Raw genomic sequence first — 111,125 nt, 5'->3', positions numbered from 1 at the left:
ACGAAACCGGCTCGGACGCCCATCCACGCGCCGGCGCCCAGCTTGCCGAGCACGCCCGCCTCGCCGCCAATGGCGAGATCGCCGTGCGCAGCGTCGAGTGCCTGGGCAACTGCAAGCGCCGGCTGAGTGCCGCCCTGATCCGCGACGGCGCGTGGAGCTACGTCTTCGGCGATCTCAACACCATGTCGGGCGACGATCTCGTCGCCGGCGCAAGACTCTTCGCCACCTCGACCGACGGCCTGATCCCCTGGCGCGGCCGTCCCGATAGCCTCAAGCGCGGCCTCGTCGCGCGCATCCCACCACTTGCTCTCATCAAGGAAGACACATGACCGCCTCCGTCGAACGCGTTCCCTGCACCGTCGTCACCGGCTTTCTCGGCGCCGGCAAGACCACGCTGCTGCGCAACATCCTCGAGAACTCCAAGGGCAAGCGCCTCGCCATCATCGTCAACGAGTTCGGCGATGTCGGCATCGACGGCGAGATTCTCAAGGGCTGCGGCGTCGATGCCTGCCCGGAGGAAAACATCGTCGAACTGGCCAATGGCTGCATCTGCTGCACCGTCGCCGACGACTTTGTCCCTGCCCTCGACCAAATTCTGTCGCTTACACCGAGGGTTGACCACATCCTGATCGAGACCTCGGGCCTGGCGCTGCCCAAGCCGCTGGTCCAGGCCTTCCAGTGGCCAACGGTCAAGAGCCGCGTGACGGTCGACGGCGTCATCGCCGTGGTCGACGGCCCTGCGCTGGCCGCAGGTAAAGTTGCCTCCGACATGGAAGCGCTCGCCGCCCAGCGCAGTGCGGACGATTCGCTCGACCACGACGACCCGGTCGAGGAAGTGTTCGAGGATCAGGTCGCCTGCGCCGACCTCATTATCCTGTCCAAGAGCGACCTGCTCGACGAAGCCGGCCACGCCCGCGCCACCGCCATCGTGCGCGAGCACCTGGCACGCGCCGTCAAGATCGTGCCGTCGGCGCATGGCAAGGTCGATCCGTCGGTGCTGCTCGGCCTCGGCCTCGCCGTCGAGGATGACATCGAAAACCGCAAGACCCATCACGACGGAGCGTTCGACCACGAGCATGACGACTTCGATACCTTCGTCATCGAAATCCCGTCGATCGCCAACCCCGACGAACTGGCGAAACGCGTCGCCACCGCCGCCGAAGAAGAGAACGTGTTGCGTGTAAAGGGCTTCGTCGACGTCGGCGGCAAGCCGATGCGCCTGCTCGTCCAGGCCGTCGGACCGCGCGTCAACCACTATTATGACCGTGCCTGGACCGCAGAGGACGACCGCCGCTCGCGCCTGGTCGTGATCGGCCTCAAGGGTCTCGACCGCCCGGCCATCGAGCGTATCCTGGTAGGCTGAACCGGACAGTCGGGATGCACATCCTCACCACCACCTCCGCCTCGCTCGATGACCTGATCGAGCCTGTCGACCTCAGGCAGAAGCCTGCGGATGTGGTGGCGCTGTCCTTCACCGACAGCGATCTGGCCGGCCTCGCCGGCGCCTGGAAGGCGGATGCGGCCAACTTGCCATCGATGCGGCTCGCAAGCCTGCGCGACCTCCGCCATCCGATGTCGGTCGATCTCTGGATCGACGGCGTGGCAAGCCACGCCAAAGTCATCCTCGTCCGCATCCTCGGCGGCCACGACTGGTGGCGCTATGGCTGCGACCAGCTTGCCGCGATGGCGCGCGAAAAAGGCATCGCGCTGGCGCTTTTGCCGGGCGAAAGCCACGACGAGGATCTCAGGCTGATCGAGGCCTCGACCCTGCCGCGCACCGAACTCGACGCCCTGCTCGGCTATTTCCGCGAGGGCGGCCCGGAGAACATGAAGGCGCTGGTGGCGCGGCTGGCCGGACTGACGGGTGGCAAGAATGTTATGGCGGCACCCGTCGCAGTTCCGAAGGCGGGATTTTATGATGCGGCGCGGGGCATCGTCTGTGATTTGGAAGCCTTTTTTACCGGATGGACCAGCGCCTCTGCGCAGATGTCCGGCAGGACAAAGGGGGGTGCGCAGGATCACGCCATCTCCAGCTCTCCTGCCATCCCCATCCTCTTCTACCGTTCGATGCTGCTCGCCGCCGACGTCGCCCCTATCGACGCGTTGGTCGAGGCACTGAGAGCACAGGGCCTCCGCCCCGTCCCGATTTTCGTCTCAAGCCTCAAGGATAAGGCCTCCCTCGCATTCGTCGAAGCAGCCCTGGACCAGCTCGCGCCCACGGCCATCGTCACCGCAACCGCCTTCGCCGCCGGCGCCGAACCGGGCACGGAAACGCTGTTCGACCGCGCCCGCGTGCCAGTGTTCCAGGTCATCGTCGCCACCACCCGCCGCGAAGCCTGGGAAGGCAGCCGGCGCGGCCTCGCGCCCGCCGATCTTGCCATGCATGTGGTGATGCCCGAGCTCGACGGTCGCATCCTCGCCGGCGCCATCTCGTTCAAGGCGGAGAGCGAAGTCGACCCAGCCCTCGGTTTCCGCGCCTTCGCCAACCGGCCCGAACCAGACCGTGTCGAGCAGGTCGCCCGCCGGATCTCGGCGCATCTCAGGCTGCGCCAGACATCGCCCGAAAAGCGCAAGCTGGCGATTCTCGTCCCCGACTATCCCAGCGCCCCCGGTCGCACCGGCTATGCCGTCGGCCTCGACGTGCCATCAAGCGTGCTCGCCATGCTGCACGACCTCAAGGAGGCCGGCTACACGGTTGAATCGATTCCGCAATCGCCGCGCGCATTGCTCGACCTGATCGAGGCTGGTGGGCAAGGGCTGGCGCTCGAAGACTATCTCACGCTTGCCGAAGATCTGCCTGAGGAGGCGAGGAAAGCTGTCGAAGCGGCGTGGGGCAAGGCGGAAGCTGATGCAGTCGACAAGACCAAGACACGGAAGCGCTCGACGTTGCCCGAAGCATCCCCATACGCTCGCCGCGAACCCAGCTCTACCTTCGCCTTCCGCGCGGCCACCTTCGGCAACGTCACCGTCGCCCTCGCCCCTGACCGCGGCCGTTCGGCCGATCGCCGCGCCGACTATCACGACCCGACGCTGCCGCCGCGCCACGCGCTGCTCGCCTTCGGCCTCTGGCTGCAGAAGTCGCTCGGCATCCACGCCATCGTCCATGTCGGCGCCCATGGCACACTCGAATGGCTGCCCGGCAAGGCGGTGGCACTGAGCCGGAATTGCTTTCCCGAAATCGTCACCGGCTCCCTGCCGGTGGTCTATCCCTTCATCGTCTCCAATCCCGGCGAGGCGGCCCAGGCCAAGCGTCGCATCGCAGCGATCACGCTTGGCCACCTGCCGCCGCCGCTCGCCGCTGCCAGCCTGGACGAACACCAGCAGAAGCTCGAGCGCCTGGTCGACGAGTACGCCCAGGCCGACGGCCTCGACCGTCGTCGCCGCGACCGCCTGGCCAAGCTCATCGTCGAAACGGCGTCGCAGACCGGCCTTGCTGCCGAGGCCGGCGTCGCCGGGACCGACGCGCCCGACGAAGCGCTGCGCCGCATCGACGCCTGGCTCTGCGACCTCAAGGATTTCGCCATCAAGGACGGCCTGCATATCTATGGCCGCGCCGAAGAGAACGAGCCGGACTCGGCGCGCCTTGCCAGCGCAGAAGCCGAGCGGAAAAACTTGATCGCCGCGCTCGACGACCGCCATATCAAAGCCGGCCCAGCAGGCGCTCCGGCACGTGGCCGCACCGACGTCCTGCCGACCGGGCGCAACCTGTTCACGTCAGACCCGCGCACAATGCCGACGCCGACGGCCTTCGACCTCGGCAAGGCAGCCAGCGACGAAGTCATGCGCAGCTACCTGCAGAGCCATGGCGAATGGCCGCGTGCGCTCGTCATCGACCTGTGGGGCAGCGCTTCCTTGCGCACCGGCGGTGAGGAGATCGCGCAGGGCTTGGCGCTGATGGGCTGTCGGCCGCAATGGGACGCCGCCACCGGTCGCGTCACCGGCATCGAGGTGCTGCCGCCGGCAGCGATCGGCCGCCCGCGCGTCGATGTCACCTGGCGTATATCAGGCCTGTTTCGCGACATGTTCCCAACCCAGATCGCACTCATCGACGCCGCCGCGCGCGCCGTTGCCACCCGCGACGAGGACGACCACGACAACCCGCTCGCCGCCAGCACGCGCGCAGCGGGCAAGGTCGAGCCACGCATCTTCGGTTCCTCCCCCGGCACCTATGGTGCCGGCCTCGAGGACCTGCTTTCCAGCGGTGGCTGGCAGGCGCGCGAGGACCTCGGCCGGGCTTATCTCGATGCTGCCTCGCACGCCTACGGGGGCAGCGACGGCGAAGGCATTTCCGCGCCGGGCGCTTTTGCCGACCGCATCGCCGAGGCCGACCTGCTTGTGCACACCGGCGACGACCCCGGCCGCGACATTCTCGAAGGCTCCGCCGACGTCGCCTTCATCGGCGGCTTCGCAGCAGCGGTCGCAGCCCTCGGCAGGCACGCCGACGTCATCGTGCTCGACACCTCGGATCCGCAGAAGCCGAGGCCGCGCTCGGTCACGGAGGCTGTCGGCCGCGTCGTCAGGGCACGCGCCACCAATGCCCGCTTCATTGCCGGCCAGATGCGCCATGGCCCGCGCGGCGCCTCCGAATTCGCCGAGACGGTCGACAGGCTGATCGGTTTTGCCGAGACCACCAACGCCATCCCGGCCGCGCTGATCGAAGCCGTCCACGACGCCTATGTCGGCAACGAGGACGTGCGCGACTTCATGCTGCGCGAAAACCCGGCGGCAGCAAAATTCATCGCCGAGCGTTTTGCCACTGCCCGTCGGCGCGGCTTGTGGCACCCGCTGCGCAACTCCGTCGACGACGATCTCGCTGCCCTCATCGCCGAGGCTGAAGCGCGCGAGGTTGCGGCATGACCGGCTTTTCCCGCCGCGGCGCTTGTCCGGCCCTTTCGGCCCCGATGTCGACCGGCGACGGCCTGTTGGTGCGGCTCAACCCGCTTGCTGGAGAAATCGCGCCCAACGTCTTGATCGGACTCTGTGAATCCGCGGCGCGTCATGGCAACGGCATCGTCGAGGTGACTGCGCGTGGCAGCATCCAGATCAGGGGGCTGACGGCGGAGAGCGCACGTCTGCTGGCCGAAGAAGTCGATGCGCTCGGCATCGCGGTGCGCACCGGCGTGCCCGTCGACACCAGCCCGCTCGCCGGCATCGACCCGGAGGAGACTGCGGATCCGACACCGCTGGCGGCAGCGATCCGGACAGCCATAGCCGAGGTCGACCTTGCTACGCGGCTCGGCCCGAAGGTGTCCATCGTCGTGGACGGGCGGGGCCAGGTCGGGCTCGGCACGATCATCGGCGATGTCAGACTGGTGGCAAAGGATGCCGAACGTTGGCGCTTGTCGGTGGCTGGCGATGAGAACTCGGCGCGTTTGGTCGGTGAATTCGATCCAGACGCCGCATGCGCGGCCACGCTCGACATTCTCCGGGCAATTGCGGCACTTGGCCGGCAAGGCCGCGCACGTGACCTCAGCTCGGAGGTCGTGCGTGCTGCCATTGCAGGATTTGAAGCCTCTCATTCCTTGGCACCCCCCTCTGTCCTGCCGGACATCTCCCCCGCAAGGGGGGAGATCGGCAACTCCGCTGGCGGCGCTCGTCATGCAGCGTTGCCGATGGACGGAGACGGCGACGACAGCCTGATCTCCCCCCTTCCACGGAAAGTTGGCAGCGCCGCTGGTGGTGCTGATCGTGCAGCGTTGCAGATGGGCGGAGACGGCGGTGACAGCCTGATCTCCCCCCTTGCGGGGGAGATGTCCGGCAGGACAGAGGGGGGTGGGAAGGATCGCGACGCCGCGAAGGCTGCCGCTCTCGAACCTGAATCGATCCCTGAGCACTCTGCCGCAACCGATTCATCCGCCATCGGAACCCTCTCTCTCAGCGGCACCCAAATCGCCCTTGGCATCGCCCTGCCTTTCGGCAGCATCGAAGCCGCGGCCCTGATCGCTTTCTGCCGGGCAGCAGCAGCCGCCGGCGCCACCTGCATCCGTCCAGCACCAGGCCGCACCCTGCTCGTAATGGGCCTCGACCGCGCCTCCGCCGCCAACCTCACGGCCGCCGCCAGTTCCCTTGGCTTCGTCATGTCCCCCAACGATCCCAGCATCCGCATAGCCGCCTGCCCCGGCGCGCCGGCCTGCGCTTCGGGCATGATCGCCGCGCGCGACGTCGCCGCCGAAATTGCCCACGAGATCGGCGAAAGCCTCGACCCGACGCTGTCGCTGCATGTCTCCGGCTGCGCCAAGGGCTGCGCCCATCCGGGACCGGCTACGCTCACCATCGTTGGTGACGAAAAGGGTGCTGTATTTGTCGTCGGCGGAACGGCGAGGGGCCTTCCGGCCGCCTACACCGCAGGATATGAAGCCGCGCGCGGTATGGGCCGCCTCACGAAATTGCTCGCCCAAGAGCGCAAGCCGGACGAAGATGCCGCCGCCTGCCTCGCAAGGCTGGGCGCAAAGCGCCTCGCGCAAGCTCTGGCACAGGAATGAACATGGCCGCTTACGACTATATCCATGATGGCACGGCCATCTACGAACGATCCTTCGCCATCATCCGCGCGGAGGCGGACCTCAAGCGCTTCTCCGAAGACGAGGCCGACGTTGCGGTGCGCATGATCCATGCCTGCGGCTTGGTCGAAGCCGCCGAGCATTTCGTCTTCTCTGAAAACTTCGTCGCCGCTGCGCGCGGTGCGCTGAAGGCCGGCGCGCCGATCTTCTGCGACGCCGAAATGGTGGCACGCGGCGTCACCCGCGCCCGTTTGCCGGCCGACAACGAAGTGATCTGCACACTGCGCGACCCGCGCACATCAGATATCGCCAGGGAGATCGGCAACACCCGATCGGCCGCCGCGATCGACCTCTGGGTCGACAGGCTCGCAGGCTCGGTCGTCGCCATCGGCAACGCGCCGACAGCACTGTTCTACCTGCTCGAGAGACTGCGCGACGGCGCGCCCAAGCCTGCCGCCATCATCGGCATGCCGGTCGGCTTCGTCGGCGCGGCCGAATCCAAGGATGCCCTGGCAGAGAATTCCTATGGCGTGCCCTACGCCATCGTCCGCGGCCGCCTCGGCGGCAGCGCCATGACGGCGGCTGCCCTCAACTCGCTGGCGAGGCCCGGCGTATGAGCGCTCCCGCTGCAAAGGGCCGCCTCATCGGCGTCGGCACCGGCCCCGGCGATCCCGAACTTTTGACGCTCAAGGCCGTGCGCGCGCTCGCCGAGGCCGACGTGATCGCGCATTTCGCCAAGCGCGGTGCCAATGGCAACGCCCGCACCATCACCGATGCGCATTTCCGCGACAACGTGATCGAGCTGCCGCTGATCTATCCAGTCACCATCGAGATCGACAAGGATCACGACGACTACCGCGCTGCCATTACGGGGTTCTACGAGGCATCGGCGCAAGCGATAGCTGCCCATCTCGATCAGGGCCGTACGGTTGCGATCCTGTCGGAGGGCGACCCGCTGTTCTACGGCTCCTACATGCACCTGCATGTGCGCCTGTCGCATCTCTACCCGACCGAAGTCATCCCTGGCGTCACTGCCATGTCCGGCTGCTGGTCGCAGACGAGCGTGCCGATCGTCCAGGGCGACGACGTGCTGTCGGTGCTGCCCGGCACGATGAGCGAGTTCGAGCTGACCCGCCGCCTCGCCGATACCGACGCCGCTGTCATCATGAAGGTCGGCCGCAACCTGCCGAAGATCCGCAAGGCGCTGGACGCGATCGGCAAGCTCGGCCGCGCGCTGTATGTCGAGCGCGGCACCATGCCCAACACCCAGCACATGAAGCTGGTCGACAAGACAGACGACAAGGCGCCCTATTTCGCCATCGTGCTGGTGCCCGGCTGGGCCGGCAAGCCGGGAGCGGACAATTGAGCGGCCGCCTCGTCGTCATCGGCCTCGGTCCCGGCAATCCGGACCAGGTCACGCCGGAAGCCAGCCGCGCGGTCGCGGAAGCCAGCCATTTCTTCGGCTACAAGCCCTATCTCGACCGGCTCGAGCTGCGCCCTGATCAGACCCGCGTCGCCTCCGACAACCGCGAGGAGATCTCCCGCTCCAACGCCGCTCTCGAAATGGCGGCAAGCGGCCACCAGGTGGCTGTGGTCTCGGGCGGCGATCCAGGCGTCTTTGCCATGGCAGCCGCCGTCTGCGAGGCCATCGAGGCCGGCCCGAGGGCATGGCGCGACATCGAGTTGTCGGTCGTTCCCGGCATCACCGCCATGCTGGCCGTGGCAGCCCGCGTCGGCGCACCGCTCGGCCACGATTTCTGCGCCATCAATCTGTCGGACAATCTGAAGCCGTGGGATTTGATCGAGCGCCGGCTTGTCGCCGTCGCGCAGGCAGGCTTCGTCATCTCGCTCTACAACCCGATCAGCAAGGCCCGTCCCTGGCAGCTCGGCAGCGCGTTGGAAACCCTGCGCAAGCATCTGCCTGCCACGACGCCTGTCATCTTCGGCCGCGCCGCCGGTCGGCCCGACGAGCGCATCGAGATCTTCACGCTTGGCGAAGCCGATGCGGCGAAGGCCGACATGGCGACCTGCGTCGTCATCGGCTCGGCCGAGACGCGCCTGATCGAACGCAACGGCAAGCCCCCGCTGGTCTACACGCCGCGTTTTTCCGCCGGAGCGGCGAAATGATCGACAAGATCGGCCATGGCAGCGACATCAGGTGCGGACGGCACCTCGGGAAGCTGCGGCCGGCGGAACAGGATCACCTCGATACCGAGTTGCCGCGCTGCCGCGATCTTGCCGTAGGTCGCCTGCCCACCGCTGTTCTTGGCGACGATGACGTCGATCCTGTGCGCCTTGAGCAACGCCCGCTCATCCGCTTCGCGGAACGGCCCGCGCGCCAGAATGTAGGTCGCGTCGGCCACGCCGAGCGGCGGCTCTATCGGATCGACGCTGCGAATGACATAGCCGTGCTGGGGGGCTGTCTCGAAGGCCGCGACCTCCTGCCGACCGAGCGCCAGGAACACGCGGCGCGAGCTTTGGCCCAGCGCGGCGACAGCCTGTTCGGCGTCTTCCACCAGCGTCCAGCTGTCACCTTCGACCGGCTCCCAGTCAGGACGGCGCAGAGCGAGGATCGGCACATCCGATATCCGAGCTGCCTCCGCCGCATTGGCCGAGATGCGCGCCGCATAAGGATGCGTGGCATCGATCAGGAGATCGGTCTTGTGCCCGGCCAGCCAATCGGCCAGCCCCTGCGCGCCGCCGAAGCCACCTGTTCGTACCGGCACCGGCTGCTCGACCGGGTTTTCGGTCCGGCCCGCCAGCGAAAGCAAGATGTCGAGATCGCCACGGGTGGCGAGCTTGGCCGCCAGCTGCCGCGCTTCGGTGGTTCCGCCCAGGATCAGAATACGGTGGGTCATCATGCCTGCTGAATTCGACGCACCGACGCAAGAATGGCTGACCGTCGTCGGCATCGGCGAGGACGGTGTAGCGGGTCTCGGCGACGAGGCCAAGCGGGCGATATCAGGCGCTGCCCACGTCTTCGGTGGCAAACGTCATCTGGCGCTGGCAGCAACGCTCATCACAGGCGCGGCTCGCCCATGGCCGACGCCTTTCGACAGCGAAATGCGTGACGTGGTCGCCCTGCGCGGTGAAAATGTCTGCGTGCTGGCTTCGGGCGACCCGTTCCTGCACGGCGTCGGCGTCACCCTTTCCCGCGTCGTGCCGTCAGCGGAAATGCGGGTCCTTCCGGCCCCATCTGCCTTCTCGTTGGCCGCCTCGCGGCTGGGCTGGGCGCTGCAGGACATCGAAACGGTTTCGCTCCACGGCCACGCCATCGATCTGATCCGCCCGTTTCTGCAGCCGGGCGCGCGCATCATCGCACTCACCTCGGATGGCGAAGCGCCGGCCCAGATCGCAGCCCTTGTCGCCGGCAACGGTTTCGGCGCTTCGCGTTTGACGGTGCTCGAAGCCCTCGGTGGAGAAAGCGAGCGCATCCGCGCCACGACAGCCAGTGGCTTCGACGTCGAAAACATCAATCCGCTCAACGTCCTGGCCCTTGAGCTTGAATCCGGATCACAGGCACGGATCCTGCCGCTTGCCTCAGGTCTCGCCGACGACGTGTTCGAGCATGACGGCCAGATCACCAAGCGCGAGATCCGCGCGGTCACTCTTTCCACCCTCGCGCCCCGCCGCGGGGAGTTGCTGTGGGACATCGGCGCCGGCTCCGGCTCGATATCCGTCGAATGGATGCTGTGTCACACCTCGCTGCGCGCCATCGCCGTCGAGCACAATGCCGAGCGCGCCGAACGCATCGAACGCAATGCCGGCGCCTGCGGCGTGCCCGGTCTCACGATTGTCAGGGGCGCCGCGCCTGACGCGCTGATCGGCCTGCCGACGCCAGACGTCATATTCATCGGCGGCGGCGGCTCGGACGCCGGCGTCTTCGATGCGGCAATCGCAGCGCTTCGATCAGGCGGTCGCCTCGTCGCCAACGCCGTCACGCTCGAAATGGAAACATTGCTGCTGTCGCGCCATGCCGCGCATGGCGGCGATCTTCTGCGCCTTCAAGTCTCCCGCGCCGCCCCTGTTGGCTCGATGACCGGCTGGCGGCCGGCAATGCCGGTCACGCAGTGGAGCTGGGTGAAGCCATGATGGTTGCAGGCATTGGCTGCCGCAAAGGCGCAGCACGCGAAGACATCCTCTCGGCAATCGAAACCGCGCTCGAGGCGCACGGCCTGGCGATCACCGCATTGACCGCGCTCGCCACGGCAACGCTCAAACGCGACGAACCGGGCATTCTCGCCGCCGCGCGACGGCTCGACCTGCCCTTGCTCGTCGTCGACGACGAGGCGCTGGCCGCTGCTGCCTCGCGCACGCTCAGTCATTCTCAGGCCTCGCAGGACGCTGCCGCTACGCCGTCTGTCTCCGAGGCATCAGCGCTCGCCGCCGCCGGTGCCGATGCCTCCCTGCTTGGCCCACGCACGATCGTCGGCCCCGCAACCTGCGCCATAGCCACCTCTGGAGCCACAGCTTGACCGTTCACTTCATCGGCGCCGGACCGGGCGCGGCAGACCTCATCACCTTGCGCGGCAGCCGCCTGCTCGGCTCCTGCCCGGTCTGCCTCTATGCCGGTTCCATCGTTGCGCCGGAGCTTCTGACCTATTGCCCCGGCGACGCCCGGCTGGTCGACACGGCGCCGATGTCGCTCGACGAGATCGAGGCGGAATATGTCGCCGCCCACAAGGCCGGGCATGACGTCGCGCGGCTGCATTCGGGTGATCTGTCAGTGTGGAGCGCCGTCGCCGAACAGATCCGCCGGCTGGAAAAGCACGGCATCCCCTACACGCTGACCCCCGGTGTGCCATCCTTTGCAGCAGCGGCCGCAGCGCTCAAGCGCGAATTGACAATCCCCGAAGTCGCCCAGAGCCTGGTGCTGACCCGCACCTCCGGCCGCGCCTCGAAGATGCCTCCGGGCGAAACGCTTGCCGGCTTCGGCCGCACCGGTGCGACGCTCGCCGTCCACCTGTCGATCCACGCGATCAACCAAGTCGTGACTGAGCTGACACCGCATTACGGCCCGGATTGCCCGGTAGCGGTCGTCTTCCGTGCCTCCTGGCCGGACGAGCGCATCGTCAGGGCGACGCTGTCGACGATAGCAGCCGAATTGGCAAAGGACCCGATCAAGCGCACTGCCATCATCTTCGTCGGCCAGTCGCTGGCAGCGCAAGATTTCCGCGAAAGTTCGCTCTACGACGCCTATTATCAGCGCCGCTTCAGGGGCCGCGACGGGCTATGAGAGGCGGCGAAGGGCGCATGCCCCCTCAACTCGCCCTCGCGGTTGAAGACCAGGATTTCGAGCGCGATATCGGGACTGTTCAGCGCGCCGGCAGCCGTGCGCCAGGCCGCACGTGCAACCGCGTCGCCGATCGCAATGCCGGCCTTGTTGGCCTCGATGAAGGCTTCAGCGACGGTGTTGGCGCTCTTGATACGGGCCTCCAGTTCGGCATTGGCACCGGCCTCGACGGCGACTGCGGCAAGCCCGTCGAGATCGGCCGAACCCCGGCTCGAATGCACGTCGAGCAGGCCTTGCGCCAGCTTGGTCATCTTGGCGACTCCGCCGGCAATCGTCACCTTCGCCACCGGATGAGCGCGGATGTATTTCGCCATGCCACCGACGAAATCGCCCATGTCGATCAGTTGGACCTCGTGCAGGCCATGGAACTTCTGCACCGCCAGCTCGGAAGTGTTGCCGGTCGAACCCGCCACATGGTCGAAGCCCATGGCGCGGGCCACATCGACGCCGCGATGGATGGAGTGGATCCAGGCCGAGCAGGAGTAGGGAATGACGATGCCCGTCGTCCCCAGGATCGAGATGCCGCCAAAAATGCCCAAGCGCGGGTTGAGCGTCTTCAGCGCCATTTCCTCGCCGCCGGCGACGGAAATCTCGACCTCGACATCGGCGCCCTCGCCCAGCACTTCGGCCACGACGCCGGCAATCATCTTGCGCGGCACCGGGTTGATCGAGGCTTCGCCGGGCGGAATCGGCAGGCCCGGCCGCGTCACCGTGCCGACGCCCTTGCCCGCCTTGTAGACAAGACCGCTGCCGGCAGCGCCCGGCCGCACCGTGCTCATGACCAGCGCGCCATGCGTGACGTCAGGGTCGTCCCCGGCGTCCTTGACGATACCGGCCATGGCCAGGCCGTCGCCGCGTTCGTTTCTCGCCAGCGCAAACGCAACGGCCTGCCCGCCCGGCAGCACGATCTCCACCGGATCGGGAAACGCACCCGCCTTCAATGCCACGCACGCCGCCTTGGTGGCGGCAGTGGCGCAGGCGCCGGTGGTCCAGCCGCGCTTGAGCGGACGATCTTCTTCATTCATGACGCGATCTATAGGCTGGCACAGCCTGTGCGTCATCGGCGAAAGCGACACGCATGACACTCGAAAACGCTATCGCGCGTTTGAATTACAAGCAGCACGTGCTCGAACCGGGGCATGTATGGCTGGCCGGCGCCGGCCCCGGCGACCCCGGCCTGCTGACGCTCGACGTCCTGTCGGCGCTGGCCCAGGCCGATGCGCTGGTGCATGACGCGCTGGTCTCGCCCGAGATCGTTGCGGTTGCCGAACAGGCGGAAAAATTCTTCGTCGGCAAGCGCGGCGGCCGGCTGTCGATCCCGCAGGGCGACATCAATGCGCTGCTGGTCAGGCTGGCGCGCGACGGCCGCAAGGTCGTGCGGCTCAAGGGCGGCCATCCCTTCGTCTTCGGGCGTGGTGCCGAAGAAGCGCGGGTGTTGACCCGAGAGAACATTCCCTGGCGCGTGCTCTCGGGCATCACCTCAGCCTTCGGCGGTCTCTCCTCCGCCGGTATTCCGGCCACCATGCGCGGCGTCAACGGCGCGATCATTCTCGCCACCGGCTTTGCCGCCGTCAGCGACGATCGTCCTGATTGGTCAGCGCTTGCCCGCACCGGCCAGCCCATCGTCATCTATATGGGCCTGACCCACATGGCCGAAACGGTGACGGAACTTCTGCGCGGCGGATTGTCGACCGACACGCCTGCAGCCTTTGTCGAGAACGCCTCGACGCCGGAGGAACGCACGGTCACCGCCACGCTCGGCACACTGGTGGCCACCGCCGAGCGCGAAAAGGTCGTCTCGCCGGCCCTCATCGTCGTCGGCGGCATTGTCTCGCTGCGCGCCGAGCTGATTGGACGGAAATGACGGCGCGTGGGCTCATCATCGGCGCCCCGCGCTCGGGCTCGGGCAAGACCAGCGTAACGATTGGCCTGCTGCGCGCGCTGGCGCGCCGCGGTATCAAGGTACGTGGCGCGAAATCGGGACCGGACTACATCGATCCCGGCTTCCACGCTGCCGCCACCGGCCGGCCCGGCGTCAATCTCGACAGCTGGGCCATGGCGCCGTCGCTGCTCAACGCATTGGCCGCCGATGCATCGGCCGAAGCCGAGATGGTGATCCTCGAAAGCGCCATGGGCCTGTTCGACGGCATCCCTGCGGAGACAGGCCGCTCGGGTGCGGCTGCCGATCTCGCCCGTCTCTACGGCCTGCCGGTGCTTCTGGTGCTCGACGTCTCCGGCCAGTCGCAGACAGCAGCGGCCATCGCCAAGGGTTTTGCCACCTACGACCCTGGGGTCCGGATCGCGGGCGTGGTGCTCAACAGGCTCGGCAGCGACCGTCACCGCAAGCTTGCCGGCGACGCCATCGAGGCGCTCGGTCTGCCCGTCGTCGGCGCCATCCTGCGCGACCCGACCTTGTCCATTCCAGAACGCCACCTCGGGCTCGTCCAGGCCGAAGAGCATGCCGACCTTTTCGCCCACATCGAAAAGCTCGCCGACATGGTCGAGCGCTCGCTCGACCTCGACGCCATCATCGAACTGGCGACGCCGCTGACACCCATGGCCGGCGACCAATCCTTCGCACTGCCGCCGCCCGGACAGCGCATCGCGCTCGCCCAGGATGCCGCCTTCACCTTCCTTTACCCGCATCTCGCCGCCCACTGGCGCGCCATGGGCGCGGAGCTGGTTCCGTTCTCGCCGCTCGCCGACCGGGCACCCGACGCCACCTGCGACATCTGCTGGCTGCCGGGCGGCTATCCCGAACTCCATGCCGGCCGTCTCGCCGCAGCCGGCACCTTCCTGTCGGGTACCCGCCGTTTCGCCGACACCAAACCGGTCCATGGCGAGTGCGGTGGCTTCATGGTGCTCGGCCGTTCCATCGAGGACGCCGATGGCGCCACCCACGCGATGCTCGGCCTGCTCGGCCATGCCACCAGCTTCGCCAAGCGCAAGATGAATCTCGGCTACCGCCAAGCCAGACTTTCGGCACCTTGCCCGCTTGGTTCCGAGGGCAGCGTCGTCAGGGGGCACGAGTTCCATTACGCCCAGACGGTTGTAGGAGGCGACGATACGCCACTCGGGCAACTGGCCGATGGCCAGGGCAAGCCGCTAGGCAGCTTCGGCGGCCGGCGCGGCCATGTTACCGGCACCTTCTTCCACGCGATCGCGCGAGGCTGAGACGATGACGCCGGCGACGATCTTCGACGACATCCGCCTCTGCCTAGTCTTCTTCACGCGCCTGCCGCTGCCGCATTTCGAGGTCAGGGATCGTTCGCTCGCCGATGCCATCTGGACTGCTCCGCTCGTCGGCTTCGTCGTGGCGGTCCTGGCCTGGCTCGTCTTCGCTACCGGATATGTCCTCGGCCTCGCCGAAGGCCCGGCTGCCGCACTGGCCATCGCCGCAGCCATGCTGGTCACCGGTTGCCTGCATGAGGACGGCCTGTCCGACACATCGGACGGTTTCGGTGGCGGACGTGCACGCGAGCGCAAGCTCGAGATCATGCGCGACAGCCGCATCGGCAGCTATGGCGCGGCAGCGCTGGTGCTGTCGATCCTGGCGCGCTGGAGCGCGATCGTCGAAATCGAAGACCCCGCCCCTGTTTTCGTCGCCCTCGTCGCCGCTCATGTCGGCTCGCGCGCACTGATCCCCGCCTTCATGCGGAACCTGCCCCAGGCGCGCGCCGACGGCCTTGCCGCCGGCGTCGGCACAGTCGCCGACGGGGCAGTGATCGCCGCCCTCGCCATCGGCGCCGCAGGCCTGCTGTTCCTTGGGCTCAGCGGCGCGGTCGTCGCGGCGTTGTGCCTCGCCCTGCTCTTCTTCGCCTTCAGAAAGCTCTGCCTCGCCCAGATCGGCGGTCAGAGCGGCGACACCATCGGCGCTCTGCAGCAACTGGCCGAAATCGCCCTGCTGTTTGTCGCATCCGCCATCCTTGCTTGATTCTGTTTTGGAGTATTCACTGCCATGGCCTTCAAATCGCTCAATGAATTGCGCCAAGCTTGCCTCGACCTGCCCGCCGGCAGCGACGCCGCAGCGGATGCCGTCGCCCGCCGCCAGGACACGCTGACCAAGCCGCGCGGCAGCCTCGGCAAGCTCGAACAGATCGCCGCCTGGCTCGGCCGCTGGCAGGGCCGCGAGATGCCGAGGCTCGACGAGGTCAAGGTCATCGTCTTCGCCGGCAACCATGGCGTCACCGCCCAGGGCGTGTCGGCCTATCCGTCGGAGGTGACGGTGCAGATGGTCGCCAATTTCGCCGGCGGCGGTGCTGCCATCAACCAACTCGCCCGCCTTGCCGGCGCCGAACTCGCGGTCATCCCGCTCGAGCTCGATCGCCCCACGGGTGACTTCACCCAGACGGCGGCCATGAATGAGACCGATTTCCTCGACGCCGTCTCGACCGGCTATGACGCGGTGACGCCTGATCTCGATCTCGTCTGCTTCGGCGAAATGGGCATCGGCAATACCACACCCGCCGCGGCCATCGCCGCAGGCCTGTTCGGCGGCACCGGCCGCCAGTGGGCCGGCCGCGGCACCGGCGTCGACGATAGCGGCCTGGCCCGCAAGTTCGCCGCCATCGATGCCGGCCTCGCCCGTCATGCCGCCACGCTCGCCGATCCGCTGGCTGTCGCCGCCAATCTCGGCGGCCGCGAACTCGCCGCCATCCTCGGCGCCACGCTGGCCGCGCGCCACCACAACGTGCCCGTCCTGCTCGACGGCTTCGTCGTCACGGCGGCGGCTGCCCCCTTGGCAAAACTCCACCCGGAAGGCCTTGCCCACACGCAGTCGGCCCATGTCTCCGCCGAGGCAGGCCATCGCCAGCTGCTCGAAACCCTGAAGCTCGCGCCGCTGCTCGACATGGGGATGCGGCTCGGCGAAGGTTCGGGCGCCTGCCTCGCCGTCAATCTCGTCCGTTCGGCGCTGGAATGCCACGCCAGAATGGCAAGCTTCGCCGAGGCCGGTGTCACCGACAAATAGTTAGGCATTCCGCAGGAAGCCGGTCGTAAATCTCAATCCTAGAAATCGATTTCTTCGTTTGACAAAAAGATAGAAGAAAATTCTTCATACAAGCGCAGAGGCAATCCGCCTCTGCCTCTACCTGAAACAGGCCCGCAGCTATGTTGCGGCAAAGTTTAGCCATTTGCCGCTTGTCTCAGGAGAATGCCCCCATGAAACGTTTCCTTCTCGTCGGCGTGGCACTTGCCGCCATGCTCGCCGGCCCGTTGCAGGCGTCTGCCGCCGACAAGCTGCTCAACGCGTCTTACGACGTCGCCCGCGAACTGTTCGCTGCCGAAAATGCCGCCTTCATCGCCAAGAATCCGGGTGTCACGGTCGACCAGTCGCATGCCGGCACCTCCAAGCAGGCACGCGCCATCGTCGAAGGACTTGAAGCCGACGTCGTCACCTTCAACCAGGTCACCGATATCGAATTCCTGGCCAAGAACGGCTTTGTATCAGACGACTGGAAGAAGGATTTCGCCAACCAGGCCTCGCCCTTCTATTCGCTGCCGTCCTTCCTCGTCCGCGCCGGCAACCCCAAGGGCATCAAGGACTGGTCCGACCTGGTCCGCGACGACGTGAAGGTCGTCTTCCCCAATCCGAAGACCTCGGGCAATGCGCGCTATACCTATCTGGCGGCAACCGCCTACGCCAAGGAAGCATTCAAGGGTGACGAGGCCAAGGTCAAGGCGTTCGTGACCAAGCTGTTCGACAACGTGCCGGTGTTCGACACCGGCGGCCGCGCCGCCACCACCACCTTCGTCGAGCGCAACATCGGCGACGTGCTGATCACCTTCGAGGCCGAGACCCGCTCGATCGCCAAGGAATACGGTTCCGACAAGGTTGAGAGCGTCATCCCCTCGGTCAGCCTGCTCGCCGAATTCCCGGTCGCCATCGTCGACAAGGTCGTCGACAAGCGCGGCTCGCGCGATCTGGCAAAGTCCTACCTCGACTTCCTCTACACGCCTGAAGGCCAGCGCATTGCCGCCCAGCACGGCAACCGCGTCCACGAGCCTTCGGTCGCCGCCGAATTCAAGGACCAGTTCCCCGGAGTTCGCCTCGTCACCGTGGAAGATGTCTTTGGCGGCTGGGACAAGGTCCAGAAGGAACATTTCGGTTCCGGCGGCCTGCTTGAAGAGATCTACGGCGAGCGTTGACCTCAGTGCATGACCCCGAAAATCGATATCGATTTTCGGAAAAGGATCATGCACAACCCAAGGTGCTACAGCGTCCTTTGCGCGTCCGAAAAGGACGCGCGGCGCTGTGGTCAATACTGTTGAGAATTGGAGAGCCGGCCATGCCGGCTTTCCGCATTGTTGCATCCGGGAAGGCATTTCAGTGGCGCGCCGCATTCTGCCGGGGTTTCCCCTGGCACTGGGGATAACCCTCGTCTACGTCTCGATCATCGTCGTGCTGCCGCTCGGCGCGCTGGTGTTCAAGGCGGCCAGCCTCGGCTTCGAGGACTACTGGCGCATCGTCTCGTCGCCGCGCGCGGTCGCCAGCTACCGCGTGACGGCACTTTCGGCGCTCGCTGCCACCGTCTTCAACCTCGTCTTCGGCATGGCGCTGGCGTGGGTGCTGGTGCGCTACCGTTTTCCCGGCCGCCGCTTCATCGACGCGCTCGTCGACCTGCCCTTTGGGCTGCCGACGGCGGTCGCCGGCATCGCCTTGACGACATTGTTCGCTGAAAACGGCTGGTTCGGCTCGGTGCTTGCCCAGGCCGGCATCAAGGTCGCCTACACCCCGCTCGGCATCATGGTCGCCATGGCCTTCACCAGCCTGCCCTTCATCGTGCGCACCGTGCAGCCGGTGCTGGAGGATCTAGATCCCGCACTCGAGGAAGCCGCCCAGACGCTCGGCGGCAACGACCGGTCGATCTTCCTGCGCGTGATCCTGCCGCTGCTGGCACCCGCGCTGCTCGCCGGCCTGTCCTTGTCCTTCGCCCGCAGCTTGGGCGAGTTCGGTGCCATCATTTTCATCGCCGGCAACCAGCCGATGTCGACCGAGATCACGGCGCTGCTCGCCTTCATCCGGCTCGAGGAATACGACTACCAGGCCGCCGCGGCGATCGCCTCGGTGCTGCTCATCACAGCTTTCCTGATGCTCGCCATCACCAACATCCTGCAGGCACGTGCCCTGCGCTACACGGCGAGGGGCTGAGATGAGCAATCCCGTTAAGGGCCGCCCGCCCCGCGTCGGCGACGCGCCGGCCTTCCGCCGCGCGCTCATCGGCACCGTGCTGACGCTGGTCGCCATCGTTATCGTCGCGCCGCTGGTCGTCATCGGCTACCAGGCCTTCTCGCAGGGTATCGCCGTCTATGCTGCCGCGATCGCCCATCCCGACACGCTGCACGCCATCGGCCTGACTGTGGTCACCGCGCTCATCGCCGTGCCCATCAACACCGCCTTCGGCGTGGCCGCCGCCTGGGCGATTACAAAGTTCGATTTCCGGGGCCGCCGCTTGCTGCTGGTGGTGATCGAAATCCCGTTCTCGATCTCGCCCATCGTCGCCGGCGTTGCCTATCTCTTTGTCTACGGCCTGCAGGGCCTGTTCGGCCCGGCATTGGAGCAGGCCGACATCAAGATCCTGTTCGCCCTGCCCGGCATCGTGCTTGCCTCGATGTTCGTCACCGCGCCCTTCGTCGCCCGCGAGCTGATCCCGCTGATGCAGGCGCAAGGGCGTGATCTGGAAGAAGCCGCGACATCGCTCGGCGCGTCGGGCTGGCGCACCTTCTTCTCGGTCACCTTGCCCAACATCCGCTGGGCGCTGCTCTATGGCGTGGTGCTGTGCAATGCGCGCGTCATGGGTGAGTTCGGCGCCGTGTCGGTGGTGTCAGGCAATATCCGCGGCCAGACCAACACGCTGCCGCTGCATATCGAACTGCTCTACCACGACTATCAGACCGCGGGCGCCTTCGCCGCGGCCTCGATCCTGGCCCTGCTCGCCGTCGTCACCCTCGTTGCCAAGGTGCTGCTCGAGCGCCAGGGCGCCGGCCGCGCCCGTCGTCGCCCCGCACTTGCAGCCCCCGTAGCCGCACCCAAGACCGCTTCCGCTGAGGTTTCGTCATGAAAATCCGCCTCGACAACGTCGTGAAGACCTTCCAGACCTTCCGCGCCGTCCATGGCGTCTCGCTCGAAATCGAGAGCGGCGAACTGGTAGCCCTGCTCGGACCTTCCGGCTCGGGCAAGACCACCATCCTGCGCATGGTCGCCGGCCTCGAATATGCCGACGCCGGCCACATCTATTTCGGCGCCGAGGATGCCACCGACATTCCAGTGCGCGACCGTGGCGTCGGTTTCGTCTTCCAGCACTATGCGCTGTTCCCGCATATGACGGTCGCCGAGAATATCGCCTTCGGCATGAAGGTCTCGAAGCAGCGCCGCGACAAGACTGCCATCGATGCTCGCGTCGCCGATCTGCTGCGCCTCGTCCAGCTCGAAGGCCTGGCCGAACGTTTCCCCGGCCAGATTTCAGGCGGACAGCGCCAGCGCGTCGCCCTTGCCCGGGCGCTCGCCGTCGATCCCAAGGTACTCTTGCTCGACGAACCTTTCGGTGCGCTTGACGCCAATGTCCGCCGCGACCTGCGCCGCTGGCTGCGCGAGATCCATCAGGAGCTCGGCATCACCACTTTGTTCGTCACCCACGACCAGGAGGAAGCGCTCGACCTCGCCGATCGCGTCGTCATCCTCGACAAGGGCCAGATCGTCCAGCAGGGCACGCCCGAAGAGGTCTGCCGCAACCCCGCATCCGCCTTCGTCATGAATTTCCTCGGTGACACCAACCGCATTTCCGCAGCCGTGGCCAGCGGCATAGCCCGCCTTGGCGAGGCACAGATCCCCGCCCCCGGCTTCGCTGACGGCCCGGTCGAAATCTTCCTGCGCCCAAGCGATCTCGGCTGGAGCAGCAGCGGCGCCGGCATTCCCGCGACCGTCGCCCGCGTCATCGACCGGCCTGCCGGACGGCGCATTCTGGCGCTAACGGCAACGGGCGAAGCCGTCGAACTCGACGTCGCGCCTGAAACCCGGGTCAGTGCCCACGAGCAGGGCATCATCACCATCGAACGCGCCAGGGTCTATGCGGCAGGCTGATTCTGCCGCGAATAGGGTCAAAACCCGCAAAACTTACGGAAAACCAACGCGTTTCGGCTTGTATATCAAGTCTGTGGAATTTATCTCTGGTGAAGGCCGGAATGCGATGGGGACGAATCGTTATCCTCGGCAAGCAACCTCACGCTGCGACAGGCAGCAGGAAGCCGATGACACGCGTTCGCCATGCTGACTAAAAAAGGCAAATACGGCCTCAAGGCCCTCGTTCACCTATCCCAACTGCCCGCCGGCCAGCTCGCTTTCGTCGGCGACATCGCGACCGCCAACAAGATTCCGAAAAAATTCCTCGACGCGATCCTAGGCGAACTCCGCAATGCCGGTTTCGTCCAGAGCCGCAAGGGCAAGGACGGCGGCTACCGCCTCGCCAAGCCTGCCGCCGAGATCAAGATCGGCCATGTCGTGCGCGTGCTCGACGGCCCGCTGGCACCGATCCCTTGTGCCAGCCGGACCCAGTACCAGCCCTGCGACGACTGCGACGAGGCGACCTGCCAGATCAGGCACATGATGCTCGAAGTTCGCCAGGCGATTGCCGGCGTGCTCGACAATCGCAGCCTCGCCCAGGTGCGCGACGCTGCCAATGACGACATTCTGAGCGACGCCCTGAACCACGCCTGACCGTGCCGGTCAGACAATGCGGCGCAGCACCACCGGCCGCTTGCGCAAATGGGTCGGCGCGGGATCATGGCGGCGAAATGCCTTGCGCAACGCCGGTATGACATGACGCCCGAAGGCCTCGACCGCTTCGGCATCGCCGAGCCCGTGGACGATGAAATCGCTCACGCCGAGTTCGACAAAGCCAGCCAGCACAGAAACGACATGCTCCGGTTCACCCGTCAGCTGCCAATCCTGCTGCCCGCCCTCGCCAGCTTGCACATGCCCGACATGCACCGGCAAGGAGAAGCGGATACGCTGGGCCCGGCCAAAAGGCTCAGCCGCAACCCTCACGCGTTCGATCAGCCGCAACGTGTCGTCGAAGCCGCCTACCGGCAGCTCGAACCTGTCGGCGTGCCGGCCTGCGATCTTGAGCGCCGTGCCCGAAAGTCCGCCGAGCTGCAGCGGGATTACGGCTCCATCGGCTGCCTTCATCGGCACGAAGCCGCCATGGATGCGGTAGAACAGACCCTCATGGTCGAAGGGCTGCGCATTGCTCCACAGCCGCTTGAGCAGCATCAGATATTCGTCGGTGCGCCCCAGCGTGGCGACGAGACCGCTGTCGTCATTGGCTTCGCGCAGGTCGCGGCTTGGCGGCACCCGCAATGCCAGCCGGCCTGAGCCGATCTGGTCGAAGGCCGCAAACTGCCGGGCGGCCACCACGGGCGCCACGATTCCAGGCCAATGCGAAACAAGCACACCGATCGACTGCGTGCTGCGCAGCGCAAGCGACGCCAGGTCCATATTGGCAAGCAGGCCGCCCATGTCGTCGATGAGAACGCGGTCGAAGCCCGCCCTTTCAAGCTGGCGCAGCCTCTGCACGGCAACCGCCGTGTCTGAAAAGAAGGAAGAGTGAAGTTCGTCCTTGTCGGCAACGCCGCCCGGGCAATGGGTGAAGTCGATCTGCATCGCAAACTCCTTCATCTTGTCAGGAACAGTTATTGGCGCCGCCCGCGCCGGTTCACGCCCTACTCTGGAAAACCTTCTTCAGTTGGGTTGAGATGATATGGCGCGCCCGCCTCCGGGCACGGGTGGCCCTAGGGGACCAGACCGACGACGACGGCCGCGGTAAAGCCGAACGACACCGTGAAGAACAGATACGACGCGATCTGCTGAATGCTGGCAGGCCTGCCGGCCGCAGCTGCCGTCTCGCCGACGCGGCTGTTCGAGAGATACTGGGTCTGTGCCATCGCAATCTCCATCATGCCTTTAGTCTATAAAATTAATAGACTTTGTCGATTGCTAATTTTGGCAAGATTGTGGAACGGCTTTGCCCTGCCACAGCTGGCGGGAGCAATTTTTCTCTTGCGAGTATGATCTGCCTACGACCTGTTGAGCGCTGAAGCGCCGCTGCGGCAGGGCGCATGAACTCAAAAACATCATTACATAACAGATGGATAGCCGAAATCCAGTCGCCAAAAGATTACAGTTTTGGGCCGATTTCGACGACAGGAGGGAGGCAAAAAAATGTCCCGAAGGCACTGTTGGCGCCTTCGGGACCGGATGAAATACGGCTAGCCGGCTCAGTAATAGCCGCGCGGGCATTCTGCCAGATAGGTGCGGCCATAGCGGTCACGATAGCGGCAGCGGTTCGGCTCGTTGGCGCGGCCGATCAGGGCGCCGGCAACGGCACCGACGGCACCGCCGACGAGCGCGCCTTCAGCCCGGTTTCCGGGTGCGGCAACGGCACTGCCGATCGCCGCGCCGCCAAGACCGCCAATGGCTGCACCCTGTTCGGTCTGCGAGCAGGCTGCCAGCGGCACCAGAAGTGCAAGACTCAATACGAGTTTCATCATCACCAATAACTCCCGAAAATGTGTCCCCACCTCGCCTACAATGCGCGGCGGCGAAAAACGATCCATCGCGCCTCTCCAGCGCGTGGACCACTAAGTCCCTTCAACCCAAGGCATGCCAAGGCAATCGGGCAGCATTCGGGCAGCTCCGATCCGCAACTGCCGCGATGAAAAGGCTTCGAAACGAGCCGCTTCCAGCCCGTCGAATTGCGCTGACCTATGCCGTCTTGCTCTTCCGCCCCGCCTGTGACGGACGCCGGACCTTCCGCTTGGCGGCCTTGAGCGGTACCGCGGGCGCGTCAGTCAGGGCGCCGATGGTGGCGCCGGCCATGTTGAACGCCGCAAAGTCGGCGTTGAGGTCGCCGGCAAGCTTGTCGGCATCCCCGGCAGCACCGTCGGTCCACAGCACCACCCCTACCCTGAGCGATGGCTTGGCACGTTTCAGACGCCGCACCAGAAAGCGGCCATGGTGAAGCGAATCGGCATTCAGGAAGCCGATCACGGCTGTATGCACGCCTTCGAGCGGCAAGCTTCTGATGCTGGACGGTTCGACATCGGCATGGTTCGCCGTGGCAACAGTCGCGCCCTGCACCGTCAGCACCTGCGCCAGCATGGCCGCGGCCGCGTTGTCGAGCTCGCCGCGCCCGCCAATGCACAGCACCGCCTTCCCCGCACCATCGGGCAGTTCGTCGGCCGGCTCGCCATCGTCCTGCGTCACATCCTCGGGCGCTTCGTCCTCTTCATCCGCTTCTTCACCGGCGATTTCGTTCAGGTTGGCCACCAGCACCACGGCACTGGCGGCGACGCGCGTCCGCTGCTCGTCGGTCAAGGCACCGCGCGCCCGGTCGAATTCGCCAAGCAGCAGGGCCGGAATGGCGACATTGCCGTAGAAGTCGACGAGATATTCGGTCTCGAGCATCTCTTCGGCGTGATCGGTCGCCTCATCAGGATCTCCTGCCAGAAGGCGCTGGTATAGCCGCTCCTTCGGGTCGAGCACCGGTTCGTTGCCGAACAGAACTTCAAGGAACTCGAACTGTGGCACGTGTTTTCCGAGCACCACGAGGCAGACGGTCAGCGGCGTCGACAGGACCAGTCCGACCGGTCCCCACAACCAGGTCCAGAAGATCGCGGCGACGATGATGGCGAGCGGCGAAAGGCCGGTTCTAGAGCCATACAGCCAGGGCTCGAGCACATTGTTGATGACCAGTTCCATGGCGATGAACAGTGCCGCAGCCCACAGCACGAGCGACCAACCGGGGGCAACCGCAATCGCCAGGAACAGCGGCAGGATCATTGCGATCGCCGGCCCGATATAGGGCACGAAGCGCAGCACGATGGCGAGCAGGCCCCACAGAATCGCATTCGGAATGCCGAGCAGCCAGAGGCCGATGCCAATCGGAACGCCATAGGCGACATTCACCACCAACTGCATCAAAAGATACTGACCGACCCTTCGCCCGGCATCCTGCAGCGCTTCGGTCGTCCGGTGCAGGTCGCCATAACCGACGAGGCGAATGAACCGGTCGCGCAAATCCTCGCGCTCCAGCAGCATGAAGATGACCACGACGATGACGAGGCCAGCCGTCGCCAGCGGTCCGATCAACGGAGTGATCAGGTTCATCAGCGTTTCGATCGGCTTTTGCGGTGTGAAGATCTCGACCAGCAGCGGGTCCGGCCGGGATGGATGGGCCGCGGGCGCGACATTGTCTTCCGGCTTATCGATCTCCTGGCCAACGCGCTCGATGACCCCGCTCAGCCTGTCGATGATCCCCTCGCCGCTACCGCTTTCCTTGAGCGCGCGCACCTTGTTGAGGATGTTCGACTGATAGGTCGGCACGTTCTGCGCGACCTCGCCGATCTGCGAAACCACCACGAAGCTGAACACCGCGACCACGCCGAAGGCGGCCAGCACGCAGGCAATCACCGAAACCAGCCTGGGAACACCGAACCGCCTGAGCCAGCTGACGATCGGCGCAAGCGCGAAGGTCAACAGCACCGCGATCGCAAGCGGCAGGAACACATCGCGGGCAAAATACAGGATCGCAACGACAGCTGCTGTGGCCGCGAACGGCGGCAGCGCCGTCCTGGACTGCGGCTGAAGCAACGGTGGCTGTCCAGAACCGAGGCCTCGAGTTTTTGGAATTGCCTCCACCACCTGCAACCTCCTGGCCCTGAACCGCTTCGCGCTGATGACGAGCAACCATTCGTGACAGGAGACGTCACGAACACGCTGTCATGTCGTGCCGCATAGTCGCGGCAGATGGGCCGCATTTGCAATGGCCCGCAAGTCCGCCGACAGAAGAAGCGCCGGCCATCAGCGGAACGCTGCATGCCAAGGGCGCAAGTGCCTGCGAGGGGCGGAGCTCGGATTGCCGGGGCAAATGCACAGGTCGGAGCGAAACGTGCTTGCCAACTGGCTGCCCCGCGCCCGACGGACATTTGCGCATTGGCAATGCTGAATCCGGCACGCTAGGCAAGATGCAGTCCGATTCGCAACCGACAGGTCCGCCATGAACAAGGCCGCAGCCTCATTTGCCCTCGTTGCCGTGCTGGCGGCCGCACTGATGGCACTCAGCCTCGCCGTTGCGCGGCACGGCTATCCCTTCGGCGTCATCGGCGTGCAGCGCCTCGACGGCATCGCCAGCGCCGATAGCTTCATTCCGCTGGCGGCGATCTACTTCTTTGCCGCGATGCTGATGATGATCCTGCCGCTTAAGGCGGCGAGTATCGTCCTGCTCAATGCCGCCGACACCATCCACTGGATGGTCATCGCCCTGTTCGCCACCATCGTCGGCTGCCTCGCGGCGCGCTGGGTATTCGGCCAGGCCAGTGCGCCTTGGGCCCTGCTCGACTGGCGCTACCTGTTCGTCGCCATCATTGTCGGCTGCCATCTCGCAATGAACGAACTGCGCCGTAACGTCCTGCTGCGCAGCCTCTTCTTCGCCCTCTTCGGCGTGGCAACGCTTGCCTGCCTGTTCTGGTCGTTCCGAATTTGAGGCAGCGCAGGGCCGACCAGAAATAGGACTCCAAGCGACTTCAACCCAATTGAAGCAACAGTCACAGCGGTTTGAAATCTTTGGAGAAGAAGTGGTGGGTGCGACAGGGATCGAACCTGTGACCCGCTGATTAAGAGTCAGCTGCTCTACCAACTGAGCTACGCACCCACTCGCGACCGGTGAACCGACCGTGGCCGCATATAGCCACACCATCCGTTGCTGTCCACCCATGATCGCCAAGAAAGATGCAGCAATCGGCAGTGGTACGCGATTGCCTGTGCAAAGCCTGGCGGCATTGCATCCGGACAAGGAGATCGACCATCCGCCCGCGCAACTATATGCGCGGCGTTCCAGTATTCGGCGGCTAAGGGAAAGAAGTGGTGGGTGCGACAGGGATCGAACCTGTGACCCGCTGATTAAGAGTCAGCTGCTCTACCAACTGAGCTACGCACCCACTCGCGACCGGTGAACCGACCGTGGCCGGCATATAGCCAAGGCATTTTCGCCTGTCCACCCCACGGGCCGCTTTTTCTTTCAGTCGGCAAAAATAGCTGGGTCAAACCAGCAGAACGCCCTCGGCCACCCTCACCGCGTGTCCGCCGATGCGCGCGGAAGCCAGCTTGCCGCCCGAGATCTCGAGCTCCAGCCTGATCCTGGAGGGTCGCCCCATCTCGATGCCCTGTTCGATCCAGAATCGCTGCGCCCCATCGGTCGGCCTGTCGAACTCTACGATCGCCCCCGCAAAGGCGGCAGCCGCCGAACCTGTCGCCGGATCTTCGTAGGATGGGCTGCCGGGAACGATCATCCTCGCGTGGAAGGCGTTTTCGTGCCCCACAGTCTCGCGGCAATAGACATAGGCGCTGGCCACCGCCGAGTCGTTCTTGCGCGGCGAAAAGGTGAACCAGGCCTCGTTGTCGAATCGAATTCTCGCCGCAACCTTGGTGTCCGCCACCGGCACGGTGATGTAGGGAACGCCCGCAGACCACAGCGACACACGATGGTTTTCAAAGCCGATCTCGTGTGGCGCCAGTCCAAGGGCTGCGGCAACCGCATCGGTGCTGGCGGCCAGCGGCATCGGCTCGGGCAGTTTCGGCAGGTCGAATTCGGCAAACAGGCTGTCGCCGACCTTGTTCACGGCACAGCGCACCAGGCCGATATTCTCTTCGAGGACGAAAATGCCGGCAAGATCATTACCTTGCGCCATCTCGGTCAGCGCGATCGCCGTGCCGACGGTCGGGTGACCGGCAAACGGCATCTCGTAGTCAGGCGTGAATATGCGCACCCGTGCCTTGTGCTTCGGGCTTTCGGGCGGCAGCACGAATGAGGTCTCCGACAGGTTGAACTCCCTGGCGATGGCCTGCATCTGCGCCGTGCTCAACCCCTTGGCATCGACGACCACAGCGAGTGGGTTGCCGGCAAGCCTGTTTTCGGTGAAGACGTCATAGACAAAATACTTGCGTCCGCCCGTCATGTTTGCTCCTTCTGCGCCGGCAACATGAGCGAAATTTAATTTGAATTTCGGGACCACTCAGCCGATCTGTGATTCTAAAGCATGATCGTCAAACTGGCATCCCGGTTTCAGACAAGATCATGCTCGATCGAACCAGCTTAGAGCAGGCTCTAGGCGGATTTTCTGGGACCATCGAAAGGGTCTGGCTTGGACCAGCTGACAAATCGCCCGCAATCGGCGAGCACGCCATCGATAGAGGCAGCCCTCGGCCTCGACGGCAACGGCCGCGCCACGCGCCGCCGCCGTGGCTGGCTGTGGCTGTTGGTGGCGCTGGTCGCTGCGGCTTGCGCCTATGCCGGCTATTCCTGGTTCGCAACGCCTTCCCAGAAGCTTGTCTACACCACCCAGGCCGCCGAGATCGGCGACCTTACCATCGAGGTGTCGGCGACGGGCAATCTGCAGCCGCTCACCCAGGTCGACATTTCGAGCGAATTGTCGGGTGTCGTCCGCTCGGTCGCGGTGGTCGAAAACCAGCAGGTCAAGAAAGGCGACGTGCTCGCCTCCCTCGACACGACGCGGCTTTCCGCCCAGATCGAGCGTGCCCAGGCGTCCGCCAAGGCTGCCGCCGCCAAGGTCGAAGACACGCGCACCACCTTGTCGCAGAATGTCCAGGCGCTCACCCGCGCCCAGGAACTGGCAAAACGCGGCATGGCCACAACCCAGGCGCTGGAAGCGGCCACCGCCGAACGCGACCGCGCCCAGAGCGCGCTCGACATGGCCGAAGCCAACCTCGCCATCTCGGAAGCCGACCTCAAGCTGCAGCAGGCCGACCTCGCCAAGAGCACGATCTATGCCCCCATCGACGGCGTCGTGCTGACGCGCTCGGTCAATCCGGGCCAGACGGTGGCGTCCTCCATGCAGGCGCCGGTGCTGTTCGTGCTCGCCGCTGACCTGTCCCAGATGGAGCTCAAGGCGGCGGTCGACGAGGCCGACATCGGTTCGGTGGCGAAGGGTCAGAACGCCCGCTTTACCGTCGATGCCTTTCCCGACCGCAGCTTCAAGGCGACGATCCGCGACATAGCCTATGCCGCTGTTACCACAGACGGCGTGGTCACCTACAACGCCTGGCTCGAAGTCGCCAATGACGAGCTGCTGCTGCGCCCGGGCATGACGGCGACGGTGTCGATCGTCACCCGCGAGGCCAAGGATGTGCTGACAGTGCCAGCCACCGCCTTCCGTTACCGCCCGGCACCTGTTGCCCGCAGCAGTGGCTTCAGCCTGCAGAACCTGTTCCTCGGCCGTCCCAATCGCGGCCCGACCGACCGCAGCCGTCCGGCCTCGACGCCGACAGATGGCCTGCGCACGCTCTATGTGCTCAAGAACGGCGCGCCGGTCGCGGTCAGGGTCAAGACCGGCTCCACCGACGGCGATCGCACCGAGATCGTCTCCGGGCTTGCGGTCGGTGATGCGGTCATCACCGCCTCGTCGTCCGCAAGGGCCAATTGAGCTGGTCGTGGAAACCCCGGGCATGACCACCGCGCCGCTCATCCTCTTCGACAAGGTCTGGAAGACCTACGGCCAGGGCGAAGCCGAGGTGCGTGCCCTCGCCGGCATCGATCTCGCCATCGCGCAAGGCGAGTTCGTCGCCATCATGGGCCCGTCCGGCTCCGGCAAGTCGACGGCGATGAACATTGTCGGCTGCCTCGATACGCCCACCTCAGGGCGCTACGCCTTCATGGGCACAGACGCCGGCCGGCTCGACCGCAACCGCCGCGCCGTCTTGCGCAATCTCTACATCGGCTTCGTCTTCCAGGGCTACAACCTGCTGCCGCGCACCACGGCTGTGGAGAACGTCGAGCTGCCGTTGATCTATCGCGGCGCAGCCGCGCATGAGCGCCGCGCGCTGGCCATGCAGGCCCTTGCCGAGGTTGGCCTCGAGGGCCGTGAGCACCACACGCCGGCCGAACTCTCCGGCGGTCAGCAGCAGCGCGTGGCGATCGCGCGCGCCATTGTCACTCGGCCCACCCTTCTTGTCGCCGACGAGCCGACCGGCAATCTCGACACCGCCCGCAGCCACGAGATCATGGAGCTGCTGACCCGCCTCAACGAGGAGGCCGGGCTCACCATCGTCATGGTCACCCACGAGGCCGATATCGCCGCCTATGCCGGACGCACCATCGCCTTCCGCGATGGCCACGTCGCCTCCGACACCAGAAAGCTGGAGGCGGTATAAGTCATGATCTGGGAGACCGTCCGCCTCGCTCTCCGCTCTGTCCGCCGCAACGCGCTGCGCTCGTTCCTGACGCTGCTCGGCATCGTCATCGGCGTCGCCGCCGTCATCGCCATGCTGACGATCGGCAGCGGCACCACCGAGAAGGTCAAGGCCGACATCTCGCAGCTCGGCAGCAACCTTCTGATCGTCCGCGCCGGCCGTCCCGCCGCCCCCGGCTCCGGCCCGCAGCAGACCATCCGCCAGCTCGGCGACAAGGAGGTCGCAGCCCTCACCGCCCATCTCGAAGGCGTGCGTGCCGTCTCGCCGGCGTCGCAGAAGCAGGTGCGCGTCGTCTTCGGCACCGAAAGCCTGACCTCGTCCATCACCGGCACCGACAACGCCTATCTCGACGCCCGCGACTGGAAGGTCGCTTCGGGCCGGCCGTTCAGCGAGTCCGAGGTGCGCGGCGGCGTCAATGTCTGCCTGATCGGCGAAACCGTGCGCCAGCAGTTCTTTGGCGCCGGCGATCCCGACGGCGCCGCCATCCGCGTCGGCCGCGTCAGTTGCAAAGTCATCGGCCGGCTCGAGCCGAAAGGTTATTCCGGCTTCGGCCAGGACCAGGACAATGTCGTGCTGATGCCGCTTCAGGCGTTCCAACGCCGCATCGCCGGCAACCGCGACATCGACAACATCTATGTCGCCGCCGATGACGTGACGCCGACCTCGGTCGTCCAGACGCGGATCGAGGACATCATGCGCGACGTCAGGCGCGTCACCGCCGACCGCGAGGACGATTTTTCCGTCCGCGACATGACCCAGATTGCCGATGCGATGGCCAGCGCCACCGCCACGATGACCGGCATGCTCGGCGCAGTCGCCGGCGTCAGCCTGCTCGTCGGCGGCATCGGCATCATGAACATCATGCTGGTGTCGGTCACCGAACGCACCCGCGAGATCGGCATACGCCTCGCCATCGGCGCGCATGAAAAGCACATCCTGATCCAGTTCCTGGTCGAGGCAACCGTGCTGTCGCTGCTCGGCGGGCTGATCGGCATCGCCATCGGCCTGACGCTGGCGGGCGTCGCCTCGCTGGCGCTATCCATCCCGTTTGCGCCGAGTCTGGCGGTCGTGCTGCTTGCCGTCGGCTTCTCGGCGCTGATCGGCATGGTGTTCGGCTTCTTCCCCGCGCTGCGCGGGGCGCGCCTCGATCCGATCGAGGCGCTCAGGCACGAATAGCCGAAGCTACTTCTTCAGCAGCGTGTTTGCCGTGCCTTCCTCGACCTGGTCGATGACAAGCAGCTTGACCGGCTCGGCACCGACATTGGCGCCCTGATGCCACGTGCCGATCATCTCGACGATGAAGTCGCCCTTCTTGTAGCTGGTGCTCTTGCCAGTCTCGGCATTGGTCACCTGCAGTTGGCCCTCGAGCACATAGGCGTAGCGCGCCGATGGGTGCATATGCACCGGCAGCGACGCCCCGGGCGGGATCTCGAAGGAGGAGACCAGCACCTGCACGTTCTTCTGCGGCAGCACGATCGGCTGTCCGTTCGCGGTCACCGTCATCGACGCCAGCGGCGTCACGACAACCTTGGCAACAGGCGTGCTGTCGAGAGCATGGGCACTGGCGCTCTGGAACAGAGCCAGCGCAATGGCGCCGGCGAAAATACTTGCACGTGCTGGAAAGCTGGTCATCGAATCCCCCCGAAATGCCGCAAAAGGTCTGCGGCAACTTGTGACCCAGCGGCATGCAGCCCGCAAGGGCTTCGGCAGGTCGGCGACGGGTGGAGGCGTCAGCCGCGTGAAAAATGCCATTCCACCAGCGCGGGCATATGCGGCATCAGATTGTCGGGCAGATCGTCCATGCCGCGGATGATGACAGGCCCTTCGATCTCGGGCTCCGCATCGGCCGCCACAAAGCGCTCGATGCGCGCAGCCACCTCGTCGGCCGTCTCAGTGAGATGGTAGCAGCGCACGATCGCCGTGCCGGTGTCCCCAGACAGCGCATAACAGCGTTCTTCGCCGCGGGCCTCGCCAAGCTCGAGTCCGGTCTCCTCGCGGACCTCGCGCGCCATGTTGTAGTCGAGGTCGACGAGCCCATCGCGAAAGTCTTCCGGCTCGAACGAGCCGGCGGCGAAATAGACCTTTCCCGCATTGACCGTATGCGCGCCCATGCGGATCGCCACCAGCGCATTGTCGCTGGAGATCAGCATTGCGTGCGCGAAGGAATGTTCGGCACTGGTGAGCGGTTTCAGCTTTCGCCACAGCATGAAGGTCGAGAAGCGGACGGCGTGGCAGCGTCCCACGAGCCGGTTGTCGCCATAGGCAAGCTCCGACAGCAGCACCACCGTGCCGTCGAACATCGCCGGCGTCAGTGCCTTTTCAGCCGCCCAGTTGGCCAAGATCGCCTCGGTATTGTCGCGCTCGAACGGGTGCGGGTCGGCATCGAGGCGCACGTCGACGACGTCGACCGGCAGGATCTGGTTACGTGGAATGTCGAATGCCAAGGAAATCTCTCAGGTAATGCTCAACGTCACCGCAACCGGGCAGTGGTCGGAGGCCTTCGGCCGGTCCCAGCCGGCGCGCGGATAACGGTCCACCTCCTGCCCCGGCGGGAAGATGGTGCGCCAGGGCTGGCCGCGCCGCACGATGTCGGGCACCGCCTGCTCGTTCGTCCGTGCCAGCGACGGCGAAAGCAGGATGTAGTCGAGCTGGCACAGATGCCGTTCCAGCGGTCCACGCGTGTGATAGAGTGTCCAGCGGTCCATCTCCGGTCGCCGCGCGACAACGTTTTCGGCAAAACCATCGGCGAGGAACACGTCGAGGCAGGACGCCGTCTCCTGAACCGGCGTGAAGCCGTAGCCCTGGTAGGCATCGCCTGAGATCACCAGCCGCTCGTGGTAGTCGTTCATGTCGCCGCAGATCACCCAGCGCTTGTCGGCTGCATGGTCCTTGCCGAAACGGTCCTCGATGATCCGCCGGACGGCCTTGGCCTCGGCGACACGGATCGGCATCGTCGCGTCACGGCCGTTCATCCCGTTGCGCGGCGAGCCCATCGACTTGAAGTGCACCGAATAGATGGTCAGCGGCTTGCCGCCGATCTTGACGTCGATCTCCAGGCAGTCGCGCCGGAAGATGCGCTCGAACGGCTCCTGGCCGAGACTGGCGATTTCCGGCGTGTGCAGCCCGAGCTCCTCGAAGGTGACATGGGCATGGCTGGTCATGCGCCCGAACTCGATCGGTTCGCCATGCGCGGTCTCAGCCCGCATCATCACCGCAACGTCGATGCCGCGCGAATCATTCCCAGAGGTGGTGTATTTGTGCTGGTAGCCTTGCCCCACCATCTTGAACAGATAGCCGTATTCGAAGGCCTTCAGCGCTTCGATGTTGTCGACTTCCTGCAGGCAGATGATGTCGGCGCGGGTCTCGGCGATGGCCAAGGCCGTCAGCTGGCGCATGTCGTCGGCATGCGCGATCGCGCGCGCCTGCTCGAGCAGCCGATACTCAGCCTCGCTATGGATTTCGAACAGGGCAAGTGTCCGGTCCTCGTTGAGCTGGTTGCGGTAGCCGGAATAGTCGAACCTGTTCATCAGGTTCTCGACATTGAAGGTGGCAAGGCGCAGCGACATGCGCCGAGCATTGCCTTCATGTTGGCCCAAACACAAGAGCGCAGCCACAAGTCCACGGGGAACTCGGCGTTCATTTCCCGTTCAGGCTGAAAGGCGGAATATGCCTGATCTCCATCGAAATTTGGGGGCATGGAGCCTTTGGGATTCGGACTCAGGAGACGATCATGAACCTCTCATCCCTTGCACGTTCCGGGCTCGTCGCGCTCGGTCTCGTCACCGGCCTGCCGCTGGCTGCGTTGGCTTCGCCAGCCAGCCTGGGCCAGATGCCCTCGGTTGTTCCTCAGGCGACGCAGAATATCATCCTCGCCCAAAGCCATTTCTGCCCGCCCGGAAGCGGATGCTACGGTCGGCGCGATGGATCGCGCGGCGACAATTGGCGCCACAACAATTGGCGCAGCGATCGTTGGCGCGACGACTGGCGCTGGCGGCACCGCCCGCACCGGCGCCATTTCGGCACCGGCATCTATCTGAACTTCGGCATACCGGCTTACCGCTACAACGAACCGCGCTACTACCAGCCACGCTATGTCCAGCCGCGCCGCATCTATCGTGGCGGAGGCTCGGCGCACGTCCAGTGGTGCTACGACCGCTATCGCTCGTATCGGGCCTGGGACAACACCTTCCAGCCTTATAACGGTCCGCGCCGGCAGTGCTGGTCGCCCTATAGCTAGGCGAAACCGAAACAACGGAGACGGCGTCGCACCTGCGGCGCCGTTTTGCTTCAAATATGACTTCAGGCTAATAAACAACAGCTACAAGCTGTTGTTTACGTATCATGTGTAGAACCAAGAATACCGGGAGAATTTCTATTCTGGGTTGAGAGTACATGACGGCAGACAACGCCGAGATTGCCGAAAACGAACTGCGCCGGGAGCGACGCAACCGCGTCCTCAAGGGCGCTGCGATTCTGACCGGCATCACCAATTCGGAAACCCGCTGCACGATCCGCAACATGCATACGAACGGCGCCGAGATCAAAATCCCGGCGGAAAGTCGCGTCCCCGACCAGTTCCTGCTCTATGTCCCCGTCGACGGCATCGCCTATCGCTGCATCGTGCGCTGGCGCAAGGCCGACCGCCTCGGCGTGCAGTTCGAAGGCACCGAACCCAAGCCGCACTGGCATTACGGCTGAACCTTCGATTCCCAGTCGATAATAAAAGGCCGGCGGATTGCTCCACCAGCCTCTTTTCATTTTCGAGCTAATCGCCTTGCCGAGCCTGGGGCCGGCAGGGTGACGCGGACTTCCTAGTTCTTCGCCTTGTCGACCAGCTTGTTCTTGGCGGTCCCCGCGCGCCCGCAGGGCGTAGCCCGAGGACGCGCAACGAAGGAGACGTGGATCGTCTTAGTTCTTCGCCTTGTCGACCAGCTTGTTCTTGGCGATCCACGGCATCATCGCGCGCAGCTTCGAGCCGACTTCCTCGATCTGGTGGCTGTCGTTCATGCGGCGGATGCCCTTGAAGCGAGCGGCGCCCGAACGGTATTCCTGCATCCAGTCGGAGGTGAACTTGCCGGTCTGGATGTCCTTGAGGACGCGCTTCATCTCAGCCTTGGTCTCTTCGGTGATGATGCGCGGGCCGGTCACGTATTCGCCCCACTCGGCGGTGTTCGAGATCGAGTAGTTCATGTTGGCGATACCGCCTTCATAGATCAGGTCGACGATCAGCTTCACCTCGTGCAGGCACTCGAAATAGGCCATTTCGGGCGCGTAGCCGCCCTCGACCAGCGTCTCGAAGCCGGCGCGGATCAGCTCGACAAGGCCGCCGCAGAGGACGACCTGCTCGCCGAACAGATCGGTTTCACACTCTTCCTTGAAGTTGGTCTCGATGATGCCCGACCGGCCGCCGCCGACGCCGCATGCATAGGACAGGCCGAGATCGAGCGCGTTGCCCGAAGCGTCCTGGTGCACGGCAACCAGGCACGGCACGCCGCCGCCCTTCTGGTATTCGCCGCGCACGGTGTGGCCCGGGCCCTTCGGCGCGACCATGATGACGTCGACGGTCGACTTCGGCTCGATAAGGCCGAAATGCACGTTGAGGCCGTGGGCGAAGGCGATCGCAGCACCATCACGAATGTTCGGAGCGATCTCGTCGCGGTAGATGTCGGCCTGCAGTTCGTCAGGCGTCGCCATCATCATCAGGTCGGCCCACTTGGCGGCTTCGGCAACCGTCATGACCTTGAGGCCGTCGGCCTCGACCTTCTTGGCGGTCGCAGAGCCAGCCTTCAGACCAACAACCAGTTCCTTGGCGCCCGAATCCTTGAGGTTCAGCGCATGCGCGCGGCCCTGGCTGCCGTAGCCGATGATGGCGACCTTCTTGCCCTTGATCAGGTTGAGATCGGCATCGCGATCGTAATAGACACGCATTGGTGGGTTCCTTCCCGGTTTTTAACTCAGAGGGCCTTGGGCCCGGTTTTCGCTCCATGAAGAGCAAGAAACTGCTGCGTTGCGCGCACGGCGTCGCCGTCGATCCCCGCCTCAGTCAATTCCAGCCGGTCGCCGAGCAGCAGACGGATCTGCACGTCGCGGGCGACCAGCCCAAAGAATGTCCGGAATGCCGTCTCGGCATCGTCGAATTCGAGCAGGCCCGCCTCGCGCCCCGCTTCCAGCACCGGCTTCAGCCTGCGCCCCAGCGCAAAGCGGCCGCGCTCCAGCACGATGGCTCCGAGGTCGCGTTTGTCCGATCCGGCATGCACAACGCCAACCCTATTGAGCGCGATCGAAGTGTCGCTCGAAATCACCCGCAGCCAGTCGGAAGCGAAACGTTCGAGGCTCGAGGTCAGCGACGCCAGGTCCAGTCCCTTGCGGTCGACCGGCGGTACACGCACCTTCGAAGCCTGCCACTGCACGGTCGCGGTCAAGAGCCCGTCACGGTCGCCGAACCACTTGTACAGCGTTTCCTTGGAGCAGCTGGCGCGGCGCGCAACGGCCGTCATCGTCAGCCTGTCGCCTTCCTCGACGAGCAGGCGCAGCACCGCGTCGAGCACGTCCTGCTGACGTGCCGTCGGTCCCTCGCCTTCCATCATCTCGGTTGTCGTCTGCAACATCGTTCCAAGCCTGCCACGTCACGCCGGCTTGCTTCGAACAAGCCGTACCGTACGTTACGGTTCGGTTGATAGCGCAATTGAAGGCAGCCCTGCAATCGGATTCTTCGCATCGCTTGCAATTATCTGGCGACCGCCTCGACGGAAGCCGCCCCTGCGGAAACTTGCCGTCTGGCCGCCTCAGGAACCACCGAGATCGACGGTCTCGGCGAGGAAATCGAGCAGCGCCCTCACCCGCGCCGGCACCGGGCCGCCATTGCCCAGAAACACGGCGTGCACATCCTCGAGATCGCCGGGATTGGCCTCTTCGAGAACTTTGGCCAATCTGCCTGCCGCCAGATCGTCGCGCACCTGGAACGCGGCAATGCGCGCCAGTCCGATCCCGGCCAGCGCCAGTTCGCGCAACGCCTCGCCATTGCTGGCCTGGACGTTGCCTGTGGGCGTGACGTCCACGACAGCGCCGCCCTGCAGCACCGGCCATGCCGGCATGGTTCGGGCATAGGACGGCCCGAGCAGATTGTGCCGCTTCAGTTCGTCGGCGCTGCGCGGCATGCCTCGCATTGCGAAATAGGCGGGCGCTCCGACGATCATCATCCGCGTCGCGCCAAGCTTGCGTGCGACAAGGCTCGAGCTTTTCATCGGTCCGGCCCTGATCGCCACATCGGCGCGTGCTTCCAGAAGATCCACGACCATGTCGGACAGGGCGATATCGACGGAGATCTCGGGATATCGTGCCAGGAACTGCGGCAACAGCGGCAGCAGGAAATGCTTGCCGAACGGCACGTTGGCGTTGACGCGTAAGCGCCCGCGCGGCGCCTCGCCGGCTGCCGCGCATTGTTCCGCCTCCTTGAGGTCGGCAAGGATGACGACGCTGCGCTCATAGAAGGCACAGCCCTCAGGCGTCAATTGCAGCCGCCGCGTCGAGCGGTTGACCAACCGCGTGCCGAGCCGGTTCTCCAGCCGCGACACCAGCTTGCTGACCGCCGAAGGCGACATATCAAGCGCGCGTGCCCCAGCCGAAAAGCCACCGCTCTCCACAGCCCGGACAAACACTTCCATTTCGCCGAAGCGGTTGACGTCCACGCGCATCATTGTGAATTCACGTCACATATCCTTCGCCAGAGCGACGTCTACTTCATCCAGTTGGCCGCGTCCATATCAAGGCTCTCACCGGAGACTTGGATGATGAAACAGAACACTGCACTGATCGTCGGCGCCCATGGCGTCATCGGCAGCAATCTCGCCAGCCACCTGGCAGCACTCGGAAACTGGGACATTGTCGGACTGTCTCGGCGCGGCGGTTCGAGCCAAGGCCCAGTCCGTCACATCGCCGTCGATCTGCTCGATATCAGGGACGCCAGGGAAACGCTCGGCGGCCTCCACGACGTCACCCACATCTTCTACGCCGCTTATCAGGATCGGCCGAGCTGGGCCGAGCTCGTCGAGCCCAACGTCGCCATGCTGCGCAATGTCGTCGACACGGTCGAACCCATCGCCAGGAACTTGCGCCACATCAGCCTGATGCAGGGTTACAAGGTCTATGGTGCGCATCTTGGGCCGTTCAAGACGCCGGCACGCGAGACCGACGCCAACCACATGCCGCCGGAGTTCAACGCTGACCAGCAGGATCTTCTCGAAGACCGGCAGATGGGCAAGAGCTGGGGCTGGTCGGCGCTGCGTCCTTCGGTGGTCATCGGCCAGGCGCTTGGCAACCCGATGAATCTCGCCATCGCCATTGCCATCTATGCTTCGATGTCGAGGGAGCTTGGCCTGCCGCTGCGCTTTCCCGGCAAGGCAGGCGCCTATGACAAGATCATCGAGGTGACCGACGCCGGCCTGCTGGCGCGGGCCACCGTCTGGGCCGCGACAGACGAACGCAGCGCCAACCAGGCGTTCAACATCACCAATGGCGACCTGTTCCGCTGGAACGAGATGTGGCCGAAGATCGCCTCGAGCTTCGGCATCGAGACAGCCCCGCCCTTGCCGATGTCGCTCGACACCATCATGGCCGACAAGCAGCCGCTGTGGGACAAGATGAAGGCCCGCCACGGCCTCGCCGACACACCCTATGCCGATGTGTCGTCATGGCGCTTCGCTGACTTCGTTTTTGGTTGGGACTACGATTTCTTCGCCGACGGCACCAAGGCGCGGCGCTTCGGCTTCCACGACTTCGTCGACACCGAGGAGATGTTCATGCGCACCTTCAGCGAGTTGCGCCGGCGCCGGATCATCCCCTGATCCGACGGGCCGCCGCCTACTGTCCGTAGGTTGCGAGATAGTGCGGAGGAATGGCTACCGGATACAAGGCGCCGGACAACGCCATGACAATCAGCGCCGCCAACAGCGCGCCCACTCCGGCAGCACCTCCAAGCAAGGCCGTCCCCAGCGCGGGACGGCTGGCCAGGGAGCTCCAGTATGCCGCGCAACCGACATGTACGAATAGCGAGAGAACCCCGAGAAAATAGTAGGGCGCAAAGAACCAGTGCCAGGGCGGCGCAAAGAAGCCAGCGGCGGCAAAGCGAAAGTCGGTGTCGAGGCCAAAGACCGTTCGTCCGGCGATGACGGCCCCGATATGGTTGACCAGGAAGAAGGCGAGATAGCCACCCGACGCCGCCTGTAGCCAGGCGACGGTTCCCTTGCGCCTCGCCCAACCGCGCACCAGCATGGTGAGCCCGCTGCCGACCTGCCACAGGATGAGGCAGACCAGCGCCACCTCGACGAAGGGCTGTCGATAGAGCTGCCGTGCTTCGGCCATGAAGGCGATGTGGGTCTCCTGCCCGCTCAGGCCGGCAAGATGATTGGCCATGTGCAGCAGCACGAACAGGCCGATGAACAGCGCCGACGCGCGATGCAGGCCGCGCAGCCTCGGGCGCGCCGGTAGATCTTCCATTCATCCCCCTCAGTCGGCCGCCGCATCGTCAGCCGCAATGCTGCAGAATGCCTGATCAGTTCAGCTTGACCAGTGCCACGCGCCGGTTCTTGGCCCGGCCTTCGTCATTGTCGTTGCTGGCGACCGGCGCCATCATGCCGGCACCCGCTGCAGTCAGCCGTCCGCCGTCGATGCCAAATTGCGAGACAAGCGCTGCTTTCACCGCAGCCGCCCGGCGATTGGACAGGTCGATATTGTAGTCGAACTTGCCCTGGTTGTCGGTATGCCCGACAACGGCCACCGCCAGCGCCGGGTTGTCGCCCAGAAGCTTGGCTATCTCCTTCAGCGTCGGTTCTGACTCCGGCTTGATGTCGGCCTTGTCGGTGTCGAAAAAGATGCCGTAGAGCGAAATGCCGCCGCTGGTCGACAGCGTATCAGCCATCTTGGCTGCCTCCACCACAACCATCTTCTTGTCGCGCGCCTTGGGCTCCACCACGTGCACGATGGCGATGGTGCGCGCATTCAGCGCCTTGCAGTAGAGGTCGTCGAGCAACTGGAAGGTCTGCACCGTGACATAGGCGTCGCCGCCGTCACGCGGCACCTTGGCGCTGAAATAGCGCTGGTCGGCAACCCCAGACGAGGCCACGCAGGCGGCATTGGAGAACGCCTCGACGCCGAGGTCGCTGTCGTAGAAGAAGTTCATCATCAGGCTCATGTCACCGCCGCCGCTCGAGGCCGAGCGCGAAGCGTCGCCACCGCATTCCTCCTTCTTGCATTCGAACACGACCTCGCCGCCGGCCGCCTGCACCACGTCCTGGTAGTTGCGCAGCACCTCGAGCGGCGAACGGCCGTCCGGCAGCACATAGAACAGCCGGGTGAGCGTGCCTTCAATCTCTTCAGCCTTCTCCGGCCTGAACACCCTGTTGTTGTTCTTGTCGCGCTTGTCAGGATCGGGATCGGCCTTCAGCGGCGAAAGCGGCACGCTGAAATCAGTGTAGTCGAGCTTCTGCTGGTAGACGATGAACGAGCCTTCGTAGCGCTTGGCAAGCGCGTTGTCGGCGGAACCTTCGATGTCGGCGGAGGGCACCGTCGCATCCGCAAGCGCTGGCATGCAGCTGACGGCGAGCAATGCCAGGCCTGCCGCCGCCTTTCGAAATCCACGCACCATAAGTCCCCGCATCGCACGCTCCCCGGTTGAATGTGACGCAAGGTAGCCACAACCGCAGCATGGCTCAAGCAGGGATGCGGACTTGCCTTTCTTCGCTGCGCTCCGTCCAGTCCGCTTCCTTGAGTCCGGCCGACGCGAACGGATCGATCAGCGTGCCGGCGACAATCGAGGCCAGCAGTTGCGGCGCCGGCGGCAGCTTGGCGACCGTCGCCACCAGCCGGTCGCGCAGGAATGGCAGCAGCACCGAGTCGGACTGGTAGAATGGCGTGAAGGCCAGCGACAGCGCCTGGAACAGCCTGAGGTGCCGGCGCCGCGCGCGAACATAGGCTGTAAGCGCTGCCTCCGTGTCGCTTGCCTGCCGCAAGGCGTGCGCAAGTGCAGCAGCGTCCAGCAAGGCCATGTTGGCACCTTGCCCCAGTTGTGGGCTGGTCGAATGCGCGGCGTCGCCGATGACGGCAAGGCCCCGCGCCGCCGGTGGCAGTAGCGTGTGATGGCCATAGCGGGCCAGTGTCAGCTGGTCGAAATCCTCAATCTGGTCGAGATAGGATTGGCTTTCAGGCCAAAGCCCTGCCACCTCGGCCTTCCAGGCGTCCAGCCCAAGGGCATGCACACGCTCGGCATGCGCCGGCTTCAGGCTCCAGAAGAACGCCGCCATCTTGCGCCCGCCTGGTTCGGCACGGCCGATCGGCAGCACCCCGATCATGATGCTGGCACGGCGATAGCGCTGGGTCAGCGAGTGTTCGTCGAAGCCTTCGCCCTGCCAGTCCAACGAAGCCCAGAACGCGCCATAGGCCAGCGGTTTCAGCTCGCCCCCGTGGCCGGCGCTACGCCGGATCTTCGATCTTGCGCCGGTGGCATCGACAACGAGGTCGAACGATCCAAGCTCCCGCCCTGCGGCGTCGACAAGCCGTGTCTGCTCGCCCGGAACCACGGCCTCCAGCTCGGCAGCGGTGACGATGTCGATGCCTTCGCCCAACACCGCCCGGTACAGCACGCCGAACAACGCCGCACGGTGGACGGCCAGGCCAAACCGCCCACCCGGCCGCGCATCGTAACGCACGTCGAGCACCGTGCGCCCGCTCACGGCATCGGTGCCGTGCAACCGGTCGATCCGGCTTCCAAGTTGTGAGATTTCGCCCAACAGGCAGAGATCGGCCAGCACCGAAAGTCCGGTCGGCTGCAGGATCAGCCCGGAGCCCAGCGGCTTCGGCTCGACGAAGCGATCATAGACAGTGACCCGGTGCCCATCGCGCTTGAGATAGAGTGCCGCGGCCAGTCCCGCAGGCCCGGCTCCGGCGATTGCGATGTGAAGTTTTCGAGTGCCCATCTGCCTTCCGTCCATGACGCATGGTTCACGGACGGAACATGTATTGGCAATGCTACTTTTTGCCCCGCGCCGGTCTCAGATCGACACCTGCGTGCCAACCTCGACCACGCGGCCGGTCGGGATCTGGAAGTATTCGGTCGCATCCGCCGCCGTGCGTGCCAGGCCGATGAACAGCCTGTCCTGCCACAAGGGCATGCCCGAGTTCGGCGACGCCTTCAGCGAGCGCCGTGACAGGAAGAACGACGTCGTCATAATGTCGAACTTCCAGCCCTGCTTGCGGCAGATGGCCAGCGCCTTGGGGATGTTCGGCTGCTCCATGTAGCCGAATTTCAGCTTCACCCGCATGAACAGCTCGTTGACCTGCTCCATCTTGACCCGCTCGCTGTCGGGGACCACCGGTTGTTGGGCCGTCACCACCGACAAGATGACGTTCTGCTCGTGCAGCACCTTGTAGTGCTTGAGACTGTGCATCAGCGCAGTCGGCGCGCTGTCGGGATCGCTGGTCAGGAACACGGCCGTGCCCTGCACCAGATGCGGTTTCTTCTTGCCCAGATTCTCCGCCAGGAAATTGAGCGGGATCTCGTTCTTGCGCGTCTTGTCGAACAAATAGCGGCTGCCGCGCACCCAGGTCCACATGATCAAGACGATGGTGAAGGCCACCGCCAGCGAGGCCCAGCCGCCCTCGAACACCTTGACGATGTTGGAGGCGAAGAAGCCGATGTCGATCAGGCCGAATATCGCAGTCGCAACAATCGCCACAGCCGCCTTCCAGCGCCAGATGCGCAGCATCACCACCGAAAGCAGCAGCGTCGTCACCAGCATATTGCCGGTGACTGAGATGCCGTAGGCCGAGGCCAAGGCGCTCGATTCGCCGAAGCCGACAACCAGCAGCATCACCACCAGCGCGAGGATCAGATTGACCCGCGGCATGTAGATCTGCCCCAGTGTCGTCTCCGAGGTGTGCTGGATCTCAAGGCGCGGCAGCATGTTGAGCTGGACCGCCTGGCGTGTCAGCGAATAGGCGCCTGTTATGACCGCCTGGCTGGCGATGACGGTCGCGGCCGTCGCCAGCACCACCATCGGGATCAGCATCCAGCCTTCGTTCATCTCGAAGAACGGATGGCCGACGGTACCGTTGTGGCTGAGCACGAAAGCACCCTGACCGACATAGTTCAGCAGCAGGCACGGAAAGACGATGCACAGCCAGGCCAGCACGATCGGCCTGCGGCCGAAATGTCCGAGGTCGGCATAAAGCGCCTCGGCACCCGTCACCGCCAGGAAGATGGCGCCAATGGTGACGAACGACACTTCCGGCTGGTTGGTGAGGAACTTGACGATGTAGATCGGATTGACCGCCCAGAGGATTTCCGGGTCGTCGAGGATATGGACGACCCCCGAATAGCCGATGGCGATGAACCAGACGAGCGTGATCGGACCGAAGACGATCGCCACGCCGCCGGTACCAAAGCGCTGGACGGCGAACAGGATCGCCAGGATCACCAGCGTCAGGGGCACCACGTAAGGCTGGAACGCCGGTGTCACGACATTCATGCCCTCGACCGCCGACAGCACCGAGATCGCCGGGGTGATCACCGCGTCGCCGTAAAACAGCGAAGCACCGACCATGCCGAGCGCCAGGATGATGCCGGAGCGCTTGGGCAGGCTGCGCCGCGCCAGCGCCATCAGCGACAGCGTGCCGCCCTCGCCCCGGTTGTGCGCCCGAAGCACGAACATGACATATTTGACGGTGACGATGATCGTCAGCGCCCAGATGATCAGCGACAGCACGCCGAGGATGTCCTCGCGCGATGCCACCTGGCCACCAGCCGACGCCACCAGCGCCTCGCGGAAGGCGTAGATCGGACTGGTGCCGATGTCGCCGAAGACGACACCCAGCGCGCCGATGACGAGCAGTCTGATGTCGTGGGAATGGCCGTCCGTCTGGACCGCCTGCCCGCTATTTGCCGCCTTGTCAGCGCCGGCATCGGTCATGAACGACTCTCCGTGAAGCCGCGGGGCTCTACGCTTGCTGTGTTGCAAAAGCAACAGCTGTTTTGCGACAGCTAATATTGAGCTCATGCAGGCGACGCATGGCTCGCCTGGATATTACCACCCGCAAGCCTTGAGATAGCGCCTGACTGTGCCGGCCATGCCATGCTCCAAGGCGTCGGCGGTCAGCCCATGGCCGATCGACACCTCGGCGAGCCCAGGAACATGTTTCATCAACAGCGGCAGGTTGTCGACGACAAGGTCGTGCCCGGCATTGACGGCGAGGCCCGCAACAAGTGCAGCCTCTGCGGTTTTTGCCAGCTTTTCCAATTCCTTGGCAGCTTTTGCCTTGTCATCGAAGCAAGCGCCATAGGGACCAGTGAACAGCTCGATCCGGTCGGCACCGGTGTCGCAGGCGGCAGACATTCCGGCCGGATCGGCATCCGAAAACAGCGAAACGCGGAAGCCGCCCTTCTTGAGCCGCGCCACCACAGGCTTGAGCAGGCCGGCCTGTCCAACGAAATCCCAGCCATGGTCGGAGGTTGCCTGCGACGGATCGTCCGGCACCAGCGTCACCTGCTCCGGCTGGTGCTTCTCGACCAGTTCGAGGAAATCTTCCGTCGGATAGCCCTCGATGTTGAATTCGGCCTTGGGAAACTCGTCGTCGATCAGCGCCCGGATTTCAGGCACGTCGGAAAAGCGGATATGGCGTTGGTCGGGGCGCGGATGCACGGTCAGTCCGTGTGCGCCGGCGGCGAGTGCGATGCGCCCCAGGCCGGTGACGCTCGGCCACGGCAGATCGCGGCGGTTGCGCAGCATAGCGATGGCATTGACGTTCACGGACAGCTTGGCAGGCATCGGCAACTCTCAGCAAAAGCGATACCCACGCCACCTATCACGGCTTGGTCGGGAACAGAGAGCGCTTTTATGTGTTCCAGTGACGATGCGGAATGCATGACCTGACAATCGGGTTCGATTGTCGGAAAGGACCAGGCACAGCGCGAGGCGGCCACCGCATCCTTTGCGCGCCCTATCGGACGTGCAGCGTTGTAGCCCGCCTGACCAACGAGGAGATGCCGATGAAATCCATGGATGCTCCACCGCCCTTCCGGCGCATCGACACCGACAATGCGGAAGTCTTTGCCTTCGAGATCGTCGGCCATTTCACCCAGGCCGACATCGAAAACGCCTATGGCCTGCTCGATGCCGCCTATGAAGGCCATGACAAGATCGACGTCCTGTTGCGCGCGACAGGCTATGACGGCTTCGACTGGTCGGCCTTGTTCGATCCCTTGACCTTCAAGGGCAAGTGGAAGGCACTGCAACACATCAGGCGCTACGCGCTCGTCGGTGGCCCGGCCTGGATGGGCCCAGTCGTCGGCCTGTTTGCGCCGCTCACCTCGGTCGAAACAAGACACTTCGCCGAGGCCGACGAGGCCGAAGCCTGGAAATGGCTCGGCGCCAGGCCAGCCGACGCTGGCTAGGCCTTCCTGAGACGCGGTTTCAGATAGCGGACATTCTTGCGCAGGCGGCGCATCTGCTCGGCCATGACGGCCGACAGCGGCCACCTGATCTGAAACGGCGACAGATGCGCCTTCCAGACCTCGTGGTCGCCGCTCCAGTGGTCGTCATGGTCACCCTCAGGCGCTGCAAGAAGCAGGAAACGTCGCCCGGGACGCGCATTTTCGATCAGACCGGAAATCTCGGCCATATCGCCCGCCGACACCGGACGGGCCAGTACGAACAATGTCGAGAGATCGTTGTTCAGCGCCATCCTGCTGACCGCGCACCAGATGTCATGGCCTTCGCGTGCCTTGGCATAGAGCGCGTCGAGCGTATTCTCGGCAATGTCTTTGGGAAACTCGTGCATGTGGCTGGTGCCGAAGCGCTTGTTGAAGACGACGCCGTCTACGACATGGAGATCGTCCCGCTCGAACAAGCCGTTGAAGTCACGCCTGATGTACTCGGCAATGGCGGGAAAAGGCGTCACTTGCCAGTCGAACACGCCCCGCCTCGAGATTCGCTCGCCGAAAATCTTCCGGATATGGAACTTTGAGCGGCAATTGGGACCGAGACTGACGACCTGTTGAAAGACTGTCATGGACCAACAAAGGTTCGGTTGCCTGACCTGACAATCTGCCACGGACTGTGCAAACTGCAAGCTTCACACCTTGCCGCGGTCACACTCAGGTCATCGGCGCGCGCCACACAGCGATCATCATGCCAAACATCCGCATTATCGATTCGATCACCGACCCGGGCTCTGCCTCGCGTCCGAACGAGGACAGCGCCGGCGGCAATGCCAGCTGCGCCTTTGTCATCGACGGTGCCACCGGCCTCGGCGGCACCAGCATCGTCGGCCTGCACGGTTCGGATGCCGCCTGGCTCGCGCGTTTTGCCCAGAGCACCTTCGAGGAACTCGTCCGTAATGGCCGCCAGGTCACCGAGGTCGTGCGCGAGCTCAACCAGCGCGCCGCCAATGTCGTGCACGAGGCGGCCCACGCCTTGCCGATCGAGGCCTGGAATCTGCCGATCGCGAGCTTCCAGATGGTTCATGTCGAAGGCGACCGGCTGGTCACGCACGGTCTGGGCGATTGCCGCCTGCTCCTGGTCGACGCCGATGGCAAGGTCGTCGAAACCTCTGCCATCAAGGCCGCCTACGCCAATGAGCGCGACGGCGCCCGGCGGGCGATTGCACAGTCTGGTGGATTCGCGACGCATCAGGCGCTCGCCGACGAGCCCGTTGTGCGCGACGAGTTGCGCCGCCGCCGCGCCGCTTACAACCAGCCCGGCGGATCGGTCTGGACCCTCGGCATCGAGCCCGCCGCCGCCGATCATCTCGCCTCCGAGCAGCTCGACGTTGCCCTGCCGGCCAGGGGCTTGCTGTGCTCCGACGGCTTCGCCGCCCTTGCCGACCAGTATGGCCGCTATGGCGTCGCCGACCTGGTCCGCGCCGCTGCGGGCACAGGCCTTGCCGCGCTCCTGCAGGAGCTTCGGCATATCGAACGGGTCGAAGACCCCGACGGCCAGCAATTCCCGCGCTTCAAGGTCTCGGACGACGCCACGGCAGTGCTGTTCGAGATCGTCGCCTGACGGCAAGCAAGGCCGCTCGGCTCAGGTAAAGCCAACTGCGGCAAATTCTAGCGGACGCTCATTGCACTAGCGGACGATGGTCAGCCGTTCGGCCGCACGCGTGATCGCCGTGTAGAGCCAGCGCTGGCGCGTGTCCTTGAATGCCCAACTCTCGTCGAACAGCACGACATTGTTCCACTGCGAGCCTTGCGCCTTATGCACCGTCAGCGCGTAACCGTAGTCGAAATCGTCGTAGCGCTTCTTTGTGCCCCACGGGATCTCCTCGTCGGGGCTCTCAAAAGTCTGTTTCAACAGCTTGATCTTGGCGACGCCACGGTCGGGATCGTCTTCTTCGGGTGCGACCAGCAGGTTGATGCCGGGCTTCACCGTCTCGCGCGACGAGGTCATCACCTTCCACAGCGAGCCGTTGAGCAGACCCTTGGCCGGGTCGTTGCGCAGGCAGACAAGTTTGTCACCCGCCTGTGGGTATCCTGCCGTAAAACCCTTGAGCTCGCGCAGCCGCTGATTGTAGCGCCGCCGCGTCCGATTGGTGCCGACAAGCACCTGATCGGCATCGAGCACCAGATCCTGGGTGACGTCCTCCTTGCCGATCACCTGCGCCGTGCCATAGTCGCCGCGCATGAACTCGCGCCCCTCGCGCACGTCGAGCGCCAGCCTCAGGATCGGGTTGTCGCGCGCCTGGCGGTGGATTTCGGTCAGCAGGAAATCCGGCTCGTGCTCGGTGAAGAAGCCGCCGCCCGAAATCGGCGGCAGCTGCGCCGGGTCGCCCAGGACGAGGACCGGTGTGCCGAAGGTCAGAAGGTCACGTCCGAGTTGCTCGTCGACCATCGAGCATTCGTCGATGACGACGAGTTTGGCCTTGGCGATCGGGCTCTGCCGGTTGAGCGAGAATGTCGGCGACATCGAGGTCTTGCCCGTCGCCTCGTCGGCAATCGCCTCCTCGCCCTTCGGCCGGTAGATCAGCGAATGGATGGTGCGCGCATTGGTGGCGCCCTTCGAGCGCAGCACCTGCGCTGCCTTGCCGGTGAAGGCGGCGAACTGCACCTGGCCGTCGACATGCTCGGCGAAATAGCGCGCAAGCGTCGTCTTGCCGGTGCCGGCATATCCGAACAACCGGAATATCTGCGGCCTTCCTGATTTAAGCCAGCGCGCCACTGCCTGCAGCGCTTCGTCTTGCTGAGGTGAAAAATCCATCGTTTCGACTGACAGGATTCGGCGGCCAAGGGCAAGAGTTTGCGTCCCGAAGCGCCACATAAGCTGACAAGTTGGCCCAATAAGGTGCAGTCTTCCTCGGAAAGGGAACCCTCGTTCATCAGCCGACCGCGAGAAACCTGGCAAATTGTGATATCGTGGCGCGTGCATCTCCATGAAGGCGACTGACGTGACCAGAAGCCTGCAAATCAATGAGGCCAACGCTTGGCCTGCCCTGCTGGTGGCGGCAGAGCGTGGCGACGTGGACGCCGCCAACGCGGAGCTTGCCGCAGGCGCCGACGTCAATCAATCGGACGACGACGGCTGGACGGCGCTTCACCTCTCAGCTCTCAATGCCCATGCCTCGGTAGTCGAAGCTTTGGTCGGACATCCGGAAGTCGACGCGAACTGCAGGAACAGATGGAAAAGTACGCCGCTTAGCCTGGCCTCGGCCAAGGGCCACTACGCCTGTATTCTCACCATCGTCGGGCACCCGCAAACGGACATCAACGCGAAGGCGGAATATTACGGCAGGACGGCCCTGATCGAAGCCGCGAAGAACGGCCATCTTGATGTCGTCAGGCTGCTTGTGGAGCGCGGCGCCGACGTCAACTCCATCGACAAGAGTGGACGAAACAACGCCCTCATCGAGGCCATCAAGGGACGTCACTTCGCGATCGCGGAGTATCTGCTGGATTCAGGCAAACTGAACTTCCTCAACAAGGACATCAGGCTGAACGCCCTGATCTGGGCCGGAAGCGGGCACGACCACCCGTTCATCGAAAGGCTGGAAGCGGCGATCCGCAAGTTCTTCGACGGCGATTGAGCCGCTGTCACGCTCGGCTCGGGCCGGCAAGCGCATCAACGACAGCTCCCCAAATGAGCTCTTCGCGCCCACGAGATGACTTGTCCCGAGCCTGATCGGCTGGCCTGTCAATTTGCCCGGCTCTGCCATTGAGTTTCCATAAGGCTGCCTTTACGCCGCTCAGGATCGAACAAAGCGCGTGCCTTGAAGACAGATCCAGAGACCCTTGGAATCCGACCGCTGATCCCAGCCGACGCTTCCGCCGTGCGCGACCTCTATGATCGCGCCGCCGACTTCGTCTTGCTGGAATCCGGCACGGAACCCACCGATGCGATGGTGGCGGACTTCTTCACCGACCATCCGCCCGGCAGCGATCTCGCGGCGTCTTGCAAAGTTGGCATGTTCTTGCCCGGCGGAGCGCTTGTCGCCATAGCCGACATGGCCTTCGGCTATCCTGAAACCGACGACGCCTATATCGGGCTGCTGCTGATCGATCAGAACTGCCGTGGTGTGGGCCTCGGTCGCACTTTCCTCGACCACCTGACCGCCACAGCACGGGCACGCGACGGGACACGGCTTCTGATTGCCGTGCTCGACGAAAACACCCGCGGCCGCGCCTTCTGGGAACGCGAAGGCTTTCGGCTGGTCCAGAGCATCCCCAACTTCAAGATCGGCCTGAAAACACATGTCGTGCACCGCATGTGGCGGCCACTCTAAGGCGTAGCTGCACTCAGCGAATGTGCGCTTTCCGGATCGTTCTCCAGCACGATCGGCCGGCCGTGCGGCGTGGCGTGCGCGGCCCGCGCCCATGCGGCGGCGACAGCATCGACCTCGTCATGGCCGGCAAGCCCCTTTTCCGCCAACAGCCTCTCAAGCGCCGCCAGCCAGCGCTCGTAATAGTCGCTTCCATCGGCTGCTGCCTCCGGCCGCTTAACCTCCGCCGACAGCAGTTCGGCCCACTCCGCCCAGCCGAACAGACCGCGCTCGTGCAGCGCCACCACCATGGCAAAGGCCTCTGCCTGCCAGGGCTCGGCGAAAACAGGCGCATCGGGCGCCCCTGTTCCTACCGGAATCCCGGCCTCATGCCGGCTCAAGGTAGCTCTCCCAGGCGTCGATGCTGACTTCAAGCGTCGAATCCGCGCCCTCGCCCCACAATTCGCCACTGGCAAACACCACGGTGTAGACCCGTTGCGGGTTTTCGCCCTGGCCGGGCGCATTGCTGTCGGGGAAGACAAATCCGTCGCGCACCGCGTCGATCACCCCCTCCTTGCCGCGGGCATAACGCGGCAAGCGGGTGTGACCGGTCGGGTGAAAATTCTTCGTCCGCACGCGCTGACCAAGCGAAAACCGCGCCGGCCCCTCCACCGGCCGATCGCAGGGTCCGCCTTTGGCCAGGGTCGCCGGCACATTTTCTGCTCTCAGCACCCGCTTGGGCGTCGCGGCCGGGTCGACCGCATCGCCAGCTTTGACATCGTTCTCAGTGACAAAGTTGTGTCGCTTGAGCAGCGTTTCCAGCGCCTTGATCCAGATCTCGTAGTAGCTCGACGCATAATAGTCGGCCGGGTGCAGGCTCTCCCGCGCGTGCCGGCTCTCATCGATATTCCAGGCGCCCATGGCGCCCGCCGTCAGCGTCACGCCCAGCGCACGCTTTTCCCATTCGGCGTGGAAATAGGGCTCGTCCTTTTCCGGCGCGACAGGCCCGAAACCCATCTGCCCGCCGAGATCATGCGGTCCGTTCATGCGGCCTCCCGCGCGAGCGCCGTGCCGATCATCGAATCCCGCGTCACCAGCTCAGCGAGCTTGTCTTCGCTCCAGCCGTCGGTATCTGCGGGTCGCTGCGGCACGACGAGATAGCGCAGCTCGGCGGTCGAATCCCAGACGCGAATCTTCTTGTTCGCCGCCAAGGTGAGCCCGAATTCCTGAAGCACACCACGCGGGTCGATCACCGCCCGGCTGCGATAGGGCGGCGCCTTGTACCAGACCGGCGGCAGGCCCAGCACCGACCACGGGTAACAGGAGCACAAAGTACAAACGACGAGGTTGTGCGTCTCGGCAGTGTTGAACACCGCCTGCATATGCTCCCCCTGCCGCCCGCTATAGCCGAGCGACGCGATAGCGGCAGTCGCGTCGCGCTTCAGCCAGTCGGCGAATTCGGGATCGGACCACGCCCTGGCCACGACGCGCGCACCGTTGCGCGGGCCGACCTTGGTCTCGTAGGTATCGACGATGACGTCTATCGCCTCGGGGTCGATCAGGCCCTTCCTGGTCAGGATGGTCTCCAGCGCCCGCACGCGGGCGGCCATTGGATCAAGCTCGTTGTCGTGATGGTGGTCGTGGTCATGATCGTGTGACATGGCAGGAGGCTAAGCGCCTGCACGGCGCCACGCAAGCATCCTCGCCTTGGGCCAGCCGACGTTTGCCGTGTCGCCCCGAAGCTCGCTATCGTCGCGCCATGCGGGTTCTGATTCTCGGCGGCAACGGCTTCATCGGCGCAGCGGTGGCAAGGTCGCTTGCCGCGCGCGGGCATTCGGTCGTTGCGCTGGCACGAGACACCGAAACCGCCGCCCGCCGCTATCCCGACTTCGACTGGGTCAAGGCCGACATCGCGCAGCTGTCTCAGCCCGCGGACTGGCGCCCGCTGCTTCAAGGTATCGATGCCGTGGTCAATTGCGCCGGCGCGCTGCAGGATGGTCCGCGCGACGATGTCGCCGCTGTCCAGTTCTGCGCCATGAACGCGCTTTACCAGGTCGCGGGGCCGCGCCTCATCGTCCAGATTTCGGCGCGTACCGACGACGTCGCGGCAAACAGCCCCTTCTTCGCCACCAAGCGGCGGGCCGATGCTGCCCTCCGCGCCTCCGGCCTGGCCTGCGTCATCCTGCGCCCTGCCATCGTCATCGGCCGCGCGGCCCATGGCGGCTCGGCATTGCTGCGGGCACTGGCAGCCTCTCCGCTGATCACGCCGCTGATCTTCGGCGACAGCCGCATGCAGTTCGTTGCGCTTGACGACGTCGCTTGTGCCGTCGTCGATGCCTTGTCAGGCTCGATCCCCGCGGGCACCGACCTCGACCTGGCAGCGCCCGAGACGATGACGCTCGCTGAGGCCGTCGCCCGCCACCGCCAATGGCTCGGCCTGCCGCCGGCACGCGTGCTTGCCCTTCCCGGCATCTTCGCCGGCATTGCCTCCGGTGCTGCCGACCTGCTTGGCCGGCTCGGCTGGCGCTCGCCGCTGCGCTCGACAGCACTTGAGGTCGCGGCCGGCGGCATAAGCGGCCATGCGACCGGCTCCGGCCGCAAGCTCCACTCCCTCGACCAGACGCTTGCCGCAAATCCCGCCGATGTTCAGGAATTGTGGTTCGCCCGGCTCTATCTGCTGAAGCCGCTGGTGCTCGGCACGCTTTGCCTGTTCTGGCTGCTCTCCGGTCTCGTCGCCCTGCTGCGTTTCGAGACCTCGGCGGCGCATCTTGCCGCTGCCGGCGCGCCAGTGGGATTTGCTTATGCCATCACCCTGGTCACCAGCCTCGCCGACATCGCGCTCGGCCTGGGCGTTGCTATCCGCCGTTACGCCAAACCGGCCCTGATCGGCATGGTCGGACTATCTGTCGCCTATCTTGCCTCGGCCACGGTGCTTGTTTCAGGCCTCTGGGCTGATCCACTCGGTCCGCTGGTCAAGGTGCTGCCATCGATCGTGCTGGCGCTTGTGGCGCTTGCCATACTGGATGAGCGTTGAACGATGGAAGAACTTCTCCGCCTCGCCCACGTGCTTGGTGCCGCCGTGTTGTTCGGTACCGGCGCCGGCATCGCCTTCTTCATGGTCATGGCCCACCGCACCCGCGATCCCGCGACCATCGCCCATGTCGCCGGCACCGTGGTCGTCGCCGACATGGTGTTCACCGCCACTGCTGTCATCCTGCAGCCGATCACCGGCGCCTGGCTGGCACACGAGGTCGGCTGGCCGCTCACCGAACGCTGGATCGTCCTGTCGCTCGCGCTCTATGTGCTGACCGGGCTTTTCTGGCTGCCGGTCGTCTTCATCCAGTTCGAGCTGCGCAATCTCGCCCGCTCCGCCGCCGCCACCGGCAAGGCCTTGCCGGCACGTTACTTCAGGCTCTACCGCATCTGGTTCATCTGCGGCTTCCCGGCCTTCTTCAGCGTCATCGCCATCTTCTGGCTGATGCTGACCCGGCCGGCGATCGAGCTGTTCTGACTATTTCAGCATCGGCCACAGCGTGGCTGCCAACAGCACGCCCATGGCGATGTTGAACCATTTCAGCCGCACCGGGTCAGCAAGGAAACCGCGCAGCGCCATGCCGAAGCCGGCCCAGCACGACACGCTCGGCACGTTGACCACGGCAAAGGCGGCGGAAATGATCAGCACCGACAGGAACGGCGCTTCGGTGCTGGTGTAAAGCGCCATCGCGGTGACGGCCATCACCCAGGCCTTCGGGTTGATCCACTGGAAGGCGGACGCTTCGAGAAAGGTCATCGGCTGGCCCTTGCTTTCGCCATCCTTGCCGAGCGAGCGCGACATGGCGATGCGCCAGGCGAGGTAGAGCAGATAGGCCCCGCCGGCGATCTTGAGCACTAGGTGCAGCGCCGGAAATGCCGTCAGCACCGCGCCCAGCCCGAAGCCGACGCCAAGCAGCAGCGACAGGAAACCGAAGCCGATGCCCAGCATATGCGGGATCGTGCGCATGAAACCAAAATTAACGCCCGAGGCCAAAAGCATGAAATTGTTCGGTCCCGGCGTGATCGAGGTCACGAACGCATAGACCAGCAGTGCAAGGAATGCGTCGTAGGTCATCGATCCCTCCCGTCGGGTAATTTTATGTCAGCATTACTGACCTTAATTGAAAGATTCGACAACGAACCAGCGACGCTCAAGCGCTAAGCCAGATGCAGAAACGCCTCAATGGCTGCTGGCTCCATCGCCGCCGCCACAGCCGCCACCGTCGCCATCTCCGGCGCTGGCACCGCCGCCGCAGCCACTGTCACCGGCTTTGGAGCGTCTCCGGCGTCGCTTTTCCGGCAGGAGCGAAATCGAGCCGATCACGCCGACCACGCAGAGCCCCACGGCCAGCGCGCCGCCGATCAGCCCGTTGCTCCAGAGCAGTGAAACTGTAATCACGATCAGTGCCAGGGCAATGCCGAAGGTGATCTCCGCCGCATGCAGGACTGCGGATCCGAGGCCAAGCGCCCCGGCAACAAGCGGCCGCGCAGCATCCACTCCAGGCCACAAAGCCGCATCAGGGGTCTAGCCAAACTCCTCGGTCAGCAATTCGAGGGTCCTGGCATAGGCTTCGCGCAGCGGCCCCTGGCTCTCGTCAGCCCCTCTGCTCGGAAAATGATGCACCTCCTGCCCCAATGTCTCGTCGCAGAAGCGTTTCCAGTAGTCCTTGGTGTAGATCAGATGCAGGTGCCAGACCTTGTCGACGTCGGGCGACGGGCTGAGCATGTCATCGGAAATGCAGACCAAGTAGATGAAGCGGCGGTAGTGATCGATGGCCGCCTTCGTCCGCTCGAGCGTCCAGCCATTCTCCCGTGCCAGCCGCACCGAAAAAGGAGCTTCGGCTTGCGGATCGTCGAAGTCGTAGCCGGCTATCTTGGCCCAGAGGTCGTTGTCGGTCAGGTCGTTCATCTTGAGGCCGGGAAGTTGAGCTTGAACGTCCGGACCCTGCACTGCCCGGACGTTGCTGCAATCACCCTCAACCAGAGGCTGCCAACGACTGACCCCGCCACAACGATTGCGTGGCAAGGGCAGGTAGGGCGTCGGCCGGAACCGCGCCCTGCCCTCACATCCCCTGTGGGCCGCGGTTCATTGCCGCCACGCCGGTACGGCAGACCTCGACCAGGCCGAGCGGCTTCATGATGGCGATGAACTGCTCGATCTTCGATACCTTGCCGGTCAGTTCGAAGATGAAGTGCTCGGTGTTGGCGTCGATAACCTTGGCGCGGAAGGCGTCGGCCAGGCGCAGCGCCTCGACGCGGGCGTCACCGGTGCCCGACACCTTGACCAGCGCCAGCTCGCGTTCCAATGCGCCGCCGGTGCCCAGTTCCTGCGCCGTAACCGTCAGATCGACGACGCGGTGCACCGGCACGATGCGCTCGAGCTGGTGCTTGATCTGCTCGAGCACATGCGGCGTGCCGCGCGTGACGATGGTGATGCGCGACAGGTGCTTCTCATGTTCGGTTTCGGAAACAGTGAGGCTTTCGATGTTGTAGCCGCGGCCGGAAAACAGGCCGATGACCCGGGCAAGCACGCCCGGTTCGTTGTCGACCAGCACCGATAGTGTGTGGGTTTCCGGCTTCTCGGTTTCCTTGGCGATGAAATAGGCCGAACCGGTGGGCTGTAGCTGTGCGTTCATAAGATGAATCTCGATCTCAGGCGTTTGCGCCAACTCGTTGATTGTGCGGCCCTCCCCGAAGGCCGCACGCGGTCCGTCACACCAGTTCGCGGCCCTTGGCGTCGATGGCGTTGGCCACAGCCTCGTCGGTCGCCTCGTCCGGCAGCAGCATCTCGTTATGCGCCTTGCCCGACGGGATCATCGGGAAGCAGTTGGCGAGCGTTGCCACGCGGCAATCGAAGATCACCGCCTTCTTCACCGAGATCATCTCCTTGATCGCGTCATCGAGCTCGTCGGGCTTGTCGCAACGAATGCCGTGGCCGCCATAGGCTTCCGCCAGCTTGACGAAGTCGGGCATCGCCTCGGTGTAGGAGTGCGACAGGCGGTTGCCGTGCAGCAGCTGCTGCCACTGGCGCACCATGCCCATGTAGGAATTGTTGAGGATGAACACCTTGATCGGCGCATTGTACTGAAGGGCGGCGCTCATCTCCTGGATGCACATCTGCACCGACGCGTCGCCGGCGATGTCGATGACAAGCGATTCAGGATGCGCAATCTGCACGCCGAGTGCCGCCGGCAGGCCGTAACCCATCGTGCCCAGGCCGCCCGAGGTCATCCAGCGGTTCGGCTTCTCGAAGCCGTAATGCTGGGCCGCCCACATCTGGTGCTGGCCGACCTCTGTCGTGATGTAGGTGTCGAGGTGCTTGGTGTTCTCGTAGAGCCGCTGGATCGCGTATTGCGGCATGATCACGTCGCTGTTGTGCTTGTAAGCGTAGCTGTCGCGGGCGCGCCATTTGGCGATCTGCTCCCACCACGGATACAGCGTCTTCTTGTCCGCCTTGGCGGTCGCCCGCCACAGCCGCACCATGTCTTCCAGCACGCGGCCGACATCGCCCAGGATCGGCACGTCGGCACGCACGTTCTTGTTGATCGACGACGGGTCGATGTCGATGTGGATCTTCTTCGAGTTCGGCGAGAACGCATTGAGGCGACCGGTGATGCGGTCGTCGAAACGCGCACCGATGCAGACCATGACGTCGCAGTCATGCATCGCCATGTTGGCTTCGTAGCTGCCGTGCATGCCCAGCATGCCGAGCCAATTCTTGCCCGATGCCGGATAGGCGCCCAGGCCCATCAGCGTCGAGGTGATCGGGAAGCCGGTGAGATCGACCAGCTCGCGCAGCAGGTGGCTGGCCTCCGCGCCGGAATTCACCACGCCGCCGCCGGAATAGATGATCGGCCGCTTGGCGGTGGCCATCAGGGCAACGGCTTCCTTGACCTTCTCCAGGTCACCCTGGACCTTGGGCTGGTAGGAGGTGCGCGGCGCAGTCTGCGGCGGTGTGTAGGTACCCCGGGCAAACTGCACGTCCTTGGGGATGTCGACGACGACCGGGCCGGGACGGCCGGTGGTGGCGACATGGAAGGCCTCGTGCAGGATGCGGGCCAGTTCGTTGACGTCCTTCACCAGCCAGTTGTGCTTGGTGCACGGCCGGGTAATGCCGACGGTGTCGCATTCCTGGAAGGCGTCGGAGCCGATCAGCGAGGTCGGCACCTGGCCGGTGATGCAGACCAGCGGGATCGAATCCATCAGCGCGTCCTGCAGCGGCGTCACCGCATTGGTGGCGCCCGGCCCCGAGGTCACCAGCATCACCCCGGCCTTGCCGGTCGAGCGCGCATAACCTTCGGCGGCATGGCCCGCGCCTTGCTCGTGGCGCACCAATATGTGCTGGACATCGTCCTGCTGGAACAGCTCGTCATAGATCGGAAGGACGGCGCCACCGGGATAGCCGAAGAGGTGCTTGACGCCATTGTCCTTCAGCGCCTGCACCACCATCTCGGCGCCGGTCATTTCGCGTCGTCCGCTGTCACTATGTCCGCTCATCGGTCCGTCCCGTCTTTCCTTCGCCGTTTTCGGCGGTTGCTGCTCGTTTAGTCCTGTTTCGGGCAATAAAAAAGGCCCCCGAGGGAGCCTTCACATTTGCGCATGGGGGGATTTCGCCCGGCGGTCACACCGCCTTGCCCACGCGCCTTCCTACTACGAGAATGAGTGTCTTGTTCATGGGCGCGGACGTTAGTGCGCGACACCGCGCCCTGTCAACCGGGCGGGACAACTTTTTCCGCAGCGTCACCCGCCCCCTCGGAAACTCCAATTCGACCGTTTCGTTTAACGATCGCTACACCATCAACCATCACCCCACCTTAACTGCGCAGCGCTATTCTCTTGTCCAGATTTGGGGGAATTACTGCGATGTACTTCGAACGTCAGGCCGAGGGCGGAGAAACCACCTCGCAAGAGCGGCGCGACCCGAAACAGGACGACGCCCGTATCCTTGGCCATGTCGTGCAGTGCGATGGTGCCCGCGCGGTCATCAGCGCCTATGCAGAGGGAGCCTCGGCCGCAGTCGGCCTGTGGACCGTCGGCCGCATGATCTGCATCAATCTCGGCGAAACCCGCACCATCGGCCTGGTCTATTCCATCGCCAAGTCCGACCGCTCGTGGAGCAGCGAAGGCGACAACCCCATCGAGGTTAATGTCGAGCTGATCGGAGAGGTTCGTGACGTGGGCACCGACAAGCACCCGGTGTTCGACCGCGGCATCACTGCCTATCCCTATATCGGCGCCATCGCCCATCGCATCCGCAGCCGCGACCTGCAGGCGGTCTACGACCTTGCCGGACGCCGCACCGTCACCATCGGCCAGCTTTCCCAGGACGATGCTATCGACGCCTGTATCGCGATCGACGAGACCCTTGCCCGCCATTTCGCCGTTGTCGGCACGACAGGCGTCGGCAAATCGACTGCCGTCTCGCTCCTGCTGCGCAAGGCGATTTCGGCACGGCCCGATTTGCGCGTCCTGATCATGGACCCGCATAACGAGTTCGCTGCATCGCTGCCGGAGCACTGCGTCAAGGTCGACACCAATTCGCTCGACCTGCCCTTCTGGCTGTTCCGCCTCGAGGAGTTCTCGGAAGTGCTGTTTCGCGGCCGCGAGACCGACGCCGACGAGATCGACGTGCTGCGCGACCTCATTCCGGTCGCCAAAAACCTCTACCGCAGTCCCCAAGGCGGCGCCTTCCTGCGCCGTGGCGTCGACGCGCTGACCGCGGACACGCCCGTGCCCTACCGCATCGCAGACCTGATCAAGCAGATCGACGAACGCATGGGCCTGCTCGAATCGAAGAACGAGCGCCCGATCCTGAAGTCGCTGCGCACCCGCATCGAGTCGGCGCTGGCCGATCCGCGCTACCGCTTCATGTTCCATTCCAGGCTGATCGAGGACACCATCCACGAGACCATCGGCAACATCTTCCGCGTGCCGACGCATGGCCGTCCGGTCACCTGCTTCGAAATGGCAGGCATGCCGTCGGAAGTCGTCAATTCGGTCTGTTCGGTGCTCGCCCGCCTCGCTTTCGACCTTGCGCTGTGGAGCGAAGGGCGCCTCAAGCTGCTGCTGCTGTGCGAGGAAGCCCATCGCTACATGCCCGCCGACCACAGGCTCGGCTTTGCGCCGACGCGCCACGCGCTATCGCGCATCGCCAAGGAGGGCCGCAAATATGGCTGCTACCTCGGCGTCGTCACCCAGCGCCCGGGCGAACTTGACCCCACAATCCTGTCGCAATGCTCGACCGTTTTCGCCATGCGCCTCGCCAACGAACAGGACCAGGCGATCATCCGCTCGGCCATCGCCGATTCCTCCGCCTCGACACTCTCCTTCCTGTCGTCGATGGGCCAGCGTGAGGCCATCGCCTTTGGCGAAGGCGTCGCCACCACAATGCGCCTGAAGTTCGAAAAGCTGTCGGACGAACTTATCCCCGGCACCGGCAAGCGTGCCGCCGAGGCGCCGACGAGCAGCGGCGACGACGTCGATCTGGCCGCCGTCGTCGAGCGCCTGCGCAACGTGCCAAAACCGCAAGCAACGGCACTCGGCTTCGCCGAAGTCGTCGACGGCCAGCGCCAGGCAGGCGACAGCGACTACCGCAAACCGGCAGCGCCGAGGCCGCAGCCGGACGACGATTTCGATACCCGCTTCGGCCTGCGACCCTCGACGTTCGGGGGCCGTCCACCACAGGACTGAACGGGCTCAAGAATGGCTGTTCAAGCTCAGATTCCCGAACCGTCCAGCTGTTCCTCGTCATCGCCGTCCCAGGGCGTCGGCATTTCAGGGGAATTCTTGCTCAGATTGGCTGTCGGAAGCGGCATCCAGCATTTCAGTTCCGGATCAGCATAGCCGATGATGCAGCCCGGGTAGGAATCGCCGGCGCGCCAGCCTTCGATGCCGAATGCGTCGGGCCGAGCCCAGTAGGCCACGTCGACCTCCGCCGGTCCCTGTTCGGAAGGCCTCACGGTGACCAGAATCCGGCTGCCGTCCTTTGGCGCGCTCGCCATGTTCCGCCACCGGTCTGAATCGTCCATTCGTCGTCCTCCTCTGCCCTGATGCCGCCGCAGCCATTCAGACGGCGGCAGGATCAGTGTTGCGTCGTTCGACGAGGACGTCCAGCGGCAAGTTAGAGCCAAGGTCTATGGCAGATGAACTCCGTCGCCCTGGCGCAGTCGCCATCCGGCGCTGAGCCATGACATCTGCCGCCGCAGCCGCAACCATGAGAGCCGGCATACGGTGGAGAAAAGCGCATGGCCGAATGGACGCTTTCCGAATCGGTCTCGACCAGCGCCGGCCGTATCAGCGCCGGCCGCGCCGGCGATGGCCCCGACCTCGTGCTCGCACATGGCTGGCCCTGGTCGTCTTTTTCCTGGCACCGGGTCATCCCTGATCTGGCGCGGCGATACCGGGTGCACTGGTACGACATGCCAGGCTACGGGCAATCGGACAAGGCCGCCACGCAGCGGACTTCGCTCGATGTCCAGGGTGAGATTTTCGCCGAGATGCTTGCCCACTGGCAACTCGTGCGCCCCTCGGTCATTGCCCACGACTTCGGTGGTGCCACCACCTTGCGAGCGCACCTTCTGCTTGGCTGCGACTACGACCGCTACGTCCTGATGAACGTTGTGGCGATGCGCCCCTGGGGCTCGGCATTCTTCGATCACATGGGCAAGCACGTCGAGGCCTTCCAGGGTCTGCCCACCCACATCCACCGGGCGCTTGTGGAGGCCTACATCAGGGGCGCCCTGGTCGGCACGGTCGCAGATGACGACCTCTTCGGCCTGGTCGAGCCATGGCTGACGGACGACGGATCTGCCAGCTTTTACAGGCAGTTTGCCCAGGCCGACGAGCGTTACACGGCGGAGATCGAGCCCCTGTTCGGGAAGCTGCGCTGCCCGGTGAAGATCATCTGGGGGGAGGACGATCCCTGGATCCCGCTTGAGCGGGCGAAGGCCCTGCACGCGCTTATGCCGCAGGCAGGTTTCGAAACGATTCCCTCTGTCGGCCACATGCCACAGTTGGAAGCGCCCAAACGTTTCTTGGCCAGCCTGGAGGGCTTTCTCTAACGGCTCCGCAGTGCCTATTGCTATCGGGGAATTCGTCAGGCCGTGCCGAATGGCGTGGGTTTCGAGAACCGGAGCGGAGCGGACACCAAGTCCGTGAGCACGGGAAGCGGAGAAAACCGCGTCAGGCGGCCGGCATCACGAATTCAGCGATAGGAATTCACGCGCAGACGCGGTTGCGGCCCTGCCGCTTGGCTTCGTAGAGTTGTTTGTCGGCGCGGCGATAGAACTCTTCGGCGGTTTCCTCGCGGTCCCACAAGGCGAGGCCGAAGCTTGAGGTGACGTTGAGATGCGCGCCGCCCGCCTCGATCGCCATGCCGGCGATCGCCTTGCGCATACGCTCGGCGAAGCGCTGCAGAAGCTCGATGTCCATGTTGGGCGCGACGATGGCGAATTCCTCGCCGCCCAGCCGCGCCACCACGTCGTGATATCTCGTCATGCTCTTGAGGCATTTGGCGACAGAGCGCAGAACCTCGTCGCCGGCGTCGTGCCCATAGGTGTCGTTGACCTGCTTGAAGTGGTCGAGATCAAGGATCATCAGCCCGACAGGCCTGTCGATGCGGCGAAACTCGCCGAGATATTCCCGCAATGCATCGTCGAAATAGCGCCGGTTCTGCATGCCTGTCAGACCGTCGGTGAGTGCCGCCTGTTCAAGCGTGCGCGACCGCTCGCTCAGCGACGCCGTCATCTGGCGCAGCTCGCCGCCTTCCTTCACCTGCGTGCGGATCTGCGGAAAAATGAAGAACACGCCGTAGACAAGCGTACCGCTCAAAAGCAGTGCGATCATGAACAGCAGCCGCTCGACGGCCTCGACGCTCTGCACCCAGCCGGGCGTGTAAAGCGCTTCCGCTGCCCCCTGCATCTGGCCCCAGGCGTAGAAAATCCCCAGCGCTGCCGACAAAATCAGCGCACTGAAGATGAAAAACGCGGTTTCAGCCCGGTGAAAGCGCATGATGATCCTAGTGGAACCCCTGCGGGGGTTATGTCATGGCTGCGCCTTACGGACGGTTAATCCCTGCCGCCACTTCCGATGCATCGGCGCCTCCGGACGTCCGTCCGGCCTCGCCGCCGATGCGTTGCCACTCCGGCCCGAACTGGTTGCGGAACCACGTCGATTGCCGCTTCGAATATTGGCGCGTGGCGATCTTGGCACGTTCGATCGCCTCGTCGAAGCTCATCTCGCCGGCCATGGCCGCCGCCAGTTCGCGCACACCGATCGCCTTCATCGCCGGCAGCTCGGGCGCAAGCCGCATCGCGATGATTTCCTTGACCTCGTCCAGCGCACCGCCCTCGATCATCCTGTCGAAACGCTGGTCGATGCGCTTGATCAGAAGGTCGCGTTCCGGCGCGATGACGATGAAGCGCGCCGTGGCGAGGTCGATCAGCGGATGGCCCTTGTCGGCCTGCCATTTCAGGATCGAGCGGCCCGACGCCTCCAGCACCTCCAGCGCGCGCACGATCCGCTGGCCGTCGCTGGCTTTCAGCCGCATCGCCACCTCGCTGTCGACGTGCATCAGCACGCGATGCAGCCGCGGCGCGCCTTCCTCGTTGAGGCGCCAGCGCCAGCGATCCCTGATCTCGGCTGGGATTTCGGGCATCTCCGAAATACCCTCGGCGAGCCCCCGAAAATAAAGCCCGGTGCCGCCGACGAACACAGGCGGCTTTTCGGCAAACAGTCCGCTGTCGGCCAGCACGGCGACGTCGCGCAGCCAGTTGCCGGTCGAATAGGCCGTCGCCGGCGAGACATGGCCGTAGAGGAAGTGGCGCACGCGTGTCAGATCGTCGGCGCTCGGGCGCGCCGTCAGCATGTCGAGCACGCCATAGACCTGCATCGAATCGGCATTGACGATGACGCCGCCGTCACGCTCGGCGAGTTCGAGCGCCAACGCCGACTTGCCGCTGGCGGTCGGCCCGGCTATCAGGGTCGCGTTCTTGATGCGCCCCTCGCTAGTCCCGGAATTTTTGATGCCGCTGATCGCCACGCTGATTTCCCATCCGGACCGCGCTCTGCTGGCTCCGTCCCTTGCCGATAAGGCCTCTCGCGCCCTGGGCGCAAGCGCCATTGTGTGGCTGGCCGAGGCCGTTGCCTGCGACATCGCCCTGCCAGCGGGACTTTCGGCCGACGATGCCCATGCGTCGCTTGCCGCCGCCCTCACCGGCGAAGCCATCGATTTTGCCATCCAGGACAACGCGACACGTAGGAAAAAGATCCTCATCGCCGACATGGATTCGACGATGATCGAGCAGGAATGCATCGACGAGCTCGCCGACGAGATCGGCGTCAAGGATCGTGTCGCCGACATCACCGCGCGCTCGATGAATGGCGAGATCGCCTTCGAGCCGGCGCTGCGCGAGCGTGTCGCGCTGCTTGCCGGTCTCGACGCCGCAGTCATCGACCGGATCATCGACACCAGGCTGACACTCACCTCCGGCGGCAAGACGCTGGTCGCCACCATGAAGGCGCATGGTGCCTATGCCGCCCTCGTCTCCGGCGGCTTCGACGTCTTCACCTCGCGCATCGCCGCCAAGCTCGGCTTCGACGAAAACCGCGCCAACCACCTGATCGAGGCCGACGGCAAGCTCACCGGAAAGGTTTCCGAGCCGATCCTCGGCCGCGCCGCCAAGGCCGTTGCGCTCAACGAGATTTCCACCCGCCTCGGCCTCACCCCGACCGACGCGATGGCCGTCGGCGATGGCGCCAACGATCTCGACATGATCCGCCTCGCCGGCTCGGGCGTTGCTCTTCATGCCAAGCCGTCGGTGGCCGCCCAAGCCAAGATCCGCATCGACAATTCCGATCTCACCGCCCTGCTCTACCTCCAGGGCTACAGCGCGCGCGAATTCGCGCGATGAAGGAGATTCGCACTGAGCGTCTGATCCTGCGCAACTGGGAAGAGCGCGACCGTGCCCTCTTCCACCGCATCAACTCCGACGACTTGGTGATGGAGTTCTTCGGCATGCGCCGCAGCCGCGCAGAGAGCGACGGGTTGCTGGACAAGCTGTGCGCCGGCATCGACAGCGACGGCTTTGGCTTCGCCGCCGCCGAAATTGCCGGAACAGGCGAATGCATCGGCTTCGTCGGCCTGCTGCGCACCGACCTCGAACCGTTCATCCCCAAGGGCACGCTCGAAATCGGCTGGCGTCTTGCACCAGAGTTCTGGGGCAAGGGCTATGTCACCGAGGCGGCGAAAGCCTGGCTCGCTTTTGCTTTCGAGGCGATCGGCGACGATGAAGTCGTCTCCTTCGCCGTCTGGAACAACAGTCGCTCGACGGCGGTCATGCAGCGCCTCGGAATGCGGGCCGATCCGTCGCGCAATTTCGACCACCCGCGCGTTCCCGACGCCCATCCTGAGCTCAAGCGCCACGTCTTCTACAGCCTCAAGCGGAACCAGTGGCAAGAACGGAAAAAGGCGGCCAACTAGCCGCCTTCTCCTTGTCTTTCAGGGGTTTGCCTGAATCTCCTGACTCAATCCATCCGGATCGTCACGAAGCGCAGTTCACCCGTCTTGGACGCCAGCATCAGCAGCGCGTTCTTGCGCCCCTGCTCCTTGAGCGCAGCGATCCGGTCGGTCACTTCCTTCGGCGTCGACACCGATTCCTGCGCGATCTCGGTGATCACCTCGCCGGCGACGATTCCGCGCTCTGCGGCGGCTGAATCCTTGGCAACGGCAGTGACCACAGCGCCTGACACCTCGGCAGCGATGCCGAACTTGGCACGCGCGTCGCTGTCGAGTTCGCCGATGGTCATGCCGAGCACGCTTGCCGTGGCGACCTCGGCACCCTTGTCGGCGCCCTCTTCCGGCTTGGCGGCCTCGCCTTCAGCCAGCTTCTCACCGTCCTCGAGCCGCCCGAGCGTCACCTTGACGGTCTGCTCGACGCCCTTGCGCACGATCACCACGTCAACGGCCTTGCCGACGGGGCTTTCAGCGACGACGCGCGGCAGGTCGCGCATTTCGACGACGTCCCTGCCGTCGAACTTGATCACCACGTCGCCGGGCAGGATCTGGCCCTTGTCGACCGGCCCCCCCTTGATGATGCCGGCAATCAGCGCGCCCTTGGCGGTGGCCATGCCGAGGCTCTCGGCAATGTCGTCAGTGACAGGCTGGATGCGCACGCCGAGCCAGCCGCGGCGGGTTTCTCCGAACTCGGCGAGCTGGTTGACCACGCCGACCGCGATCTCGGCCGGGATCGAGAAACCGATGCCGATCGAACCGCCCGAGGGCGAGATGATCGCCGTGTTGATGCCGATGACCTCGCCATCCATGTTGAACAGCGGCCCACCCGAATTGCCGCGGTTGATCGCGGCGTCGGTCTGGATGAAGTCGTCATAGGGACCGGAATTGATGTCGCGGTTGCGCGCCGAGATGATGCCGACGGTGACGGTGCCGCCAAGCCCGAACGGGTTACCGATCGCCATCACCCAGTCGCCGATGCGCATCTTGTCGGAATCGCCGAACTTCACTGCCGTCAGCTTCTTGGCCTTGGGGTCGATCTTCAGCACCGCGATATCGGTCTTGGTGTCGGTACCGACCAGCTCCGCCTTCAGCTTCGAGCCGTCGGAGAAATTGACCTCGATCTCGTCGGCATCGGCGATGACGTGGTTGTTGGTGACGACAATGCCCTTTTCGGCATCGATGACGAAGCCGGAGCCGAGCGACTGCACCTTCTGCGAGCCGCCATTGTTCTGGCCTTCGCGGTTCTTGAAGAACTCGTCGAAGAAATCCTGGAACGGCGAGCCCTCGGGGAGTTGCGGCATCGGAACCGCGTTCTCGTCCTCGCCGCCCTCGCTGCCTCCACTGCCCTTGACGGTCTGCGATGTCGAAATGTTGACGACTGCGCCCAGCAGCCCTTCGGCCAGGTCGGCAACAGACTCCGGTCCTTTGGCCATTGCAGGCGTGACGAAGGAGGGTACGACCGTGGCACCGATCATCAGCGCCGTGGTGGCGGCCAGAGAGGCCTTTCGCATGGCGCGCAAAAGGGGCATGGAAATCATAGGGGAAGCCTCCCGGGGCTGTCATGGCATTGATCGCGCCGGGCCGTCCGAACGCGAAGCGTCATGATGGAAACAAATAAGGCCTGTTTGCGACCATTGCTACGGGCACGAAATAAATCGTCCGTTATCCCCTGACCAGCCAGACGATGCCGACACCGATGCCGAGGGCGGCAAGACCGATTGTCCGGAGCACGGCCTCAGGCATATCGGCCGCCTGCGCAGCCATCCTCTTGGCCGCGGCTGGGAAGCCGCCATAGACCAGGCCCTCGATGACGAGGACCAGGCCCATGGCGACGATAAAGTCCCGCACTGCTTAGTTGCTGGCGGCGGGAGCGGCAGCACCGGCGGCAGGCGCCGGCGTAGCCTTTGCGGCACCGCCTTCGGGGCCGCGGAAGTAGCGGAAGAACTCCGATTCCGGCGATAGTACCATGGTTGTGCCATCGGCGTTCAGAGCCGTGCCGTATGCGCTCATCGACCGGTAGAAGTCGAAGAACTCGGGATCGCGGTTGTAGGCGTCGGCAAACACCGCCGAGCGTTCAGCTTCGCCTTCACCGCGCAGGATTTCCGATTCCTTCTGCGCTTCGGCGACGATCTCGACCACTTCGCGGTCGGCGCGGGCGCGGATGCGCTGTGCCGCTTCGCGGCCGCGTGCCCTCAGCCTTTCGGCCTCGGCCAGACGTTCCGCCTTCATGCGGTCGAAGGTCTGCTGCGACACTTCCTGGGTGAGATCCGTACGGCGGATGCGGACATCCTGGATTTCAAGGCCAAGCGACGTTGCATCAGGCTGCAGCTGGTCGCGAACCTCGCGCATCATCGCCGCGCGCTCTTCCGAGAGCGCGGATTCGAAACCACGCACACCGTAGACCCGGCGCAGGGCCGCGTCGAAGCGGGTGCGCAGGCGCTGCTCGGCCAGTTCCACGCTGCCCGACACCGTCGAGCGGAACTTGCGGGCATCGTTGATGCGATAGGCGATGAAGGCATCGACGTCGTAGAACTTGCCACCAGAAACCTGGACGCGGATGTCGTCGAGGTCGAGGCGCAGCACGCGGTCTTCGATGACCTGGACGTTGTCGGCCTCGAACATCGAGAACGGCGCCTTGAAGTAGATGCCCGGCTCGGTCTTGACGTCGACGATCTCGCCGAAGCGCAGCACGATCGCCTGCTGGCGTTCGTTGACGACGAAGATCGACGACCAGATCAGGAACAGGATGATTGCGGCGAGAACGCCGATGATGGGAAGACGATTGGACATTAGTTGCCTCCCGCCGCCGGAGCGCGCTTCTGCAGTTCAGGCAGCGGCAGATAGGGCACAACACCCTGGCCGTTGCCTTGCTCGACGATCACCTTGCCGGAGCCCTGAAGCACCTTTTCCATCGTTTCGAGATAGAGGCGCTTGCGGGTCACGTCGGGCGCCTTGGCATATTCGTCATAGACCGAGATGAAGCGCTGTGCCTCACCCTGGGCTTCCTGCACGACACGGTTCTTGTAGGCGGCAGCGTCTTCGCGGATCTGCGCCGCCTCGCCTCGCGCCTGGCCGAGCTTCTGGTTCGAATACTGGTTGGACTCCTCGACGAAGCGGTCTTCGTCCTGCTCGGCGCGCTGCACCTCGTCGAACGCGTCGGCCACTTCACGCGGCGGGGCTGCGTCCTCGATCGAGATCGCGTTGACGGCCAGGCCCGCGCCATACTGGTCGAGAGTCGCCTGGATGATGTCGCGCACGCCCGCGGCAATGCCCTGGCGGTCGTCGCGGAAGATGTCCTGCGCCGGACGGCGGCCGACGACTTCGCGCATCGCGCTCTCGGCAATCTGGCGAACCATGATGTCGGGCTCGGAAACCTTGAACAGATAGGCCTGGGGATCCGAAACCTGGTAGGCGACGGAGAACTTGACGTCGACGATGTTCTGGTCGCCCGAAAGCATCAGGCCGGAAGACGTGCTGCCGCGGACTTCGCCGATATTGACCAGCTTTTCAGCCGTGTTGACCTTCTCGACGGTCTCGATCGGCCACCAGTGGAAATGCAGGCCGGGCTGCGACAATTCCTGCTTGGGCTTGCCGAAACGCAGTTCAACCGCCAGCTCATCGGGCTGCACGGTGTAGACCGACTGAAACGCCAGGAAAGCGACAAGGCCAGCGCCGATAAGGCCGAACAGCACGCCGGTCGAGCCACCGCCACCGGGCAGCGCGCGCTTCAGCTTGTCCTGGCCCCGGCGAATAATGTCCTCGAGATCGGGAGGCGAACCTTGCGGCCCGCTTGGACGTGGTCCCTGCCCCCAGGGGCCGCCGCCGCCATTATTGCCGCCGCCGCCACCCCAAGGGCCACCGCCGCCGCCTCCACTTTGATTGTTCCAGGGCATGAATGTCCTTTCGACTACGAAACCATGGCAGCCACGCCTGAGACGGCCGCACAATTACTGACACCATCTATAGGGATGCGGGCAAGCGCTTTCAACGCGATGCCCTTGAAGTGCCTCGGATTCCACTACAAATGTATGAAATCACACCATCAATGCACGCCGTGGCGCTTTTCGTAAACGGTATAGCGTGTCGCATGGCTGTCTTTTTCGCCGGCGGGAAAATCTTCGGCGTGTGCAACCGCCCAGATCTCCGGATCGATATCGGGAAAGCGCGTGTCGCCGTCGGGAGACGCCATGACATGGGTAACATGCAGCCGGTCGGCGAGCGGCAGCGCCTGGCGGTAGATCTCACCCCCCCCGATGACGCAGATTTCGGTGACGCCAGGCATGCAGCGACCCTTGGCAGTGCCAAGCGTGATGGCGTCTTCCAGCGAATGCACCACCTCCGCACCCTCGGCGCGAAACGCCTTGTCGCGGGTAACGATGATGTTCAGCCGTCCCGGCAGAGGACGCTTGGGGAAACTTTCCCAGGTCTTGCGCCCCATGATGATCGGTTTGCCCATCGTGTCTGCTTTGAAGCGCTTGAGGTCGCTCGACAACCGCCACGGCAAGCCGCTGTCGCGGCCGATGACACCGTTTTCGGCTATCGCCACGTAGATCGCAACTTCCATCGGACGCCCTTCCCACTCAGGCGAATCTGCGCCCGGTCGCTTATCGTGGGCTATCGTAGGGCTGCAGGATCAGAATTTCGATATCGCGCTCGGGATAAAAATCGGTGGCGGTCATCTCGAAGGTGGTCAACCCCACCTTCTTCACGCCAGCGCCACAGAAGCTGACAATGTTGGCTGGATCGCCCTTGTCGATGGTCAGCTTGAACTTGCCTATCGTGCCCAATGCCCAGTTGCCGCCCGTGGTGAGCACATAGGACAGCCAGGTTTCTGTATAGGGTGGGAACCCGTCACCGGAATTCTTGGCCGCCTTCTCGACAGCGCGTTCAAAACCTTCGTCCAGGCAGTATTTGCGCTTGTAGCCGTCGTATTGCCCCTGGAACTTGCCGTCCGTGTAGAAGCTGACGCCAGCCGTGCCGCCAACGCTCGGCTTGTAGCTGTGCGCGACCTTCACCGGCTTGCCCGCCGGGAAGCTTGCCCTCCACCAATAAGTCGAGCGCAGCTGCCACAAAGGCTCGCGCACGCTCTTCATGCCCGAACCGTCGTCATACTCGTTGAGTGTGATCAGGCCGCGATTTTGCCAGTCGGCCGCCACTTCCGACGACAGCTTCTCCAACGCCTTCAAGGTCGCGTCGCCGAACGGAAAATAAGGTACGCCGTTGGCGTCCAGCTCCTTGCCGATATCCAGCCCCACGGCAAAAGCCGAATGCTGCAACTCCGGCTTCACCTCCTGACCGTCGATCGATACCGAGAAGCCGAGGAAATTGTCGGACGCATCCACCGGAATGTCGACATTGGCGTAGGGACTGCCCGCGATGTCGGGCATCGGAAACGCCACCAGCGTCTCGACATCCATGTCCGAATTGTTGCGGAACACGTAGTCGACCGTCACCTTCTCCGGGGAGATGAACAGATCCTCGCTTTCCATAGCGATCTGGTCGCTGCGACCGATGATCAACCCGCCGGCGCCAAGCTGCGCCGTCGTGTCGTTGGCGAATGCGGGAGCAGACATCGCCGACATGCCGGCAACGCTCAGGGCGATCAGTCCGTCACGGCGTACCATCCGGTAGCCCTCACACCGCGATCGGCGCGCGGATGGCGGCGTCGGCGACGTAGTTCTCGAGCCTGAAATCCTCGAAGCGGAAGGCAAACAGGTCCTTCACCTCGGGATTGATCCACATCGTCGGCAGCGTCTTCGGGCTACGCGTCAGTTGCTCGCGCGCCTGGTCGAAATGGTTGTGGTAGATGTGTGCGTCACCCAGCGTGTGGACGAAGTCGCCCGGTTTCAGCCCGGTCACCTGCGCCACCATCATCGTCAGCAGCGCATAGGAGGCGATATTGAACGGCACGCCGAGGAAGATGTCGGCCGAGCGCTGGTAGAGTTGGCATGACAGTTTGCCGTCGGAAACATAGAACTGGAACAGGCAGTGGCACGGCGGCAGCGCCATGGCATCGACCTCTTCCGGGTTCCAGGCCGAGACGATCAGCCGGCGCGAATTGGGGTTCTTGCGGATCTGGTTGAGCAAAAGTGCGATCTGGTCGATCTCGTCGCCGTCGCGCGTCGGCCACGACCGCCACTGCTTGCCATAGACCGGGCCGAGATCGCCATTCTCGTCGGCCCACTCGTCCCAGATCGAGACCCCGTTGTCCTTGAGATACTTGATGTTGGTGTCGCCGGCGAGAAACCACAAAAGCTCGTGGATGATCGACTTCAGATGCAGCTTCTTGGTGGTGACAACAGGAAAGCCGTGCGCCAGGTCGAACCGCATCTGATGGCCGAAGACCGAGCGCGTGCCGGTGCCGGTACGGTCGCCGCGGTCGCTGCCGTTTTCAAGGACATGGCTGAGAAGGTCGAGATACTGGCGCATGAAGGACGTCCGGTCGGATTGGCGAGATTCGCTGGCCGCAAGCGTAGCCCATTCCGCTGCCCCGGCAAACGCCGGGACACGCGGCTGGCCGCTCGTCCAATCCTATTTCAGCACCCCGGGCCAGTTCCTCTCAGCCTTTGCAATGTTGCCCTCGACATCCTGCCGCCACAACGAGCGAACGCTCTTGGAGTAGTTGAGGTAAAGCTTGTCGCCCACCACTGTCCAGGCATTCGGGTCTGAGGAAGCGGTTGCACCCTGGCTGACGGCATAGGCGCAATAGCCGCCATATTGCGGCAGGTATCGAGCCGGAGACCGCAAGAACGTCCCCCGGTTGGCGGCACTGGCGAAGCGATAGGTGATGCCGTCATGCACCGCGACATGCGCAGGCAACCCCTTGGTCGCCTTGCCGGCGGTGAAATAAGCGACCACGTCATAGCCGCCCGCGCCGACACCGGGCGGTTTACCGGTGTAAACCATAGCCTGTTTCGCTCGCGCGACGCCCGGTCCGAGGGCCCCGCTCACGGCGAGCGACAGAAACATTGCGGTCAGAATGAGACGGCGTCTGTCCATCGCCGGTTTCCCTCGACGAGCCACCGCTATCATAGCAGCCCGCGGCCCCATCTGCAGCGCGCCTCGCTACACAATCAGGTGATCCGGTCAGGGTCAGGCTAATGATTGGCCAGCAGATGGACTTGCCGGAAAGACAGCTCAGAGCGCGCCGAGTTTGCCCAGTTCCTTGGCCACAAGGTAATAGAAGGTGACGCGGTTCTTGGTGTTGTCGGCCGACATGGCCTTGCAGACCTTTTCCAGCGCGCCGTCCGCCTTCTTCGCATCCTCGACGCCGAGCTTCTTGGCAATCCAGCCGGCTTTGACGCGATCGAGTTCCTTGGGGTCGGTGCACGAGACAAGCGAAGAGTCGCGGTTGCGGAGCGCGATGCCCAAGTGCTTGACGATCTTGGTCACCACCTCTTCCTTGGCGCCGGCGTCGTACTTCTTCACGTCTGCAAGATAGTCGGTCATGTGAATTCCCCTCGTCGACGATTGATCTCATCTCCCGCAGGGGCCCGGCTTAGACCGGTCCAGGTACTTCACGGACATCCCCAGCGGGCCGAAGCTTCGGTTCGCGCATCGCGCGAGTCAACCCTGCCTATTCGCGTGGCCTCATAAATCTGTTGCGAATGGCTGTTAGGACTTGCCGTTCTTGCCTTCCATTTCTCTTCCGGCCTCCCTATATTGGGGGCGTCAGCTTGACTGACTATGGCGATAAACTGCCGATGAAATAAGCCATTCGGACCCGGGGGCGGTACCCGGCGCCTCCACCAAAAGTCGTCGCACAGTCGAACGACGGTTTTTGCTGGGGGCGAAATAGGATCGACGAGGGTGTAAAGATCGGACTTTTGCCCGGCATTGTACCACCGTTATCGGGCTAAACTTGTAGTTGCAAACGACAACTATGCGGAAGCACGTCTCGCAGCGTAAGCTGTGCGATGGCTTCAAATTAAGCCCTAGAGGTTCGCACTTCTAGGCGGGGTTCGGAGGTACCTGGCAACAGAAACCTCCACTTCTCTTCCCCCAAAATCTCCCAAGATCAAAATCTCCTAAGACATTGTCATCGCCGGCCAATGCCGGTTTGCCGTTGCCTGTTTTTTGCCGGTGCGCCGCGCGTACTGACGGGTGCCCGAGACGCGCTCCGGCCGACCCCCGCAGCGTCGGCCTGCCATGGCCGGTCCCGTTCCATCCGGAGACCTACATGCCTCGCAACTCCAACCGCTTCTTCGTGCTCACCGGCGGCCCCGGATCGGGCAAGACGACCTTGATCGAACGCCTTGCCGCAGCCGGCCACGCCACTTCGGTCGAAGCCGGTCGCAGCATCATCCGCGACCAGGCCGCAATATCCGGCACCGCCCTGCCCTGGCATGACCGCGCGCTGTTCGCCGAGCTCATGCTGTCATGGGAAATGCGCTCGCATACCATCGCCGAGGCTACGCCCGGCCCGGCGTTCTTCGATCGGGGCGTCCCCGATGTCATTGGTTATCTCAGGCTCGTCGGCCTGCCGGTACCGATCCATATCGAACAGGCGGCCCGGGAATTTCGCTACAACCGCAAGGTGTTCGTCCTGCCGCACTGGCCCGAGATCTTCACCCAGGACAACGAGCGCAGGCAGGACGAGGACGAGGCGCGGCGCACCCATGCCAGCATGGTCGCGACCTACGCTGCCTGCGGCTATGATCTTGTCGAGATCCCCACGGCACCGGTCGAAGACCGTCTCGCCTTCATTCTCGAAAACGTCCGTCAGGCCTGACGAATCACGCCGCGTGCGGCAGTTGCAGCCCTTCAGCGAAGGTGCGGTTGCGGCCTGCCCGCTTGGCGGCATAAAGCACTTTGTCGGCGCGGCCGATAGCGTCCCAGAGGCCCTCTCCGGCATGCAGCTTGGCGATGCCGAAGCTGCAGGTCACCGCAAAATCGTCGGGCATGCCGGCAAATCGCACATTCGCGATCTCCCGGCGCAGCATCTCGACCAGGCCGAAGGCATCGTCCACCGGCGCATCCTTCAACACGATGACGAATTCCTCGCCGCCGGTGCGTGCCGCGATGTCGCCCGCCCTGAGTTTCGACTTGATGACCCTGGCAAGGCTCGACAGCACGACATCGCCGCCGGCATGGCCGAAGCTGTCGTTGATCGACTTGAATCGGTCGATGTCGCAGGCAACGATGCTCAACGGCTTGCTCACGCCCATGGCGAACAGGCGCTGGGTCCTGCCCTGCAAGCCGCGGCGGTTGAGCAGCCCGGTCATAGGATCGCTGTCGCGCTCCGCCTTCAGCGCCAGAATGACGTCGGCACAGGCGACGACCACCAACGCGAGCCCCATCGCCACGCCCAGCACCGACATGGCAAACTGCGCCCAGACCCAGAAGGCGGACTTGAAGAAGGCATCGACATCGCGGCTCGGCACCGTACCGCCCGTCAGCAAGGTACGGCCGACAAAGGTCGCTCCCAGGCCCAGCAGCAGCCACAGCATGCCCCGGTCGACGACATTGCCGCGCACGAGATGCCTGAGCTTCCATGCACCGCTCAGCAAAATGCCGCCCATGCCGAAATTGAGGGCATAGACGCGGACGGCGAGATCGTTGTGGACGTAATAGAAGAAGCTCAGGATGGCGACGATGCCGCCGAACCACAGCGCTTGCTCGGCCCGTGCCATCGATTTGCCCGAGCGCTTCAGCACGCCCTGCACAAGGAAGAGCGGCGCCGCCGAATAGAGTACCGCGCACGCAATGGTGTTGTAGCCGACGTCGGCCGGCCACAGCGCGAACTGGACGACGGTTGCGGCACTGATCGTCAGGAACGCCAGCGCAAACAGCAGCAAGTGCCTGTTTCGGCGATCGAGCAGCCAGATGCACAGGAACGTTGCCGCAAACAACAGCAACAGGACGGAAGGAATGAATTTCAAGATGTTTTGTCGCCTCGACGTCTCGGTTCTGCTTCCGGTGTCTTCGCAACGACTTACCGGCCGAGTGTAAACAAACGATATCGAGGCTTTGTGAAGCGACGGCGACAGCGCCTGACCGACGTCACGATGATGCGAAACGAGGCCGGGCGGCTGCCCGGCCTCGACAAAACTCACTCCGCCGGCGCGCCGACGGCCACTTCGCGCCTGCGACCGAGCGTCACCTGCGCCAGCGCGAAGGCGACGACGGCGGAGATGGTGATGCCGAACACCATCGGCAGCGGCGTTCCGTCGAAGAAGAGGCCAGCCACCGCCATGGCTACGGCGCCGGTGGCAAAGTGCAGCGTGCCCATCAGTGCGGATGCCGTTCCGGCGATTTCGCCATGCTCTTCCATCGCCAGCACCGAGGTCGTCGGGATGACGAGACCGAGGAAGCCGTAGCCGATGAACAGAAGCACGGCCAGGACGTCGAGGCGGTCGACGCCTGCGGCAAACACCGCGAGCAGAATGACCATCATCGTGGCGTAGCCTACCACTGCCACCCGCACCACCCGGTGCAGGCCGAAGCGTTCGGTCAGCAATCCGGTCAGCTGCGACATGCCGATGAAGGCCACCGCGTTGATCGAGAAGAACACGCTGTAGACCGACGGCGACAGGCCGTAATGGTCGATCAGGATGAAGGACGAATTGGCGAGATAGACGAAGAAGCTGGCAATGCCGAAGCCGCCGATGAAGGTCAGGCCGAGGAAGTTGCGGTCGCCGAGCAGGAAGCGGTAGCCGCTGAGCGCGCTGCCGACCGAGCTTTCGGCGCGATGCTCGACGGGGCGCGTTTCCTTGAGCGACGTCGACAACAGCACGATGGCAAGTACTGCAGCAGCGGTCACCACCCAGAATACGGCGCGCCAGCCAAAGCCTTCGATAACAAGCGAACCGGTCAGCGGCGCAAGGATGGGCGACACCGAAAACACCAGCATCAGCAATGACATGAGCCGCGCCGCGTCGGTGCCGGTATGCAGGTCACGCACGATGGCGCGCGGCACCACCATGCCGGCAGAGGCACCCAGGCCCTGGATGACGCGGAAGAAGATGAGCCATTCGATGTTGGGCGCTAGCGCCGCCCCCAGGCCGCCGATGGCAAACAACACCAGGCCGATATAGAGCGGCGCCTTGCGGCCGATCATGTCGGAGATCGGGCCGACGACGATCTGCGCCAGCCCCATGGCCAGGAAGAAGACGAGCAGGCTCATCTGCACGGCGGCAGTACCGGCATTGAGATCGGCGCCGATCGTCGGCAAAGCGGGAAGATACATGTCGATGGCGAACGGGCCGATGGCCGACAGAAGGCCGAGCACGACCGCTACGCGGAGAAATTGGGGTGTCATGATGTGGTTCTTTCGGATCGGGTTTCCGCCGTGAAGCCACGGCGACGTGTAATCCAAGGACGTTTGGCAACATGAGATTCCGACTCCTCCCGAACCGGCACCTCGCCATTGCGTCCAGTTTTTTAGACAGACTTGTCCAAATCGTCAATCACCTGTATATAAAAATTCCATGACACCTGCCATCGCTCCTGACATTGCGGTCAGCCGCAGCCACACCGCCAAGCGGCTCTCGATCCTCGACGCCGCTGCACGCGTCTTTTGCCGCGAGGGCTTCGCCGGCGCCAACATCGACCTCATCGCCGCCGAGGCCGGCGTGTCGCGCCAGACCGTCTACAACCACCATGGCGATAAGGAGAACCTGCTCGTCGCGGTAGTCCGGGAAATCACCGAACGCATCAATGCTGGTGTGTTCGAAACTCTGGCCACCTTCCCCGACAAGCCAATCGACCTCGAGGCCGAGCTCGTCGAGTTCGCCGTGCGGCTCAACCAGAACTGCATGTGCAACCGTGATGGCAAATTCCTGCGCAAGCTGCTGCAGACCGAAGGCGAGCGTTATCCCGAATTGTTTGCCGGCTGGCGTGAACATGGCCCGGCCAAGACCTGGGCGGCCCTTGCCGCGCGATTCGCCCGCCTCGCCTTGTCAGGCTGGCTCGATCTCGACGATCCCGATGTCGCAGCGCGCCAGTTCCTGGCGCTGGTCAATGCCGATCTGCAGATGGCGCTGATCTTCGGCGACACAGTCTCGGAAGAACAACTGCGCACAGCAGCAAGCAATGCCGTGCGCTGTTTCCTGCGCGCCTACGGCAAGCCGCGCCCGGTCTGATTCCTAGGGAATGGACGGCCGTCCGGACCTGCGGCAGGCATCGTGGCGCCTGCTCGAATCCCAAACATTCCATACCTCGTTATATCCGGTTTACGCCGGCCAAAAGCTTGATTACAGGTAGGGAGACGATTCAATCGGACCCGCATCTACATATGGCCGAAGACCAGATCCGCTACGACATTCTCGCCCAGGAGGCACTGCGTGGGGTCATGCGCAAGGTCCTGGCGGAAGTCGCGCGCACCGGCCTGCCGGGCAACCACCACTTCTTCATCACCTTCATGACCGGCGCTCCGGGCGTGCGCATCTCCTCGCGCCTGCATGAACGTTATCCCGAACAGATGACGATCGTCATCCAGTTCCAGTATTGGGACCTCAAGGTCACCGACACTGGCTTCGAGGTCGGCCTGTCCTTCTCGGATGTTCCGGAGAAGCTCGAAATCCCCTTCTCTGCCGTGCGCGGCTTCTACGATCCCTCGGTCAACTTCGAACTCGAATTCGAGGTCAAGGCCGAAGCAGCTGCAGCCCCCGAAGAGGTTGCCGCCAAGCCGGAGCCGATCGCGGTGGTCAAGCCTGCCGAGCGCAAGCCTGCAGCCAAAAAGAAAGCCGACGCGACTGAGAAGGAAGCCGTCGAAGAGCCCGCTCACGGCAAGGGTGCGGATGTCGTATCGCTCGACGCGTTCCGCAAGAAGTAGCCAGGGCGAGGTCGCATGGCCGACATCGTCAATCTTCGCCAGTTCAAGAAACAGAAGGCGCGGACCGAGCGCGAGACGCTTGCCGACCGCAATCGCGCCCTGCACGGTCGCACCAAGGCCGAAAAACAGCGCGACCAACTGACCTCGGAGCGCGCCGACAAATTCGTCGACGACCATCGCCGCGAGCGCGATCCCGAGAAATCCGACCGGTGAGCCTTGTCGAAAAGCGTTCGGTGACGATCCGCGGCCACCGCACCAGCTATTCGCTCGAAAAGCCGTTCTACGACGACCTCTTGGCCATATCGGCGGCGCGCGACATGACGCTGGCCGCCCTCGTCGCCGAAGTCGACGCCCAGCGCCCGCGCGAGGCAAACCTTTCCTCCGCGCTCAGGCTGTTCGTGCTGGAGCAAGCCAAGCGCGGCGTGAGACAGACCTGAGGCGCGTCGTCTCCATCCGCCTCGATCCCGATGTCATTGCCCAGTCAAAGGCCACTGCCAAAGGCTGGAGCACAGGCATCAACGAGGTTCTGAAAAAGGCAGAGGGCGGGCTGGCGCGACAGCGCCACCACATCGGGCCAGCATCGCCTGCCTATTGGCTCTGCAGCGACTTGAAGAAATCGTCGAGACTGAGCGGTTCGAGCTTTTTCTTCACTGGCGCTTCGGCGGGCGGCGTGGGTGCCGGCACGGCGTCGACTGGTGCATCCATCGGCCGGACGTCCGGCAACGGCGCCCGCTCGATCTCAGCCGCTGGTTTGGGCTTGACCGCCTCAGCATCGAGCCTCGCCTTCTCCTCGGCCTCGTGCCGCAGCTTTTCTTCCGCTGCCTGGCGTGCCTTCTCAGCTTCCTGGCGCGCCGTTTCCTTGTCCGCTTCGGCTTTGGCCTTCGCGGCAGCTTCCGCGGCGCGTTTTTCTTCTTCGGCGCGCAAGCGTTCCGCTTCCGCCTTTGCCTTGGCTTCCTCTTCGGCTTTCAGCCTTTCGGCCTCGGCTTTCGCCTTGGCCTCTTCCTCGGCCCGGATCCGGGCCTCCTCGGCCAGCCGCGCCTCTTCGGCGATACGCTCGCGCTCGGCCTGGAGTGCTGCGAAATACCGCGTCTCGCGTCGCAGCCGCTGCTTTTCCAGAAGCACCGCCTGCATCGCCTCGACGCGGGCCTGTTCCTTTTCCAGGGCGCGCTGGGTCAGGAACTGCGCCATCGGCGCGCTGTCGAACAGCTTCACCGTTGCACCCGGCTCGCCGTCGATCTGGAAGTTCATCGCCGGCTCCGAGCCGACCAGTTGCTCCTTGCCGGGCGCATAGGTGATCGAGCCATTGGCCGAGATCACACCGGCGTTGAGGTCGGTGCGCAAATCGGCGTTCAGCATGGCAGCCGGGTTTTTCAACGTCAGTGGCGGCGCCCGCAGGATGCCGCCGGCAACGGTAAACGCGATGTCCGCCTTCCCGGCGGTAAAACTGCCCTGGCCGGCCAGGTCAGGCGCGAATTCTGCGACGCGCGCCGCATTGATATCGCGGCCAAGCGCGTCGGCCTTGGCGATCAGCGCGGCAAACGCGTCGGGGTTGAAGCCGGGCAGGACGAGCCCGTCAATATCGGCCGTGCCCGACCCGGCCAGCGAGGCGACAAGGCCCTCGACCGATTTGCCGCTGCCTGACAGCGTCGCCGAAAAATTGCCCTTGCCGCCGATCTCGCTGGCCACCGGGACCGCAGCGACATCGGCGCCGTCGAGCTTCAGCTGGCCCGACACGAAGGCCGTGCCATCGTTGTTCTTGAGTTCGACAAGTCCGCCAAGGTCGCCGCCATACAGCTTGGCCTTGATGTTGGACAGCCTGAGCGCCTGGCTGTCGATCTGCAACGCCAGCACCGCATCATTGGCGGTCGCCAGCGGTTCGGCCAAAAGTGTGCCGGCGATGATTTCGAGGTCGGCGCTGAAGGGCGCAATCGGTTTCGGCGCGAATGCCGCCGTTGGCCACCCGCCGTTGCCGCTTTCCAGCGCCGCGACGCCCAGGGTCATTTCGGCGAACGGCCTGAGATCCAGTTCGTCAAGCGTCAGCGAACCGCTGAGATGCGGCAGCCCCTCGTTCAGCTCGGCCTTGAGATTGCCGACCACCGCACCCTGGTTGACGGTGCCGTCGAGCCTGTCGAGCGCAAGAACGCCCTGGGCAAGGCTGGCATCTGCGGCGAGTTCCACCTCGGTGCCGGTGCCCATGCCCGGCAGGCTCACGCCCGAGGTCATCAGCCACGGCTCCAGGTCGGCAGCCTGCAGCGTCGCCCGGCCCGTCAGGCTGGGCATACCGTCGCGCACCGCCACCGTGCCGGTGAAGCCGGCCGAAGAATCGTCACCTTTGAGGCTTGCGGTCACGTCGAGGCCATTCTGCACGGCACCTTTCGCGGCAATGGCTAGCTCACCCGGGCCGGTCACGCCGAGCGGCAGCACCGGCAGGCCGGCCAGCGCCAGCAGGCTGGTCGCATCCTCGTTGCGGGCGGAGAATTCGAGCTTCAGCTGCGAGCTGGCAAGCGCGCTCGATATCGCCTGCGCCGACAGCGTCGCCAGAAGATCAGAGCCGCCGGCTTCGCCTTGCCCGCTGAGCGCAATGCTCGTCGTCTTGTCGCCATTGTCGACGGCACTGGCGACGAAGTCGATGCGCGCGTCAGCCAGCAGGCCGGGATAGGCCGCAGCACGGGTTGCCAGCTCGTTCAGCAGCCGGTTCTCGGGCGTCTGTCTAGCTGCCAGCGCGACCAGCGGCGCGAGGTCGACTGATATCACCGAGGCGTCGAGATTGCCGGTCGGCGCCTTGGGAAAATCCTTGATCCGCCCGGTGGCACTGAGCGAGGCGCCGGCCAGTCCGCCGACCGACAGCTTGTCGATTTCCAGCACGCCCTCGCGCAGCCTGAGCGCGGTATCGACGGTTTCGGCGCTGAGGCCGGCGAAATTCACCGGCCCGGCCTTCACCGCGAGATCCAGGTCGGCGTCGCTGAAGCGGTTGGCGCCCTGGTCGGTGACGAACAGTGATGCAAAGGCGCGCAACCCGTCGAGATCGAGCTCGCCGCCGTCGAGCTTCATCGTCATCGACGCCCTTGCATCGTCGGGAAGCATGCTGTCCAGCTCGCCGGTGAACTTGGCTTTGCCGAGGATCAGCTCGACGGCATCGAATGTCTGCTGCTCGCGGGTCAGCCTGACCTTGGCCTTGAAGCCCGCCGCCGGCAGCTTGCGCACCGCCTCATCGACGTCCTTGGCGACCCAGGCGGCGAAGCCCGAGGGCTGGCCCACGGCCAAGAGCATCTGGCCGTCGAAGCCGAGCGTGTTTTCGGTGCGCAGGAAACCGTCGGCCTCGAGTCGCGTGCGGCCGGGCAAGGTCGCAGCCAGCGACTTCAGCACCCAGCCGCCTTCGCCCGGCTGCGCCGACATCTTGACGTCGCGCACCGTGGTGTCGCCGGCGACGACCGCGGGCAGGTCGACGTCGACGGTGCCGGGGATCGTCGGCCGCGGCAAGTCGACCAGCACCTTTTCAAGCGCCGCCAGCCGTTCGGAAACTGAAAAGCCGGTGCCGGTCTGATCACCCCCAACCGCTTCGTCGAAACGCACCTGGGCGCCATTGGCCGTAATGGTGAAATGCGGGTTGGCGCCGAGATCGACCTCGGCCGTGCCTTCGGCGGTATAGGGATCCTCAAGTGGCCCGCTTTCGAAGCGGAACTCCTCGACGCCCAGTCGGGCATGGTCGAGCGCGAACTTGCCCTTCACCCGAAAGCCGGGTTCAACTGGTTTGACTGGCGCCTTCGGCTTTTCGCCGTCGGCCGTGGCCACGGGCTCAGGCTGCGCCTCGATCACGGTGAAGCCTCCGGCATAGAGGGCCTTGCCCTTGTCCATCGAGGCATTGCCGTCGCCTTCGATGACCATGCCGTAGCGATCGGGCGTCGCGCGTATCCTGAGCCGCATCTGTCCGGCCGGATCGACGGAGCCTGTCGACACCGAAAGCTGGGTTTTCAGCCCGTCGACGCGCAGCGAACCGTCGACGCGCCACGGCCCGGCGAGCGACTTTGCCGAGACCTCGGTGTTGATCTCCGACAACAGGTGGTCGCGCCCGCTGGCGGCGCGGCGCAGCCGCACCTGTCCCTCGGTGATGGTCAGCTTTTCGATCGAGATCTGCTTGGCGTCGAACGGCGCCGACGGACGGATCGCCCAGTCGACGACGCCGTCGGCGGCGACATCGATGATCGCCTTTGGCCGCACCAGCCGCATGTCGTAGATCAGGAATTCGCCGCTCAACAGCGGCGCAAGCTCGGCATCCATCGAAAACGTCTCGACGGTCATCGCATCATTGCCGCCGGCCCCGCCGCCGACGGTGACGTCCGAGAAGGTCACCGAGGGAAATGGCAGGATGCGCGCCGTCACCTCGCCCTGAACGGAAACCTTGCGGCCGAGTATTGCGCTGGCCTCGCGCTCGAAATCGGCCTTGTAGCCCGACCAGTCGATGAAATACGGCCCCACCAGCGCCGCACACAGCGCCAGCACGAAAAGTCCACCGAATATGACAAACAGGCGTGCGAGCATTGCCTCTGGGCAAATCTTTCATGCGTCCCAGGCGACTAAGCGCAGGAGCGTGGTCATTTGGTGGCATGTTGGGCTGTGCGCTGCAGCACGTCAACGCCGCGCGGCACCCTGTCCCGCGAAAAACGGTCGCGCCGCGTCATCACGGCATTCGTCGCCGGCCCTGCAAGCGGACCAACGAAGACGCGGAGATTCAGGTCAGGCCGAGCCGAAAATGGTGGAGACCGAGAACCGGAACGGAGCGTACATTCGGGTACGCGAGTACCGGAAGCGCAGGTGTCCGCCATTTGCAGGCCGGCCTGACCTGAATCTCCTCTATTTTGCGTCACGCTTGGCCTGGGCTACTGCCGCTGCCTTGCGCAGGCGTCCGCGTTCCATTGGCCTGACCAGGCTCTTGGCCTTGGCGTTGTCCACCGCCCGCATGCCAAGATGCGCCTGTCGGGTGTTGAAATCAGCGGCGCGGGCCGGCTTCTTTTCCTTGCTCAACGCCAGTGCGTGGCGCGCGTTCTCGACGAGATCGATGCGCGCCGCCAATTGCCGCCGCCGCTCATGTTCGCCGTTGAGCCGGCGCATGCTCATCGCCAGCACGCCGAGCTTTGCCTTGGTGCCGTGATCCTTGGTCGCCGGCTGCGCGCCTTTGGCGGCTGCCTTGCCGCGCATCTCGCGGCGCTTGCGGTTGGCTTCGCCCTGCGCCCGGTCGCGTCTTTCGCGCACCGACTTCAGCAGGTCGCGCAGTTCGGCATCCGAGAGATCCTGCACCACCGGGTGGTGCGAGTTCTGCACCAGCTTCCACTCGCCTTCGCTGAGGGCTCGTTCTTCCTGCTTCCTGGAAACAGCCATGTTCTGGTCCTCGCCTGTCACAGTCCGGTTGCCCAAGACCTAGGTAACAAGACCTAGGTAACAAGACCAGGGCAACCGGACTGTCCGCCCGAACCAGAGCGGGGTCAAGCCGGCTATGCCGGGCGGCGCATCCGGATCACCTCCTGCAACCGCCCGTCATCGTCGGCGTTGCGCCTCAGCGTTTCGACGAAGCCGAGCTTGCGGTAGAAGCCGACCGCCGTCTCGTTCTCGGCATAGACTTCAAGCTCGAGCGCGCCCTTCAGCGCCACGGCATGCAGCACCAGCGCCTTGCCGAGCCCATGGCCATGTGCTGCGGGATCGACGAACAGGCCGCCGATGAAGTCCTCGATCAGGCCGATGAAGCCGGCCGGCTCACCGTCGAGTTCGATCACCCAGTTCTCAGCCTGGGGCAGATAGATGTCGCGGACCCGGTCCTGCTGCTCCAAGAGGTCAGCCTCGGACATGAAGGGATGGCCGATGCGCGAAGCCTCGAGCCAGATATGAGCCAGCCGATCGCAATCGGCGGCGCAATAGGCGCGGATCGTCGCGCCATGAGCGTACATCATGGGAATATCCTTGGAATTTTCGTATCAGAGAAAGACGCATAAGCGTCTGTATTGGCCTTTCGGCCTCATCGGCACTGGGGCCGACGCTTCAGCGATGGAAGTCTCTACGCATAAAATTCCTGGTTGGACGGCGCCGCAGTAGCAGCACCGCCCACGCCACGTCAATGCCCTGTCGATTGTTCCGCCGCTGGTAACACCTTGCCGGGATTGAGAATATTCTGCGGGTCGAGTGCGGCCTTGATCGCCCGCATCACCTGCACGCCATGGCCGTGCTCGCGCTCCATCAGACCCATCTTGCCCTGGCCTATGCCATGCTCGCCGGTCGAGGTCCCGTCCATCGAAATCGCCCGCTCGGCCAGCCTCTTGACGAATTCCTCCGCCCTGCCGATGTCGGCGGGGTCGTTCGGATCCATCAGCACCAGCGTGTGGAAATTGCCGTCACCGACATGGCCGACGATCGGTGCGATCAGGCCCAGCCGCGCTATGTCGGCCTCTGTCTCGGCGATGCATTCGGCAAGCCGGGAGATCGGCACGCAGGCGTCCGTCGACAGCGCGCGGGCGCCCGGCCTGAGCGTCTGCGACGCCCAGTACGCATCATGGCGCGCCTTCCACAATTTCGCCCGCTCCTCGGCGACAGTGGTCCACAGGAACGGCCCGCCGCCATACTCCGTCGCAATCTCGCCAAAGCTCTCCGCCTGCTCGGCCACGCTGGCGTCGGAACCGTGAAATTCGAGAAACAGGCACGGGCTTTCGGGATAGCCGAGCTTGGAATAATTCTTCATCGCCCGCATCTGCAGCGCGTTGACCAGCTCGATCCGCGCCACCGGAATGCCCATCTGGATCGTCGTGATGACGGCCTGGCATGCCGCTTCGACGGTCGGGAACGGGCAGACCCCGCCCGAGATCGCCTGCGGAATGCCCTGCAGCCTGAGCGTCACTTCGGTGATGATGCCGAGCGTGCCTTCCGAACCGACGAGAAGCCGCGTCAGGTCGTAGCCGGCCGAACTCTTGCGCGCCCGATGCGAGGTCACGACCTCGCTGCCATCGGCCATGACAGCCCTGAGCGACAGCACGTTCTCGCGCATCGTGCCATAACGCACCGCGTTGGTGCCGGAGGCGCGGGTCGCCGCCATGCCGCCGAGGCTGGCGTTCGCCCCGGGATCGATCGGGAAAAACAGGCCAGTATCGCGCAGATAATTGTTCAGCGCCTCACGCGTCACACCCGCTTCGACGGTGCAGTCGAGATCGTCGGTATTGACCGACACGATCTTGTCCATGCGCGAGGTGTCGAGCGATATGCCGCCCGCCGGAGCGTTGACATGGCCTTCCAGCGAGGTGCCGGTGCCAAAGGCGATGACCGGCACCCGATGGGCGGCACAAACCCGCACCACCTCCTGCACGTCGGCGGTGCTTTCGGCAAACACCACGCCATCGGGCGCCTGGTTGGGCAAATAGGTGGTGGTGTGGCCATGTTGCTCGCGGATCGACTGGCCGGTCTGGAAGCGTTCGCCGAACTGCTGCTTGAGGATGCCCAGCGCCGCCGCGATCCCCGCCTCGTTCCGCGCCATCGCCTTCAGGTCGCTCAGAGCCATGTTTTCCTCCGCGTTTGGAACAGCCTGGCACCTTGCCGGCACCTTATGCTCCGGTAATCTGCCAGCCTTGTCAGTTTGTCCAGCGCCACCGTGCATGACCCCGAAAATCGGGATTTTCGGAAAGGATCATGCACAAACCTAAGTTTAACAGCGTCCTTTGCGCGTCCTGACGGACGCGCGGCGCCTTAAGGCCACGAGGATCGTTCATGCCTGCACCGTTCGTCTCGAGCGTCATGGAGGTCGAGAAAGCCTGGCTCGACTACAACGGCCACATGAACATGGCCTATTACAATGTGCTGTTCGACCGCGGTGGTGAAGAAGCGCTTGACCTGCTTGGGCTGGGCGCGGCTTACGCCCGCGACCGCAAGCTCACCACCTACACCGCCGAGATCCATGTCTGTTACGTTAGGGAGCTGCATCTTGGCGACAAGGTGACCGCCACCTTCCACCTGCTCGACCACGACGAAAAGCGCTTCCGCGTCTACCAGGAACTGCACCATGTCGACGGCTGGCTGTCGGCGACGTCGGAAACGCTGTCGCTCCATGTCGACATGAACGGCCCGAAGGTCGCGCCCTTCCCTCAGGACATCATGGCTAGCCTCGACGCCATGCGCGCGGCGCATACCGCATTGCCGATACCCGAAAGGGCCGGCCGCTCGATCGGCATCAGACGCAAACCGGCATAGCGCCTCCCGGGCGGGCGTGAGCCCCCATAGTGGCATCAGAGCCACAGGCGGTTAACCTTACCTGTTTATAACCTTCGCCACAGCCTGAGGTTCGTTGATCGCCTCTCTCTGCCCTCCGACAATCCCACCAAGCGAAGTTGAGTCGCGGCGGCGGGCACCGGACGGCTTGAGGCAAGGCATGCACACTGACATCGAAGCAACGGCCAACAAGCTCGCCTGCGACCCTCGCATCAGCGACTATGATTTCTGGCGTTCGCTTCGCAACATCAACAACGAGCTGTTCGAGATCGCCAACAACAACCGGCCGATCCCGATCGAGATGCTGCGCTGGCGAGTCATCCTGCGCCAGGCCCGCTCCAAGCGCGGCGTGGCCTGAGGCCTTACGCCGACCTTTCCCAAATCTTAAATTTTCGTCAGGTGCCGCGGCCTCGATAGTGCCGCCACAATCGGGGCCAAGCTAGTCCTCGCTGGCCTCGCATGCTTGCAGCGTCTTCGCCGACCTCACTGGCGATCCACTGGCGCATTCCGATGCCTCCCATGAGCCGCATCAAGCCGGAACGAGTGGTTCGTTTCGGGAGGGCGTAGCTGTGTCCAAAAAGGAGGACGAGACGATGATCCTGCCCAGACCTGTTTTTGCCCAGGCATTAGGCCTGACCGGGGCCGCCTTGCTGGCGCTGGCTACGCCCGGCTTCGCCGCTACCGCCGCGCAATCGACGACCAAGGCCTGCAGCGAACAATACCAGGCCGCCAAGACCGCCAACACGCTGAACGGCGAGAAGTGGCCGCAATTCCTGTCCAAATGCAGCGCCGCGATCAACAACAGCGCGACACCCACAACCATGCCCGCCAGCAAGGCCAAGCAAGCCTCGGTGCTGGCGCCCGCCAATACCAATACCTCCAAGACCACCAGGACCGCGGCCGTCTCAGGCACAACAGCCGGCCATCAGACCACCCAGCAGATCTGCAGCTCGCAATACCAGGCGGCAAAGGCCGCCGGCACGCTCAATGGCCAGAAATGGCCTGCCTTCCTGTCGAGCTGCAGCGCCAGCATCAAGAACGACAATGAGGACGCAAGCGCCGCGCCGCCAGAGCCCAGCCTTGCTTCGGTCAAGCCGGCGATGACGGCGACATCGGCCAACGGCAAGCCGCTGACGGCGGGCGAAGTTGCCTTCCGCCAGCGTATCCATGAATGCTCGACCGAGTGGCAGAGCGAAAAACAGGCAGGCACCCTGCCGTCAGGCGCCAGGTGGACGCAGTTCTGGAGCCAGTGCAACACCAAGCTGAAGGCCCAGGGCTGAGGAGCGCCGAGCGATGAATGCACAGGACATCGTCAACACCGTCTCGTCGCGGCTGAAACTCGATCCGGCGGTCGCCGAAAAGGCCGTCGGCACCATCTTTTCGGTGCTCGAGCATGAGTCCGGCGGCGTCGCCAGTGCCGGCATCTTCACCAGGATCGCCGGCGCCGGCGAGCTCGCCCACAGCTACGACGTGATGGCCGGCTCCGACGGCAGCGGCGGTCTCGTCGGTTCGCTGACGTCTCTGCTCGGCGCCTCGTTCGACGAAAAGGCCGGCGCCATGGTCAACGGCATCGCGCAATTGCGCTCGCTCGGCCTCGACATGACCCAGATCGAACAGGCCGGTGAAACGCTGCTCACCGAAGCCAGGGACGCAGCCGGCCCCAAGGCCGTCAGCGGCTTGATCGACGCGGTGCCGGCGCTGAAGGGGCATTTCGGGCTTTAGGGCTTGATCCCGAAACCGGGAGCCGGTCGGATCAATGTTCCGGCTCCAGGCCGCTCAGCAGAAAAGCCCGCGCCGTCAGGCGCGGGCTTTTCGTAGATCAGACTGCGTCGTTGTCGCCGCCCTCGGTTCAGGCGAGCTTTTCCTTGAAGAAGCCGACTGTCCGCCCCCAGGCGAGTTCCGCCGCCGCCTTGTCGTAGCGGGCTTCCGAGGTGTCGTTGTTGAAGGCGTGCTGGGCGCCGTCATAGACGAACAGCTGGAACTCCTTGCCGGCCTTTTCCAGTGCAGCTTTGTAGGCGTCGATGCCGGCGTTGATGCGGTCGTCCTTCCCCGCATAATGCAGCATCAGCGCCGCCTTGATCTTGGCGATATCGGCCTCGTCCTTCGGCTGGGAGCCATAATAGGCAACGCCGGCGGCGAGATCGGGCGCGTTGACGGCCAGCGCGTTGACGGTTCCGCCACCCCAGCAGAAGCCCATAGCGCCAACCTTGCCGTTGCCGCCTTCATGGCCCTTCAGGAACGCCACCGTTGCCACGCCATTGGCCACGGTCTGCGCCGCATCGAGCTGGCCGAACATTTCGCGTGCCTTTTCCTCATCCGCCGGCGTGCCGCCGAGCGGCGACAGATAATCGGGCGCCAGCGCCACGAAGCCTTCCAGTGCTACCCGCCGCGCCACGTCGCGGATATGCGGGTTGAGGCCCCTGTTCTCATGAATGACGATGACAGTCGGCAGCTTGCCTGTGGCGTCGGCTGGACGGACGAGATAGCCCTTCATTTCTCCCGCGCCGCCGGGATAGGTGATGTCCTCAGCCTTCAGCCGCTTGTCGTCGTCGGCGACGATCGCCGCCCGCGCCTGGTTGGCCGTAAGCAACGGCACGATCGCCGCCGCGGCAGCGCCCGAGCCGGCAAGCCTGGTCAGCTTCTCCATGAAGCCGCGCCGGTCGAGTGTCAGGTGGGTGTATTCGTCATAGGCGTCGATCATCGCCTGGGTAATGGCAGGTGGTGTCATCTCTCGCTCCCTGTCTGGTTCCGAGGCCGGGAGTTTAACGTATGCAAATGTAGTTGGTTTCACTGTTGCGTGATCGCCGCAGCCACGAAAAAGCGCCCGCGCGAGGTCGGCGCGGGCGCTTCGACAAGCGCTCAGTCTTCGCTTTCCATGAAGCGGATGCGGTTGCCGAACGGGTCGATCACCTGGCACTCCAGCCCCCAGTCCTGCCGCTCCAGGCCTGGGCGGTTGTACTTGTAGTTCTTGGCAATCAGCCCCTTCTGGAACGCCTCGACGCCCTTCATGTAGCAGACAGCCGTCGCAGCCGGGCTGGCGTCGCCCGAATGCTCCGACAGATGCAGCCTCAAGTCGCCGCGTGACACCTGGCAATAGAGCGGTGCGCCGGGGTGGAAGCGGTGCTCCCAGTCGATGCTGCAGTCGAGGAAACCCTCGTAAAAGCCCCTCGCCTTGTCTTCGTCGAATATGCGGAAGATCGGCACCGGCTGGGTGAAACTCACCGCAGCGGCTGTCGGCTCTTCCGCCTTCTCGAGCTTGCTCGACAGGATGTTCCAGGTCTCCACGCCGAATTGCCTGGCGACGATCTCGAGCGCCTCGCTGTGGCTGACTTCGAGATTCTTCTGGGCAAGCGCCTCGCGCATGGCCTTCGCCATCGCCTTTGCGTCACGATAGGTTCGCATGATCTTCCGATCCTCTGGTTGTGGCGAGAAATCCCATCAGTGCCCGCATTGCCGATGCTCTCACCATCCCATGGGATCAGGTGACGGAAGCGTCCGATGTGTTCGCCATACCCCCGGAGGGCGCGGACTGCCGGCCACATCAAGCCGTCAGCCACGCTAGCAAAGCGCCTGCGGCAGGGTCAACACCGCTCGCTTTTCCCGGCAAAACCAGAACAAAACAGAGACACTTCTGGCCTTTCCGCCCCGAATCACTACATTCGGGGCAAATGTCAGACTTTCCGGACGACATGCCCTTTTTCGACGAGCCCGGCGGGATGGCGCCCCGGGCCGCTAGCACGCCTGCGCCCAGCGGTATCGCTGCGCGCGCCATGGCCGCGCGCCAGGCGCCGTCAGCGCCCGATTACCTCAACGGCCTGAACCCCGAGCAGCGCCAGGCTGTCGAGACCACCGAAGGCCCGGTTCTGGTGCTCGCCGGCGCCGGTACCGGCAAGACGCGCGTGCTCACCACCCGCATCGCCCATATCCTCAGCCAGGGCCGCGCCTACCCCAGCCAGATTCTCGCCGTCACCTTTACCAACAAGGCGGCGCGCGAGATGAAGCAGCGCATCGGCCACCTTGTCGGCGAAGCGGTCGAGGGCATGCCGTGGCTCGGCACCTTCCATTCGATCGGCGTCAAGATGCTGCGCCGCCATGCCGAACTGGCAGGGCTGCGCTCCGACTTCACCATCCTCGACACCGACGACGTCATCCGCCTGATCAAGCAGTTGATCCAGGCCGAGGGCCTCGACGACAAGCGCTGGCCGGCGCGCCAGTTCGCCATGATGATCGACGGCTGGAAGAACAAGGGCCTCGGTCCAGCCGAGATCCCCGAGGGCGACGCCCGCTCCTTTGCCAACGGCAAGGGTCGCGAGCTCTACAAGGCCTATCAGGACCGGCTGCAGACGCTGAACGCCTGCGACTTCGGCGACCTGTTGTGTCATCCGATCCGCATCTTCCGCGCCTACCCTGATGTGCTCAAGGAATACCACAAGCGCTTCAAATACATTCTGGTCGACGAGTACCAGGACACCAACACCGCGCAATATATGTGGCTGCGGCTCCTGGCCCAGGAAACCGGTGGTCCGGGGCAGAAGAATGTCTGTTGCGTCGGCGACGACGACCAGTCGATCTATGGCTGGCGCGGCGCCGAGGTCGACAACATCCTGCGCTTCGACAAGGATTTCCCCGGCGCCGTCGTCATCCGGCTCGAGCGCAACTACCGCTCGACCGCGCACATACTGGGCGCCGCCGCCCACCTCATCGCCCACAATGAGGGCCGTTTCGGCAAGACGCTGTTCACCGAACGCAATGATCCCGAAGACGGCAAGGTCAATGTCCATGCCGCCTGGGATTCCGAGGAGGAAGCCCGCGCCGTCGGCGAGACCATCGAACAGCTGCAGCGCCAGAAACACAATCTCAACGACATGGCGATCCTGGTGCGCGCCTCGTTCCAGATGCGCGAGTTCGAAGACCGCTTCGTCACGCTTGGCCTTAACTACCGCGTCATCGGCGGCCCGCGCTTCTACGAGCGCCAGGAAATCCGCGACGCCATGGCCTATTTCCGCGTCGTCGCCCAAGGTGCCGACGATCTCGCCTTCGAGCGCATCGTCAACGTGCCCAAGCGCGGCCTCGGCGAAGCCGCCATCCGCCAGGTCCACGATACCGCGCGCGCCCTTGGCGTGCCGATGCTGCAGGCAGCCGCCCAGCTCGCCGAGAGCGACGAACTCAAGCCCAAGCCGCGCGCCGCCCTGCGCGAGGTCGCAGCCAATTTCGAGCGCTGGCAGAAGGCGCTCGACAACACCCCGCATACCGAACTCGCCGAGATCATTCTCGAAGAGAGCGGCTATACCGATATGTGGAAGAACGACCGCTCGGCCGAAGCGCCGGGCCGGCTCGAAAACCTCAAGGAGCTGATCCGCTCCATGGAGGAATACGAGTCGCTGCGTTCCTTCCTCGAACATGTCGCCCTCGTCATGGACGCCGAGCAGGACGAACAGCTCGACGCCGTCTCGATCATGACGCTGCATTCGGCCAAGGGCCTCGAATTCGAGACCGTCTTCCTGCCCGGCTGGGAGGAAGGCCTGTTCCCGCACCAGCGCGCCCTCGACGAAGGCGGCCGCTCGGGTCTCGAGGAGGAACGCCGCCTCGCCTATGTCGGCCTGACCCGCGCCAAGAAGAACCTGCATCTGTGGTTCGTCTCCAACCGCCGCATCCATGGCTTGTGGCAGTCGACCATCCCCTCGCGCTTCCTCGACGAACTGCCCGAGGCGCATGTCGAAGTGGCTGATGCCGGCAATTCCTATGGCGGCTATGGCGGCGGCCGCCAGAACCCCTACGGTGCCTCGCGCTTCGACAGCGTCGGTGAAAAGTCCTTCTCCAACACCTACGCAACGCCGGGCTGGCAGCGTGCCCAGCAGAACCGCACCGAAGCCACCGACCGCAACTGGGGTTCCCGCTCCGGCCATTCGGTCGAACGCATTGGCTATGGCGAAACCGATTCCGGCTTCGGCGCCGGCCGCGGCTCAGTCAAGGGCCGCACCATCGACGGCGAACTGGTCGCCAAGTCGGTCGCGACGGAGCCCTCGCGCTTCGAGGTCGGCGACCGGGTGTTCCACCAGAAATTCGGCAATGGCAACATCTCAGTCATCGACGGCAACAAGCTGACCATCGACTTCGACAAGGCCGGCCAGAAGAAGGTACTGGACGGGTTCGTGAACCCAGTGTGAGGGCATTTGACAGACCCGGCGCCAGAGCCAACGTCCCGCCACACGGCGCTTGACCGCTGGTTCGAACGCATGCTCGGTGATCATGGACCACAAGGTTTCGGATCCGGCTGGTTTTCCGGTCTGCTGGGGCTTTTGTTGTCCCTCGGAAGTTTCTGTGCGGTCCTGGTCTTCCGGTTTCCCGAATGGTTGACCACGTCCGAACTGCGCAGTTCCTATCCGGTCGAGTTCATGCGCGGGCTGCTCGTACTCGCCATCATTGCCGGCTTCTTCTTCTCCGCTCTGAACATCCTGCTCAGGCCGTCGAAGAAACTGGGCCTTGCCGGTATCGGTCTTGCCACGCTGGCCATCATTCTGGGTGGCACCGGCGTCCATGTCGATTACGACGGCGACGCGCCGATTCATGTCGGCCTGGACTGGCTGGTCCTTAATGTCGTGTTGTTGTCACTCGTCTTCGTGCCGTTGGAGCGCCTGTTTCCGCTGCGTCCCGAGCATGGAACGTTCCGTGCCGGCTGGACGACCGACGGGCTCTATTTCATCGTCAGTCACGTGCTGGTCGAGCTTTTGACCTTCTTCACACTGTTACCTGCGACGATTGTGTCCCAAGCTTGGCAGGCCGATGCCATGAGTATCCAGGTCAAGAGCATGCCACTCATTGCGCAAGTCCTGCTGATCATGCTCGTTGCCGACCTGACGCAGTACTGGGTACATCGCAGCTTTCACCGCATAGGTTTCGCCTGGCCGTTTCATGCCATCCATCATTCCTCGCGCGCGATGGACTGGCTGGCGGGTTCCAGGCTGCATGTGGTCGACATCGTCGTCACACGGGCACTCATTCTGGTGCCCGTGTTCCTGTTAGGCTTTTCCGAAGCCGCCCTCTACATCTGGCTGGCCATCGTAGCAGCACAAGCCACCTTCAACCACGTTAACATGCGCATACGGCTCGGCTGGCTGGAACAGTTGCTGGTCACACCCCGTTTTCACCATTGGCACCATGCGGTCAGGCCGATCGACAAGAATTTCGCCGTGCATTTCCCCTGGATCGACAGGCTTTTTGGCACATTCTATATGCCGGCCGATGCCTGGCCCGAAAATGTCGGCATCCATAACGACCCCATACCGGAAGAGTTCGGGCGCCAACTGCTCTGGCCATTTCACCGAAAGACGCGTTAATGCACCGCGCACCGCCGGCCCACGCCCTTTCCCACCGGATGCCGTGATCCAGGGCTTGGCAGGCAGTCGCCGGGTTGACCCATTGGTATCGCTCCCGCAACAGGCGGCCGCAGCTGATTCACTTGCCAGGTCGATCTTCAACCCTCTGCACGAAATCTGCACGAAACTCCTGAACATCTCCTCGTTCCGGCCACCATATCCACCCGTTGCAACGGCACTGATGTCATATGCAAACGACATCGAGCCGCACGCCCCGCCAGCTGCCCAAACGGCTGCTCACTGAAGCATGGTGGCTGGTTGATCCAGCGCCACCTCAGGCGATCACACCCTTCCCTGGCACATATCGCAGCCCGGCAGGCCTCCCCCGCAAGCTGGAGCGCAGGGCATGAACTTCCGCCATGCCCCGTCCACCATCTCCGCCAAGGTTGGCGCCGCATTGCTGCTGACCCTTGCAGCCGATTTTCTGCTGTTCCGGCAGCCGCTGGACATTTCGCTTTTCATCTTCGCCGCGCTGGCTGCTGGTGCAATGATCGCATTTCATGCTCGGGGACCCCGTCCCCGCCCGCTCGCGCTCAAAATTGTGCTCGCCGCGCTCGCTCTCGCCCCGCTCGCCGAAAATGTCAGCCCGCTTTCGGTGACGGTCGCGACCCTTTGCCTGGCGGCCTTCGCTCTGTCGGTCTCGGCCCGCCTGCGATCCGGCCCGGCAAACTGCCTCAAGCGCATCGCCGGCTTTATCCTGACAATCCCCGGCCGGCTGCCATTCGACATCGCGCGGCTACGGAAACTGGCCGGACGCCGCAAGATCTGGCGCCTTGGCAGCCTTATCGCTTGGACGCTGGCTGTCGCTCTAGGCATGGTGTTCGTCGCGTTGTTCGGCATCGCCAATCCCGTCATCGGCTACTGGATGTCGCTGATCGACATCCGGGCCATATTCAACCTTCTTGACGTCTGGCGGATTGCCTTCTGGCTCGTCGTGGCCGGCATCGTCTGGAGCTTCCTCAGGCCAAGATTACCGCGTTGGCTACCCAAATGGCGCCTCTTCACACCGCGGCCGATCGCCGAAGCACAGGTAAACTTGGAACCGCCCGCCGGACTGCACCAGTCGCTCTTCGGCAAGGCGGCGATCCTGCGCGCGCTTGTCGTATTCAACCTTATCTTCGCGCTGCAGACCGTCCTCGACGGCGCTTATCTCTGGGGCGGCGTGGCGTTGCCCGCTGGGCTCACCTATGCCGCCTATGCCCATCGCGGTGCCTATGCCCTCATCGTCACGGCACTCTTGGCGGCGATTTTCGTGCTGCTCGCACTGAGGCCGGGCAGCACGACCTCGGCCGATCGCCGCGTCCGCGCCCTGGTCTATCTCTGGTCGGCGCAGAACTTTGTCCTGGTCATCTCGTCCATCCTGCGGCTCGACCTCTACATCGACGCATATTCACTGACCTACTGGCGCGTTGCCGCCTTTGTCTGGATGGGACTGGTCGCCATCGGCATCGTCCTGATCATGTCCCGCATCGCTCTCGACAAGTCGAACGAATGGCTTTTCGGTGCCAACATGCTGACGCTTTCTGCAGTTCTCTACCTCAGTTGCTTCATCAACTTCGCCGCAATCATCGCCCACTACAATGTCAGCCACAGCCGCGCGATGGATGGAGGATCGGAATTGGACTGGTATTATCTGCGCTCGCTTGGCCCCCAGGCCATCCCGGCAATCGACGTGGTGCTGAACCGCATGGGTGATACCGGCGCGGTCGCGCGCACAAGCCTCGTCTCGCGCCACTATGAGGCGGATCGGTTTCGCGAGCAGCTGCAGAACTGGCGTGCCTGGAGTTTTCGGAACTTCCGGCTGGCAGCGTATCTCGACCAGCCTTCGCCTTTGCCTTCCGGCACAGAGCCGCAGTGACGACGATGCCGCGCCATATCCTCGTCGTCGATGACGACCCTCATATACGCGACGTGATCTGCTTTGCCCTCGACAAGGCCGGCATGGAGACCGAGCCGGTCGGCGACGGTATGGCAGCGCTGGCGCGCATCGAGCGCCGCATGCCCGACCTGGTCGTGCTCGATGTTGGCATGCCCGAGATGGACGGGCTGGAACTGTGCCGCAGGCTTCGGCGAACCTCCGACGTGCCCGTGTTGTTCCTGTCTGCCCGTGACGAGGAAATCGACCGCATCCTCGGGCTTGAGATGGGCGGCGACGACTATGTCACCAAGCCGTTCAGCCCGCGGGAGCTGGTGGCGCGCGTCAACGTCATCCTTCGCCGTGCACGGCCGGCTCCGGCGGAACTCGTCCCGGCAAGCCTCAGTCACGGCCTGATCGTGCTCGATCCTTTGCGGCGCGCGGTGAATTACGATGACCGAGACATCGACCTCACCGCGACCGAATTTACCATCGTCAAGGCGCTGATGACGAAACCGATGCATGTGCTCAACCGCAGTCAGCTGATCGATGCCAGCCATGCCGCCAACATCCACGTCTCGGAGCGAACGGTCGACAGTCACATCCGCAACATCCGCGCGAAGTTCGCAACAGTGGGTTGCTCCAACGCGATCGAGACCGTCCACGGCATGGGCTTCCGCCTCGGGCGGTGCGGCGCGTGACTGAAAAATGGCGCCCGCCCCTCGGCCTCGTCGTGCTGGCCATCCTTGCCACCGTCATGACGCTGCCGCTACTGGGGCTGTTCAGCTTCCAGCTCTATCAACAGCGCTTCGAACCGGCCGCCGAGCCCGCCGTTCTATCGCATGGCGCGGTCGCCGCAGCGGCCCTTGTAACAGGCGTCACTCTGCTGATCGGCTTCGTCTTCATCCGCACCATCACCCGTCCCATGCACGATCTGATGGAAAGAACCGCGCGCATCGCCGAGGGGCAAGCGGACGCCCTCCAGCCACTTGCCCATCACGGCACGCGCGAGATGGCGGAGTTGTCCAAAGCCTTCCTCGACATGGCGCGCAAGCTACAGATCCGCAACGAAACGATCCGCACCTTTGCCACCCACGTCTCGCATGAGCTGAAATCGCCGCTGACCGCGATCCAGGGCGCCGCCGAACTGCTGCGCGACGCCAGCGACGACATGGATCCGGCCACAAGAACGCGCTTCCTCGACAACATCGTCGCCGACACCGACAGGCTGAACCGCCTGGTTCGCCGCCTGATCGAATTGGCGCGCGCCGACAAGGCAGCGCTGCCAGGCCAAAGCACGTCGCTCACTGAGATTCTCGGCCATCTCGCTCCTGTCGAAGGTGTCGACCTGTCGATCTTGTCAGGCGCTGACATCCGCTTTGCCATGTCGGCTGAAAATGGCGCGGCCATCCTGTCCAATCTCGTCGACAACGCGCTGCGCCATGGCGCTGGCCGTTTCGTGCTGGAGGCCAGCAGCTTTGACGACACTGTCACCATAGCTGCCACCGACGATGGCTGCGGCATCTCGCCCAACAACCGCGCCCGCATCTTCGAGCCGTTCTTCACCACACGGCGTGAAACCGGCGGTACCGGCCTTGGCCTCGGCATCGTCTCGACCTTGCTGAATGCCCATGATGGAACGATCCGGCTTGCCGGCGCCGACAAGGGCACCCGCTTCGAGATCAGGCTGCCCGCAGCATAAGACTGCCACGATCAGCCTCTTGCCGGCAATCACGTCGGCGAGAGCCACCGCCGCGGCCGCCACTTACCGGTTGCCGCCCCGCATGCGCAGGAATAACATCAGGTTGCGCTAATTGTGGATCGCAGGGAGGCGAAGACGATGCGCAGATATATCGATTGCCGTGAATTCCCGAGCGAAATGAAGTGCACCGTGGCGATCGCAGCCGACAACGAGGACGAACTGGTCAACGCCGCCGTCCAGCATGCGGTCGCCGTCCATGGCGAGCATGACACACCGGATTTCCGCGCGGAGGTCAGGAAAGCCATCCATATAGGCTCGCCGCCGGCCTGATTTGATGCTCGTGACACATCGCCGGTGCTGATGCAGGGTTCAGCAACGCATCGCGAGTGGTGATGCCCTGTCCTACTGCCGGCGTCCTATTGCCGGCGCGCAGGCTCGCCGCTGCGCATTGCCTTCAGCCGTTCGGCGGCCGACGCCGCCAGTTCGGCGTAGCGGTCCTCCAGAGCCTCGGCGGCAACCAGCACCTCCGGCTCGAAGTCATTGGCCTCGAGCACTTGCCTGAGCTTTTCGACAAATTCGGCCTGCTGTTCGAGCGCAGCAAACAGCTTCTTGACCTGGTCGCGGCTGATGTCGGGATTGGCGAGCGTCGCCGGAACCTCGCGCGCCATCTCGGCGCCGGTCTCGGCCTGCTCTCTGAGGATATCCAGCCAGTCAGTCACGCCACGCCATACCCTACCCGCCACAATCTTGTTCCGGACCGCGGCAATCGTCAACCGCCCGGGAGCAGTGGAGGACAGTACTTTCACGCCTGCAGCAGGAATTGCGCGCGGTGGTTTTTGTTCCCAAATCCCAAGCGCCTGCCTGAAGACGCTGCAGCATACGCAGCGCCAGGCATGCGACACGCAGGGACTTCTTCGTCTGCGGGGAGACGCAGCACTCACCCCTTCGCTTTCGCTCGGACATCATGCCGTTTGGCCGCTTGCTCGCATTTCTTGCGGATTTCCTCGACCTCGGTTTCGGTCAGATGCTCGATGCCGATGAAATGGTTGTGGCCGGTGCTGACCCGGATCAGTTCGTCGAGCTTGGCCTGGATCGCAGCACCGTCGCGGTTCTGGGTGTTCTGGATCAAGAACACCATCAGGAAGGTGATGATGGTCGTGCCGGTGTTGATCACCAGTTGCCAGGTGTCGGAAAAGCCGAACACCGGACCTGATACCGCCCAGGCCAACACGACAATGCAGCAGCCGAGAAAGGTCAGCGGCAGGCCGGCGGCATAGGCTACCTTGTTGGCGATCTTGGTGAAAATCTTCTCGAACATGGCCACATCCCTTCGGTGCGAAGGAAACAACCGGGCCCCGCTTCGGGTTCCGCAGCCAGCGCTTAGGCCTGCCTCGCTTCCCAGCGGTCGAGAAAGGCCTCGATCGGCAGGCTCTGCATGTCGGGGATCGCCTCGAACAGTCTTTCGCGCGGCCAATCCCACCAGGCCAGCGCCTCGATGCGGGCGATAACCTCGACGGGGAACCGCATCTTCAGCCTCTTTGCGGGCACGCCGGCAAAAACCTCGAACGGCGCGACGTCGCGCGTCACCACGGAATTCGCCCCGACCACCGCACCATTGCCAATGCTCACACCGGGCATGATCACCGCACCATGTCCGACCCACACATCGTGTCCGATAATCACGGGCTTAGCCCTGCGACGCTCGCGGAAATCGTTGTCGACGCCGAGATAGCGGAAATACTCGTTGGGCCGGTAGCTCAGCTTGTGCGTGGTCAGCCGCTCCATCGGATGCTCGAGCGCGTTGATGCGCGTATTGGCTGCGATCGAGCAGAACTTGCCGATCGTGGTGTAGATCGCCTCGGCGTGGCGCTCGAAATAGGAGTAGTCGCCGACCACCACCTCGCGCAACACGACGCGCTCGCCGACGATCACATGGCGGCCAAGCCGGCAGCCTTTCAGCTCCGATGTCGGGTGGATTCGCGGTTCGTCATCCTTGAAGCGAAGGTCTGCTTGATCGTCCATGACGCGGATGTACGCCCGCGCCACCCTGCCCGCAAGCTATTGCGGCTTGCCCTTGGCCCAGACGACGTTCTGGCCATAGAGCGGCACCGTGGTCATCGACATCTTGGCTGAGCCGTCCTGAACTTGGCGCGAATGGGCGAGATAGATCAGTGTCTCGTTTTTCTGGTCGTAGATGCGGTTCACCACCTGCTCCTTCCAGATCAGGCTGATGCCCTGTTTGAAGACCTCCTCGCCCTCCTGGCCGAGGTCGATCTCGCCAATGGTGATCGGTCCGGTCTGCTGGCACGAGATTGCGGTGTCCGACGGGTTCTCGAACCAGTTGCCTTTCTGCAGCCGATCGATCACGCCTCGGTCGAAATAGGAGACGTGGCAGGTGACGCCCTCGACCTTGGGGTCCTTGATCGCCTCGACGATGATGTCGTTGCCTAGCCAGTCGACGCCGACCTCGCCCACCTGCTGGGCCATGGCGGGCAGTGCTGCGCCGAGCGCAAGGGTGGTCGCAAGGACGGAAAGGGCAAGCCGCATGAAAGCCTCCTGAATTGGCTGCAGTCGTCCACACTTGGGTCGCCCGCGCCCGCCTTGCAAGCCAGGGACGCTGCATCCTGCTCGCGAAAAGGTGTTTTGTGGACGAATGAGAGCGTCAACATGTCCCTTTTGGCAAATCACGCGCCGCGCTATGTATGGTTGATGAAACAGGCCTTGCCCATATCGCTTTCGGCGACCGCGTGGATCGCGCTCGGCGTGATGGCGTTTGCGGCAACTTCGGGCCTCGCCTTCGCCTCCTGGCTGGACAAGGACGCCGGCATCTTCATGTCGCTGGTCGAGGCCGGCATGTCCTGGTGCTTCTGAACCGGTCATCAATCACACCATGGAATCACAATCGATGATGCGCACGATCCTTGCCGGCATTCTGATCCTGATGGCCGCCGGCGTCGGCTGGCTGACCTTCGACTGGTACAGCAGCAAGACCAGCGCCCAGGCTTTCGGCGCGCCCTTCGTGCTTGTCGATCAGAAGGGCGCCGAGATCACCGAAGCGGCGTTCCGCGGCCAGCCAAGTGCTGTCTTCTTCGGCTTCACCCATTGCCCCGAGGTCTGCCCGACCACGCTGTTCGAGCTCGACGGCCTGCTCAAGCAGATGGGCGACGAAGGCAAGAACCTCCGCGCCTATTTCGTCTCGGTCGATCCCGAGCGCGACACGCCCGAGGTGATGAACAGCTACGTCAGCAACGTCTCCGACCGCATCACCGGCATCACCGGCTCGCCCGACAAAATCGCCGCCATGGCCAAGGCCTTCGGTATCTATTCCAAGAAGGTGCCGACCGAAGGCGGCGACTACACCATGGATCACACGGCATCGGTGCTGCTGCTCGACAGCAAGGGTGATTTCTTCGGCACGATCGCCTATGAGGAGAACCCAGAGACCGCACTTGCCAAGCTCAAGCGGCTTGCCAAGGAAGGCTGACCCTCCTCTCCCGGACCCGACATGACCCAGACACGGCTGCACTTTACCACCGGCCGCGAAGCCGCCAACCGCATCTTCGCTGCCCTTGAAACCGCCTTCGAGGAAGATGGCTGGCCGATCGCCGTGATCGAAGTCGACGAGGACCGCGATATTCATGAGGTCTCGCTCTACACGGATGGCGATGTCGAGGACGTTGCCCGCCGCATGGCCGAGGTGGTTGCAGAAGCAGGCCACAAGGGCCCGCTGGGCCGTGAGGTGCTGCCCGACGTCGACTGGGTGACGAAGTCGCTCGAAGGCCTGAAGCCGGTGCAGGCAGGACGCTTCATCGTTCATGGCAGCCATGACCGCGAGGACGTGCGCCCCGGACAGATTGCCATCGAGATCGAGGCCGGCCTCGCTTTCGGCACCGGCCATCACGGCACCACGGCAGGCTGCCTCGAGATGATCGAAAAGGTGATGGCCGCGGAAAAACCGGCCAAGGCGCTCGACCTTGGTACCGGCAGCGCCGTGCTGGCGATCGCAGTCGCCAAGCTGGCGCCGATCCCGGTACTGGCAACCGACATCGACCCGGTCGCAACCGACGTTGCCGCCGCGAATGTCCGCCTTAATGGTGCTGCCGACCACGTCGAGACGGTCACCGCCGCAGGCTTCGACGACCCGATCTTCGCCGCGCGCGGCCCTTTCGACCTGATCGTCGCCAACATCCTGGCGCAGCCGCTGATGCTGCTGGCGCCCGAAATGGCCACGAACCTTGCTGTCGACGGCTCCCTCGTGCTGTCGGGTATCCTCGACCGTCAGCACGACGCCGTGGTCGAAGCCTATGTCGCGGCAGGCTTCCGCCACATCGAGACCTTCCACAGGGAAGGCTGGGTGACAATCCACCTCAAGAACTGAGCCCGCTGGCACAAGCCGGCGGCGTTGCCAGCAACGACCGGCGCGGATAGGTTCGCCCGACATCCAGCTTTCGGGAAACCACCATGTTCCAGTCCTTTGATTCAGCCGGCGATCCCACCGTCGGCAAGCCGCGCGTGGCGTTGCTCCGGCAATGGCTCAAGGAAAACGGGCTCGACGGCTTCGTCGTGCCGCGCGCCGACGAGCACCAGGGCGAGTATGTCCCACCACGTTCGAATCGCCTGCGGTGGCTGACCGGCTTCAGCGGCTCGGCCGGCGTGGCGATCGTGCTCGCCCGCAGCGCCTACATCTTCGTCGACGGGCGCTACACGCTGCAGGTGCGCGACGAGGTCGATCTCGACATCTTCACCGTCGAAAGCCTGATCGACAACCCGCCATCGGTGTGGATCAAGGAAAGCCTGCCCAAGGGCGCAAGGCTTGGCATCGACCCGTGGCTGCACACCATGGGCGAGGTCAAGGCGCTGACAACGGCAACCGAAAAGGCCGGCGCCGTGCTTGTCCCCCTCGCCCGCAACCCCATCGACGCGATCTGGGAAGATCAGCCCGACGCACCGCTGGCCCCAGTCGAGATCCATCCGGAGGCCTTTGCCGGCGAACTGGCCAAGGACAAGTTGAAACGGCTCACCGCAGCGATCGAGAACGACGGCGCCACCCATGCGATCCTGACCGACCCGTCGTCGCTCGCCTGGGCGTTCAACATCCGTGGTGGCGACGTACCCCACACGCCGCTTGCCCTTGGCTTCGCCATCCTCTCCGCCGACGGCGGCCATGCCGTGTTCATGGACAAGCGCAAGCTTGGCCGCACCGAGGAGGCCTATCTCACCCAGCTTGCCGACATCAAAGCACCGAGCAAGCTCGACGACGCGGTCGCGGCCCTTGCCAAATCTGGTGCGAAGATCGCGCTCGACCCGGTGCTTGCCGCCGACAGGCTGCGCGCCCTGATCGAGGACAATGGCGGCACGGTGGTGCAAGCACCCGACCCGGCCCGCCTGCCCCGCGCCACCAAGAATGCCCAGGAGATCGCCGGTTCGCGTGCTGCCCACCGCCGTGACGGCGCTGCTGTCGCCAAGCTTTTGTGCTGGCTCGACCGGCAGAATCCCGGCAGCCTCGACGAAATCGCCGTCGTGACCAAGCTGGAGGAATGCCGCCGCCAGACCGGCGAGGAAACGCAGATGCCGCTCCGCGACGTCTCGTTCGACACCATCTCGGGTGCCGGCGCCAATGGCGCGATCATGCATTACCGCGTCTCGAAAGCGACGAGCCGGGTGCTGGCCGAGGGTGAACTGTTCCTGCTCGATTCGGGCGCGCAATATCAGGACGGCACCACCGACATCACTCGCACCATGCCGGTCGGCAAGCCGAGCGAGGAGATGCGCGAGCGTTTTACCCTCGTGCTCAAGGGCATGATCGCGATCTCGCTGGCGCGGTTTCCCGCAGGCACGCGTGGCGCCGACATCGACGCGCTCGCCCGCATCGCACTGTGGAAGAACGGCCTCGACTACGCCCACGGCACCGGCCACGGCGTCGGGTCCTATCTCGCTGTTCATGAAGGCCCGCAGCGCATCGCCAAGACCGGCATGGAAAAGCTGCTCGCAGGCATGATCCTGTCCAACGAGCCCGGCTACTACAAGGAAGGCCATTACGGCATCAGGCTGGAAAATCTGATCCTGGTGACGCCAACCGCCGAGCTGCCCGGCGGCGACATCGCCATGCACGGCTTCGAGACGGTGACGCTGGCGCCTTTCGACCAGCGCCTGCTGCGCGCCGACCTGCTGACCCGCGAAGAGCTGGATTGGCTCAATGCCTACCATGCCCGCGTGTTGGCCGAGATCGGACCGATGCTCGACGGCGAAACGCTGGCGTGGCTGGAAAAGGCGACGGCGCAGATCGCCTGATCAGCGTATAATGAATACGACCGGCCGCTTCATGCGGCCGGTTTTCGTTCAGCCGATGAAATGCCGCATGGCAATCAACACGGCAGCGCCTGCCAGAAACATCGTCATCAGGCCACCACGCAGTCCAATAACGGCTGCCACGGCAAGCGCTGCCAGCTCAGCCGGACCGGCCGAGAGTGCCGCGGGTGCCACGAGCGTCGTCAGAACCGCAGCCGGCACCGCGTTCAGGCCCGCCTCGACGCGCGGATGGATGCGCTCGAAACGCGAAATGACGAGATGGCCGCCGATACGGGTCAGATAGGTGGCGACAGCGCCGGCAATGATGATCCAAAGCGTCGTGCTCATGACACCACCTCCGCCGTTTCTTCGCTCGTCAGGCTCTCGTCGGGCCTGACCGGCATCGCCGCCGCGAACAGCACGCCGGCCAGCGCCCCAATGGAAACATGCCAGGGTGAGCCTACGGTCTTGTAGGCGATCATCGAGGCAACGGCGCTGGCAACGACGATCGGCAGCCAGCGCGGGCGCTTGCGGAAGCTCATCACCAAACCGAGAAAATAGATCGGCAGCAGGAAGTCGAGCCCGATGGCATGGGGGTTGGGAATCAGCCGCCCGAACAGCGCGCCGAGCGCGCTTTCGGCGACCCAGAAGACATAGATCGGCAGCGCCATGCCCATGTACCAGGCAAAGGTCACCTGCTCGCCATTCTCGCCCTTGCGCTCGGCCTCGGCATATTGCGGATCGACCAGGAAGAAATAGCCGATGGCCTGCTTCAGGAACGGCCAATGGTCGATGTGCTTGCCAACGGCAGCCGAATAGAGAACGTGGCGGAAGTTGACGGCGAAGATCGATAGCACCACCAGCCACGGCGCGACATGCTGGCCGAACAACTCGATGCCGACCAGTTGGCTGGCGCCGCCATAGATCGAGGCGCTCATCAGTGTCGCCTCGACGACGGAGAAGCCGTTGTCGACGGCCAACGCCCCGAACAGGATGGCAAAGGGCGCCGACGCGACCACCACGGGCACGCTCAAGCGCATGCCCTGCAAGAATTCACCGCGACGATCAGACATTAGGCCTCCGTGGCGCATCGGCCCCAGATCGAATTTTGAGCGTTGGAATGCACGAAACAGGCCGAACGAGCTCGGCCAAGGCTCCATAGCTTGCGCGGGGTCTGAATAAGTCAGCCGGCTTGGCGTGTCACATCAATTCGGTTGAGCCAACGATCAGCGCTTCTTGGCCTTCGGCGGCCGCTTCACCGAGCACGGCACGTTGCCGCCGGCATGAAGCCGGCCCATCGTCATGTCGAGCTTGATCGGCAGGTCGCGCAGCGCCGAGACGTTCAGCTTGCGCGCGGCTGCCAGCGCCACCTCGCCGCAGGCATGCGCGTCCTCGGCAGCATTATGGTGCCTGAAGGAGAAATCGATATGGCGCGACACCTCGTTGAGCCGGTGCGAGGTTAGCTCCTGCCACACCTTCTTCGCCATCTTGAGCGTACAGATGTAGTCGATGTCAGGACTGACAGTGCCATACAGCCGATAGCTCGCCCTGAGAACACTCATGTCGAAGGACGCGTTGTGGGCGATCACAAGCGTGTCTGAGAGATCGTCCTCGAACTCCTCCATCACCTCGGGAAATTCGGCCGCGTCCTCGACATGTTCGGGCCGTATGCCATGAACGGCAATGTTGAAGCGCGAGAACCGCATGTCCCGGGGGCGGATCAGTCGCTCCTCGACACGGATGACCGCGCCGTCCTCGATCCAGGCAAGGCCAATGGAGCACGGGCTGCTCCGCTGCTCATTGGCAGTTTCGAAGTCGATGGCAAGTGCTCGCATGAAGTCTGTCAGCCCGCCTGCCCGACGCGTTCGAACCACTGGTCCTCTGTGATCACCTCGATACCCAGATCGGTCGCCGCCTTGAGCTTCGAGCCAGCGCCTGGGCCCGCCACAACGAGGTCGGTCTTCTTGGACACCGAGCCAGCCACCTTGGCGCCAAGCTTCTCGGCCATCGCCTTGGCCTCGTCGCGCGACATCTTTTCGAGCGAGCCGGTGAACACCACCGTCTTGCCCGAAACGGGTGATGACACGTCGCCGATACGCTCCTCGTCAAGCGGCGTCACTTCGTCAAGCAGCGCATCGAGCACCTGCCGGTTGTGCTCCTCTGCGAAGAACTCGACCACCGCCTCGGCGACGATGGCGCCGATGCCGTTGACACCGGTCAGCTCCTGCCAGGCGGCATTACCCTTGTCACCCTTGCCCTCAGGCATCACGGCAGCGACACCAGCGGCGCGGAAGGTCTCGAAATTGATGTAGTGGCGCGCCAGGCGCTTGGCATTGGTTTCGCCGATGTGGCGGATGCCGAGCGCAAACAGGAAGCGCGAGAACTCGACCTGGCGGCGGTCGTCGATGGCCGCAAACAGCTTGCGAGTCGATGTCGTGCCGAAGCCGTCGATATTCTCGAGCTTGGTGAGCGATCCTTCTTGTCGCCGCTTCAGCGTGAAGATGTCCGCCGGCGAGCCGACATGCAATGCCGGGTCCTGCGATTGGAAGAAGAACTCGATCTGCTTCTCGCCCAGGCCCTCGATGTCAAAGGCATTGCGCGAGACGAAATGGCGAAGGCGCTCCACAGCCTGTGCCGGACAGATCAGGCCGCCGGTGCAGCGGCGCACCACCTCACCCTCCTCGCGGACAGCATGGCTGTCACAGGCCGGGCAGCGCGTCGGGAACAGATAGGGCTGCGCTCCCGCCGGGCGCTTCTCGAGGACGACGTCGAGGATCTGCGGAATGACATCACCTGCCCGCTGTACGATGACGGTGTCGCCGACGCGGATGTCATGATCCTCGTCGCGAATGGCCGCGCCGCTGTTGCCGATGCCCTTGATGTAGTCCTCATTGTGCAGCGTGGCGTTGGTGACCACCACGCCGCCCACCGTCACCGGCTGCAGCCGCGCCACCGGCGTCAGCGAGCCGGTGCGGCCGACCTGGATGTCGATGCCGAGCAGTGTCGTCGTCGCCTTTTCAGCCGGGAACTTGTGCGCGATGGCCCAGCGCGGCGAACGCGAGACGAAGCCGAGCCGCTGCTGCAGGTCGAGCCGGTCGACCTTGTATACGACGCCGTCGATGTCGTAGCCGAGCCCGGCGCGATTGGCCTCGATCATCCGGTACTGCGACAGCAGGCCGTCGACGCTGTCGAACACCTTCATCAGCGGATTGGTCTTGAAGCCGTAGGTATTGAAAGCCTCGACCATGCCCATCTGGGTGTCGGCCGGCATGCCGCTGACCTCGCCCCAGGCATAGGCGAAAAAGCGCAGCGGACGGCTGGCAGTGATCGAGGTGTCGAGCTGGCGCAGCGAACCGGCGGCCGCATTGCGCGGATTGGCGAAAATCTGCTTGCCAGCTTCAGCATTGCGCCGGTTGAGTTCGGCAAAGTCGGCGTGGCTCATATAGACCTCGCCGCGCACTTCCAGCACCCCGGGAAAGTCGCCCTTCAGCACGTTCGGAATGTCGGCAATGGTGCGGGCGTTCGCCGTGACGTTTTCGCCGACCTGGCCGTCGCCGCGCGTCGCCGCCGTCACCAGCCGGCCGTTCTCGTAGCGGATCGACAGCGACAGGCCGTCGATCTTGGGCTCGGCGGTGATTACCACCGGCTCGTCGGCGGACAGCCTGAGGAAGCGCCTGATGCGGCCGACGAACTCGCTGACGTCCTCATCGGCAAAGGCGTTGTCCAGCGACAGCATCGGCACGACATGGGTGACCTTGCCGAATTTTTCGGAGACGGCGGCGCCCACCGACTTGGACGGCGAGTCCTCACGCACCAGTTGCGGAAAACGCTGCTCGATGGCGAGGTTGCGGCGGCGCAGCGCATCGTAATCCGCGTCCGAAATCGTCGGCGCGTCCTCGGCATGATAGCGCAGGTCGTGGCCGGCAATTTCTTCGGCCAGCCGCGCAAGCTCCGCCGCGGCTTCAGTCTCGCTCAGCGAATCGACTGGCTTGTCGGACATGGTACGGCTCCGGCTGAAAACGCGGCCACCATAGATCAGGACGCTGTCGAGCGGGAGCCGCCCGGACCGAATTCCACGTCAAATCAGCAGCATCGCGAAGGCTCCTGACATGGGAGCCGCAATCGCGTGGTCAGGAAAGGACGGCCGTGTTCTCGCGCAGCAGGCGCTCGGCGGCGGCGCGCGCTTCCTCGGTGATCGAGGCGCCAGACAGCATGCGCGCAATTTCCTCCTGGCGCGCGGTACGGTCCATCTCGTGGATACCGGTCGCCACCTTGTCGGTGTTGCCCTTCTTGGAGATCAGGAAATGCGTCGCCGCGCGGGCCGCGACCTGCGGCGCATGCGTCACCGACAGCACCTGCACCCGGCGGGACAGCCGTGCCAGCCGCTGGCCGATGGCGTCGGCAACCGCGCCACCCACGCCGGTATCGATCTCGTCGAACACCAGGGTCGGTGCCGAGCCGCGATCGGCAAGCGCCACTTTCAACGCGAGGAGAAAACGCGACAGCTCGCCACCCGAGGCGACCTTCATCATCGGGCCCGGCCGGGTGCCGGGATTGGTGCGCACCCAGAACTCGACCTGGTCGATACCTTCCTGCATGCGATTGTCGGCTTCGCTCGACATCTCGACGATGAATTCGGCGCGTTCGAGCTTGAGCTCGGGCAGCTCTGCCATGACGGTCTTGCGCAGGCTCTCGGCCACAGTCTTGCGCAGCTCCGACAGACTGGCAGCGATGCGATCATAGGCATCGCGGCTGGTCCTCGCCTGCGTTTCCAGCACCTGCAGCCGCTCCTCGCCGGCATCGAGGTCGGCGAGGTCGGCAACCATCGTGTCGCGCAGCTTGGCCAAGTCGTCGACGGCAACATTGTGCTTGCGCGCGGCCGCGCGCAGGGCAAACAGCCGCTCCTCAGCCTTTTCCAGCCGCTGCGGGTCATATTCGGTGGCGCGAAGGGCGGCATCGACGCCGGATTGCGCCGCATCAAGCGAGATCATCGCCTCGTCGAGCGATTTCACCACCTCATCGAGCAGGCCCGGCACCTCGGCCGCCTTGCGCTGCAGGCGGCGCAACAGGCTGGCAAGCTGCGGCAGCGGCGACGACGAGCCCGACAGCACGTCCTGTGCATCCTGGATTTCGGAGGCGATCTTTTCGACGCGCATCATCGCGGCACGCAGTTCGGCGAGCTCGCTCTCCTCCCCCGGCTGGGGATCGAGCTTGGTGAGTTCGGTCACCGAGGCACGCAGATATTCAGCCTCGCGCGCGGCGGCATCGACGCGGGCGCGATGGCGCGACAGCTCCTGCTCGGCACCGCGCCACAACTTCCACGCGTCGGCGGTGGCCTTGGCTTCGCCGACATGACCGCCAAACGAATCGAGCACATCGCGATGCGCCCCGGCGTCGACAAGCGCGCGATCGTCGTGCTGGCCGTGGATTTCGACAAGCGCGCGGCCGATGTCGCGCATCAGCGTGACGCTGGACGGCTGGTCGTTGACGAAGACGCGCGTGCGCCCGTCGGCGGTCTGGACGCGTTTCAGGATGATGTCGCCATCGTCGTCGATGGCATTGTCGGCAAGCAGCGTACGCGCCGGATGGTTGCGCGGCACGTCGAAGACCGCACTCACCTGCCCTTGCGTGGCACCGTGGCGGACGAGCGATGCATCGCCGCGCGCGCCGAGCGCGAGCGACAATGCGTCGAGAAGGATGGATTTGCCCGCGCCGGTCTCACCGGTCAGCACCGACAGGCCAGGCGTGAAATCGATGTCCAGCCGTTCGATCAGGACAATATCGCGGATCGACAGGCGCGAGAGCATCTATTTCTGGTCAGGCGCCGGAGAACATCTTCCCGGCCTTGGAAATCCAGGAACCGGCATTCTCGCGGGGCTCTAGGCCGTTGGTCTGCAGCAGCTTGTACGAATCCTTGTACCACTGGCTGTCAGGATAATTCTGGCCAAGCACGGCGGCAGCTGTCTGGGCTTCCGAGGTCAGGCCCATCGCGTAGTAGGTCTCGACCAGGCGGGCGAGCGCTTCTTCGATGTGGCGGGTGTTCGAATAGTTCTCGACCACGTTGCGGAATCGCTTTGCCGAGGCGATGAATTCGCGGCGCTCGAGATAATAACGGCCGATCTGCATTTCCTTGCCGGCGAGCTGGTCGCGGGCGAAGCGGATCTTGGCGTTTGCATCGTCGACATATTCCGATGCGGGCCAGCGCTGAACCACCTCGGTCATCGCCTCAATGGTGCGGCGAGCTTCCTTTTGATCCTGCGTCACGTCGCGAATCTGGCGGAAGTAGCTGAGGCCGATGATGTACTGGGCGTAAGCCGCGTCGTCGGTCGAGGGATACAGCGCGAGATAGCGCTTGGCCGAGTTGATGGCCTCTTCATAGGAGCCCTGGCGATAGCTGGCGAATGCGCCCATTACCATCGACTTGCGGGCGAACTCCGAATAGGGGTGCTGACGGTCGACGGCCTCGAACTTGCGGCTGGCCTCCTTGAGGCGGCCGGCGTTGAGGTTGGCAAGGCCCTGATTGTAGAGCACGTCGGCCGGCTCGGTCTGCTCGACATAGGTCGCGAGATCGACATCGGCTTCGCCGGACATGCAGCCGGACAGTGCAAGCGTCGGAGCGATGAGCGAAAGCGCCACAACCAGAGGCTTCACGCGCAATTTCGATCGATCGGCTCGTATCAATGACATCACAGAGTTCCGCCCCTTTGGCGCTGTTTCGCTTTTAGGCAATGGCCATAGATCACAACTGGCTTTGCCGGGCAACGCTATCAGCCGCCAATCGCGCAATTTTGTGGCACGCAATGACGCGTGCCATTTCGCCGGCCAAGTGGTGCAACAAGGTCACACCACCTCCAGGCGATTGCCGGCCGTCAGAGCGTCCAGGGCGCGTGGACTGCGGCGCTGACAGCAATAAGTTCGGCCGAGCGGCCGCGCTCGCGGCGCGACGTCTCGACGACTTCGAAAGCCGACCTGTCGGAAAGCAGGCGGCGCAGCGCAGCGGCATTCAGCCGGTGGCCACCACGATAGGAACGGAAGCAGCCGATGAAGCGCGCGCCGGCGAGTGCCAGGTCGCCCATCGCGTCCAGCGTCTTGTGGCGCACGAACTCGTTGGAGAAGCGCAGGCCTTCCATGTTGATGATGTGGTTGTCGTCGCCGATAACCACTGAATTCTCGAGCGACGAACCAAGCGCATAGCCGGCGGCCCACAGGCGCTCGACGTCCTTCATGAAACCAAAGGTGCGGGCGCGCGAGATCTCGCGGCGGAAAATGTCGTCGTTGATGTCGGAAGCAAAGGACTGGCGACCGATCGCCGGGCTCTCGAAATCGATCTCGACCTCGAATCGCGTGCCGCCATAGGGCCGGAACTCGGCCCAGGAGGCGCCGCTTTCGATTCGTACCGGCTTGAGAACGCGAATGTAACGGCGCTTGACGCCCTGCACTTCGATGCCGGCCAGGTCGATGGCCTCGACGAACTGCGCGGCACTGCCGTCCATGATCGGGATTTCAGCGCCTTCGACTTCGATCAGCAGATTGTCGATACCGAGGCCGAACAGAGCGGCCATCAGGTGTTCGATCGTGGCAACGTGCTGGCCGGCGGGATCGCCAAGCAAGGTGCAAAGGTCGGTCGCACCCACTTCTGACACAATTGCGCGAAATTCTCGGTCAGCAACCTGAAACACCACGCCCGTATCCGCGTCTGCCGGCGCGAAATGGATGGCTACCGGCTTGCCGCTGTGAACGCCAACGCCCGACAGGGTGACACGCGATTTGAGTGTTGTCTGATAGTCCTGCAAGTCGATCCCCATATGCCCGTACTCACCACGTCCGCTTCGCCACACCACGGCGCACGGCTCTTATGCTCGCCAGACGGGACCTCATCCCCACAATACCCGTCAGCGACCTTAATCGGCGCGAAGATAGTCTTCCGGGTGAGAGACTCCAAATCACGGTTTCTTACTCTGTGTAACTGCGGGGACGCTTCGACTCGCCCCGCCAAGCTCATGTTTTAACTTATCTTTTCAGAGCAAAAGGCGGGCGTCGAGACGCCCGCCTTTCAAACAGTGTTACCGGTCGTTCACAGATCAGTTGGCTTGCCGGCGAAGGAACGCCGGAATCTCCAGCTGATCGTCCTCCTGAGTCCGTGCCTGCGGTGCTAGGCGGCCATGTTCGTCGAGCTGTCCGCGGCGCGGCGCGTACATCTGCGATTCCTGGCTGGTCATGCGGCGCTGCTCGGGCGCCGGCTGGCGCAGCTTCGGCTCGCGCGGCTGCGCGGGCTGCAGGCGTGCCGGTTCTTCCTCACGGCGGGTCAGGCCGCTGGTCAGGCGCTTGAGCAGGCCCATCGGACCGCGGTCCTCATGCTGCTCGGCCGGCTGAGCCTTGGCTTCGACCTCGGCCTTGACCATCGGCGGGAAGTCCTCGACGCGCGGCATGCGCGGCTGAACCTGGGCCGGCTGCATCATCTCGCGCTGCGGTGCCACCTGCGGCTGGGCAACCGGCTGCGGTGCGGGCTGCTGGAACTGCTGCGGCTGGTACTGCTGGACCTGCGGCTGGGCCG

115 protein-coding genes, 2 tRNA genes, 1 other RNA gene and 1 pseudogene (2 of these 119 only partly in view) are annotated in these 111,125 nt (G+C 64.2%); 57 read left to right on the top strand and 62 right to left on the bottom strand.

Going from position 1 to position 111,125, the window contains the following annotated elements; genetic code table 11:
* The 7 genes in view from SLT36_RS13440 to SLT36_RS13410 are tightly spaced (at most 14 nt apart) and all read left to right on the top strand, a layout consistent with a single transcriptional unit that may run on beyond the window.
* Positions 1-329, top strand: the 3' portion of a protein-coding gene (locus SLT36_RS13440; RefSeq protein ID WP_067966355.1) for a DUF1636 family protein. Its footprint begins 106 nt before the window's first position; the window shows 329 of its 435 coding nt (coding positions 107-435); its start codon lies off the left edge, out of view; it ends in the stop codon at positions 327-329.
* Entirely contained in the window at positions 326-1,363 is a 1,038-nt protein-coding gene (gene cobW, locus SLT36_RS13435) for a cobalamin biosynthesis protein CobW (protein WP_115731521.1), read from the top strand. Before SLT36_RS13440 ends, cobW begins: the two co-directional genes overlap by 4 nt.
* Before the next feature lie 14 nt (positions 1,364-1,377).
* The gene (gene cobN, locus SLT36_RS13430) at positions 1,378-4,857 is read left to right on the top strand and encodes a cobaltochelatase subunit CobN (RefSeq protein ID WP_432288077.1); all 3,480 of its coding nucleotides are present in this window, start codon (positions 1,378-1,380) and stop codon (positions 4,855-4,857) included.
* The gene (gene cobG / locus SLT36_RS13425) at positions 4,854-6,482 is read left to right on the top strand and encodes a precorrin-3B synthase (RefSeq protein ID WP_432288076.1); all 1,629 of its coding nucleotides are present in this window, start codon (positions 4,854-4,856) and stop codon (positions 6,480-6,482) included. The genes cobN and cobG overlap by 4 nt, the downstream gene beginning before the upstream one ends.
* Before the next feature lie 2 nt (positions 6,483-6,484).
* Positions 6,485-7,117, top strand: a complete 633-nt coding sequence (locus SLT36_RS13420; protein WP_432288075.1) for a precorrin-8X methylmutase — start codon at positions 6,485-6,487, stop codon at positions 7,115-7,117.
* Positions 7,114-7,866: a precorrin-2 C(20)-methyltransferase gene (locus SLT36_RS13415; protein WP_432288073.1), complete on the top strand. Its 753-nt coding sequence runs from the start codon at positions 7,114-7,116 to the stop codon at positions 7,864-7,866. The genes SLT36_RS13420 and SLT36_RS13415 overlap by 4 nt, the downstream gene beginning before the upstream one ends.
* The gene (locus SLT36_RS13410; RefSeq protein WP_432288072.1) at positions 7,863-8,627 is read left to right on the top strand and encodes a precorrin-3B C(17)-methyltransferase; all 765 of its coding nucleotides are present in this window, start codon (positions 7,863-7,865) and stop codon (positions 8,625-8,627) included. The genes SLT36_RS13415 and SLT36_RS13410 overlap by 4 nt, the downstream gene beginning before the upstream one ends.
* Here the strand turns inward: SLT36_RS13410 and SLT36_RS13405 are convergent.
* On the bottom strand, positions 8,591-9,358 hold the full coding sequence (locus SLT36_RS13405; RefSeq protein WP_432288070.1) for a cobalt-precorrin-6A reductase: 768 nt from the start codon (positions 9,356-9,358) through the stop codon (positions 8,591-8,593). The genes SLT36_RS13410 and SLT36_RS13405 overlap by 37 nt on opposite strands.
* Position 9,359: 1 nt before the next feature.
* Here SLT36_RS13405 and cbiE point away from each other — a divergent pair, with 1 nt between their 5' ends.
* Genes cbiE through cobM form a run of 3 tightly spaced genes read left to right on the top strand, consistent with a single transcriptional unit; the run spans position 9,360 to position 11,736 of the window.
* Complete coding sequence (gene cbiE, locus SLT36_RS13400) at positions 9,360-10,592, top strand: precorrin-6y C5,15-methyltransferase (decarboxylating) subunit CbiE (protein WP_432288068.1); 1,233 nt, start codon at positions 9,360-9,362, stop codon at positions 10,590-10,592.
* Positions 10,589-10,975, top strand: coding sequence for a cobalamin biosynthesis protein (locus SLT36_RS13395; RefSeq protein ID WP_432288066.1), 387 nt, complete (start codon positions 10,589-10,591; stop codon positions 10,973-10,975). Before cbiE ends, SLT36_RS13395 begins: the two co-directional genes overlap by 4 nt.
* On the top strand, positions 10,972-11,736 hold the full coding sequence (cobM, locus tag SLT36_RS13390) for a precorrin-4 C(11)-methyltransferase (protein WP_432288064.1): 765 nt from the start codon (positions 10,972-10,974) through the stop codon (positions 11,734-11,736). Before SLT36_RS13395 ends, cobM begins: the two co-directional genes overlap by 4 nt.
* Here the strand turns inward: cobM and SLT36_RS13385 are convergent.
* Positions 11,703-12,818 (bottom strand): cobalt-precorrin-5B (C(1))-methyltransferase, encoded by a 1,116-nt coding sequence (locus tag SLT36_RS13385; RefSeq protein WP_432288063.1) that lies wholly within the window; start codon positions 12,816-12,818, stop codon positions 11,703-11,705. The genes cobM and SLT36_RS13385 overlap by 34 nt on opposite strands.
* 53 nt (positions 12,819-12,871) lie before the next feature.
* Here SLT36_RS13385 and cobA point away from each other — a divergent pair, with 53 nt between their 5' ends.
* The 9 genes from cobA to SLT36_RS13340 all read left to right on the top strand — a co-directional run bounded on the left by cobA (position 12,872) and on the right by SLT36_RS13340 (position 21,505).
* Positions 12,872-13,657, top strand: coding sequence for a uroporphyrinogen-III C-methyltransferase (gene cobA, locus SLT36_RS13380; RefSeq protein WP_432288062.1), 786 nt, complete (start codon positions 12,872-12,874; stop codon positions 13,655-13,657).
* On the top strand, positions 13,654-14,967 hold the full coding sequence (locus tag SLT36_RS13375; protein ID WP_432288060.1) for a cobyrinate a,c-diamide synthase: 1,314 nt from the start codon (positions 13,654-13,656) through the stop codon (positions 14,965-14,967). Before cobA ends, SLT36_RS13375 begins: the two co-directional genes overlap by 4 nt.
* A gap of 4 nt (positions 14,968-14,971) precedes the next feature.
* Positions 14,972-15,727 (top strand): adenosylcobinamide-GDP ribazoletransferase, encoded by a 756-nt coding sequence (locus SLT36_RS13370; RefSeq protein WP_432288058.1) that lies wholly within the window; start codon positions 14,972-14,974, stop codon positions 15,725-15,727.
* Positions 15,728-15,751: 24 nt separating this feature from the next.
* Positions 15,752-16,762, top strand: a complete 1,011-nt coding sequence (gene cobT, locus SLT36_RS13365) for a nicotinate-nucleotide--dimethylbenzimidazole phosphoribosyltransferase (protein ID WP_432288056.1) — start codon at positions 15,752-15,754, stop codon at positions 16,760-16,762.
* 191 nt (positions 16,763-16,953) lie between these two features.
* Complete coding sequence (cysP, locus tag SLT36_RS13360; RefSeq protein WP_432288054.1) at positions 16,954-17,940, top strand: thiosulfate ABC transporter substrate-binding protein CysP; 987 nt, start codon at positions 16,954-16,956, stop codon at positions 17,938-17,940.
* 181 nt (positions 17,941-18,121) lie between these two features.
* Positions 18,122-18,943 (top strand): sulfate ABC transporter permease subunit CysT, encoded by an 822-nt coding sequence (cysT, locus tag SLT36_RS13355; protein ID WP_432288052.1) that lies wholly within the window; start codon positions 18,122-18,124, stop codon positions 18,941-18,943.
* 1 nt (position 18,944) lies between these two features.
* Positions 18,945-19,853 carry a sulfate ABC transporter permease subunit CysW gene (gene cysW / locus SLT36_RS13350; protein ID WP_432288050.1) on the top strand — a complete coding sequence of 303 codons (909 nt, stop codon included), beginning with the start codon at positions 18,945-18,947 and terminating at the stop codon, positions 19,851-19,853.
* On the top strand, positions 19,850-20,872 hold the full coding sequence (locus SLT36_RS13345; RefSeq protein WP_432288049.1) for a sulfate/molybdate ABC transporter ATP-binding protein: 1,023 nt from the start codon (positions 19,850-19,852) through the stop codon (positions 20,870-20,872). Before cysW ends, SLT36_RS13345 begins: the two co-directional genes overlap by 4 nt.
* A gap of 183 nt (positions 20,873-21,055) precedes the next feature.
* The gene (locus SLT36_RS13340; protein ID WP_115731502.1) at positions 21,056-21,505 is read left to right on the top strand and encodes an RrF2 family transcriptional regulator; all 450 of its coding nucleotides are present in this window, start codon (positions 21,056-21,058) and stop codon (positions 21,503-21,505) included.
* A gap of 9 nt (positions 21,506-21,514) precedes the next feature.
* Here the strand turns inward: SLT36_RS13340 and SLT36_RS13335 are convergent, their stop codons facing one another.
* The 4 genes from SLT36_RS13335 to SLT36_RS13320 form a co-directional block, all read right to left on the bottom strand.
* Positions 21,515-22,450, bottom strand: coding sequence for an LLM class flavin-dependent oxidoreductase (locus tag SLT36_RS13335; RefSeq protein WP_432288047.1), 936 nt, complete (start codon positions 22,448-22,450; stop codon positions 21,515-21,517).
* Positions 22,451-22,578: 128 nt separating this feature from the next.
* Entirely contained in the window at positions 22,579-22,731 is a 153-nt protein-coding gene (locus SLT36_RS13330) for a hypothetical protein (RefSeq protein WP_432288045.1), read from the bottom strand.
* Positions 22,732-23,064: 333 nt separating this feature from the next.
* On the bottom strand, positions 23,065-23,337 hold the full coding sequence (locus tag SLT36_RS13325; RefSeq protein ID WP_067960641.1) for a glycine zipper domain-containing protein: 273 nt from the start codon (positions 23,335-23,337) through the stop codon (positions 23,065-23,067).
* A 214-nt stretch (positions 23,338-23,551) separates the two neighbouring features.
* Positions 23,552-25,438, bottom strand: a complete 1,887-nt coding sequence (locus tag SLT36_RS13320; protein WP_432288043.1) for an AI-2E family transporter — start codon at positions 25,436-25,438, stop codon at positions 23,552-23,554.
* A gap of 406 nt (positions 25,439-25,844) precedes the next feature.
* Here SLT36_RS13320 and SLT36_RS13315 point away from each other — a divergent pair, with 406 nt between their 5' ends.
* Positions 25,845-26,330 carry a hypothetical protein gene (locus SLT36_RS13315; RefSeq protein ID WP_432288042.1) on the top strand — a complete coding sequence of 162 codons (486 nt, stop codon included), beginning with the start codon at positions 25,845-25,847 and terminating at the stop codon, positions 26,328-26,330.
* Positions 26,331-26,422: 92 nt separating this feature from the next.
* Here SLT36_RS13315 and SLT36_RS13310 read toward each other — a convergent pair.
* The 3 genes from SLT36_RS13310 to SLT36_RS13300 all read right to left on the bottom strand — a co-directional run bounded on the left by SLT36_RS13310 (position 26,423) and on the right by SLT36_RS13300 (position 27,801).
* Positions 26,423-26,498: transfer RNA gene (locus tag SLT36_RS13310), tRNA-Lys, on the bottom strand.
* A gap of 210 nt (positions 26,499-26,708) precedes the next feature.
* Positions 26,709-26,784: transfer RNA gene (locus SLT36_RS13305), tRNA-Lys, on the bottom strand.
* A 102-nt stretch (positions 26,785-26,886) separates the two neighbouring features.
* Positions 26,887-27,801 carry a PhzF family phenazine biosynthesis protein gene (locus SLT36_RS13300; RefSeq protein ID WP_432288040.1) on the bottom strand — a complete coding sequence of 305 codons (915 nt, stop codon included), beginning with the start codon at positions 27,799-27,801 and terminating at the stop codon, positions 26,887-26,889.
* A gap of 186 nt (positions 27,802-27,987) precedes the next feature.
* Between SLT36_RS13300 and SLT36_RS13295 the strand changes: the two genes are divergently transcribed.
* Genes SLT36_RS13295 through SLT36_RS13285 form a run of 3 tightly spaced genes read left to right on the top strand, consistent with a single transcriptional unit; the run spans position 27,988 to position 31,228 of the window.
* Positions 27,988-29,286, top strand: coding sequence for an efflux RND transporter periplasmic adaptor subunit (locus SLT36_RS13295; protein ID WP_432288038.1), 1,299 nt, complete (start codon positions 27,988-27,990; stop codon positions 29,284-29,286).
* Between the two features lie 22 nt (positions 29,287-29,308).
* A complete protein-coding gene (locus tag SLT36_RS13290; protein WP_432288037.1) occupies positions 29,309-30,013 on the top strand; it encodes an ABC transporter ATP-binding protein in 705 nt (234 codons plus the stop codon).
* 3 nt (positions 30,014-30,016) lie between these two features.
* Positions 30,017-31,228 (top strand): ABC transporter permease, encoded by a 1,212-nt coding sequence (locus tag SLT36_RS13285; protein WP_432288035.1) that lies wholly within the window; start codon positions 30,017-30,019, stop codon positions 31,226-31,228.
* 6 nt (positions 31,229-31,234) lie between these two features.
* Here the strand turns inward: SLT36_RS13285 and SLT36_RS13280 are convergent, their stop codons facing one another.
* From SLT36_RS13280 to SLT36_RS13270, 3 genes are all read right to left on the bottom strand, one after another.
* Positions 31,235-31,684, bottom strand: coding sequence for a cupin domain-containing protein (locus tag SLT36_RS13280; protein ID WP_432288033.1), 450 nt, complete (start codon positions 31,682-31,684; stop codon positions 31,235-31,237).
* Positions 31,685-31,782: 98 nt separating this feature from the next.
* Positions 31,783-32,496 (bottom strand): NUDIX hydrolase, encoded by a 714-nt coding sequence (locus SLT36_RS13275; RefSeq protein WP_432288032.1) that lies wholly within the window; start codon positions 32,494-32,496, stop codon positions 31,783-31,785.
* Between the two features lie 9 nt (positions 32,497-32,505).
* Complete coding sequence (locus tag SLT36_RS13270; protein WP_432288030.1) at positions 32,506-33,618, bottom strand: endonuclease/exonuclease/phosphatase family protein; 1,113 nt, start codon at positions 33,616-33,618, stop codon at positions 32,506-32,508.
* A 164-nt stretch (positions 33,619-33,782) separates the two neighbouring features.
* Here SLT36_RS13270 and SLT36_RS13265 point away from each other — a divergent pair, with 164 nt between their 5' ends.
* Both SLT36_RS13265 and SLT36_RS13260 read left to right on the top strand, forming a co-directional pair.
* On the top strand, positions 33,783-34,289 hold the full coding sequence (locus SLT36_RS13265) for a BA14K family protein (protein ID WP_432288028.1): 507 nt from the start codon (positions 33,783-33,785) through the stop codon (positions 34,287-34,289).
* 155 nt (positions 34,290-34,444) lie between these two features.
* Positions 34,445-34,750, top strand: a complete 306-nt coding sequence (locus tag SLT36_RS13260; protein WP_154383862.1) for a PilZ domain-containing protein — start codon at positions 34,445-34,447, stop codon at positions 34,748-34,750.
* A 210-nt stretch (positions 34,751-34,960) separates the two neighbouring features.
* Here SLT36_RS13260 and ilvC read toward each other — a convergent pair whose 3' ends face one another.
* From ilvC to SLT36_RS13245, 3 genes are all read right to left on the bottom strand, one after another.
* Entirely contained in the window at positions 34,961-35,980 is a 1,020-nt protein-coding gene (gene ilvC / locus SLT36_RS13255) for a ketol-acid reductoisomerase (protein WP_067960608.1), read from the bottom strand.
* Between the two features lie 26 nt (positions 35,981-36,006).
* Positions 36,007-36,660 carry a TetR/AcrR family transcriptional regulator gene (locus tag SLT36_RS13250; RefSeq protein ID WP_067960605.1) on the bottom strand — a complete coding sequence of 218 codons (654 nt, stop codon included), beginning with the start codon at positions 36,658-36,660 and terminating at the stop codon, positions 36,007-36,009.
* A gap of 177 nt (positions 36,661-36,837) precedes the next feature.
* Positions 36,838-37,749: a LysR family transcriptional regulator gene (locus SLT36_RS13245; protein ID WP_432288027.1), complete on the bottom strand. Its 912-nt coding sequence runs from the start codon at positions 37,747-37,749 to the stop codon at positions 36,838-36,840.
* 90 nt (positions 37,750-37,839) lie between these two features.
* Here SLT36_RS13245 and SLT36_RS13240 point away from each other — a divergent pair, with 90 nt between their 5' ends.
* A complete protein-coding gene (locus SLT36_RS13240) occupies positions 37,840-38,895 on the top strand; it encodes an SDR family oxidoreductase (protein WP_432288025.1) in 1,056 nt (351 codons plus the stop codon).
* Between the two features lie 16 nt (positions 38,896-38,911).
* Here the strand turns inward: SLT36_RS13240 and SLT36_RS13235 are convergent, their stop codons facing one another.
* From SLT36_RS13235 to SLT36_RS13215, 5 genes are all read right to left on the bottom strand, one after another.
* Positions 38,912-39,547 carry a hypothetical protein gene (locus SLT36_RS13235; protein WP_432288023.1) on the bottom strand — a complete coding sequence of 212 codons (636 nt, stop codon included), beginning with the start codon at positions 39,545-39,547 and terminating at the stop codon, positions 38,912-38,914.
* A gap of 55 nt (positions 39,548-39,602) precedes the next feature.
* Positions 39,603-40,706 (bottom strand): OmpA family protein, encoded by a 1,104-nt coding sequence (locus tag SLT36_RS13230; RefSeq protein WP_432288022.1) that lies wholly within the window; start codon positions 40,704-40,706, stop codon positions 39,603-39,605.
* 52 nt (positions 40,707-40,758) lie between these two features.
* Positions 40,759-42,021 carry an FAD-dependent oxidoreductase gene (locus SLT36_RS13225; protein WP_432288021.1) on the bottom strand — a complete coding sequence of 421 codons (1,263 nt, stop codon included), beginning with the start codon at positions 42,019-42,021 and terminating at the stop codon, positions 40,759-40,761.
* Between the two features lie 75 nt (positions 42,022-42,096).
* Positions 42,097-44,013, bottom strand: a complete 1,917-nt coding sequence (locus SLT36_RS13220) for a potassium transporter Kup (RefSeq protein ID WP_432288019.1) — start codon at positions 44,011-44,013, stop codon at positions 42,097-42,099.
* 114 nt (positions 44,014-44,127) lie between these two features.
* Positions 44,128-44,868, bottom strand: a complete 741-nt coding sequence (locus tag SLT36_RS13215; RefSeq protein ID WP_432288018.1) for a pyridoxine 5'-phosphate synthase — start codon at positions 44,866-44,868, stop codon at positions 44,128-44,130.
* A gap of 221 nt (positions 44,869-45,089) precedes the next feature.
* On the opposite strand from SLT36_RS13215, the gene SLT36_RS13210 reads away from it, so the two are divergent.
* Positions 45,090-45,494, top strand: a complete 405-nt coding sequence (locus SLT36_RS13210; protein WP_432288016.1) for an STAS/SEC14 domain-containing protein — start codon at positions 45,090-45,092, stop codon at positions 45,492-45,494.
* On the opposite strand, the gene SLT36_RS13205 is transcribed toward SLT36_RS13210, so the two are convergent.
* On the bottom strand, positions 45,491-46,015 hold the full coding sequence (locus tag SLT36_RS13205; protein WP_432288014.1) for a hypothetical protein: 525 nt from the start codon (positions 46,013-46,015) through the stop codon (positions 45,491-45,493). The genes SLT36_RS13210 and SLT36_RS13205 overlap by 4 nt on opposite strands.
* A 215-nt stretch (positions 46,016-46,230) precedes the next feature.
* Between SLT36_RS13205 and SLT36_RS13200 the strand changes: the two genes are divergently transcribed.
* Positions 46,231-47,103, top strand: coding sequence for a hypothetical protein (locus tag SLT36_RS13200; protein WP_432288013.1), 873 nt, complete (start codon positions 46,231-46,233; stop codon positions 47,101-47,103).
* A gap of 66 nt (positions 47,104-47,169) precedes the next feature.
* On the opposite strand, the gene SLT36_RS13195 is transcribed toward SLT36_RS13200, so the two are convergent.
* A complete protein-coding gene (locus SLT36_RS13195) occupies positions 47,170-48,297 on the bottom strand; it encodes an ATP-dependent DNA helicase (protein WP_154386649.1) in 1,128 nt (375 codons plus the stop codon).
* Between the two features lie 187 nt (positions 48,298-48,484).
* On the opposite strand from SLT36_RS13195, the gene SLT36_RS13190 reads away from it, so the two are divergent.
* Together SLT36_RS13190 and SLT36_RS13185 are read left to right on the top strand one after the other, a co-directional pair.
* Entirely contained in the window at positions 48,485-49,120 is a 636-nt protein-coding gene (locus SLT36_RS13190) for an ankyrin repeat domain-containing protein (RefSeq protein WP_432288011.1), read from the top strand.
* Positions 49,121-49,303: 183 nt separating this feature from the next.
* Positions 49,304-49,816 (top strand): GNAT family N-acetyltransferase, encoded by a 513-nt coding sequence (locus tag SLT36_RS13185; protein ID WP_432288010.1) that lies wholly within the window; start codon positions 49,304-49,306, stop codon positions 49,814-49,816.
* Here SLT36_RS13185 and SLT36_RS13180 read toward each other — a convergent pair.
* Genes SLT36_RS13180 through nthA form a run of 3 tightly spaced genes read right to left on the bottom strand, consistent with a single transcriptional unit; the run spans position 49,813 to position 51,453 of the window.
* Positions 49,813-50,193: a nitrile hydratase accessory protein gene (locus SLT36_RS13180; protein ID WP_432288009.1), complete on the bottom strand. Its 381-nt coding sequence runs from the start codon at positions 50,191-50,193 to the stop codon at positions 49,813-49,815. The genes SLT36_RS13185 and SLT36_RS13180 overlap by 4 nt on opposite strands.
* Positions 50,180-50,839: a nitrile hydratase subunit beta gene (nthB, locus tag SLT36_RS13175; protein ID WP_432288008.1), complete on the bottom strand. Its 660-nt coding sequence runs from the start codon at positions 50,837-50,839 to the stop codon at positions 50,180-50,182. The genes SLT36_RS13180 and nthB overlap by 14 nt, the downstream gene beginning before the upstream one ends.
* Entirely contained in the window at positions 50,836-51,453 is a 618-nt protein-coding gene (nthA, locus tag SLT36_RS13170; RefSeq protein WP_067960562.1) for a nitrile hydratase subunit alpha, read from the bottom strand. Before nthA ends, nthB begins: the two co-directional genes overlap by 4 nt.
* Positions 51,454-51,551: 98 nt before the next feature.
* On the opposite strand from nthA, the gene SLT36_RS13165 reads away from it, so the two are divergent.
* Entirely contained in the window at positions 51,552-52,826 is a 1,275-nt protein-coding gene (locus SLT36_RS13165; RefSeq protein WP_432288006.1) for an SDR family oxidoreductase, read from the top strand.
* A gap of 3 nt (positions 52,827-52,829) precedes the next feature.
* Positions 52,830-53,303, top strand: a complete 474-nt coding sequence (locus SLT36_RS13160; protein WP_432288004.1) for a DUF2269 family protein — start codon at positions 52,830-52,832, stop codon at positions 53,301-53,303.
* Here the strand turns inward: SLT36_RS13160 and SLT36_RS13155 are convergent, their stop codons facing one another.
* From SLT36_RS13155 to SLT36_RS13135, 5 genes are all read right to left on the bottom strand, one after another.
* A complete protein-coding gene (locus SLT36_RS13155) occupies positions 53,304-53,900 on the bottom strand; it encodes a LysE family translocator (protein WP_432288002.1) in 597 nt (198 codons plus the stop codon).
* A 105-nt stretch (positions 53,901-54,005) separates the two neighbouring features.
* Positions 54,006-54,323, bottom strand: coding sequence for a hypothetical protein (locus SLT36_RS13150; RefSeq protein WP_432288001.1), 318 nt, complete (start codon positions 54,321-54,323; stop codon positions 54,006-54,008).
* 27 nt (positions 54,324-54,350) lie between these two features.
* Positions 54,351-54,734 carry a glycine-rich domain-containing protein gene (locus SLT36_RS13145; protein WP_432287999.1) on the bottom strand — a complete coding sequence of 128 codons (384 nt, stop codon included), beginning with the start codon at positions 54,732-54,734 and terminating at the stop codon, positions 54,351-54,353.
* Positions 54,735-54,888: 154 nt separating this feature from the next.
* Complete coding sequence (ilvN, locus tag SLT36_RS13140; RefSeq protein ID WP_067960547.1) at positions 54,889-55,461, bottom strand: acetolactate synthase small subunit; 573 nt, start codon at positions 55,459-55,461, stop codon at positions 54,889-54,891.
* A gap of 76 nt (positions 55,462-55,537) precedes the next feature.
* Positions 55,538-57,289, bottom strand: coding sequence for an acetolactate synthase 3 large subunit (locus SLT36_RS13135; RefSeq protein WP_067960544.1), 1,752 nt, complete (start codon positions 57,287-57,289; stop codon positions 55,538-55,540).
* Positions 57,290-57,688: 399 nt separating this feature from the next.
* Here SLT36_RS13135 and SLT36_RS13130 point away from each other — a divergent pair, with 399 nt between their 5' ends.
* Complete coding sequence (locus SLT36_RS13130) at positions 57,689-59,515, top strand: ATP-binding protein (RefSeq protein ID WP_432287997.1); 1,827 nt, start codon at positions 57,689-57,691, stop codon at positions 59,513-59,515.
* Positions 59,516-59,541: 26 nt separating this feature from the next.
* Here SLT36_RS13130 and SLT36_RS13125 read toward each other — a convergent pair whose 3' ends face one another.
* The gene (locus SLT36_RS13125) at positions 59,542-59,853 is read right to left on the bottom strand and encodes a hypothetical protein (protein ID WP_432287996.1); all 312 of its coding nucleotides are present in this window, start codon (positions 59,851-59,853) and stop codon (positions 59,542-59,544) included.
* Positions 59,854-60,069: 216 nt separating this feature from the next.
* Between SLT36_RS13125 and SLT36_RS13120 the strand changes: the two genes are divergently transcribed.
* Positions 60,070-60,885, top strand: coding sequence for an alpha/beta fold hydrolase (locus tag SLT36_RS13120; protein WP_432287994.1), 816 nt, complete (start codon positions 60,070-60,072; stop codon positions 60,883-60,885).
* Positions 60,886-61,042: 157 nt separating this feature from the next.
* Here the strand turns inward: SLT36_RS13120 and SLT36_RS13115 are convergent, their stop codons facing one another.
* Complete coding sequence (locus tag SLT36_RS13115; protein WP_263006645.1) at positions 61,043-61,834, bottom strand: GGDEF domain-containing protein; 792 nt, start codon at positions 61,832-61,834, stop codon at positions 61,043-61,045.
* 46 nt (positions 61,835-61,880) lie between these two features.
* Positions 61,881-62,858 carry a tRNA (adenosine(37)-N6)-dimethylallyltransferase MiaA gene (gene miaA / locus SLT36_RS13110; RefSeq protein ID WP_432288320.1) on the bottom strand — a complete coding sequence of 326 codons (978 nt, stop codon included), beginning with the start codon at positions 62,856-62,858 and terminating at the stop codon, positions 61,881-61,883.
* Between miaA and serB the strand changes: the two genes are divergently transcribed.
* Positions 62,848-63,735 (top strand): phosphoserine phosphatase SerB, encoded by an 888-nt coding sequence (gene serB, locus SLT36_RS13105; RefSeq protein WP_432287992.1) that lies wholly within the window; start codon positions 62,848-62,850, stop codon positions 63,733-63,735. The genes miaA and serB overlap by 11 nt on opposite strands.
* Positions 63,732-64,304, top strand: a complete 573-nt coding sequence (locus tag SLT36_RS13100) for a GNAT family N-acetyltransferase (RefSeq protein ID WP_432287990.1) — start codon at positions 63,732-63,734, stop codon at positions 64,302-64,304. The genes serB and SLT36_RS13100 overlap by 4 nt, the downstream gene beginning before the upstream one ends.
* A gap of 44 nt (positions 64,305-64,348) precedes the next feature.
* Here the strand turns inward: SLT36_RS13100 and SLT36_RS13095 are convergent, their stop codons facing one another.
* From SLT36_RS13095 to SLT36_RS13055, 9 genes are all read right to left on the bottom strand, one after another.
* Positions 64,349-65,875: a DegQ family serine endoprotease gene (locus tag SLT36_RS13095; RefSeq protein WP_432287989.1), complete on the bottom strand. Its 1,527-nt coding sequence runs from the start codon at positions 65,873-65,875 to the stop codon at positions 64,349-64,351.
* A 124-nt stretch (positions 65,876-65,999) separates the two neighbouring features.
* Entirely contained in the window at positions 66,000-66,185 is a 186-nt protein-coding gene (locus tag SLT36_RS13090) for a DUF2065 domain-containing protein (RefSeq protein WP_432287987.1), read from the bottom strand.
* A 3-nt stretch (positions 66,186-66,188) separates the two neighbouring features.
* On the bottom strand, positions 66,189-67,127 hold the full coding sequence (gene hflC / locus SLT36_RS13085; RefSeq protein ID WP_432287985.1) for a protease modulator HflC: 939 nt from the start codon (positions 67,125-67,127) through the stop codon (positions 66,189-66,191).
* Positions 67,127-68,230, bottom strand: coding sequence for an FtsH protease activity modulator HflK (gene hflK, locus SLT36_RS13080; protein ID WP_432287984.1), 1,104 nt, complete (start codon positions 68,228-68,230; stop codon positions 67,127-67,129). The genes hflC and hflK overlap by 1 nt, the downstream gene beginning before the upstream one ends.
* Positions 68,231-68,379: 149 nt before the next feature.
* Positions 68,380-68,901, bottom strand: a complete 522-nt coding sequence (locus SLT36_RS13075; RefSeq protein ID WP_432287982.1) for a dihydrofolate reductase — start codon at positions 68,899-68,901, stop codon at positions 68,380-68,382.
* 40 nt (positions 68,902-68,941) lie between these two features.
* Positions 68,942-69,961, bottom strand: coding sequence for a DUF4424 domain-containing protein (locus SLT36_RS13070; protein WP_432287980.1), 1,020 nt, complete (start codon positions 69,959-69,961; stop codon positions 68,942-68,944).
* A gap of 10 nt (positions 69,962-69,971) precedes the next feature.
* The gene (locus SLT36_RS13065) at positions 69,972-70,766 is read right to left on the bottom strand and encodes a thymidylate synthase (RefSeq protein ID WP_432287978.1); all 795 of its coding nucleotides are present in this window, start codon (positions 70,764-70,766) and stop codon (positions 69,972-69,974) included.
* Between the two features lie 102 nt (positions 70,767-70,868).
* Positions 70,869-71,243: a YHS domain-containing (seleno)protein gene (locus tag SLT36_RS13060; protein ID WP_432287976.1), complete on the bottom strand. Its 375-nt coding sequence runs from the start codon at positions 71,241-71,243 to the stop codon at positions 70,869-70,871.
* A gap of 231 nt (positions 71,244-71,474) precedes the next feature.
* The gene (locus tag SLT36_RS13055) at positions 71,475-71,786 is read right to left on the bottom strand and encodes a DUF2853 family protein (RefSeq protein WP_432287974.1); all 312 of its coding nucleotides are present in this window, start codon (positions 71,784-71,786) and stop codon (positions 71,475-71,477) included.
* A gap of 182 nt (positions 71,787-71,968) precedes the next feature.
* On the opposite strand from SLT36_RS13055, the gene ssrA reads away from it, so the two are divergent.
* Together ssrA and SLT36_RS13045 are read left to right on the top strand one after the other, a co-directional pair.
* Positions 71,969-72,329: a transfer-messenger RNA gene (ssrA, locus tag SLT36_RS13050) on the top strand.
* 187 nt (positions 72,330-72,516) lie between these two features.
* The gene (locus SLT36_RS13045) at positions 72,517-73,068 is read left to right on the top strand and encodes an AAA family ATPase (protein WP_432287973.1); all 552 of its coding nucleotides are present in this window, start codon (positions 72,517-72,519) and stop codon (positions 73,066-73,068) included.
* A 4-nt stretch (positions 73,069-73,072) separates the two neighbouring features.
* On the opposite strand, the gene SLT36_RS13040 is transcribed toward SLT36_RS13045, so the two are convergent.
* Positions 73,073-74,218 (bottom strand): diguanylate cyclase domain-containing protein, encoded by a 1,146-nt coding sequence (locus SLT36_RS13040; RefSeq protein WP_432287971.1) that lies wholly within the window; start codon positions 74,216-74,218, stop codon positions 73,073-73,075.
* 170 nt (positions 74,219-74,388) lie between these two features.
* The gene (locus SLT36_RS13035) at positions 74,389-75,597 is read right to left on the bottom strand and encodes a multidrug effflux MFS transporter (RefSeq protein WP_432287970.1); all 1,209 of its coding nucleotides are present in this window, start codon (positions 75,595-75,597) and stop codon (positions 74,389-74,391) included.
* Positions 75,598-75,766: 169 nt separating this feature from the next.
* Here SLT36_RS13035 and SLT36_RS13030 point away from each other — a divergent pair, with 169 nt between their 5' ends.
* From SLT36_RS13030 to SLT36_RS13010, 5 genes and pseudogenes are all read left to right on the top strand, one after another.
* Positions 75,767-76,420: a TetR/AcrR family transcriptional regulator gene (locus SLT36_RS13030; RefSeq protein ID WP_154386666.1), complete on the top strand. Its 654-nt coding sequence runs from the start codon at positions 75,767-75,769 to the stop codon at positions 76,418-76,420.
* A 152-nt stretch (positions 76,421-76,572) separates the two neighbouring features.
* Positions 76,573-77,112: an SspB family protein gene (locus SLT36_RS13025; protein WP_432287968.1), complete on the top strand. Its 540-nt coding sequence runs from the start codon at positions 76,573-76,575 to the stop codon at positions 77,110-77,112.
* Positions 77,113-77,127: 15 nt separating this feature from the next.
* Complete coding sequence (locus SLT36_RS13020; protein ID WP_432287966.1) at positions 77,128-77,325, top strand: DUF4169 family protein; 198 nt, start codon at positions 77,128-77,130, stop codon at positions 77,323-77,325.
* Positions 77,322-77,549, top strand: a complete 228-nt coding sequence (locus tag SLT36_RS13015; protein WP_432287964.1) for a ribbon-helix-helix domain-containing protein — start codon at positions 77,322-77,324, stop codon at positions 77,547-77,549. The genes SLT36_RS13020 and SLT36_RS13015 overlap by 4 nt, the downstream gene beginning before the upstream one ends.
* A pseudogene (locus SLT36_RS13010) lies at positions 77,546-77,590 on the top strand (hypothetical protein); the annotation flags it as partial. The gene SLT36_RS13015 and the pseudogene SLT36_RS13010, both read left to right, overlap by 4 nt.
* Positions 77,591-77,700: 110 nt before the next feature.
* Here SLT36_RS13010 and SLT36_RS13005 read toward each other — a convergent pair.
* From SLT36_RS13005 to SLT36_RS12990, 4 genes are all read right to left on the bottom strand, one after another.
* Entirely contained in the window at positions 77,701-81,651 is a 3,951-nt protein-coding gene (locus tag SLT36_RS13005) for an AsmA family protein (RefSeq protein WP_432287962.1), read from the bottom strand.
* A gap of 312 nt (positions 81,652-81,963) precedes the next feature.
* Entirely contained in the window at positions 81,964-82,488 is a 525-nt protein-coding gene (locus tag SLT36_RS13000) for a hypothetical protein (protein ID WP_432287960.1), read from the bottom strand.
* A 113-nt stretch (positions 82,489-82,601) separates the two neighbouring features.
* Positions 82,602-83,054: a GNAT family N-acetyltransferase gene (locus tag SLT36_RS12995; RefSeq protein ID WP_432287959.1), complete on the bottom strand. Its 453-nt coding sequence runs from the start codon at positions 83,052-83,054 to the stop codon at positions 82,602-82,604.
* 161 nt (positions 83,055-83,215) lie between these two features.
* Positions 83,216-84,646: an FAD-binding oxidoreductase gene (locus SLT36_RS12990; RefSeq protein WP_432287958.1), complete on the bottom strand. Its 1,431-nt coding sequence runs from the start codon at positions 84,644-84,646 to the stop codon at positions 83,216-83,218.
* A 206-nt stretch (positions 84,647-84,852) separates the two neighbouring features.
* On the opposite strand from SLT36_RS12990, the gene SLT36_RS12985 reads away from it, so the two are divergent.
* The 4 genes from SLT36_RS12985 (at position 84,853) to SLT36_RS12970 (ending at position 87,072) form a co-directional block, all read left to right on the top strand.
* On the top strand, positions 84,853-85,332 hold the full coding sequence (locus tag SLT36_RS12985; RefSeq protein ID WP_432287956.1) for a thioesterase family protein: 480 nt from the start codon (positions 84,853-84,855) through the stop codon (positions 85,330-85,332).
* Positions 85,333-85,510: 178 nt separating this feature from the next.
* Positions 85,511-85,708: a hypothetical protein gene (locus SLT36_RS12980; protein ID WP_067960475.1), complete on the top strand. Its 198-nt coding sequence runs from the start codon at positions 85,511-85,513 to the stop codon at positions 85,706-85,708.
* A 211-nt stretch (positions 85,709-85,919) separates the two neighbouring features.
* Positions 85,920-86,630, top strand: a complete 711-nt coding sequence (locus SLT36_RS12975; protein WP_432287954.1) for a hypothetical protein — start codon at positions 85,920-85,922, stop codon at positions 86,628-86,630.
* Between the two features lie 13 nt (positions 86,631-86,643).
* Positions 86,644-87,072, top strand: a complete 429-nt coding sequence (locus SLT36_RS12970; protein ID WP_432287953.1) for a hypothetical protein — start codon at positions 86,644-86,646, stop codon at positions 87,070-87,072.
* 127 nt (positions 87,073-87,199) lie between these two features.
* Here the strand turns inward: SLT36_RS12970 and SLT36_RS12965 are convergent, their stop codons facing one another.
* Complete coding sequence (locus tag SLT36_RS12965; RefSeq protein ID WP_432287951.1) at positions 87,200-88,078, bottom strand: dienelactone hydrolase family protein; 879 nt, start codon at positions 88,076-88,078, stop codon at positions 87,200-87,202.
* Positions 88,079-88,209: 131 nt separating this feature from the next.
* On the bottom strand, positions 88,210-88,752 hold the full coding sequence (locus tag SLT36_RS12960; protein ID WP_432287949.1) for a glyoxalase superfamily protein: 543 nt from the start codon (positions 88,750-88,752) through the stop codon (positions 88,210-88,212).
* A gap of 266 nt (positions 88,753-89,018) precedes the next feature.
* Here SLT36_RS12960 and SLT36_RS12955 point away from each other — a divergent pair, with 266 nt between their 5' ends.
* The 6 genes from SLT36_RS12955 to SLT36_RS12930 all read left to right on the top strand — a co-directional run bounded on the left by SLT36_RS12955 (position 89,019) and on the right by SLT36_RS12930 (position 96,613).
* Positions 89,019-91,517, top strand: coding sequence for an ATP-dependent helicase (locus tag SLT36_RS12955; protein ID WP_432287947.1), 2,499 nt, complete (start codon positions 89,019-89,021; stop codon positions 91,515-91,517).
* Positions 91,518-91,652: 135 nt separating this feature from the next.
* Positions 91,653-92,687: a sterol desaturase family protein gene (locus SLT36_RS12950; RefSeq protein ID WP_432287945.1), complete on the top strand. Its 1,035-nt coding sequence runs from the start codon at positions 91,653-91,655 to the stop codon at positions 92,685-92,687.
* Between the two features lie 385 nt (positions 92,688-93,072).
* Positions 93,073-94,584 carry a DUF4153 domain-containing protein gene (locus SLT36_RS12945; RefSeq protein WP_432287944.1) on the top strand — a complete coding sequence of 504 codons (1,512 nt, stop codon included), beginning with the start codon at positions 93,073-93,075 and terminating at the stop codon, positions 94,582-94,584.
* 5 nt (positions 94,585-94,589) lie between these two features.
* Positions 94,590-95,282, top strand: coding sequence for a response regulator (locus tag SLT36_RS12940; protein ID WP_432288318.1), 693 nt, complete (start codon positions 94,590-94,592; stop codon positions 95,280-95,282).
* Entirely contained in the window at positions 95,279-96,283 is a 1,005-nt protein-coding gene (locus SLT36_RS12935; protein WP_432287942.1) for a HAMP domain-containing sensor histidine kinase, read from the top strand. The genes SLT36_RS12940 and SLT36_RS12935 overlap by 4 nt, the downstream gene beginning before the upstream one ends.
* 138 nt (positions 96,284-96,421) lie before the next feature.
* Positions 96,422-96,613 (top strand): DUF1059 domain-containing protein, encoded by a 192-nt coding sequence (locus SLT36_RS12930; RefSeq protein WP_154386673.1) that lies wholly within the window; start codon positions 96,422-96,424, stop codon positions 96,611-96,613.
* 86 nt (positions 96,614-96,699) lie between these two features.
* Here SLT36_RS12930 and SLT36_RS12925 read toward each other — a convergent pair whose 3' ends face one another.
* The 4 genes from SLT36_RS12925 to SLT36_RS12910 all read right to left on the bottom strand — a co-directional run bounded on the left by SLT36_RS12925 (position 96,700) and on the right by SLT36_RS12910 (position 98,830).
* Positions 96,700-97,002: a hypothetical protein gene (locus SLT36_RS12925; RefSeq protein ID WP_432287940.1), complete on the bottom strand. Its 303-nt coding sequence runs from the start codon at positions 97,000-97,002 to the stop codon at positions 96,700-96,702.
* Between the two features lie 218 nt (positions 97,003-97,220).
* Positions 97,221-97,601, bottom strand: a complete 381-nt coding sequence (locus SLT36_RS12920) for a low affinity iron permease family protein (protein WP_432287938.1) — start codon at positions 97,599-97,601, stop codon at positions 97,221-97,223.
* A 62-nt stretch (positions 97,602-97,663) separates the two neighbouring features.
* The gene (locus SLT36_RS12915; protein ID WP_154386675.1) at positions 97,664-98,305 is read right to left on the bottom strand and encodes a DapH/DapD/GlmU-related protein; all 642 of its coding nucleotides are present in this window, start codon (positions 98,303-98,305) and stop codon (positions 97,664-97,666) included.
* A 36-nt stretch (positions 98,306-98,341) separates the two neighbouring features.
* Positions 98,342-98,830, bottom strand: a complete 489-nt coding sequence (locus tag SLT36_RS12910; RefSeq protein ID WP_182575652.1) for a CreA family protein — start codon at positions 98,828-98,830, stop codon at positions 98,342-98,344.
* A 174-nt stretch (positions 98,831-99,004) separates the two neighbouring features.
* Here SLT36_RS12910 and SLT36_RS12905 point away from each other — a divergent pair, with 174 nt between their 5' ends.
* The 4 genes from SLT36_RS12905 to SLT36_RS12890 all read left to right on the top strand — a co-directional run bounded on the left by SLT36_RS12905 (position 99,005) and on the right by SLT36_RS12890 (position 102,574).
* Positions 99,005-99,154: a hypothetical protein gene (locus SLT36_RS12905; RefSeq protein ID WP_432287936.1), complete on the top strand. Its 150-nt coding sequence runs from the start codon at positions 99,005-99,007 to the stop codon at positions 99,152-99,154.
* A gap of 34 nt (positions 99,155-99,188) precedes the next feature.
* Positions 99,189-99,767 carry an SCO family protein gene (locus tag SLT36_RS12900; RefSeq protein ID WP_154386678.1) on the top strand — a complete coding sequence of 193 codons (579 nt, stop codon included), beginning with the start codon at positions 99,189-99,191 and terminating at the stop codon, positions 99,765-99,767.
* Between the two features lie 21 nt (positions 99,768-99,788).
* The gene (locus SLT36_RS12895; RefSeq protein WP_432287934.1) at positions 99,789-100,661 is read left to right on the top strand and encodes a 50S ribosomal protein L11 methyltransferase; all 873 of its coding nucleotides are present in this window, start codon (positions 99,789-99,791) and stop codon (positions 100,659-100,661) included.
* A gap of 83 nt (positions 100,662-100,744) precedes the next feature.
* Entirely contained in the window at positions 100,745-102,574 is a 1,830-nt protein-coding gene (locus SLT36_RS12890) for an aminopeptidase P family protein (protein ID WP_432287932.1), read from the top strand.
* A 48-nt stretch (positions 102,575-102,622) separates the two neighbouring features.
* On the opposite strand, the gene SLT36_RS12885 is transcribed toward SLT36_RS12890, so the two are convergent.
* From SLT36_RS12885 to ftsZ, 8 genes are all read right to left on the bottom strand, one after another.
* Positions 102,623-102,919, bottom strand: a complete 297-nt coding sequence (locus SLT36_RS12885; protein WP_432287931.1) for an AzlD family protein — start codon at positions 102,917-102,919, stop codon at positions 102,623-102,625.
* The gene (locus SLT36_RS12880) at positions 102,916-103,644 is read right to left on the bottom strand and encodes an AzlC family ABC transporter permease (RefSeq protein WP_432287930.1); all 729 of its coding nucleotides are present in this window, start codon (positions 103,642-103,644) and stop codon (positions 102,916-102,918) included. Before SLT36_RS12880 ends, SLT36_RS12885 begins: the two co-directional genes overlap by 4 nt.
* Before the next feature lie 153 nt (positions 103,645-103,797).
* Positions 103,798-104,406, bottom strand: a complete 609-nt coding sequence (locus SLT36_RS12875; RefSeq protein WP_432287928.1) for a 3'-5' exonuclease — start codon at positions 104,404-104,406, stop codon at positions 103,798-103,800.
* Positions 104,407-104,414: 8 nt separating this feature from the next.
* Positions 104,415-106,571: an NAD-dependent DNA ligase LigA gene (gene ligA, locus SLT36_RS12870; protein WP_432287926.1), complete on the bottom strand. Its 2,157-nt coding sequence runs from the start codon at positions 106,569-106,571 to the stop codon at positions 104,415-104,417.
* Positions 106,572-106,701: 130 nt separating this feature from the next.
* Positions 106,702-108,378 (bottom strand): DNA repair protein RecN, encoded by a 1,677-nt coding sequence (gene recN / locus SLT36_RS12865; RefSeq protein WP_432287925.1) that lies wholly within the window; start codon positions 108,376-108,378, stop codon positions 106,702-106,704.
* A gap of 10 nt (positions 108,379-108,388) precedes the next feature.
* Complete coding sequence (locus SLT36_RS12860; RefSeq protein ID WP_067960420.1) at positions 108,389-109,258, bottom strand: outer membrane protein assembly factor BamD; 870 nt, start codon at positions 109,256-109,258, stop codon at positions 108,389-108,391.
* A gap of 182 nt (positions 109,259-109,440) precedes the next feature.
* Positions 109,441-110,376, bottom strand: coding sequence for a UDP-3-O-acyl-N-acetylglucosamine deacetylase (lpxC, locus tag SLT36_RS12855; protein WP_115731432.1), 936 nt, complete (start codon positions 110,374-110,376; stop codon positions 109,441-109,443).
* A gap of 276 nt (positions 110,377-110,652) precedes the next feature.
* Positions 110,653-111,125: the end of a cell division protein FtsZ gene (ftsZ, locus tag SLT36_RS12850; RefSeq protein WP_432287923.1), read on the bottom strand. It continues 1,216 nt past the right edge of the window; only the last 473 of its 1,689 coding nucleotides appear in the window; its start codon lies beyond the right edge, outside the window; it ends in the stop codon at positions 110,653-110,655.

The sequence above is a fragment of the Aminobacter sp. BA135 genome (assembly GCF_050859125.1).
GTDB lineage: Bacteria > Pseudomonadota > Alphaproteobacteria > Rhizobiales > Rhizobiaceae > Aminobacter > Aminobacter ciceronei.
Note: the sequence above shows the minus strand (reverse complement) of the source record. Positions and strands in the feature narration are given on the sequence as shown.

Excerpts from the sequence above, each read along its gene's own strand:
- cobW (WP_115731521.1), top strand. The coding sequence starts at position 326 with ATGACCGCCTCCGTCGAACGCGTTCCCTGCACCGTCGTCACCGGCTTT.
- cobN (WP_432288077.1), top strand. The coding sequence starts at position 1,378 with ATGCACATCCTCACCACCACCTCCGCCTCGCTCGATGACCTGATCGAG.
- cobG (WP_432288076.1), top strand. The coding sequence starts at position 4,854 with ATGACCGGCTTTTCCCGCCGCGGCGCTTGTCCGGCCCTTTCGGCCCCG.
- SLT36_RS13420 (WP_432288075.1), top strand. The coding sequence starts at position 6,485 with ATGGCCGCTTACGACTATATCCATGATGGCACGGCCATCTACGAACGA.
- SLT36_RS13415 (WP_432288073.1), top strand. The coding sequence starts at position 7,114 with ATGAGCGCTCCCGCTGCAAAGGGCCGCCTCATCGGCGTCGGCACCGGC.
- SLT36_RS13405 (WP_432288070.1), bottom strand. The coding sequence starts at position 9,358 with ATGACCCACCGTATTCTGATCCTGGGCGGAACCACCGAAGCGCGGCAG.
- cbiE (WP_432288068.1), top strand. The coding sequence starts at position 9,360 with ATGCCTGCTGAATTCGACGCACCGACGCAAGAATGGCTGACCGTCGTC.
- SLT36_RS13395 (WP_432288066.1), top strand. The coding sequence starts at position 10,589 with ATGATGGTTGCAGGCATTGGCTGCCGCAAAGGCGCAGCACGCGAAGAC.
- SLT36_RS13385 (WP_432288063.1), bottom strand. The coding sequence starts at position 12,818 with ATGAATGAAGAAGATCGTCCGCTCAAGCGCGGCTGGACCACCGGCGCC.
- cobA (WP_432288062.1), top strand. The coding sequence starts at position 12,872 with ATGACACTCGAAAACGCTATCGCGCGTTTGAATTACAAGCAGCACGTG.
- SLT36_RS13375 (WP_432288060.1), top strand. The coding sequence starts at position 13,654 with ATGACGGCGCGTGGGCTCATCATCGGCGCCCCGCGCTCGGGCTCGGGC.
- SLT36_RS13370 (WP_432288058.1), top strand. The coding sequence starts at position 14,972 with ATGACGCCGGCGACGATCTTCGACGACATCCGCCTCTGCCTAGTCTTC.
- cobT (WP_432288056.1), top strand. The coding sequence starts at position 15,752 with ATGGCCTTCAAATCGCTCAATGAATTGCGCCAAGCTTGCCTCGACCTG.
- cysP (WP_432288054.1), top strand. The coding sequence starts at position 16,954 with ATGAAACGTTTCCTTCTCGTCGGCGTGGCACTTGCCGCCATGCTCGCC.
- cysW (WP_432288050.1), top strand. The coding sequence starts at position 18,945 with ATGAGCAATCCCGTTAAGGGCCGCCCGCCCCGCGTCGGCGACGCGCCG.
- SLT36_RS13345 (WP_432288049.1), top strand. The coding sequence starts at position 19,850 with ATGAAAATCCGCCTCGACAACGTCGTGAAGACCTTCCAGACCTTCCGC.
- SLT36_RS13340 (WP_115731502.1), top strand. The coding sequence starts at position 21,056 with ATGCTGACTAAAAAAGGCAAATACGGCCTCAAGGCCCTCGTTCACCTA.
- SLT36_RS13335 (WP_432288047.1), bottom strand. The coding sequence starts at position 22,450 with ATGCAGATCGACTTCACCCATTGCCCGGGCGGCGTTGCCGACAAGGAC.
- SLT36_RS13330 (WP_432288045.1), bottom strand. The coding sequence starts at position 22,731 with ATGGCACAGACCCAGTATCTCTCGAACAGCCGCGTCGGCGAGACGGCA.
- SLT36_RS13325 (WP_067960641.1), bottom strand. The coding sequence starts at position 23,337 with ATGATGAAACTCGTATTGAGTCTTGCACTTCTGGTGCCGCTGGCAGCC.
- SLT36_RS13315 (WP_432288042.1), top strand. The coding sequence starts at position 25,845 with ATGAACAAGGCCGCAGCCTCATTTGCCCTCGTTGCCGTGCTGGCGGCC.
- SLT36_RS13300 (WP_432288040.1), bottom strand. The coding sequence starts at position 27,801 with ATGACGGGCGGACGCAAGTATTTTGTCTATGACGTCTTCACCGAAAAC.
- SLT36_RS13290 (WP_432288037.1), top strand. The coding sequence starts at position 29,309 with ATGACCACCGCGCCGCTCATCCTCTTCGACAAGGTCTGGAAGACCTAC.
- SLT36_RS13285 (WP_432288035.1), top strand. The coding sequence starts at position 30,017 with ATGATCTGGGAGACCGTCCGCCTCGCTCTCCGCTCTGTCCGCCGCAAC.
- SLT36_RS13280 (WP_432288033.1), bottom strand. The coding sequence starts at position 31,684 with ATGACCAGCTTTCCAGCACGTGCAAGTATTTTCGCCGGCGCCATTGCG.
- SLT36_RS13270 (WP_432288030.1), bottom strand. The coding sequence starts at position 33,618 with ATGTCGCTGCGCCTTGCCACCTTCAATGTCGAGAACCTGATGAACAGG.
- SLT36_RS13265 (WP_432288028.1), top strand. The coding sequence starts at position 33,783 with ATGAACCTCTCATCCCTTGCACGTTCCGGGCTCGTCGCGCTCGGTCTC.
- SLT36_RS13260 (WP_154383862.1), top strand. The coding sequence starts at position 34,445 with ATGACGGCAGACAACGCCGAGATTGCCGAAAACGAACTGCGCCGGGAG.
- ilvC (WP_067960608.1), bottom strand. The coding sequence starts at position 35,980 with ATGCGTGTCTATTACGATCGCGATGCCGATCTCAACCTGATCAAGGGC.
- SLT36_RS13250 (WP_067960605.1), bottom strand. The coding sequence starts at position 36,660 with ATGTTGCAGACGACAACCGAGATGATGGAAGGCGAGGGACCGACGGCA.
- SLT36_RS13245 (WP_432288027.1), bottom strand. The coding sequence starts at position 37,749 with ATGATGCGCGTGGACGTCAACCGCTTCGGCGAAATGGAAGTGTTTGTC.
- SLT36_RS13240 (WP_432288025.1), top strand. The coding sequence starts at position 37,840 with ATGATGAAACAGAACACTGCACTGATCGTCGGCGCCCATGGCGTCATC.
- SLT36_RS13235 (WP_432288023.1), bottom strand. The coding sequence starts at position 39,547 with ATGGAAGATCTACCGGCGCGCCCGAGGCTGCGCGGCCTGCATCGCGCG.
- SLT36_RS13230 (WP_432288022.1), bottom strand. The coding sequence starts at position 40,706 with ATGCGGGGACTTATGGTGCGTGGATTTCGAAAGGCGGCGGCAGGCCTG.
- SLT36_RS13225 (WP_432288021.1), bottom strand. The coding sequence starts at position 42,021 with ATGGGCACTCGAAAACTTCACATCGCAATCGCCGGAGCCGGGCCTGCG.
- SLT36_RS13220 (WP_432288019.1), bottom strand. The coding sequence starts at position 44,013 with ATGACCGATGCCGGCGCTGACAAGGCGGCAAATAGCGGGCAGGCGGTC.
- SLT36_RS13215 (WP_432288018.1), bottom strand. The coding sequence starts at position 44,868 with ATGCCTGCCAAGCTGTCCGTGAACGTCAATGCCATCGCTATGCTGCGC.
- SLT36_RS13210 (WP_432288016.1), top strand. The coding sequence starts at position 45,090 with ATGAAATCCATGGATGCTCCACCGCCCTTCCGGCGCATCGACACCGAC.
- SLT36_RS13200 (WP_432288013.1), top strand. The coding sequence starts at position 46,231 with ATGCCAAACATCCGCATTATCGATTCGATCACCGACCCGGGCTCTGCC.
- SLT36_RS13195 (WP_154386649.1), bottom strand. The coding sequence starts at position 48,297 with ATGGATTTTTCACCTCAGCAAGACGAAGCGCTGCAGGCAGTGGCGCGC.
- nthB (WP_432288008.1), bottom strand. The coding sequence starts at position 50,839 with ATGAACGGACCGCATGATCTCGGCGGGCAGATGGGTTTCGGGCCTGTC.
- nthA (WP_067960562.1), bottom strand. The coding sequence starts at position 51,453 with ATGTCACACGATCATGACCACGACCACCATCACGACAACGAGCTTGAT.
- SLT36_RS13165 (WP_432288006.1), top strand. The coding sequence starts at position 51,552 with ATGCGGGTTCTGATTCTCGGCGGCAACGGCTTCATCGGCGCAGCGGTG.
- SLT36_RS13160 (WP_432288004.1), top strand. The coding sequence starts at position 52,830 with ATGGAAGAACTTCTCCGCCTCGCCCACGTGCTTGGTGCCGCCGTGTTG.
- SLT36_RS13155 (WP_432288002.1), bottom strand. The coding sequence starts at position 53,900 with ATGACCTACGACGCATTCCTTGCACTGCTGGTCTATGCGTTCGTGACC.
- SLT36_RS13145 (WP_432287999.1), bottom strand. The coding sequence starts at position 54,734 with ATGAACGACCTGACCGACAACGACCTCTGGGCCAAGATAGCCGGCTAC.
- ilvN (WP_067960547.1), bottom strand. The coding sequence starts at position 55,461 with ATGAACGCACAGCTACAGCCCACCGGTTCGGCCTATTTCATCGCCAAG.
- SLT36_RS13135 (WP_067960544.1), bottom strand. The coding sequence starts at position 57,289 with ATGACCGGCGCCGAGATGGTGGTGCAGGCGCTGAAGGACAATGGCGTC.
- SLT36_RS13130 (WP_432287997.1), top strand. The coding sequence starts at position 57,689 with ATGTACTTCGAACGTCAGGCCGAGGGCGGAGAAACCACCTCGCAAGAG.
- SLT36_RS13125 (WP_432287996.1), bottom strand. The coding sequence starts at position 59,853 with ATGGACGATTCAGACCGGTGGCGGAACATGGCGAGCGCGCCAAAGGAC.
- SLT36_RS13120 (WP_432287994.1), top strand. The coding sequence starts at position 60,070 with ATGGCCGAATGGACGCTTTCCGAATCGGTCTCGACCAGCGCCGGCCGT.
- SLT36_RS13115 (WP_263006645.1), bottom strand. The coding sequence starts at position 61,834 with ATGCGCTTTCACCGGGCTGAAACCGCGTTTTTCATCTTCAGTGCGCTG.
- serB (WP_432287992.1), top strand. The coding sequence starts at position 62,848 with ATGCCGCTGATCGCCACGCTGATTTCCCATCCGGACCGCGCTCTGCTG.
- SLT36_RS13100 (WP_432287990.1), top strand. The coding sequence starts at position 63,732 with ATGAAGGAGATTCGCACTGAGCGTCTGATCCTGCGCAACTGGGAAGAG.
- SLT36_RS13095 (WP_432287989.1), bottom strand. The coding sequence starts at position 65,875 with ATGATTTCCATGCCCCTTTTGCGCGCCATGCGAAAGGCCTCTCTGGCC.
- hflC (WP_432287985.1), bottom strand. The coding sequence starts at position 67,127 with ATGTCCAATCGTCTTCCCATCATCGGCGTTCTCGCCGCAATCATCCTG.
- hflK (WP_432287984.1), bottom strand. The coding sequence starts at position 68,230 with ATGCCCTGGAACAATCAAAGTGGAGGCGGCGGCGGTGGCCCTTGGGGT.
- SLT36_RS13075 (WP_432287982.1), bottom strand. The coding sequence starts at position 68,901 with ATGGAAGTTGCGATCTACGTGGCGATAGCCGAAAACGGTGTCATCGGC.
- SLT36_RS13070 (WP_432287980.1), bottom strand. The coding sequence starts at position 69,961 with ATGGTACGCCGTGACGGACTGATCGCCCTGAGCGTTGCCGGCATGTCG.
- SLT36_RS13065 (WP_432287978.1), bottom strand. The coding sequence starts at position 70,766 with ATGCGCCAGTATCTCGACCTTCTCAGCCATGTCCTTGAAAACGGCAGC.
- SLT36_RS13060 (WP_432287976.1), bottom strand. The coding sequence starts at position 71,243 with ATGGTTTACACCGGTAAACCGCCCGGTGTCGGCGCGGGCGGCTATGAC.
- SLT36_RS13055 (WP_432287974.1), bottom strand. The coding sequence starts at position 71,786 with ATGACCGACTATCTTGCAGACGTGAAGAAGTACGACGCCGGCGCCAAG.
- SLT36_RS13045 (WP_432287973.1), top strand. The coding sequence starts at position 72,517 with ATGCCTCGCAACTCCAACCGCTTCTTCGTGCTCACCGGCGGCCCCGGA.
- SLT36_RS13035 (WP_432287970.1), bottom strand. The coding sequence starts at position 75,597 with ATGACACCCCAATTTCTCCGCGTAGCGGTCGTGCTCGGCCTTCTGTCG.
- SLT36_RS13030 (WP_154386666.1), top strand. The coding sequence starts at position 75,767 with ATGACACCTGCCATCGCTCCTGACATTGCGGTCAGCCGCAGCCACACC.
- SLT36_RS13025 (WP_432287968.1), top strand. The coding sequence starts at position 76,573 with ATGGCCGAAGACCAGATCCGCTACGACATTCTCGCCCAGGAGGCACTG.
- SLT36_RS13020 (WP_432287966.1), top strand. The coding sequence starts at position 77,128 with ATGGCCGACATCGTCAATCTTCGCCAGTTCAAGAAACAGAAGGCGCGG.
- SLT36_RS13005 (WP_432287962.1), bottom strand. The coding sequence starts at position 81,651 with ATGCTCGCACGCCTGTTTGTCATATTCGGTGGACTTTTCGTGCTGGCG.
- SLT36_RS13000 (WP_432287960.1), bottom strand. The coding sequence starts at position 82,488 with ATGGCTGTTTCCAGGAAGCAGGAAGAACGAGCCCTCAGCGAAGGCGAG.
- SLT36_RS12995 (WP_432287959.1), bottom strand. The coding sequence starts at position 83,054 with ATGATGTACGCTCATGGCGCGACGATCCGCGCCTATTGCGCCGCCGAT.
- SLT36_RS12990 (WP_432287958.1), bottom strand. The coding sequence starts at position 84,646 with ATGGCTCTGAGCGACCTGAAGGCGATGGCGCGGAACGAGGCGGGGATC.
- SLT36_RS12985 (WP_432287956.1), top strand. The coding sequence starts at position 84,853 with ATGCCTGCACCGTTCGTCTCGAGCGTCATGGAGGTCGAGAAAGCCTGG.
- SLT36_RS12980 (WP_067960475.1), top strand. The coding sequence starts at position 85,511 with ATGCACACTGACATCGAAGCAACGGCCAACAAGCTCGCCTGCGACCCT.
- SLT36_RS12970 (WP_432287953.1), top strand. The coding sequence starts at position 86,644 with ATGAATGCACAGGACATCGTCAACACCGTCTCGTCGCGGCTGAAACTC.
- SLT36_RS12965 (WP_432287951.1), bottom strand. The coding sequence starts at position 88,078 with ATGACACCACCTGCCATTACCCAGGCGATGATCGACGCCTATGACGAA.
- SLT36_RS12960 (WP_432287949.1), bottom strand. The coding sequence starts at position 88,752 with ATGCGAACCTATCGTGACGCAAAGGCGATGGCGAAGGCCATGCGCGAG.
- SLT36_RS12955 (WP_432287947.1), top strand. The coding sequence starts at position 89,019 with ATGTCAGACTTTCCGGACGACATGCCCTTTTTCGACGAGCCCGGCGGG.
- SLT36_RS12945 (WP_432287944.1), top strand. The coding sequence starts at position 93,073 with ATGAACTTCCGCCATGCCCCGTCCACCATCTCCGCCAAGGTTGGCGCC.
- SLT36_RS12940 (WP_432288318.1), top strand. The coding sequence starts at position 94,590 with ATGCCGCGCCATATCCTCGTCGTCGATGACGACCCTCATATACGCGAC.
- SLT36_RS12930 (WP_154386673.1), top strand. The coding sequence starts at position 96,422 with ATGCGCAGATATATCGATTGCCGTGAATTCCCGAGCGAAATGAAGTGC.
- SLT36_RS12920 (WP_432287938.1), bottom strand. The coding sequence starts at position 97,601 with ATGTTCGAGAAGATTTTCACCAAGATCGCCAACAAGGTAGCCTATGCC.
- SLT36_RS12915 (WP_154386675.1), bottom strand. The coding sequence starts at position 98,305 with ATGGACGATCAAGCAGACCTTCGCTTCAAGGATGACGAACCGCGAATC.
- SLT36_RS12910 (WP_182575652.1), bottom strand. The coding sequence starts at position 98,830 with ATGCGGCTTGCCCTTTCCGTCCTTGCGACCACCCTTGCGCTCGGCGCA.
- SLT36_RS12900 (WP_154386678.1), top strand. The coding sequence starts at position 99,189 with ATGATGCGCACGATCCTTGCCGGCATTCTGATCCTGATGGCCGCCGGC.
- SLT36_RS12895 (WP_432287934.1), top strand. The coding sequence starts at position 99,789 with ATGACCCAGACACGGCTGCACTTTACCACCGGCCGCGAAGCCGCCAAC.
- SLT36_RS12890 (WP_432287932.1), top strand. The coding sequence starts at position 100,745 with ATGTTCCAGTCCTTTGATTCAGCCGGCGATCCCACCGTCGGCAAGCCG.
- SLT36_RS12885 (WP_432287931.1), bottom strand. The coding sequence starts at position 102,919 with ATGAGCACGACGCTTTGGATCATCATTGCCGGCGCTGTCGCCACCTAT.
- SLT36_RS12880 (WP_432287930.1), bottom strand. The coding sequence starts at position 103,644 with ATGTCTGATCGTCGCGGTGAATTCTTGCAGGGCATGCGCTTGAGCGTG.
- SLT36_RS12875 (WP_432287928.1), bottom strand. The coding sequence starts at position 104,406 with ATGCGAGCACTTGCCATCGACTTCGAAACTGCCAATGAGCAGCGGAGC.
- ligA (WP_432287926.1), bottom strand. The coding sequence starts at position 106,571 with ATGTCCGACAAGCCAGTCGATTCGCTGAGCGAGACTGAAGCCGCGGCG.
- recN (WP_432287925.1), bottom strand. The coding sequence starts at position 108,378 with ATGCTCTCGCGCCTGTCGATCCGCGATATTGTCCTGATCGAACGGCTG.
- SLT36_RS12860 (WP_067960420.1), bottom strand. The coding sequence starts at position 109,258 with ATGTCATTGATACGAGCCGATCGATCGAAATTGCGCGTGAAGCCTCTG.
- lpxC (WP_115731432.1), bottom strand. The coding sequence starts at position 110,376 with ATGGGGATCGACTTGCAGGACTATCAGACAACACTCAAATCGCGTGTC.